Source organism: Paraperlucidibaca wandonensis, assembly GCF_042677145.1.
Lineage (GTDB): Bacteria > Pseudomonadota > Gammaproteobacteria > Pseudomonadales > Moraxellaceae > Perlucidibaca > Perlucidibaca wandonensis.
This window is the reverse complement of the sequence record NZ_JBHTIT010000001.1, coordinates 633927-749269: the sequence shown is the minus strand read 5'-3', so window position 1 is coordinate 749269 and position 115343 is coordinate 633927. Positions and strand designations below refer to the sequence as shown.

The window sequence follows — 115343 nt, the reverse complement described above, 5'->3', positions numbered from 1 at the left end:
TATTGTCTACGCTTGGCACCCATTGGCGCATTTGCTGCTTAATGCCTTCAGCCAAGCTCGACTGCACTTGCGACAAAGCTGGAATAAGCCGCGACACCGCATATTCTTGGCTAGCAAAATCGTACTTCTCGCCGCCGCCACGAATATCGTCAGTGCTATCTGTGATCAGTCCTTCGGCACCCTCGCCGATTAGCGCATCAAGCTCTTCTTGTTCCAGAATATCACCCATGATGTGCTCCTTATTGCACCACAAGTTTGGTGAAATAGACGGCTTCAATGCCGCCAGAGCCTGTATCGGCAGTTAGCACTTCATTGATTTTATTTAGCAAGGCGGCTTGCAAAGCCAAACGGCCTTCGGGCGTACCGATCGACTCGCGATTTTGTGCACTCAGCAGCAGCAGCACGTCATTGCGAATATGTGGCATAGCTTTGGTGGCGCGATCGACTACCGATGAGTCGCGATACATCAGATTAATTTCAACTTGCAGAAAGCGTGTCGCGAAACCGTCTTCGATGTTGACGGTAAAGGCAGGATCCATCGGTAGGTAGGCAGCAGTGGCTTTCACAGGGGCGGGTGCAGCTTCCGTTGCGCTGGCTGCTGTGTGGCCACCAAAAGCACCGGTGACGAATAAAGTGCCGCCAATGGCAGCCGCCAGTAGTACTGCGACGCCTACACCTATCATGACCATTTTTTTCATTTGCCAATTCCTACTGAGTGCTCGCCTTGGGGGCGCGAATACTAGTGAATAAGCAAATGCTGTGCCATGTTACTTAAATCATTTATTTCAAGTACTTATGGATATATCTCAGCAGATAATAGCGACGTCAAATAATTGGCAAAGCAATAACGTCAGGCTTTTGACCCTTGCGCCTCAGCCAGCGCCACTAGGCGATCTAGCACGCGCACGGTCAAACGCTCTGGCGAGCCCTGCTCATCGACAACGCCTAGCTCAAATGCCGCTCGTGGCATGCCATAGACAACTGAGCTGCCCTCATCTTGGGCAAAACAATAAGCGCCCGCAGCCTTCATTGCGGCCATGCCTTGCGCGCCATCGCGGCCCATGCCGGTGAGCAACACTGAGGTCGCATTTTTCCCTAAAACTTTGGCAGCACTATCAAATAAAACATCTACCGAAGGCCGATGCCTATTTACCTCAGGGCCTTCGGAAAGCACGATTTTGTAGCTACCACCGGTCACACGCTCGAGCAAAATATGCGCATGCCCCGGTGCTATATAAACACAGCCGGGGCGTATCACATCGCCCGCTGCGGCCTCTTTGATATGCACTTCACATTCATTATTTAAGCGCGTGGCAAAACGCTGAGTAAAACCCTCAGGCATGTGCTGAACAATCAAAACTGGAGGCGTGTTGATGGGTAAGCCCATAACAAAGCGTTTGATCGCTTCGGTGCCACCTGTGGAAGCACCAAGGCAAATGATGTGGTTAAGCGGGTATTTTCGCTTTGGATCAACAGTTGGTCTCGCGCTTGAAAGCGTTGGTTCAATCCGCTTGAATTGATGCCCGGCTTCCGCTGCTTGGCGAATTTTCTGCGTAATTTCTGTCGCCATTTGGTTTAGATCGGCACGGCCTTTGAGCTGACGCTTGCTGATGAAATCCATCGCACCCAAATCTAGCGCATGCAAAGCCAGATCAGAGTCGACATCGCCAGCACTCGAAATCATCAACACCGGCAATGGATTTAAGCGCATGAGACGCTCTAGAAAACTAATGCCATCCATGCCCGGCATTTCCACATCGAGCGTCACGACATCGGGCTGTAACTCACGAATTAGCTGGCGCGCAGTGGCTGTTTCTGGCGCGGTCGCAATCACTCGCATATCGGGCTGACGATTAATGATTTCCGACAATAACAAACGCATCGCCGATGAATCATCAACGACCAAGACACGAATAGGCTGTAGCGAAGCAGATGTAGCCATATTAGCGGAAGCCATATGCGATACCTTAATGTCTTAAATTGGCCCGATACGCCTGCTCAATTCGAGCAACTTTTGGGTTGTAGTCGGTTTTCATTTTTCGCATCATCACGCGGCCGCTATCGGGGAAAAAATACAACTTCCGAGGGTAAACATCGCCGAGATTACATGCCCTGATAGGAATGCCACGCTCTTCTAAATACTGCAGCACAAAAGCGGCGTTATCATCACCAATATCGCTAGCATTAAAACCACGTAGCACTCGTCCACCGCCAAATACTTTTGCTTCTAATGACTGCTTCATCGCGCCATGAGCGAGCACACGCTCAATCAAAGTATCCATGGCAAATTGGCCATAGCGCATGCAATCAGCCTCTTCACCATTTTCATCAGCGCTTGCAGCCAACATAAAGTGATTCATGCCACCAATACGGCTAACCGGATCCCAAATAACTGCTGACACACAAGAGCCTAAAACGGTGGCGATGATCACCTCACCACTGGCGACAAAAAATTGCCCCGGCATGATCTTGATGATCTCGCGCTTAAACTGATGATCAAAAAATCTCGAGGTTGCTAGAAACTCCTCACCGACTGCAGCGTCATATCGCGGGCGGCGCCGCTGCGAGGCCATGGCAAATCACCCAGCCGACGAGCGCGATAGCTGGCGCTCGTATACTGTCTTGCCACGTAAGCGGAAAAGATCGTTTAAATGTAGCAAGGACTCAGAATGCCCAACAAATAACTGAGCGTTAGCATTCATATATGGAGTGAACTTCTCTAATACTTTGCGCTGCGTATCTTTATCGAAATAGATCAGTACATTACGGCAAAAAAGTGCGTCGAAAACACCCTGGATAGGCCATTGATTATCGAGCAAGTTGAGCTGCTTAAAAGTCACTAAATCGCGCACTTCGGGGCGCACACGCACCATGCCTTCATTACTGCCTTTGCCACGCATAAAGTAGCGCAAATATTTAGGATCTAGCTTCTCAATACGATCGGCGCGATACACGCCAGTGTCTGCTTTCACCAATACACTGGTGTCGATATCGGTTGAGATAATTTCCACTGGCGGATTTTTGCCGAAAACCTCTAAGGCCGTCATCGCCAAAGAGTAAGGCTCCTCGCCTGTAGACGCAGCGCTGCACCAAATGCGAAATGGCCGGCTTTTGTCTGTGTGCGAGCGCATCAAGGACTCAAGGATGGGAAAGTGATAATCCTCACGGAAAAACGCCGTTAAGTTGGTGGTTAGGCTGTTAACAAAGGCCTCCCACTCTTCCGGATTTTTTTCCACTAGTTGTAAATATTCACTAAAGGTTTGCGTGCCCGTTGCGCGCAAACGGCGAATGATTCGCGAATACACCATGTCTTGTTTGGTATCGGCTAAGTTGATGCCAGCATGGTCATAAATCAGTTTTTTAACTTGCCGAAAGTCACCTTGATTAAAGGCAAATCCAGCCTCTTTTCCATCAATGGTGACTACGCGCTCATTATTTGCTTTCACGACCCGCATCTCCTTGTTGCGCTGACCACCCAATATGGTGGCCAGCGTCGGAACTCACGACCCGTTTCGGGGTTATGCCCTACTACTTAGAACTCTTCCCACTCATCATCGAGGCGTGCAGCGGCTGAGCCACCCACTGCTTTAGGCTTTGGCGATGACTTGAAGGCTGGTGCTTTGCCAACCGTGCGGAATGGCAGACGCTCTACTTTGCGTGAACCGAAGCCTGAGCGTTCACGGCCATCGATGCGGAACACGCCCACTGCCTCAGTCAGGTTGGTGGATTGGTCTTCAAGCGATTGCGCAGCGGCAGCAGCTTCTTCCACCAGTGCGGCGTTTTGCTGCGTGGTTTCGTCCATCGTGGTGATGGCGCTATTAAGCTGCATGATGCCGGTGCGCTGCTCTTCCGATGCCGCCGAAATATCGTTCATGATCGATGCCACTTGCTGCGTCGAACTGACGATTTCCTGCATGGTTTGACCAGCAGTTTCCACTAGCTTGTAACCATTCGATACTTTCGCTACCGACTCAGAAATCAACTCTTTGATCTCTTTTGCGGCCGAGGCACTACGCTGCGCCAAGTTACGCACCTCACCTGCCACCACCGCAAAGCCACGGCCCTGCTCACCGGCACGCGCCGCTTCTACAGCGGCGTTTAGCGCCAAGATGTTGGTCTGGAAAGCGATGCCATCAATGACGTTAATGATTTCAGCAATTTTGCTAGAAGACTCAGCAATGGCGCCCATGGTTGTGACCACTTCGCTAACAACACGACCACCGCGATCGGCGACTTCCGAGGAAGTGCGTGCTAACTGGCTAGCTTGCGTGGCGTTATCGGCATTATTACGCACCGTGTTAGTCAGCTGCTCGGTGCTAGATGCTGTTTGCTCCAAGCTTGCGGCTTGCGACTCGGTGCGGCGTGACAAGTCGGCGTTACCGGCCGCAATTTCTTTGGCTGCACCGTTAATTGCATCGGTCGCTTCTGTGATTGTCGTGATGATGTCTTTCAGCTGTGTCACGGTAGTATTTGCATCAGATTTCATCTGAGCAAACGTGCCTTGATATTCGCGCTCTATCGTTTGCGTTAAGTCGCCTTTGGCTAGCGCATTCAAGACACGAACAACATCCTCCAAACTTTGGCCGGTAGCGTCGATTAGCTGATTTAGATTGTTTGCCAATGCTAAGAAAAAGCCATCTTTACCTTTTGTATCAATGCGCTGCGTAAAATCACCCATGGCAGCTGATTCAACCATATGCGAGATCTGCTGCTCTGAACGAACCTCTGAAGTACGATCATTCCACTGACATACGCGACCTAGATATGTGCCATCAGTATGAACTACCGGGCGTGTGCTTAAGCGGATATTGCGCCCAATGACCATGCCATCGGCTGCCTTTGGCACATCTAGTTTACCGGCTGTAATACACTTCAAATCTGGGTCATCGAGTGACTCAGTAATAGGTTTTCCCATCAGTTTATCGACAGCCTGACCGCTGCCCAGAACGTCCTCAAACAAACGGCGCGCCGAGTTATTCATGTAAATCAGATTGTTTTCTTCGTTCGACACAGTGACCGGTGCGTTCACACTAGCCAGCGCGAAGCCCATGCGCTGCGCTTCGTCTGCAGCACGACGCGTATCAGCCATGTCATAACGCAATTTGATAAACATCGATTTGAAGGCGTCGGTCATCGCGCCGACTTCATCATGACGATCGGTGTGTACCAGCAACGACATATTGCCGTTGGTGATCTCGACCATCTGCTTGCGTGCACGATCTAATGGCTTAGTCACCACAGAGAAAATGCGATAGAGCAATGCCGCATTAAGGACTGCACCAAATACTATTGTTGCAATGATTTCCCATTGAAGAGTGCTGCTTCCTGATACTCCCAGGGCCTTGTAGCCAAGCACGCCCCACAATGCCAATGCCGCTAAAAACACCAATGTCATGCGGCGTTTTAAGCTGATGTCACCTAAGCGTTGCACTAAGCCTGCAAAACCAGGCTGCATAAGGCGACCTTCAGATAAAGTGACCTTGGTCTCTTTATTGCGCATTTTGCGATAAAGCTCATCGGTCGCCTCTACCGTTTTACGGTCTGGGCGCGTACGCACCGACATATAGCCAGTAATTACGCCATTTTCCCAGATAGGTGCAGCGTTGGCCTGCACCCAATAATGATCGCCGTTTTTACAGCGATTTTTAATAATGCCGCTCCATGCCTTGCCCGACTTAAGCGTCATCCAAAAGTCACGAAAGGCCTCTGTTGGCATATCAGGGTGGCGCAAAATATTGTGCGGCTGATTAATCAGCTCCGCTTCCGTAAAACCGCTAATTTCAATAAACGTGCGGTTCATATAGACAATATTGCCCTGCTGATCGGCCTTAGAGAGGATGAACTCACCCTCGCCTAAAAATCGCTCTGTGCCTGTCACTGGTAGGTTATTACGCATGATGTGTCTCCTTGTTCCAATCAGGCGGCGTCGGCACTAGCCGGCGTCGGTGTATTTGTTAATGCCATGTCTCGGCTGCTCATCAACGCTTCAATGTCCATGAGAATCACCATGCGCTCATTTAGCGTGGCCAGACCGCGAATAAATTGAGCATCTAAATCGACGCTGCTTAGGCTGGGCGCTTCACGAATTTCATCAGTTTCGAGCTGAATCACATCCGATACGCTGTCGACCACCACGCCAACCACGCGCGAATTTAAATTAAGAATAATCACCACCGTAAATGCGGTGTAATCGGCACTGCCTAAGTTAAATTTCAGGCGTAAATCGATAATCGGCACAATAATGCCGCGCAAATTAATCACACCTTTAATAAACGCTGGCGCATTAACAATATGCGTTACGCGCTCATAGCAGCGTATCTCTTGCACTTTTAAAATATCGATGCCGTACTCTTCAGCGCCCAAAGCAAAAGTTAAAAACTCATGCCCTGTGTTCGGTTTTGAGTTATCACGCTGTAAAATATCCATACCAACTCCCTAGACAGCCTGCGCCATCGCTACTGCCGCTACACCATGCCGCCGCCCTAAGCGAACAGCCTCAGATACATCCAAAATCATCGACACACTGCCATCACCCATAATGGTTGCGGCTGAAATACCGGGCACTTTGCGATAGTTCGATTCCAAGCTTTTGATCACCACTTGGCGCTGACCTAAAAGCTCATCGACAAATAGCGCTGCACGGCCACTTTCCGTGTCGACAATGATCAGAATGCCTTTTTCAGGCTCTGCGCTTTTTGGCTCGATATTGAAGACTTCGTGCAATGCCACCAGCGGCAAATACTCGCCGCGAACTAGCACTAATCGGCCTTTGCTACCGTCATGACCAACTAATGATTTCAAGTCTTTCGGCAATGGCCGCATCGATTCGATAATCGCTGTTAGCGGCACAATGTAATTTTGCTCACCGATGCCCACCGACATGCCATCCATAATGGCCAGGGTCAGCGGCAAGCGAATGGTGATGGTGGTGCCAACGCCTGGCGCCGATTGCAGATCGACACGGCCGCCAAGGTTTTCGATATTTCGCCGCACCACATCCATGCCCACACCACGTCCAGAGACATCGGTTACGGTATCGGCGGTAGAGAAACCGGGTGCGAAAATCAGATTCCAAATTTCTTGATCTGTCGGCGTGTCACTCAAGGGAATTTTGCGCTCGCGGGCTTTCGCCAAGATGCGGTCGCGATCAAAGCCTTTGCCATCATCTTGAATCTTGATCACCACACTGCCGCCTTGGTGATACGCCGATAAGGTCAAAATGCCTTTCGCCGGTTTGCCGGCGGCAACGCGCTCATCGGACAATTCAATGCCGTGATCAACGCTATTACGAATGAGGTGTGTCAGCGGGTCGGTGATTTTTTCAATGACGCCGCGATCAAGCTCGGTGGACTCACCAAAAGTGCGCAGCTCAATTTGCTTATCGAGCTTGCCAGCAAGGTCACGTACCAAGCGCGGGAAGCGATTAAACACCGCACTCACCGGCAACATACGAATGCTCATCACGGTTTCTTGCAGTTCACGCGTGTTGCGCTCTAGCTGCTGCAAGCGCTCAAGTAAACGCTCAGCATCGGCGCTACCATCATTGAGTGGGCTTTGTTCGGTGAGTGCCAACATGGACTGCGTGATAACTAGTTCGCCAACTAGGTTGATGAGCTGATCGACTTTTTCAACACTGACACGAATAGACGAAGACTCAATGACTTTGACTGCGGCTTTGGGCTTCTCCACATCTACCACTTCAACTGCGGCAGCAGCCTCTGCAACTACCGACGTAGTGCCAGATGCCAAGGCGCGAACACGGGCACACAAGCTATCAACTACCGATTGCGCAACTGCTGCTGCGCCTTGGTGATGATCAAGCTGAGCCAGCAAAACATCGCGAGCTTCCAAGGTGATATCGACGATCTCTTCGGTCAACACCAATTCGCCCTTGCGAGCTTTATCTAAAAGAGTTTCCAAGTCATGGGTAACCGCTGCCATGTCAGGAAAACCGAAAGTACTGGCACTACCTTTAATGGAGTGCGCGGCACGAAAAATAGCATTCATTACCTCCGGATCGGGTTGCCCACGATCAAGCCCGACCAGCAGTGTTTCCAGACAGGCAAGGTGCTCCGAGGTTTCTTCGAAGAAGATGCCGTGGAACTCACTCATGTCCATGTCTAGACTCATACTGCCTCCAAAAGTCCTAAGCTAAGTAAGCCCTTGCCATAGCCATCGACGCTGACTTCAAAGCTGACAACACCGCCTGCTGGGCGCTGCGACATGCTTTCTGGTAGAGGTGATGGTGGGAAGGTCGTGCTAGAGAGCGTGATGCGCACGCCATCGGTATCGGCAAATAAGCGCGACAAGACGTTGAGCACTTCGCCGTAAATTTCTTGCAGGCTTTCATCTAACTGGTTAGCTTTTACCGACTCATGAGCCACAGCAGCAGGAATAAGCGCGAAGGCAGCTGCGGTAATTGCAGCGAAAGCCACATCACACTCACACGACGCCACATTATGATCTGCAGTCGAGCGATACAAACCCAAAATGGGTAAGCGATCTGGCGGAGTAGCAGTAACGACCTGAACCTTTCGTCGCAAAAAAGTCGTTAGCGTCAGCGCAACAGCATCCACGGTAGGTAACTTATGCATGAGCTACTCCTTAGCTCAAGTATTCGTCTAGTGCGCGTTCAAAATCATCAGGCGTAAACGGCTTGCCAATCAGAAAGGCCGCGCCCGCGCCCTCAGCTAAAGCACGCATCTCTTGGCTTACTTCCGTGGTGACAAATCCAAATGTGGTATCGATGCCTTCGGAGCGAATTTTTTCCAAGACTTCGATGCCGGTCATGCCAGGCATGTTCCAGTCAGAAATAATTAATTCAGGGTCTTCTTTATGAATGACGTCGTAAGCTTCAGTGCCGTCGGCGGCTTCAACGATGTCATGACCTTTAAAGCCGGCTTGACGAAGCATATGGCCGATAACCAGTCGCATGGCTTTGCTGTCGTCGGCAATCAATAGTTTCATAGCGCGATACCTGTAATTTCTCGATAGGTTGATCCTGCAACCTTTATCGGTAGGTATCTGTCGCGCTTTAGTGAGAAGGAAGCTTAGTTGTTAGTAGATTTGCTGCCGAGTGTTGCTGTCGTGTTGCATTGTCGGCAGCTTCGTAAATTTCGCTTATAAAACAATCAATACTTAACGTTGCACCATGGTTTGTGCGCCTTTGACGAAGTTAGCTTTAGCTTCCTCAGCACCATCATCATCTAGCGATGGCATGGGGTGAGGAATCGTTACACCCTTAAGGCAAGCTTCTCGCGTTTTAATGGCATCGAGCCAGCGTCGCAGGTTTGGCAGCTCTTCAACAGAAACTCCAGACCATTTATAGGTGCGCACCCAACACCAGTTGGCGATATCGGCAATGGAGAACTCACTACCCGCCAGCCATTCGCTCTCACCTAGGCGACGATCGAGTACTTCAAACAAGCGACGTGACTCATTTTGATAGCGTGCAATGGCAGTTGGAATTTTCTCCGGCATATAGCGAAAAAACACATTAGCCTGCCCCATCATCGGACCAATACCACCCATTTGAAACATCAGCCATTGCAAGCAGGAAAAACGTCCACGCGTGTCTTGCGGCATCAGGCGGCCCGCTTTTTCGGCGAGATAAACCATGATAGCGCCTGACTCAAACACAGTAATCGGCTCACCACCATCTGCAGGATCATGATCAATGATGGCTGGAATACGGCCATTAGGATTAATCGCTAAAAACTCAGGCTGCTTTTGCGCTTGGCTCATTAAGTCGATGGCATGCACATTATAAGGCAGGCCTAACTCCTCAAGAACAACAGAGACCTTCCAACCATTTGGTGTAGATGCGGTATATAAATCAATCATGTTGTGAACCAATGTCGTGTGTGATTTGCGAAAGCCACCAAACTAAGCATGACCGGAACTTCAACTAATACACCAACCACTGTCGCTAAAGCCGCTCCTGAATGCAAACCAAAGAGTGAAATTGCTACAGCTACTGCTAGTTCGAAAAAGTTGGACGTGGCAATCATACACGCCGGCGCTGCAATGCGATGCGGTAGTCGCATGAGCTTGGCTGCTCCATACGCTAGCGCAAAAATACCATAGGTTTGAATCAGCAAAGGAATGGCAATGAGCATGACCATTTCTGGTTTAGTGAGGAGTGTCTCTGCCTGAAAACCGAATAGCAAAATAACGGTCGCCAGTAAGCCGATAATCGACAACGGTTTCACTGTTTGCAGAAATGTATTCAGACGCTCTGTTGAGCCTGTTGAAAGCAGCCAACGACGTGTTAGTACGCCAGCTAATAATGGCGCCACCACATAGAGCAACACCGACAGCATCAACGTATCCCACGGCACGATAATATTGCTCACACCGAGCAGCCAAGCAGCTATCGGGGCAAATGCGACTATCATGATTAAGTCATTCAGTGAGACTTGAACTAGCGTGTAATTCGCATCGCCCTTTACTAACTGACTCCAAACAAAGACCATTGCTGTACACGGCGCAACACCCAATAAAATCATGCCGGCGATATATTCAGTAGCGGATTGCGGATCGACAAGGTCGGCAAAAATAACTCTGAAAAAAAGCCAACCTAACGCCGCCATGGTAATTGGCTTAATTAGCCAATTAATAACGATGGTCAGTAATAACCCCTGCGGCTGCTTCCTCACGGCCTTAATAGCGGCAAAATCAATTTGCACCATCATGGGGTAGATCATCAGCCAAATAAACGCAGCAATGGGCAGGTTCACATGCGCCATTTCTAGTGCAGCTACCGCCTGAAATACCTCAGGAACCCAGCTGCCTAGCAGCACACCAGCCAGCAAACACAAAGCTACCCATAATGATAAATAGCGTTCAAAAAAGCCCATGATTCACGCCTCCTGAGCAATCTTGTTTAATGCATTACTCAACTCATCTGCCGAAAGCACCGCTAAGTCGAGCGCTAACATGGCATTAATGCGTTGCTCAATGGTGTCCATCACCGCAAAAAACTCAGCCTTGATAGCTTCATCTGAGCCAGTCATTTTTGACGGATCTGGCAGCCCCCAATGCACCTTGACCGTGTCACCAAACCACAGCGGGCATGCTTCGTTGGCGGCATTATCACAGACCGTAATCACGACATCAGTCACAGCCTCAGTAAACACATCCCATGACTGGCTTTTTAAGCCATCAATCGCTATTCCCCGCTGCTCAAGGTACTTCAGCGTTAATGGGTGTACTTGACCCGCTGGCTGACTACCCGCGCTATAGGCCGTAATGCGTCCATCCGAAAGATGGTTTGCGATTGCTTCGCTCAAAATGCTGCGGCAACGATTGTGGGTACAAATAAAAAGTATATTCACCGGTCTCTCTCTACGTTATTTAGCAGCATGTTTCTTGGCGTAATGGGCGGTCACCCATGGCTTGTAATCGCTCTGCATCCATCTTGAGCATCTGTCGTTGCGCTTTTGCTGCGATGCTTACGATCTCACAAGCCCAGGCTGGCAAATTTGGATGAAGGCGGTAATACACCCACTGGCCGGCACGCCTATCTAGAAGCAGGCCGCAGGCTCGAAGCTGAGCTAAATGTCGAGATATCTTGGGCTGGCTTTCATCCAAGGCACAGGTCAGCTCACACACACAAAGCTCCTGCTCCGTCGTGATTAAGCTCATCATTCGAGCGCGCGTGTCATCGGCCAAACACTTAAATAAGGTGACTGGCGCCAACTGTGCTTGAGCGCCTTTGTTGTCTATATTTTGCAATGCCATCACTCCTGCCAAACCGATTGGCTTCGTCAACTCTCAGGATGATATCTGAAAAATCATATATATGAAATATCGCATATATTGACTTCATATCGGAGCTCAATTCTTTGCGTTATGCATTAATTCGTCGCAGTGATTTCACACTGGCATTGGCTACGAACAATAACGCACAGCACCGCCAGTAGGCATCTGCGTTTTCAACACAAAAAAGCCTTAAGGCAGATGAGTTGTGCTGATTTTAGCACCCGTCAACATGGTGCGAGTGACCGGTGTTTTACCGGCAATATTCAGCAGCTTTTCCCACTGCTCTACCGTCAACGCATTCTTGCAAGAGACAATACGCTCAATAAACGTATCGCCATGCTCATCCTTGCTCAGCTTCAGCTCAACGCGCAAATCGTCCAGCACCCAACCCTTGCGGTCGGCATACATCTGCAGCGTAATGCTGGTGCAAGAACCTAAGCCCGCCAAAATATAATCATAAGGTGCAGGCCCTACGCCTTGGCCGCCGGCAGTTACGGGCTCATCAGAAAGCATGGCAAAGCCACCCGCACTAATCTCTTGGCGATACGCTGGGCGGCAGTTTTTCACACTTGCGTGGGCAATTTCTTTCATGGGAGCACCTCAAGTTATGCACGGTTCAGAATGTAGCTGCCGGTCATCATAACAAGGGCGAAGTCTAAGGCGTAAGTGGCGTCCCCACGGGGATTCGAACCCCGGTTACCGCCGTGAAAGGGCGATGTCCTAGGCCTCTAGACGATGGGGACGTCGAGCGCGATGCTTGAATAAGCTCACGAGGCAACAGCAAACGCTGCGGCGCGGATGGTAGGGAGCCAGTCGTCGTTGTGTCAAGGCTCCCATCATGCAATATGCGTTTAAGCGCTGTCGGCCGCCGCTTTTAGCGAGAGTAATAGTGCGGAACCATCCCACTGCCGCAAACCGCCCTGTTCGGCATCTCGCACTAAGCGTACGAGCTGCTTGTTAACTGGGGCGACCTCCCCCAAACGCTCAGCTAAGCGCACCACCTCGCCATTAATCCAATCGATCTCGGTGCGTCTACCAGACTCAAAATCCTCCCACATGGATGAGCGCGCCACGGGGTCAATTTCGAGCAATTTATGCGCAAGGCGCGAAAAGAAGAAATCTGGCAATGACATAAGCCGCGGAATCCACTGCGGCGCTAATGGCGTTAATCGTGCAGGCTTAATCCCAGCTTTTCTCAACAGATCCAAGGCCTCACGCTGCGCCATCGCCAAACAGCGACGATAGGACCAAAGCGACAGCTCTTCTTTTAAAGGACGGCCCGATAAGGCATTGATTGGATTATTTAAGTTCAGTAGCAGCTTGGCCCAGAGCACTGCGCTCATATCGTCATGCCATTGCAAGGTAAGCTTTGCCTTGGTAAATGACTTGGCAATCAGCGCTTGCAAACCCACTTCGCGCGCAATTGCAGGATAGCCTTCGGTACCCTGATGAAATACGCCCGGTGCACGCCGCGCCACATTAAATGGCACCATGCCTGCCACCACACGGCAGCGCTGCAAGCCACGACTTAAAGTAGCAGCATTATCAATGCCATTTTGCATGCTCACCACCCAAGTGCCGTCGCGCAGGTGTGGCGCTAAATCAACCGCAGCTTGTGCGCTATCGGCAGACTTCACGGTGACTAACACCACATCGACTGCACTCAACGCAGAGGCATCAGTGGCCACTTTCACCGTATCGAATTTATGTTCACGGCCCATATAGTCGCTTACACGCAAGCCGTGCTCGCGCAGTTCATCGCGGCGAGAGGAGCGACCCACTAAGACCACTTCAGTACCCGCCGCCATCAAACATCCGCCTAAATAACAGCCGACACTGCCTGCACCAAAAATACCAATTACCACTATGAATCACTCCACCCGTAGATGCTCAATGGCCTGTTATATCGTAGTATCGTCGAACTTACAGCGCTGTATTGCAAATGCTCTCAGCGTTGTTACACATTTACGACTGGTGCAGGACGAAACATATGACAGAGGCATCGCGTCAAATTTTAGTTACCGGAGGCAATAGCGGTATTGGCCTCGAAATGGTTAAAGCCTTTGCCGCCGCTGGCCATGAAGTTGCCATTGCTGCACGCGACTTAGCAAAAACTGAGGCCGCAATAATCGATATTCGCCGCCAACACCCAGATGCCAAACTACATGCCATTGCACTTGATCTCGCCGATTTCACTCAAGTCGATGCCGCCGCGCTGACCGTGCTTAGCACTCTGCCCGAACTTGATACCGTCATGCTTAACGCCGGTAGTTTTACCCGCGGTCTGCGCCAGCTCGATAACGGCATTGAAAGTATGATGGGCACGATGCATTTCGGTCATTTCCGTCTCATGCAGCATCTTTTACCGCGCTTGGGTGAGACCAGCCTTGCACGCGTCGTAGTCACCAGCTCAGTTGCTCATTGGGCCGGCCACTTAAACGCTAAGCGCTATGAAAACCCAAGTCGTTATTGGAGTGATTTTGCCGCCTATGGCAGCGCGAAATTGGCCAACTTAGTTTATGCCCGCACGCTCGCTACTCAGCTGCAAGGCAGCTCCATTCGCGTCAATGCTTTCCATCCAGGCGGCGTCGCTACTGGCATTTGGCGTGAATTACCGGCACCGGCGCAATGGCTGGTCGATAAAGTGTTAATCAGCCCTAAACAAGGTGCCGATACCGCCATATGGCTAGCGCTAGCAACTGAGGCCGAGCATCATCACGGCCAATACTTTGTGCGCCGTAAAAAGGCCATGACGTCGAGTGAGTCCAAAAACGCCGCCGTAGCTGAACGTCTTTGGGCAGAAAGCGAGGCGATTGCTGGGCTATAAGCTCAGCTTGCCAAGGCTTTTTCGATATCTGCAACCAAGTCTTCGGGCTTGGTGGTGGGTGCATAACGATCAATCACCTTGCCATCTTTACCGACTAAAAACTTAGTGAAATTCCACTTCACTTTTTTGCTGCCGAGCAGGCCCGGTGCGGCTTGGGTTAGGTGCTGAAATAGTGGGTGCGCATCTGGGCCATTGACGTCGATCTTGGCAAACATCGGAAAGGTCACGCCGTAATCGAGGCTGCAAAATTGGGCAATATCGCTATCGCTGCCGGGGTCTTGGTTTAGAAACTGATTGCAGGGAAAGCCCAGTACAACAAAGCCTTTGTCATGAAAGCGCTGAAATACAGCCTCTAAGCCAGTGAACTGCGGCGTGAAACCACATTTGCTCGCTGTGTTTACGACCAAAACCACCCGGCCTTCGTAATCCTTTAATGACACGGTTTCGCCATCAATTCGTTTTGCTGAAAAATCGCCTAAAGTACTCATTTATTATCCTAATTAGTGAGAGTGTGCCGCGCTCAATCGCGTGGCTTAAGTGTTAACGATGCCGAGTTAATGCAATAGCGTAGGCCTGTTGGCGCTGGGCCATCAGGGAAAACATGGCCAAGATGAGCGTCACAAGCTTGGCAAGTGACTTCTACACGAGTCATACCATGGCTGCTGTCTTTGTGCTCCGCTACAGCGCTAGACATTTGCGGCTGATAGAAACTGGGCCAACCTGAGCCCGAATCATACTTTGTTGATGCGTCAAACAAAGCTTCACCGCAGCAACGGCAGGCGTAAATGCCATCGGCCTTGCAGCCGTTATATTCGCCCGTAAAAGCCCGCTCAGTGCCCTTTTCGCGGGTAATGCGAAACTCATCTTCGCTAAGTTCTGCGCGCCACTGCGCCTCAGTTTTTTTCATAATGAGCTAACTCCTATTAGTCGGGCCAAGGCAAAAAACTCAATATGCCTAAGCAGCATAATTTAGTGTTTTAACATGAAAGCCCATTTTCGATGATGAATTCTCTAGCCGCCAATATCAACAGCGCTACGGATTTGCACTAGAATGGGTGCTTAATTTGTAGGTGTGAGCGCTCATGGCCATTTCGAAATCGCTAAAACTCAAAGACGTCTGCTACGACATTCGTGGGCCGGTATTGAAAGCCGCCAACGTAATGGAAGAGCAAGGTCACCGCATCATTAAGCTAAACATTGGCAACCCTGCGCCGTTTGGCTTTGAAGCGCCTCAAGAAATTCTCTCCGATGTCATTAGCAATTTGCCTAATGCCGTTGGTTATTGCGACTCAAAAGGCTTATTTGCTGCGCGTAAAGCGGTCGTGCACTACTATCAAACCAAAGGTTTACGCGGCGTTGATGTCGGCGATATTTACATCGGCAACGGCGTATCTGAGCTTATCGTCATGGCCATGCAGGCCTTATTGAATAACGATGACGAAATGCTAGTGCCAGCGCCAGACTATCCGCTATGGACTGCTGCCGTCACCCTCGCTGGCGGCAATGCCGTGCATTATCTCTGCGATGAAGACAATGGCTGGTTCCCAGACTTAGCCGATATCGAGCGCAAAATCACGCCAAAAACCCGTGGCATTGTGGTGATCAACCCCAATAACCCGACTGGCGCAGTGTATTCGCTAGAGATTCTTGAGGGCATTGTGGCGTTGGCGCGTAAGCATCAGCTAATCATTTTTGCCGATGAAATTTACGACAAAATTCTATACGACGAGGCGCATCACATCTCCATTGCCACGCTTGCCAATGATTTGCTCTGCATCACCTTCAATGGCCTATCAAAAAGCTATCGCGTCGCAGGCTTCCGCTCTGGCTGGCTGATGGTCAGTGGTGCTAAGGCACAAGCCGCCGACTATATCGAAGGCTTAGATATGCTCGCCTCCATGCGTCTGTGCGCCAATGTGCAAGCACAATTTGCCATTCAAACGGCACTAGGCGGCTATCAAAGTATCAACGACTTGATCCGTCCTGGTGGACGCCTATACGAGCAGCGCGAGCTGGCGTGGAAAATGCTCACTGACATCCCCGGCGTAAGCTGCGTGAAGCCTCAAGGCGCGCTGTATTTATTCCCACGTTTAGACCCCGCGATTTATCCCATTAAGGATGATCAGGCGTTTATTCTGGAATTGCTAAATGCCGAACGTGTGCTGCTAGTGCAAGGCACAGGCTTTAATTGGCCTAACCCTGATCATTTCCGCGTGGTGTTTTTGCCACACCGCGAAGAGTTGATCGAAGCCGTCAATCGTTTAGCTCGTTTTTTAGCCGATTATCGCCGCCGTCATGGCACCGATGCGCTATTAGCAAACACCTGACACAAAATAAGCGCGGGATGACTTGAAAACATCATCTTGCGCCCCTAAGTTAACTACTGATTCCAACTATCTAGGAGCTTAAAAGCCCATGTTACGCATCTTCTTGTTCCTGCTCACCAACTTAGCCGTCTTGGTGGTTGCTGGTGTTGTACTCAGCCTACTAGGCGTGGGTTCAACACATGGCGCAGGCAATACCTTGCAATTGGGCAACCTGCTCATTATGTGCTTCGTTTTTGGCATGGTAGGTTCGGTAGTCTCGCTGCTGCTATCGAAATGGATGGCTAAACGCTCGATGGGCGTGCAACTGATCGAAACCCCGCGCTCCAACGAAGAAAAATGGCTGTTTGAAACCGTTACTGAGCTGTCACAGAAAGCCGGTATCAAAATGCCAGAAATCGGTATTTTCCCCAGCTATCAATCCAATGCCTTTGCGACTGGTTGGAACAAAAACGATGCCCTCGTTGCTGTCTCCTCTGGCCTACTGCAACGCATGAATCGCGATGAAGTGCGCGCCGTTTTAGGCCACGAAATTGGTCACGTTGCCAACGGCGACATGGTCACCCTCGCGCTGATCCAAGGCGTAGTTAACGCATTCGTGATGTTCTTCTCGCGCATCATCGGTAACTTTGTCGATCGCGTGGTGTTTAAAAATGAAGAAGGCCCAGGCATCGCCTATTTTGTCACCAGCATCGTGGCTGACATCGTGCTTGGCATTCTCGCCTCCACCATCGTGATGTACTTCTCACGCTACCGCGAGTTCCGTGCTGATGAGGCCGGTGCTCGCCTAGCTGGCCGCCAGTCGATGATTAACGCGCTGCGTGCTTTGCAACGTGAACATGAAGTGCCAGATCAAATGCCTGCAGAAATGACGGCAATGGCCATCACCGCTGGTAAGCGCGAAGGCTTTAGCATTGCGTCGCTGTTTATGTCGCACCCGCCATTAGAGAAGCGTATTGCTGCGTTGCAGAATATGCAGATTGCTTAATGGTTTGACGAAAGTTGTTGTGAAAAAGGCCCGATGATTCGGGCCTTTTTTTGGCTTCAAGATTGTTGCTAGATTAGCTAGACGGCCATTGGGCGCCTACTACGCTGCGCTATGTAGGCATATTGCTTCGGCCCAACGACCTTGGTGCTGATGTGGCGCAGCTGTTTCGCGGGGAGTAAGTGGGTCCCCCGCGAATAGCGAAGCGTAGCGGGCGACCCACTTACTCCCCGCCAAACAGCGTATTTAAAGCCCTACCCAGCTAAAGTCGGATAATCCGTATACCCCTCAGCCCCACCACCATAAAACAGCTCTGGCCGCTGCTCATTCAGCGAGGCATCCAAACGCAAACGCTCAGCCAAATCTGGATTGGCAATATACGGACGCCCAAACGCCGCCGCATCAATCAACGATTTGCCCAATAAGATAGACGCCTTCTCTTTCGTATAATTACCAGCACCGATAATCACGCCAGGGAAGCGCGCTCTCAGGGCAATACGAAAGCGATCGCTCAGCAATGGACCACCAGCCCAATCAGGCTCGGACAAATGCAAAAAAGCAATACCGCGTTTCGTAAATTCTTCGGCCAAATACAGGCCCATGGCCTCGCCTTCGGAATCATCAAGAGCATTAAAATTGCCCATCGGCGAAATACGAATACCAACGCGATCGGCATCCCACGTGGCAATCACCGCATCCAGTACTTCCAACGTTAAACGAGCGCGATTTTCCAAGCTGCCGCCATAAGCATCGCTGCGATGGTTGCTTTCTGTGGATTGAAACTGATGCAGCAAATAGCCATGCGCGGCGTGAATTTCAACATAGTCGAAGCCAGCCTCTTGAGATGCGCGTGTGGCATGCACATAGCTCGCAATTAGCTCAGGAATTTCCTCCAGTGCTAAGGCGCGTGGCGTGCTACAGGGCACACGCTCAGGCTTACCATCAGCACCAAGCACGGTAGTTTTTGTTCTTGCAGGCAAGTCAGAAGCCGACACTGGCGGCTGATTATCGATCTGCAAGCTGCTGTGCGAAATGCGCCCAACATGCCAAAGCTGCATAGCAATATGACCACCGACCTCATGCACGGCACTGGTCACGCGTTGCCATCCGGCAACTTGTTCAGGAGAATAAATACCTGGCGTTTGCATATAGCCTTTGCCCTGTGGCGAAATTTGCGAGGCCTCAGTGATGATTAAGCCAGCGCCAGCACGCTGCTGATAATAAGTCACCGAAATATCACTGGGCACATCGCCTGCACTGGCGCGCATACGCGTAAGCGGCGCCATAACAACGCGGTTAGGCAGCGTTAAAGCGCCTATCGTTAATGGCTCAAATAATTGACTCATGTCTAGCTCCTAAGAAAGCAATGATTCAGCCCGCAACAACGTAGAGTGCGGCCTGCTGATAACCCGTGATAATCGGCCAAAGCCCAGACCACGCACGATCTAAATTGGCATTATTCGTATCTAGCCTAAGTGGCCGACCCGATAGTGCAGCAAGCTTGGCGGGCGTAGCCAGCACACGCAATGCGTCACGACCAATTATTTCTAGCAACGCCGCACTTAACTGCTGATTACCACGACCAATAAGGCTGCCCTGCCCACCCGTTGGCGTGATGATGATGATCAGTGAGTCTTGCTCGGCAACGCGCAGTAAATCGGCGGCAGTAGCATCGGCGCAAACTAGCTCGCCATCGCAAATGATATCGAAGCCTAATAAGGTGTTTGGCAGCGCTAAGGCCTCGGCAACGGCAGCAACCGTCGTGCCCGGACCTAAGGCGTAATACTGACCAGGCAACATATCTTCGACTACGCTGGCTGCGATCTCTGCAACAACTAAAGCCTCGACCTCAAGGCCTGAGCATTTCACCTGCTGCAATTGATTCGCCGCCACGGGCACACGCATTTCGCCAAAGTGTTTAGCAATGACGCGGCCATTTCGCAAAGCTGCTTCATCAATATCTCGCACTTCGGCAGTATCGAGCGCCACCCATTCGCCACGTAATAAGGCTAGTAGTAACTCCGCTGCCGCTTTCGGGTTAATGGCAAACACACCCGAATGCATTTTCACGCCAGCCGGCAAGCCCAATACAGGCGTCGTTGTGCCAATAGCTGTGCAGACATCGCGCGCCGTGCCATCGCCGCCTGCGAAGAGTAAAAGATCAACACCTGCTGCTTTTATAGCTTGCGCAAGTACTTGAGTATCTTGCGCTGTGGATGGCTGATTAATAGCGATGGGCACAGGCTCATAGGCTAGGCCTAATTGGCTGAGTGTAGAGCCACCCATGGGGCCGTCGATACTGACCCAGTGCGGTTTTACTAGGTCTTCTTGCAACATCTCATCGAGTGCGGTGAAGAATGCAAGCATTCGACACTGCGCTGGGCTCTCGCCAGCAAGCGTTTGTATCACAAGTTGCGCACGCACATCGGAGGGGATTTCATCGCTGCCTTTTAGCGCTAAAGGCCCGCCAACACCGGCATAGGGGTTGATGAGCAGGCCAATACGCAAGGCGCGCGAAGTGGTGGTTTCTGAAACAGTCTGAAATGATTTCATAGATGGTTACATTTTACGCAGGAAAGTCCATGACGCACCCGAGGGCACTCACTATATTGAACTCAAGGAAACGCACGAGGTGCCCCATGAATACAGTCAACGCAAACCACATCGAAAATCGCCAATACAGCAACGCATTTCAATTTGCCGTGCTAGTCGATGAACAGGGCCATGAAATTGCGATCACTGAAGAGATGATCCAGCAAGCCTGTGCCGACCTAGCTAAACGCTGCCATTTTCCGCAAAGCCGCGCCGCTTAATTCAGCGCTAGCTTGCTAAACATAAGCCGCTTCAATAGCGGCTTTTTGTTGCCTACAACTTTTACAGAAAATACTGCTTATCAGCCTTTGCTAGGCCATACAGCGTAGCTTGCCTCTAGCGTCAATGCATCCTCGCCCGCACTTTGCACCACTACTTGCACGCTCACGCGGCCACGGCCATGACTGGCAATGCGTGCTTTCAAGCCGGCTAAATCCTCAGCACTAGGCAATATCGCGATGGCTTTGAAGTCACTCATCACCGGCTTTCTATAACGAATATGTGAATCTGCGGCAGCAACCAAGCACGGCACATACTGCGACTTCGCCCATAAGGTGAGCGTTGCCCAACCGGTAACGGTTGCTAGTGTGGCGAGTGAGCCGGCAAAGGCCGTGCTTTTGTCATTGGTGTTGGGCGCAAGCGGCGCGGCGATGCATAGCGACTGGCCATCCCAAGCTTCAAGCGAGGTTTGCATATAGCTGAGCATGGGAATTTCATCGCGCACGCTTGCCCAAAATGTTTGAGCCTCAGCCAAAGTACTGCTTGCTTGCGGGTTTGAAGCCATAGCGTCACTTATCCTTGTTATTTCGCTGGCCATTGCGCCCAAAGCTTTTCTGGCAATGCCGGTGCGGCTTTATCAGCCAGAGCGCTACCAACATAAACCAAGCCACCAATATGCTCATGTGGCGCTAAGCCGAGCTCGGCGCACACATGCTTCTCGGTTGCCATCTCGCCTGTGCGCCATATCGCAGCCATACCTTGCGCGTGCAGCGCTAGCAGCAAATTTTGTACCGAAGCGCCCAAGCTCAGCCACTGCTCCCATTCAGGCACGCCCGGATGATCTTGCAGGCTTAAAACTGCGACGATAATCATTGGTGCGCGAAGCGGTAATTGGCGAAAACGCTCAGCTTCGACCTCGGCACGAGCAGGGTCTGTCTTTGCTATAGCGGCGACAAAAACCTCACCAAGCTGCGCAAGGCCATCACCTTCGATCACCAAATAGCGCCACGGTCTTATGACGCGATGATCTGGCGCGCAGGCTGCAGCCTCAAATGCGATAGCTAGCTGCTCCGGCGTTGGCACTGGCAAGCCTAAGCGTGGCAATGAGCGGCGAGTTCGAATAGCGGTTAATGCATCCATAAAAGCCTCTAGTTAACTGGTGACTGGCTGCGGATGCGGCGAGTGTATTTCAGCGGCTTGTGTGGGGCTTTTAGCGATATGCCCAGATAAAGCGGCGACAGCGGTAAAGCTTGCATCGGCCTCGTGCATTAGCCGCTGCATCAACTCATCGCAGCTAGGCACATCGTCAATCAAACCTTGCGCTTGGCCAATAAGTTGTACGCCGCGATCAAGGTCGCCATCAAGAATAGCTAAGCGAATACGCTCAACCGCAGCAGCGAAGAAGCTCAGCTGCAATGTCGCTAATGGGCCGTGACGGCGCAGGTTAGCGATGACCTGGCTAATCGGTGTGCTCTGCTCGCGCATAAGCTTTAAAGAGGCCCAGAGCGCACGCAGCGGGCTCATGGGTTTGCGGGCAGCATCTCGCGCCGCTGGTGTATCCATGATGCGGCAAGGCATGCCATCGAAGTTTTTGGTGTAGAGCGTGTCGCTGACCGATTTTTTCGCAATCACAGCGCGCGTGTTGGCGTGTACTGGGCTTTCCTGAGTCATCGCCCAGCGCGTGCCCATCACCACCGCATCAGCACCTAAGGCTAGCGCTGCAACTAGGCCACTGCCATTGGCAATCCCGCCAGCGGCGATAATCGGAATTCGGCAAACACGGCGGATGGCCGGCACTAGCACCAGTGTTGTGACATCGCCACCATGCGCAGCGGCCTCATGGCCGGTGACCAGTAAAGCATCGGCGCCATCACGCTCGGCAGCGATGGCATGTCGCTCAGTCACAACGGTTGCGATGACTTTGCCGCCATAGGCATGGGCGCGCTTGCATAGCCAATCGCCCTTGCCTAGCGAGAAATTAATCACCGGCACTTGCTCTTCAAGCGCCACTTCGGCGTTTTCATGAGCACCCGGCATGATTAAGGCCAAGCCAACACCAAATGGTTGGCTGGTTAAGGTCCGTGCTTTTCTAATTTCGGCACGAGCTTGCTCAGGCGTGAGATGGCCAATTTGGATCAAGCCTAGCCCGCCAGCATTGCTTACAGCAGCTGCCAGCTCAGCATTGGAGACATAGGTCATGCCTGCGCAAATCTGTGGATAGCGGATGCCAAACAGCGTGGTGATGCGGGTTTGCCAGCTCATAAAGCCATTCCTAATAAAGTGTCACAATACTGGGCGGCGGCCACTTAGGGCGTGAGTCAGCGTATTGCCATCGACAAACTCAAGCTCACCGCCCATGGGCACACCGTGACCAATGCGACTCACAACTAATGGCAGTGCGCGCGTGGCTTCACGCAAATAATGCGCAGTCGCCTCGCCCTCCACCGTGGCATTGGTAGCGATGATCAGCTCCGTAATGCTGGGGTTTTCGCGCAAGCGGCTCAGTAGCGCAGGCAGGCCAAGCTCATTGGGGCCGATGCCATCGAGCGGAGATAAACGCCCTAGCAAAACAAAATAGCGGCCCCGAAAACTGCCGCTTTGCTCTAGCGCGATCACATCCATGGGGCTTTCGACCACGCATAAGGCGCTGTCATCGCGGCTGGCATCTTGGCATAGGCGGCAAGTCGTTTGCTCAGTGAGCATGCGACAGCTGCTGCAATGCTCCACTTGATGCAGGGCTTGCTCTAGCGCTTTCATCAGCCGTAAACCGCCGGGGCGCTGGCGCTCCAACAAGTTTAAGGCCATACGCTGCGCCGACTTAGGACCAACACCTGGCAAGATGCGTAGTGCGTCAATCAGCTCGCTGATGAGTGGGCTGAGCATGTCTTAGAATGGCATCTTAAAGCCAGGCGGCAAGCCTAAGCCGCTGGTGGCTGCGCCCATCGCTTCTTTGCTAGTGGCTTCGACTTTGCGCACCGTGTCATTTATCGCAGCGGCAATTAAGTCTTCCAAGATGTCTTTATCTTCGCTGAGTAAGCTGGCATCGATGCTGACGCGCTTTACGCCGTGCTGACCATTCATGGTGATTTTTACCAAACCAGCGCCGGCTTCGCCCTGAATTTCGGCGGCTGCTAGCTCGGCTTGAGCGGCTTCCATTTTCTTCTGCATTTGCTCTTGCATGCGCTGAGCTTGTTGCATCATTTGTTGCATATTCATAATCTTAAATCCATCTCTTAATGTAAATTAGTGCGTTAGTGTTAATGACTCAGGCAGTAGCCTAGCGCCAAAAGTAGACTCTAAGGCCTTCACCACCGGATCATTGCGCAAGGCCGTTTCAGCTGCCTCGCGGCGTGCGGCAGCTAAGCGTTGGCGGCGCTGAATTGGCGTTTCTACGTCGGGCTCTACCAACGATAAATGAATCGCCTGCGCTGGAAAGTCGCGTGCCAATGCCTGCTGCAATGGCGGAAACGCTTGGCCACCCGCCAGCATTTGATGTTGGGGCGATAAGCGTAATTCCCAAGCGGTATCGGCTTGTTGATGCAAATAAGTGTGGCGCGCCAAGTTCAACGGCGCGCCAGTAAGGCCGGAGCGGTCTACCCATTGCGCCCATGCCTCTGCTGACCAGTCGCCGGCCATTAGGCGTGATTGCGGGTGATCGGCAGGCTCTGCAGTTGCAGCTTGAGTCTGTGGACTCGCAGCCTCTTCATTCGATGATGGGGCTTCAGCGGCGATGTTTTGATTTACGGCTGGTGGCTCGTATCTTGGCGTTGGCTCTGGTGAGACCGGCGCAGCCGAAACTGCACTAGGCTGCGCTACCACCGGTCGTTCAAGCACTGCAGCAGGCACCACGGCTGTTGGCGTCTGCACTGAAATTTGCGGCGCTGAAGTAGCCATAGCCGTCGTAGAAGAAGCAGAAGCCACTGAAGGCGTTGCCGGCTGAGCCGTTGTAGGCGCCGCTCGCTGCGCTCGCGCCCCACCGCCACTTACTGGCGCAGTCGTATCAGGCCGAAAGCTCAACATCCGCAGCAGCGTCATCTCAAAGCCTGAACGAGCATCCACTGCCAATGGCAGGTCGCGACGACCATGCAGCGCCATTTGGTAATACAGCTGCAAGTCTTCCGCTGTCATCGCCGCCGCAATAGCCAGCAAGCGATCTCTATCACCCTCACTATTATCAATAGCATCTGGCACTGCCTGTGCTACAGCTAGGCGATGCAAGACACTAATCAACTCTGTAATAGCGCCTGCAAAATCAATGCTTTGCTCAGCCATTCCAGAAACTACTGAAAGTACTGAGGCAGCATCTTGAGACAGCAAGGCATCAAGCACACGAAACACCAAGTCACGGTCGATACTCCCGAGCAGCGTGCGCACATCGGCCTCAATCAGCGAACCATGGCCAAAGGCAATGGCTTGGTCAGTCAGCGATAGCGCATCGCGCATCGAGCCCTGAGCACCACGGGCAAGCAACCACAGTGCAGCGTCTTCAAAGCTAATGTTTTCGGCATGCAAAACATGCTGCAAATGCCCAACCACACGCTCTGGCGTCATCGGCTTTAAAGCAAATTGCAGGCAGCGCGACAAGATCGTCATCGGCAATTTTTGCGGATCGGTAGTGGCGAGCAAAAACTTCACATGGGGAGGCGGCTCTTCGAGGGTTTTCAGCAAGGCATTGAAAGAGTGCCCCGAGAGCATATGCACCTCATCGATCAAATACACCTTGTAGCGCCCGCGTGTTGGCGCGTACTGCACATTATCGAGCAACTCGCGGGTGTCTTCGACTTTGGTGCGCGAAGCCGCGTCGACCTCAATTAAATCAACAAAGCGGCCTTCGTCGATCTCACGACAAGTACTGCACACGCCACAAGGATTGGCGCTTATGCCCTCTTCGCAGTTCAAGCAGCGCGATAAAATACGTGCAATCGTGGTTTTCCCCACACCGCGCGTGCCCGTAAACAAATAAGCGTGATGCAGCCGATTTTGCTCCAGTGCATGGCTTAACGCACGCGCCACCACTTCTTGCCCAACAAGCTCCTGAAAGCAGCGTGGACGGTATTTACGGGCAAGTACGTGATAACTCATGAGCGGCGCTTCTACTTATTTAATCAAAGTCTATCCTAGCGGATGCGCGGGCCTACCCCAAGCCTTTCGGGCAATTTCACTTGCGCTCAATTAAAGGCAACGCTTGCTCAGTGACTGATCAGTCGCTACATTCTGCGCGGTATTTTTATTTTTATACGGAATAATCATGGCATCACCCGCCCAACGAGTCTCCCGTGTTGCTAATCAAGCCTATCGCCAGAGCAAACTCGCTATTACCGGCAGCCCATGGTGGCAGCATTTACCCGAAGACTTTCCCGAATGGCAGGATGAATTTGAGCTTAACGGCGTCGCAAAGCTCATGGTCGCCGGCACCAAGCAAATTGATAATGTTATCCGTACCAGCTTAGCGACGATGGCCGGCTTGCTAGCTATTCCAACCACATTAAGGCCCAAGCAAGTGGCGATCGATCGCGAGCAGCGCGCGTTCTACGAAGAGTTTGCTCGAAATGGCGATGCCGATGCCTTTTATCAGCGGCCGAAGCGCGGCGTAAGCATGCGCAGACAAAAATCGAACTACCTGCAATACCGCCCTAATATTGGTCACATCGACTTACTATCATTCGATAGCGCATTTGAAGCCGTCAACCCTGCCTTACGTGAGCATTACTCAAGCTACGAGCGCAACGCCACGGCGTGGGCCGAGCATTGGCAACATGACGACAAACCGCGCCCCACCATCATTGTCATTCACGGTTTCACCGCCGACCCGTATTGGCTCAATAGCCGGTTTTTAGCGATGCCATGGTTTTACGAACAAGGCTATGACGTCCTGATGGTCACGCTACCATTTCACGGCAAGCGCCAAGGCAAATTCTCGCCCTTCAGCGGCCATGGCTACTTCTCCCACGGCTTCTGCCATATGAACGAAACTGTGGCCCATGCCATCCACGATATTCGTGTCTTTATGGACTACCTGGAAGACCAAGGCGTGCCGCAAATGGGTGTCACCGGCATTAGCCTAGGCGGCTACACCTCGGCGCTACTGGCCTGCGTTGAGGATAGGCTAGCCTTTTGCATACCCAATGTGCCGGTGGTGAGCATTATCGACATCATGCTTGAATGGTTCCCCACTGGCCCGATTGTGCGCACTGGCTTAAAGCTTGCCGGCATGAGCATCACCGATGCTCGTGCTGCAGTCGCCGTGCAGTCGGCACTGAGTTATCCCACCAAACTGCCACGCGACCGCCTAATGCTCATCGCCGGAGCTGGCGATCGTTTAGCACCACCAAAGCATACGCACCTGCTCTGGGAGCATTGGCAGCGCTGCCGCCTGCATTGGTTCCCTGGTAATCACTTGATGCACTTAGATCAAGGCCGCTATCTAAAAGCTATGCGTAACTTCCTACAGCATATTGGCTTTGCTGTCGGAGCCAGTGCTAACGCCTCAGTTGAAACCACCTCTACTGCTCATAAGTAGTGCTTGCCTGATTAGCGAACATAAAAAAGCCGCCTCAGAAATGGGCGGCTTTTTTATTCAGCACAGGCTTATTTTTTTAAGCGCGAGCCAATCGATTTCAAGGTGCTGCCGATTTCGCCAACCATGCCATCAACCATGCTTTTAATCTCGTTGGCTTTATCTTCGCCAACGTTACGCATTGCTTCAAACTTGCTCTGCGCATCGGCTTGCAGGCCTTTTAGATTCTCGATTTGTTTGTTGAGTTCGAGCTGTAGGTCTGCGCCGGCGCCCTCTGCGCGTGCTTTCAAAAGGTCAGCTTGCGCTTTCCATTCGTTTAGTTGAGCCGTTAATTTTTTTTGGTAAGCATCAATATCAACCATGACACGCTCCATGCAATTTTAAAGTGGATGCTAGTTATACTCTCGAGTTCGTGACTTTCTCAAGTCATGCGTCAAAAAAGCGTGAGCCGATAGCCCAGCTTTGCGACCAGTGGCAAAGCAAGCGGTTAGCAAATAACCGCCAGTTGGCGCCTCCCAATCGATCATTTCGCCGGCGAAAAACAGCCCCGGAAAGCGCTCTGAGGCAAGTGTCATCGCTAATTCTGTCCAACACACGCCACCTGCTGTGCTGATGGCCTCATCGATTGGGCGCGCGGCAGTGAGCTTTAGCGTCAAGGCTTTGGCGGTATTAATCACGCGCTGGGCATCCGACCAATGGGCCTTTGGCAAGGCATCGCGCAGTAGCGCTGCTTTGATACCGCTAAGACCAATGCCCTGCCACTGACGGCTTAGGCTGTGCTTAGGATTGCTGCTTTGTAGCTGCTGAAGTAAGTGCTCGACCGAATGATCAGGCAGCAAATCCAAGACTACTTCAGCATTACCGTTGGTCTCGATACGATCACGGATCATCGCGCTGTGGGCGTAAATAACGCTACCTTCAATGCCCCATTGAGTCACAACCGCTTCGCCGCGAGCAGACTTAAGTGATACGTCTAGCCACGGCAGCTGCAGCGTAATATTTTTCAGCGGGCTGCCGGCCAAGGCTTGAACCATCGCACTATGAGTACTGTGAAATCCGCAGTTAGCGGGCTTTAACGGCTGAATAGCCAACGCTGGCAGCCAATGTTGCCACGCTGCATCTGAGCCTAAACGCGCCCAGCTGCCGCCACCCATGGCAAAAATCACGGCGCAAGTGCGAATACTGCGTTGGCCATCGGGCGAGACAAAATCAAGCTCGTATCCAGCCTCTGCAGGTGCTTCTGCTGTTATGCCTCTAACGCCGACACAACGATGCCGCGTATGCACTACCAGCCCTTGCGCCCGTAAGCGACTCAGCCAACGCCGTAGCAAAGGCGCAGCCTTCATCTCGAGCGGAAACACACGCCCCGAGCTACCGACAAAGGTTTCAATGCCTAGCTCATGCACCCAGGCCCGCAATGCGTCTGCGTCGAACTCGGCTAAGACAGGTTGTAATCGTGCTTGCGACTGGCCATAGCGGCGCAAAAACTGCGGAGCAGACTCACTGTGCGTGATGTTTAAACCACCAATGCCAGCCAACAAAAGTTTACGGCCTAATGAAGGCATGGAGTCGAAGAGCTCAACGGCAATACCAGCACGCGTTAGCTGTTCAGCGGCCATTAAACCAGCTGGACCACCGCCAATAATGGCAATAGGAATCATAGGGAGGGTCTTGCGAGAGATTGGGTGGCAACCCTACCAGCCCGGCCTCGGCACCGACTCGACAGTGACCGTTGCTTCCTTCCGGATCTGGCGGGGTTAACTGTTTTATCGTGCGAGGAGACCGGTAGGGTCACCATAGCGCAGCGGGCGCGATGCCTGCAGCGAGGGCGCAGTATAGTGAAATAGCCCTCGCCTGCAAAGGCAGTGCAGCGCTTAATTAGCTTTAGCGTCATGAAACTCGTCGAGAGTTTGCTTGAGCACGCGCATCACTTGCGCTGAGTTCACCATTTCCATATGGCCAACACCGGGCAGCGTGATGTTGCGGCCATAATGCTCCGCCACCATGGAGGTGTTTTGCGGTGCAACAATAGTGTCGTGCGGCGACCACACGCTAATAAATGGAATCGGGCATGGGGCAGCTTCGGCCTCACGCAAAAAATCCAAAGCCCAAGCATTGCTTCGCGTTAGCTGAGCAATGATCGGCCCCATTTTCTCTTTACCTTCAGCCAGCACGGTGCCAACTAGCGGTGAACCAACGGCTACCGCCAACGATGCTTTCGGCATGCCGCCAAAACGATGCAAATACAGACGAATCACTAAGCCGCCCATGGAGTGACCAAGTAAAATCACGCGTTTACTACCGGTTTCAACGAGCACTTCATCGACAAAGCGTGCCAAATGCTCGGCGTTTTTCTCAACGCTATGAAAAATCGGCTCGGGGCTGACGGCGTAGACTTTGCCATAGCCATTTTTTAATAAATACCGACGCCAGGCCCATAAATAGCCGCGGTTAGTGAAGAAGCCAGGCACTAGCACAATCGGGTCGCCGCGATGCGTAAGGCCAGCCGGCGGATTGGTCGGCACCAACCACGGCTCAAAAGCGAATAAAAACGGATAGGTTAGGATCGCTGCCCACCATTCTCGCAGCAGCATAGCCACCGTAGAAAAGCAGCCAACTTCATGTTCAGCGCGCTTAGGCGAGCGATTTTTATAGGTCGGGATGACGTTGCCCATGACCATCAGCAAACGTAGCAAAGCAAAGATAGCAACACAGCTCAGCACGACACATAACCAGCTGCTGCCTGTGGCAACAAAGGCGCCACCAATAAGCACATAAAGTGCGAGCTCAATAAAAAATGTCTTTAAAAAGCCACGGCCATGACTGGTAAATCCCTGTTCCTTAAGCATATTGCGTCCTTTGATATTTAATTTTTATTTATTAGGATCATCAGCTTGCTGAGCAATTGTCTCGCGCAGCGCTACTTGCAGCTGCGAATGCCAACGCACCACGCGCGGCCATAATGCCAGTGCCAGTAATAAAACTAATACCAGCACGGCAACAAACAAGTGCAAGGGCGGCAAAATAATCGAGCTTAAGGCTGAGATCAACAACAACATCGCCACTAAGGCCGCCGTTGGTAAGGCGCGCGCAAACAGGCGATACAATGTCACCCGCGCAGGTGTGGTGGCAACGCCCGCACCAAGCTCAGTCAAAATCATTGCCAGCGCTTCTAGCTTGCGATATGCCGCCACCATAAATGGCATAGCCAACACCAAAGTCGCTGCCCAAAACACCGTGCTACGCCACTCTTGCGGCAGTACCGCCAACCATTCGGTTAAGTCGGTATGGGCTACCAAAGCCGCGCCCGCGATAAACAAGGCGGCAATAACGCAAAAGTTCAGCACCACATGCAGCAAAATGCGACGAATAAAGGCCGACACATGATTTTCTTGAGCACTCGAGCCCATGCTGCCTAGCCAGTTTTCATAGGCGGTTAAACTGCCTTGTAGTGAGTTCGGCACTAAATGGCGAAAGGTCGAAGCCGCGAGATCAGAGTTTCTAATCAGATATGGCGTAAGTATGGTTGTCAGCACAGACACCGACACCACCACCGGGTAAAGGAAGCCGCTAGTGACACCAAGTGTTACGCCTAAGCTCGCGATAATAAAAGAGAACTCGCCAATTTGGGACAAGCCCATGCCGACTTTCAGCGAGGTGCGGGCATCGTGACCAGTGGCAATAGTCGCCAAGGTATTGGCCGTGGTTTTACCTATAACCACCACGGCCGTGATGATCAAAATCGGCACCCAGTATTCGACCAGCACGCTTGGGTCAACCATCATGCCGATGGCGACAAAGAAAATTGCCGTAAACATATCGCGCAAGGGTTCGACTAAGCGCTCAATGACATGGATCTGTTTAGACTCAGCAATGATCGCACCCATAACAAATGCGCCCAGCGCCATGCTATAGCCCAGCTCCACCACCAATAAGCAGAAGCCAAAACACAGGCCTAAAACAGTCACCAAAAGCATTTCTTTGCTTTGGTAACGCGCCACCACCGACAGCAAACGCGGTACTAGCAATAGCCCTAGTAACAGCGCCACCACCAAGAAAATGCCCAAGCGCCCAAGCGTGTTGGCAACGCTGCTCACGCTAACCTCGCCAGTAAGCGCTAGCCCTGAGAGCAGCACTATCATGGCGATGGCGAGAATATCCTCGACAATCAACACACCAAAAATAAACTGGGCAAAACGCTCTCGTTTCAGCTTTAGCTCATCAAGCGCTTTCACAATGATGGTGGTCGACGAAATCGATAGCATGGCGCCCAAGAAAATGGCATCCATCTCACTCCAACCAAAGGCGCGGCCTAGGCTGTAACCGGCCCAGAGCATCAGAGTGATTTCAGCAGTACCGGCAATTAACGCCGTACCGCCGACCTTTTTCAGCTTACTAACATTGAACTCAAGACCTAGCGAAAATAGCAAAAACACCACGCCCAAATCGGCCATAGTTTGGATAGTGTTGCGGTCGGAAATCAGCGGGAATGGCGGCGTGTGCGGGCCAATAATGATGCCTGCCAAAATATAGCCAAGCACCACGGGCTGTTTAAAGCGATGAAAGACCAGCGTGATAAAACCGGCGGCCATCATGATGATGGCAAGATCTTTTAAGAAGGCTTCGGTATGCGTCAAGCAACCACTCCATGATTGGCCAAGGCAGCCAGAAAAACAGGAGTGTAACCGATTGCGCTAAATCGCCGTAGCGCCCCAGGTAGTCATTAGCTGCTGAGTAGCACGCGCGGCACGGTGGTCGCGCTCAGTAATCGCCTCTACATCATGGCTAAACCACGTTACCGTGGCCTGAGCGTAGCCAAAGCTGACCTCGGGGTGATGGTCATTGCGCTGCGCCCACGCCATGAGTTCGGTGATAAAACCTTGAACGGCGTCGAAATGGCCAAAGCACAGCGCGATGTGCAAGCCATCTGCCCTCACCTGCCAATCTGGCCAAACGCCATCCATACTCATTTTTTCATCATGCGCTGAACAGCCATAGGCTTTACAGCACGATGAAATGCTTTTTGTTCAGGCATACGGTCATGCTCTTTCAAGCCAAAGAGCTTGGTATTGAGCGATGAGCCGCCGTCGACGCAGATGCAAGCACCTGTGGTGTAAGAAGCTGCAGGTGAAAGTAAAAAGGTGATGACGCTGCTGATTTCATCTTCGTCGCCCATGCGACTGGAGGGAATCGTGCCGCGCATTTGCGGAATAACGTGGTTGGCAAACTCATCGCCATAGCTATCCATGCCGCTGGAGGCGATAAAGCCTGGAGCCACGGCATTGACGCGCACGCCGTATGACGCCCATTCGACAGCCGCCGTTTCGGTGAAGCTGAGCATGCCGGCACGCGCGGCACCGGAATGACCCATGCTGGGCATACCACGCCACATATCGGCAATGATGTTGACGATAGATCCGCCTTTCTCGCGCATAGATTGGTTCATCACCTCTCGCGCCATCAAAAAGCCACCGGTTAAATTGCTGCTAACTACGGCATCCCAACCATTTTTCGAAATCTTCAGCAATGGTGCCGGAAACTGACCGCCGGCGTTGTTCACTAGGCCATGAATTTGACCGTGATCTGCAACAATTTTAGCGACGGTATCGCGCACATCAGCCTCTTGGCGGATGTCTACGCTGTAATAGCTAGCCTTGCCGCCATCGGCAATGATTTCGGCTTGTGTGGACTCTAGGCGCTCAATATTACGGCCAATGAGAATGACGTTGGCGCCGAGTGCGGCAAGTTCATGAGCACAGCAACGACCAATGCCTGAGCCACCACCAGTAACAATATGAGTTTGGCCGGCAAAAAGATCGGCGCGGAAAGCAGAACGATACGACATGAGAGATCCTTTATGACATCCGTCGACAGAAACGGTTGGCGAATGACACAATTTCATGACTGGAAAGTCAAGGAAAACTCAGAGGCAGTATGTAGAAGCTTCGCAGAAACTGTATTGCGGAAAACGCTTGCTGCAGAAACAGAAAAGCCCAGCTGTTTAGAGCTGGGCTTTCGCTGTGTGGTGACCCCACGGGGAATTGAACCCCGGTTACCGCCGTGAAAGGGCGATGTCCTAACCGCTAGACGATGGGGCCAAACTTGGTGGAGCTTAGCGGGATCGAACCGCTGACCTCTACAATGCCATTGTAGCGCTCTCCCAGCTGAGCTAAAGCCCCACACTTCGAACAGCTACTGGGTGCTTGCTGCTGTTCGAGGCGCGCAGTTTATTGAGCAGGCTAGATGCTGTCAACACACTAATCGCAATTTTCCGCACATCTGCACACGCTTTGCTCAGTTCTTGCGGTATTTGCTTAAAACACAGCCAAAATTTCATCGGTGTGAGCTAAGTAAGCTAAAAAATACCTGCCGATAGCCCCGCCGCCATGCCCATGCCTAATTCGCGCGCTTGCCCGACAAACTCAGTTTGCCACGCGCCACGGCAAATTAACGGCTCTTGCACCCATTGCCAGCGCAATCCTGTGACGATCGACTCAATGGCACGTCGCGTACCGGTGCCATCGGAACCAGCACGAATGAGCAGTGCACATGGCAAACCCTGCTTAAGCTCAAGCACGGGGTAGTAGCAGCGGTCGAAAAAATCTTTCATTCCCCCGCTCATATAAGCGAGGTTTTCTGAGGTAAACAAAATAATGCCATCGCAGGCTAACACTTGCTTCGGTGTAGTTTTCAGCGCCTCGGCAACGACAACTGTGACGTCATCGATCTCGCTGTCTTGCGCACCTTCAGTTAAAGCAGAGACAAGCGCCTGCATATTTTCTGATGGTGCGTGAGCAACGATTAATAGCTGCTTCATTGTGCCCTCCTCGTTTAAGTCGGTTTCAACGACCAACTATAGCGATCAACTACAAGTAGTGCAGCGGCAGCGCTGTGGTGTCGACCACGCGGCGCATGACAAAGCTCGAATGCACACCACTAACACCTTCTATACGAGTGAGCTTATTGAGCAAAAAATCCTGATAACGATCCATATCCGGCACCACCACTTTCAATAAATAATCTGCGCTTTGGCCAGTAATCAGATAGCACTGCTGCACTTCATCATAGCTAGATACAGCAGCCTCAAACTGCTCAAAGCGTTCTGGCGTGTGACGATCAACACTGATTTGAATCATCACCGTTAGTCCCAAGCCTAAAGCTTTAGGCGACAACAAGGCACGTCGACCCGTAATCACGCCCATGGCTTCGAGCTTTTGCACACGGCGCAAACACGGCGATGGCGACAGTCCAACGCGCTCGGCCAGCTCTAGGTTGCTTAACGAGGCGTCTTTCTGCAGTAGCGCGAGAATATGCTTATCGAACTTATCAAGAATGCTGTCGTAATGTGCCATAGCGCAATTTAAAACCACTTTAAATACATTAATAGCAATGTATCACCTATTAATCCTTAATCAAGTCAATTTAAGCTCAGCAATTGCGCACCCACCCTCCTACACTTAGCTCACTCCCTAAAGCACTACGTAGGACACCATCATGGCTTTTGATCATCGCAAATACCGCCCCACGCCCGTCGTCGCCAGACCACAGCGGCAATGGCCTAACCACGTCATCACCCAAGCACCGCGCTGGTGTGCCGTGGATTTGCGCGATGGCAATCAGGCGCTGGTGAAACCGATGACCGTGCCGCAAAAAATCCGTCTGTTTGAGTGCTTGGTACGTTGCGGCTTCCGTGAAATCGAAGTTGGCTTTCCGGCCGCCTCGCAGCCCGATTTTGACTTTGTCCGCGCATTGATTGAGCAAGATCGCATCCCCGACAACGTCACCATTCAAGTGTTAACACAGGCGAGGCCTGAATTAATTGCTCGCACCTATGAGTCATTAAAAGGCGTCAAGCGTGCCATCGTGCACGTTTATAACTCGACCTCTATTACCCAGCGCGAGCAAGTTTTTCAGACCGATGTCGCTGGCGTGAAAGCCATTGCTGTCGCCGGTGCGCGCTGTGTCGCCGAACACGCCGCACTGCATCCTGAGACCGAATGGACATTTCAGTATTCGCCAGAAAGCTTCACCGGCACCGAGCTGTCAGTGGCGGCGGAAATCGTCAATGCCGTGATTGAAATCTGGCAGCCCACCAAAGGCCAGCCAGTGATCATTAACTTGCCAGCCACGGTGGAAGTCAGCACGCCTAATGTTTATGCCGACTGCATCGAGTGGATGATCGAGCACATGGCGCAGCGCGAGCACGTTTGTGTGTCCTTGCACACGCACAATGATCGTGGCTGCGGTGTCGCGGCGGCAGAGCTTGGCGTCATGGCCGGCGCTGATCGCGTCGAAGGCACTTTATTGGGCAATGGTGAGCGCACCGGCAATATGGACTTGGTCACCATGGCGATGAATCTGTACAGCCAAGGTATAGATCCCGAGCTCGACTTGTCGGATATGCGCGACATCATCGACACCGTGGAAGCTGTCACCGAAATCACCACGCACCCGCGCCACGCCTATGCTGGCGAGTTAGTGTTCACGGCGTTTTCAGGCAGCCACCAAGATGCCATTCGCAAATGCTTAAATCGGCAAACAGTGCCGCCAAGCGCTGAGTCACCTTGGGATGTGGCCTACTTGCCGATTGACCCACGCGACTTGGGCCGTCGCTACGAAGAGGTTGTACGCATCAACTCGCAGTCGGGTAAAGGCGGTGTTTTGCATGTGCTAGAGCAACACGTTGGCATTACTTTGCCGCGCTGGATGCAAATTGCTTTCTCCAAGCGCGTGCAAGCAGCGGCCGAGGCCAGTGGTGGCGAAGTTGATGCCAACACCATTTCTAGCTTGTTTGATGCACATTGTTTGGATGTGCCCACCGGTTGGCAGGTCAGCGATTATCAAGCGCAACGCCGCGATGGCCAAGTACGCATCGAGGCCGACTTAGGTTCGCAACATATTGTCGGTGTTGGCGATGGCTTAATCTCAGCTGTCGTTAACGGCTTGAGTAATCACTACGACATCGAGGCCAGTGTTGAGCATTACGATGAGTTTAGCTTGAGCAATAACACCGCTGCCGAGGCTTTGGCCTGCGTGCAAATTCGTCATGGTGAGTGCACAATTATTGCCAGCGCCATGGCCAATGACACGACCCTGGCGAGCATTCAAGCCGTGGTATCGGCTTGGGGAAGACTCATTGCAGAACTCGAACGAGAACAAATCCATGAGCCAGAAGTCGCCGCAATCTAAAACTGACACCACCCTGCTCTATCATTGCTTCGATGGTGCAGCGGGCCGGCTGTTAATAGCCGTCGGCGACAACGGCTTAGCATCGGTGATTATTGGCGAGGATGATGAGGAGCTGGTTGCAGGCTTGATCTCTGAGCATCCAAAAGCGCAATGCGCACCCATGAATGCAGAGCAACAGCGCGAACATGCCGCCACTGCCGAAGCCATCGAGGCGATGAGCCATGGTCAGGCAGCTAATATTACTCTGCCCATGGCGCTGCCCGGCACTGAGTTTCAACAAGCGGTATGGCAGGCGCTCTGTCGCATCCCGCGCGGACAAACCATCAGCTATAAAGCCTTGGCCGATGCCGTTGGCCGACCACGCGCTATTCGCGCGGCGGCTAGCGCTTGCGGCGCCAATCCCTTAGCGCTAATCGTGCCCTGCCACCGCGTGATTGCTAGCGATGGCGGCATGGGCGGCTACAAATGGGGCGTGGCGCATAAGGTCGAGCTGCTCAGGCGCGAGCAGCTCGACTAGCGCTTAACGTCCTGCTTCGGCTGCGTTTTAACCTTCAGCAGGCGCTTCAATCAGCGACTCACCACGGCGAAATGCCGCAAGTTGAGCCTCGAGTACCTTAGTTTCTTTCTTCGACACGCCACCCAACACGGCAATGGCCTCGCGCAAGCGCGCCCGCGTCATATCGGGGCCGATAATCGCCATAGCCTCCATAATCGGCGGTGCCGATGGCGTGCCGGCGATGGTGACGAAAAACGGTGCCATGACATCGCGCATCTTCCAGCCCAACGCTTCGCTCAAGCGCTGCATGAGCGCGTTGATGTGCTCGTGATCCCATTGCGGCAACACTTCCAGCTCCCACAAACTCAGCTGCAATAACTGCTTTACCTGCTCTGGTGTGAGTTTTTTCTGCTGCAATTTCTCAGCAGTCAAACCCACCGAACCCGCAAAAAAGAAGCCTGCCCAATCCACAGCTTCAGACAAAGTTTGCACTCGTGTTTGAATCTGGCTGGCCACGCGCGCGAGATATTCTGGCGTGATCCATTGCTGAAATGCTGCAACAAAATCAGTCACAGGCAAGGCCTTGATCCACTGGCCATTGAGCCAAGCGAGTTTTTCCACATCGAAAATCGGCCCGCCCAGCGACACGCGCGTGACGTCGAAGTGCACAATCATCTCAGCTAGACTAAATTGCTCACGCTCATCGGGCATGGACCAACCCATGCGACCAAGGTAATTCACCACAGTCTGTGGCAAGTAACCCATGCGCTCATAATAGGTAATTGACGTCGGGTTTTTGCGCTTCGACAGCTTGGATTTGTCCGGATTTCGCAGTAATGGCATATGGCATAGTGTCGGCATATCCCAGCCAAAATAGCGATACAGCAGCTGATGTTTTGGCGCTGAGCTAATCCATTCCTCACCGCGCAGCACGTGGGTGATCTCCATCAAATGGTCATCGACGACGTTAGCTAAATGGTAGGTTGGCAGGCCGTCGGCTTTCATCAGTACCTGCATATCGACCTGCTCCCAAGCGATTTCAATGTCGCCACGCAGCATGTCGGTGAACGTGCATAGGCGCTCGCTAGCGGGAGCATCAGCGGCTGGTCTTGGCACATTCAAACGCACCACCGATGACTCGCCAGCGGCTAGGCGCTCCGCGACATTAGCTTTACTCAAGCTCAGGCAATGGCCATCGTAGCCAATACTGGCCTTTGCGGCGGTTTGCTCAGCGCGTAGAGCATCTAGGCGCTCATTGCTGCAGAAGCAATGGAAAGCATGGCCGTTATCGATGAGCTGCTGCGTGTGCGCCTTATAGATGTCGCTACGCTCACTTTGGCGGTATGGCGCGTGCGGGCCGCCAATGTCAGGGCCCTCATCCCAGTTCAGGCCTAGCCATTTTAGCGAGCTTAAAATTTGTTGCTCAGACTCAGGCGTGGAGCGCTGCTGATCAGTATCTTCAATGCGCAAAATGAATTGGCCGCCGTGCTGGCGCGCAAAACATAAGTTAAAAAGAGCAATGTAGGCGGTACCAACGTGCGGATCGCCAGTGGGCGATGGGGCTACACGGGTGCGAATAGGCTTTTGAGCGGCAGTCATAAAATAGCTTCAATGAACATAATCGAGGGCGGCAGTATAAGAAAAAACGCCGCCTCCTGCTTGGCTTTCAGGAGACGGCGTTTTTCTACAGCAGTGCAGCAAGAAACTAGCGGTTAGCCGCTGGCGTTCCTTTCATCGCGCGCTCACTCTTCTGAGTCGGCGATAACGCACCCGTTACACCTTTAGTGATGGACTCGAGCAAATCAGTAACTGCACTGATATTAACGAGGCCGCCGGAGGCTTCTTGGATTTGCGCAATTACGCTACTCAACTCTGCTGGCAGCAACTCAGTCAGCAGTAGCGGTAACTCACTGTCATTACAGCTGTTTTCGTTTTTCACTTCATCATTATTTTTGGCATTAATAGCCGGCAACTCAGTATTAATCCACTCGTTGATCAAGGCTGAAGCCTCACCATGGACAACACTACGCGCAATCGGCGGCATACGAACGCCAGCCTCAGCTGAGCCCACACGGAAGCTCATGATCGAAGCAGCGGCATTGCCAAGCACAATATCGTGCCCACGATTACCTGAACCACGACCAGCTGCCACAGGCTTTTTACACACGCCGTAGCGCACGTCTACTGGGCGGAAGCTATCTAAGAACAGGCCTGAGTTAGAGGCGCCGCCACTGCTGTTATGGCAGTAGGCACAGTTCACTTCTAGATAAGCCCGCACGCGCTCATGAACATCGCGGGGTGAATTTGGTAGCGCCTTACTAGGGCCACTGCCTGGAATCTCCATTGTTGCCATCGGAGCGTCGCGCTTAGATGGCTCTGCATTAAAACCGGTGAGCCAGCCTTTACGCGCCATAAATGCTAGCTGGTTTTCCCCAGTTTGGTCTTTGTTCATGCCGCGATCCATATTGCGTGCTTTTGGCCCAATAGGTGCAGCACCTAGGCGGTCATCGCCACCATGACAGGTGATGCAATTCAATGCTGCTGGTACCGCATAGGCAGCAGAAGCACCTTTATAGCGGGCGCGTTCGTTATTTTTCTTCACATTAGGATTCGGATCTAGATAATCCCACTGCACAGCAACATTATCGCCAGCTAAAGCTAGAACAGCCTTCGTTGGCTTGCCGTCGCTGCCTTGCTGCCACACATAGGGCAGACCAATCCAACGCTCGCCAACTGGAGTGTCACGCTTGATGATCAATCGCGTCTCGACAATGTGTTCGCGTAGCAGCTTGCCAGCACCATCTTCCGTGCGGAAAGTGAACGTTTTCGAGATCACGGTGCCAACGGGGAAGTCCAGTGACTCATTGATGCTATTGGTCGATTTTTTGTCTTGATACTTAGCTGGCTGCACACCACCTTGAGCATTTGGCGGCAAGAAAATCACGCGATACTTGCTGGCATAGTCAGAAAACAGCGTGCTATTGAGCTCGTAAGGCATCACGAACGCACCTTGGCCACCGCTCAATGGATCATTGGCTACTTTGAACAGGCCATACTGGCTCAGCTCAGGGCAGTCAAACTTTGCTAGTGCATTCCAGTTAACTTGGCCTGGCTTAACCGCGGAGCATGCAGCAGCGATAGCAGCATCAGGTGGTGCCGCTTCTTCTGCGACTATTTTATAAGGCAGGTTCAGCACGGGAATTGGGCGGTCTGGTAAGTCGCAAGCATAAGGTGCGGTATCACTGCTTCCGGGCACAATGATTTGCTGAATTAGCTCTGGGCCAATATCTGAGCGGCTCAAACCAGCATTCAAGAACGGTGTCACCAATGGGTTTGACTGGTGCGTGTTATTGCTCAAGCACAAACCATTCTCAGGCTTTTTCAGCTTTTTCTTGGCATCGAATTTCCATGCGTTGTATTTGCATGTCGGCTCTTTATCGGAGCGATAGTAGTTAGGACGGCCACGCTCATCCACTCGCGGCTCATAACGTGTTTCGGCATTGTTTGGCTTATTGAGCGCAATGCCATCTTCGTCGACAGGATAGTCTGTGCAATCGTTAGGCACATCTTCTCCGCCATCCCACACGATATCAGCGCCGCGGCCAAAGTTCTTCACGCGCATCAATAAAGGCAAGGCGGAGGCGACACCACGATCGGCTATTGGCAGCTGCGGACTCTGACCATTACCGGAGAAACGGTTGTTATGAATCTCAATACCTTCTGGATAAAAATCATAGCGCAGATCAGGATAGTTGCGATCGACTAAGCCATAGTTAACGACTGCAATACCGAAGCTGTCGTTGCCCGTAATATCGTTGTCGTAAATTTCTAGCTGATCTGATGCGAGAACCAACATACCGGTACCGCGTGGCACAAGACCTACAATATTGCCAGTTGGTGCAAAGTTATCCGTGTTGTTGTTATAGGATTTGTTGCGACGCACAACGTTTTTTTCGCCGTACTGGCGCAAGTCAGGCAAGTCAAAAATTAAGAACCCACCGGTATTTTTTGTCGCCACATTATCTTCAAATAATGCTCGGTAGGTATTTTCAAACTCGAAACCAGCGACGTTGTATGTCGCTAAGCAATTTCGCACGATGACGTCGTTAGACTGGCCTACATAAATGCCCGCATCGGAAGCGCCATGAGACTCACAATCCTCCATCAGGACATGTTGAGTCTCAACAGGATACAAGCCATAAGCGCCGACATCGGAGCGAGGCGTGTATTTATCGCTAGTTTCATCTCGGCCAGCGGCATCGTGCCAGCGCACACGAACGTCACGAATCGTCACTGACTCAGAGCGGAACACACGAACACCGTTGCCCGGTGTGTCTTCCACGGTAAAGCCTTGCAAAATCAAGCCGTCGGCGTAGCTGGCATTAATGCCCTCACCACTGTCGCTATTAAGAAAATTAAGAATAGTTTTATCTTTACCCGCACCTTTCAGGGTAATGCCGTTTTTGCTATTGACTAGCAAACCCGTGGACATCTCAAAATAGCCTTCGCAAAACGCCACTGTGTCGCCGGCTCGGGCAAGAGATAGTCGCGTTAAGACTTGCTCGCGAGCATTGGGGCCAGCCTCAATACAGGCAGCATCTATGCGTGGAGTAGGAGGAGTTGTCGTAGACGTTTTAGTTGAGTCGCTACAGGCAGCTAAAAGTGCTGTAGACGCAGCAAGAACAACAAACGTTGCCTTTCGAAATGAAATGAACATGGGGTACTGCCTTTTTTGTATTACTTATGTTTGGCAATATACATCATGAGTGAAACTTAGTAACAACACTTTTCATACAAATCACCTTTCATACCGGCCAATCTGCTGGCACAAAATGGCGACTAGGCAAACTCACGCATCAGTTTTTGCGCTAATACAATGTCTGCAGGCGCTAGATCTACCATTGCTAAATGCCCTATTGGCACCCAATCGATTTGGTCATGCACACTGAGCACACAGTCCATCTCGGGCAATTCAGTAAACAGGCCAATTAGCTCGATGCTGACATCGGCATAATGATGCTGCGTGCGCGCAAATTCCTCACCAATATGCGCAGCAATATTGAGCTCTTCGTGCAGCTCACGCGCCAATGCTTCTGCTTCGCTTTCGCCGGCCTCAATCTTACCGCCAGGAAACTCCCAAAGCCCTGCTTGGCGCTGACCGAGTGCACGCCTAGCTACCAACACTAAGCCATCACGCAAGGCAATCGCTGCAACAACCTTAATCATCCCAGCTCCTTATTACTGACGACTTTCTAGCCAACGCGCGGCTTGTGTTAGTGATGCAGTCAAAGACTCCGTTGTTGCATCGAACAATGGCTGCACTTGCGCGGTGTCATTGGCACTAATGGCCAACTCAAGCTGCAGTGCAATATGTGCAAAATGCTGTGCGCCCAATGAGCCTAGTGAGCCACGCAAACTATGCAGTATTCCAGCGGCACGATCACTATCGCCGGCGATCCAAGCAGCATTAGCATCGCTTAGTGGCGATACGCCTGCGGCAACCGCTTTAGCGATAATTTTAGCTAGAGCATCGACATAGCCTGAGTCGTTTTGCGCCAAGGCTAACAATGACGAGACATCGAAGTCTGCTAACATTTTTTGTGCTGGAATCGCTGGTCGTTTGCCAGCAACTAAGGCCGAAGTAGTAGCTTTAGGTTGGCTCTCTAAAATGGCCTTAATCGACGCCATCATTTGTTCATGGATAATTGGTTTGGCGATAAAGCCATTCATGCCTGCAGCCAAATACGACTCGCGCTCACTGTCGAGCACGCCAGCAGTCATTGCCAAAATAGGCCCTTTCCACTGATCGTTCTGGCGTAAATACTCGGTCGCCGTGATGCCATCCATTACTGGCATTTGGATGTCCATCAAGATTAAATCAATGGCGCTAGGGTCAGACTTTATCGCCTCAATGGCTTGCTCACCGTGCTCAGCCATACGCACCTCAGCACCAGCCTGAGTCAACATTTGGCCGGCGACAAAACGGTTTAGCGCATTATCCTCAACCAATAAAATGCGCACGCCTAGTAATGGCTGCTCAACTGTTTTTGGCAGAGCCACTAGGGTTTCGCCGCGCTGCTTAGCTATCGCTTCATGCAAAGTGTCGAATAGATTTGAGCTAGTCACTGGCTTGACTAGCACCGCATCTATGCTGCGCTTGCCTAAGGCCAGCTGCATCTCTGACTGCTCAAAGGCGCTGACCATAATCACCATCGGCCAGGATGCTTCAGGATGTTCAGCCTGCACTGCTGACATAGTCTCCAAACCATCAAGGCCAGGCATTTGCCAATCCAGCACCAAAACATCGAAAGCGTTGTGTGCTGCCTGTGCGCGATTAATCACGGCTAAAGCATCTTTGCCACTGGCAGCTGCACTGGCGTGCCAGCCCCAACTCTTAATGGCTTTGCACAGATACTCACAGCTGGTGGGATTGTCGTCGACAACTAGTACGCGTAAATCGCCAAGTTTATTCGCTGACCGTTGGATATCTAGGTCTAAATCAGAAAGCGCTAGCGGTATGCAAATACTAAACTCAGTGCCCATGCCAAATTCACTATTGAGGAGCAAGGAGCCGCCCATTAGTGCGACTAGGCGCTTTGAAATGGCCAAACCTAAGCCGGTGCCACCGAAGCGGCGCGTGATTGATGCGTCGGCTTGCGAAAACGGAGCGAATAATCCGGCCTGCTGGTCAGCGGTCATGCCAATGCCGGTATCGCGCACACGAAAGCGCACGCAAGGTCCTAGTTCTGAGTCGCGATAATTGTCGACGAGTAAAGCCACCTCGCCCTCTTCCGTAAACTTGATGGCATTGCCAACTAAATTCACTAGCACTTGCTGCAAGCGCTGCACGTCACCTACATAGCTTTCAGCAACATCGGGCTCAACACCGATGATCAGCTCGATGGATTTATGCGCTGCGTTAACCGACATGATGGTGGCTAAAACATTCAGTACATCATTAAGACGGAATGGCGACTCCACCAAAGCCATGTGGCCGGCTTCAATTTTCGAAAAGTCTAAAATGTCATTGAGTAGCGTTAGCAGTGACTCGCCTGCCCCGCGCAGCATGTTTAGGTATTTGGTTTGATCGGCGCTGAGTTTCGTTTTGCCAAGCAAATGCGTGATGCCCAAAACCGCATTCATTGGTGTGCGAATTTCATGGCTTATATTGGCAACAAAGGCAGACTTGGCCTGACTCGCCACTTCAGCGCGCTCCTTAGCAACCAGCAGCTCCGCTGTGCGCTCCTCGACTTGATACTCAAGGTTGGCATTGAGCGCTAAAACCTCAGCCTCAGCAGCTTTTTCTCGGCTGATGTCACGCAGGCTATGCGCCACGGCGGAGACTTGTCCTTGCGCATCCAGTACCGGCGAAACCGAGCACGACACATAAATTACGTTACCGTCGCGCTGCTCCCGGCTTGTGCTGAAATGCGGCACCGTTAAGCCTTGGCTAAGCGTTTTTTGCGTACTCGCGGTTTCAGATGTATCGCCGCCAATCAACGTGGCTATATCGCAGCCAATGGCCTCTTCCGCTGAGTAATCAAAGAGCCGCGTTGAGGCTTGGTTCCAGCTCAAAATCGTGCCGGTTAACGTGGTAACAATAATGGCATCGCTGGCACTGGCAACAATCGCCGCTTGCCTACTTTGCTGCATATCAATTTGCCGCTGACGTCGCCTAATAATTAAGTACAACTGCAAAAAGATCATGCTAATAAGCGAGACTAACAGCATGTTCAGTAAGACTGTTTTTCGCGCCGCAATGACATTGTCCATGATCATTCGATCATCGGTTGCGATGGCAATACTCAACGGGTATGCAGTACGACCATCGCCAATAGTTACAGACCTAAAAGCAGCATGAAGTACGCGATCATCCATAGTATTCCAGAGGGTAATACCATGCGGAATATCTGCCTCAGTGACATTAGCAGTAGCCATGTCTTGCCAACGATAACGCTTGCCTAAGTCGAAGCCGTACTCATGTGAAGGGTTTGGATGCAGAATAAAATCGCCATCTGGATTAGTGATGTAGGCCTGAGCATAACTAGGCAGTCTCGCCTCGATACTCTGCAATAAGCTTTTACTGTCGTAATTTAGTACCACCATGGCATAGAGCTGGCCATCTGGCGTGTAGACTGGCGTGGCTAAGCGGAGCACTGGTGTATGCGGGATCTCAACCTTGCCATACTCGCGATTAAGATTTAGTGGTGAGATATAAATCTCTTGTGGCTTAAGCTTTAAGACCTCACGGTAATACAGCGTATCAGCCTTATTTTGCAGCTGATCCATGGGTACAATTTTTGCCACTCCGCTACGCTTATTAACGCGAACAAGCTCTTTGCCATCATCTTTGACGCTGATTAAACGTATTTGTAGAAGCGCTGGATTGGTTTCAAGGTAGGCCAAATACACATTATTTAGTTGTTGCGCCCAAACATCGGAGCTTATCTGTAGCTGCGGATCTATACCGCCATGAAATGCCGCACGGGTCATGCCTTTTAACGGGGGTAAGCGCGAAAGAAAATGCACGTCATTGCGCAGCGCATCGATTCGACTTTTAAACTGCTCACTGCGCAGAGCGCTCATGCGTAGCAGCTCATTATTGAGCTTGATATTTGCAGCGTGTCGAGTTCGCGAATCGGACAAGGTCACGGCTATTACTGTGACAAGTAATAGCGAGGTTAGTAGGCCCAACCAAGCCAAAAAGCTCGTGGACGGTTTGTACCAGCGAAGCAACGCCATAAAAAACAGCCTTTTTAGCGCGTACGAAAATAAACTAACGCGTACATATAGTAGTAAGAGTACTTATTTCAATGCAAAGATGTGCAACTTCCGTTAGTTATCATGTGGCCAAATTGTTGTCTTAGCTACGCGTTTGCCTCGCTCTCATGATACAAACTGTATCGTGGCGCATTATTAAATCAATCGGAGATGTCTATGTTAAGCATGATTATAGTAGGTCTAATTGCCGGCTGGTTGGCTGGCGTCGTGATGAAAGGCGGCGGCTACGGCATCATTGGCGATATCGTCGTGGGCATTGTCGGCGCTGTCATCGGCGGTAAACTATTTGAGGCACTAGGCTTGGCTTCGAGCGGCGGTTTTATCGCCAGCATCATCGTTGCCACTGTTGGTGCAGTAGTATTAATTGCCATCATACGTTTCATCAAACGCGCGTAAAACCCACCAGAGTAATGCGATGCCAAGCGCCAAGGCACATGTCAGCAAGATGACAACGCCTAACCAACCTTGGCCAGCCCAGGCCACACCAGCCAAAGTGCCGAGCACGCTGGCGCCGAGGTAATAACTCAGTAAATACAGCGCGGCGGCCAATGCTTTATATTGGCCAGCGCGCTGCCCTACCCAGCTACTCGCAATGGCATGCGCTCCAAAAAAAGCAAACGTTAGCAACGCCACACCTGCGAGAAGACAAGCCAAGTTACTGGCCAATGACAGCCATAAACCCAGAAACATCAGCAACCACATCCAAGCCAATGCTGCAGGTCGCCCTAGCTGCCGTGTTAGGCGACCCGACCACGCCGAAGCCAATGAGCCGGGTAAATACAGTAGAAATACAGCGCCGATAGCCGCCGAACTGAGCGAAAATGGCGGCAACTCAAGACGAAAGCTTAAATAGTTATACAGCCCAACAAATATGCCTAAAAGCAAAAATCCCGTGATGTAGAGCGCCCAGAGCTGGGTATCGGAGGTAATGGCTTTTATCGCGCCGGCAAAGGCCTGCCGCCCCTGTCGAGACCATGGCAAAGCGCGGGCGTGAAAGTGCTGAGAAGGTGGTAAAAACCACCACATGACGATAGCAGCAAGTACGCCGACAACTCCAACTACTGCGACCGCATCTGCCCATGGCCAATGCTCAGCAACTACGGCTGTGACTAGACGACCACTCATGCCACCCAATGCGGTGCCGGCAACATAGATGCCAATCACGCCACCCACTGCTCGTGGCTCAACCTCTTCGCCGGCATAAGCCATCGCTGTCGCAGGTAGGCCGGCGAGCGCAATGCCGGCTAATGCACGTAGCATGAGAAGTTGCTCGAGGTTTTGCGCCCACGCAGTCATCACCGTGAATACAGCAGCAATGAACATCGCCCAGCACATAACCGGGCGGCGGCCAAAGCGGTCGGCGAGTAGGCTTGCAGGGATTAATGCCAAACCTAATGCGGCGGTGGCAATAGAGAGGATAAATGAGCTTTGCGCTGGAGATAACTGTAGGTCGCGGGCAAAGTGCGGCAGCAATGGCTGCGGCCAATACAGCAGCCAGAAAGTGGCAAAGCCACCGAGCAAAAGCGCATACGAAACCCGGCGGTAACCGGGCATCTGTTTACTCATGCAAGGGCAGCAAACCCGCGCGCGCAATCCGCTTTCAAGTCGTCGATATCTTCAAGGCCGACAGCAATGCGAATCAGCCCCTCACTAATTCGCGCCAACACTTTTGCCTCAGGACTTAAGCGCCCGTGAGTCGTTGAGCCCGGATGAGTAATTGTCGATTTCGTATCGCCCAAATTAGCGGTGATTGAGAGCAGCTGAGTCGCATTGATAAAGCGCCAAGCGGCTTCTCGCCCGCCCTCTACCTCAAACGACAATACGCCGCCAAAACCACTTTGCTGACGACAAGCCAGCTCATACTGCGGGTGCGACTTCAAGCCGGTGTAATGTACGGCTAGTACGTTCGGCTGCTGCTCCAGCCATTGCGCCAAGGCTAGGGCATTTTGCGCATGCGCAGTCATACGAATACGTAAGGTCTCTAGGCCTTTGAGAAAGACCCAGGCATTGAATGGGCTCATGGTTGGCCCACAAGTACGCACAACACCCAAAATTTCATTAATAAGCACCGCTGAACCAACCACAGCACCGCCTAGCGTACGGCCTTGACCATCGATGTATTTAGTTGCGGAATGAATCACCAAGTCAGCGCCTAGCGCCAAAGGCAATTGCTGAGCCGGTGTACAGAAACAGTTATCCACGGCAAGCAAAATGCCATGCTTATGCGCCAATGTGGCGAGTGCGGCAATGTCGACTAACTCACCCAATGGATTGCTCGGCGATTCTACAAAGAACAATTTTGTCGCCGGCGTAATGGCCGCTTCCCATGCAGATAGATCGGCTAATGGCACGAAGGTGGTGCTAACGCCGAAGTTATGAGCGTATTTGGTGAACAAGACATTGCTCGTGCCAAATAGGCTTTGCGATGTCACGATAGCATCACCCGATTTCAACAGGCCTAGCACGGTGGACAAAATCGCTGCCATGCCGGAGCTGGTGGCAACCGCTTTTTCACCGCCCTCGAGTGCGGCTAAGCGCTCCTCAAAGCATTGCACTGTGGGGTTGGTATAGCGCGAATAGACATTGCCAGGCTTGGAGCCATCGAAGCGTGCCGCAGCTTCCTCTGCAGAGGCAAAAACATACGACGAGGTCAGAAATAAAGCTTCTGAATGCTCGCCATGATCGCTACGAATATTGCCGGCACGCACGGCAAGCGTGTCAAACTTCGGGGTGGAATGCTCGTTAGACATGCTTGCCTCACACTAAGAAATTAGTCGCCGTTGGATAAATCGACGAGGTTTGGCCCTTGCTGAACTCGATGCTTAGCGCCATCGCTACGCGAGGCTTGTAAGGCATCGAGGTAGCACTCATCGATATCGCCAGTTACGTATTCGCCATCAAATACTGAGCAATCAAAGCGCTCGATATCGGGATTGCCTTCGCGTGCAGCAGCGACTAAATCTTCCAGCTTTTGGAAAATCAACGCATCAGCGCCAATAAGCTCACAAATTTCTTGCTCAGTACGGCCATGAGCGATCAGCTCCGTGCGCGCAGGCATATCGATGCCATACACATTTGGATATTTCACTGCCGGTGCTGCCGAAGCGAAATAGACATGCTTAGCGCCAGCATCGCGAGCCATCTGGATGATTTCACGGCAGGTGGTGCCACGGACAATGGAATCATCAACCAGCAGGACATTTTTGCCCATAAACTCGAGCTCAATCGGGTTGAGCTTTTGGCGTACGGATTTTTTCCGCTGACCCTGGCCCGGCATAATGAACGTGCGGCCGATATAACGGTTTTTCATGAAGCCCTCGCGGTACTTCACGTTCAAATGATTTGCCAACTCTAACGCCGCCGTGCGGCTAGTGTCAGGAATCGGAATCACCACATCGATTTCTAGGTCGGGATGCTCTTTCAAAATGGTATTGGCCAGCGTCTCACCCATACGCAGGCGAGCTTTATAGACCGAAATTTTATCGATAAACGAGTCAGGGCGAGCGAAATACACATGCTCAAAAATGCACGGTGAATACACCGGATTCTCCGCACACTGGCGCGTGTGCATATTGCCTTCGTTATCGATGAAAATCGCTTCGCCCGGCTTCAAGTCGCGCACAACACGGAAGCCCACTGAAGTAATCGCTACCGACTCCGATGCGATGATGTATTCCTTACCATTCGCGGTGTCGCGTTCGCCAAAAATAATCGGGCGAATGCCGAAGGGGTCGCGAAAACCGATAATGCCGTAGCCACTGATCATTGCGACGACTGCATAGGCACCCTTACAGCGAACATGCACACCGCCAACAGCAGCAAAAATATCGTCAATGCCGGGCACAATTTTGCCGCGAATTTGCAGCTCATGTGCAAACACATTGAGCAATACTTCGGAGTCAGAGTCGGTGTTGACGTGACGCAAATCGGAGCGATAAATATCTTTCGCCAAGGCTTCTGAGTTGGTCAGGTTGCCGTTGTGCGCGAGCGTGATGCCATACGGTGAGTTGACATAAAACGGCTGCGCTTCAGCTGAACTAGACGAGCCGGCTGTTGGGTAGCGAACATGGCCGATGCCATAGTTGCCGACCAAGCGCAGCATGTGGCGGGTATGAAATACATCGCGCACCATGCCGTTGTCTTTGCGCAGAAATAAGCGATGATTATCGCTGGTGACAATACCAGCAGCGTCTTGTCCGCGATGCTGTAACACCGTGAGCGCGTCATAAAGTGCCTGATTAACCGGGCCTTTGCCGGCGATGGCAACGATTCCGCACATGGTGACCTCTCGAGCTTAGTGGCTAGCTGACTCGCTAGTATTTGGGGAACGAATAATGGTAATCGCCTGATCTTTCAGGTGACGAGCAACGGATTCATATTTCAAGATGGCACGCGGTAGCTGGGCTTCGCGAAACCAAGCATCGTTAACGATAAACGGTGCCATCAGCATGAGCGCGACAAGACAGAGCACGAAGCCTCGGGCAACACCAAAGACGCCGCCAAAAAATCGATCGACAAGGCTTAAGCCGCCGGCGCGCAACATCATGCTAACGGCGTATCCGCCAAGGCTGCACACCACTAATGTGCCTAAAAATAAGCCGCCATAGGACATGACGAGGCGTATTGAGGGAGTGCCGACCCACTGTGCCAGCCATGCGGCCATAGGCTCGTTGTAAGTGCGGGCGAGATAAATTGCGAGAACCCAACCGGTGAGAGAGATCGCCTCGCGCACCAAACCACGCCAGAATCCGAAGATTAGCGATAGCGCGAGCACAACCAAGATGACGATATCTGCCGGATGCATAGAACTCAGAGTCAATGGCGGGAGGCTAAGGCCGGATGGCGCGCATCATACCAACTGCGACTTGCGCCGTCATGGACTTAAGGGCGATAGGGCACAATAAAACCGTTGAGTTTGAGCTCAGCATCGGCGCTTAAGCGCTGTTTTAAAGACTCGGCAATGCCGCGATCTAACTCAGGGCCAACACTCACTTTAAATACACCGCCCTGCTCTACAGCTGATGCACGGAAGCCATTTTTGCGCAATCGTGCAACTAAGTCATCGGCACTGGCTTTGCTACTAAGGCTGGCAACTTGCACAACCCAAGCGCTTGGTAAACCTGGGCCAGCCGGCTTGGCCTCAGCTTTAATGGCTGGTTTGGGATCTGACTTCGCTTCAGTTTTGACGACAGGCTTAGCTTCGGGCTTGCTGACCGGTGCAGCTTTGGTCTCGACAGCTGGCGCGGCTGCAACCTTGGCCTCCGCCGATTTAACCTCTACTGGCTTAGTTGTAGCCGCTACAGTCGGCGCAACTTTAACTGGCGCTGGAGCAGCTGGCTTCGCAGCAGCCGGAGCACTAGTTTTTTCATTTTCGCCCGCTAAGCGAAAGCGCTCAGGAACATCTTCGGTTGTTTCGGGTGCGGCCTGAGTAGTCGGCTGCACAGGATAAAATGTTGGTTCGCCATGACTATCGGCAATACTTGCCTCAAGCTCTGCTGCTTGGTCTTGCAGCGCTGGCGCAAGGTCATTGGCGGTAGGCACAGCGGGCTTCGCAGGGATCTCTGGCGGCTGCAACGCAGCAACACCGGCACCCTCCAATACCATGGGCAAAAATAAAATAGCGGCTGCTACTAACACCACACCGCCTAAAACACGCTGCCCAATCACTTTTTCCATAGCTTACTCGCTGAGTGCCAACACGGCGGCAACCGTGTAGAACGAACCAAAGACGACAATTCTATCGTGCTCAGTAGCCTGAAGACGAGCAGATGCTAACGCCTCAGCCACACTATCGTGCGCAGAACACGCAGTTAAATCGATACTTGCTGCTATATCTGCCAATGCCGCAGCGGACTGTCCGCGAGGGCACGACAAACTGGCCAAACACCAGCTGTCGACATAGGCCTTACTGCTCGCCATCACGCCGGCGCTATCTTTATCGGCAAGCATGGCCAAGACCGCGATGGTGCGCCCTGGTGCAGCCAACGGCGCTATGTGCTGCCATAAAAACTTAGCGCCATGAGGGTTGTGCGCGACATCTAGTATTAGCTCAGGCACAGATGCCTTGCCTGCAAGATTCTTAGGCCAAGGCAGGCGCTGCATCCGCCCTGCAACACTAGTTTGGCGCAGACCTTCAGCTATTTCTGCAGCGGCAATAGGTTTATCCGTGAGCTCTGCCAATGCTTGCAATGCAGCAATGGCCGTAGCGGCGTTGTCTAAGGCCACGCTCGGCAAAGGCAAAAGCCAATCACCATACTGCCATGCGCCCCGATCGGCCTTAACAGCAAAATCGTAATCTCGGCCTTTCACCCAAGTCGGTGCATCTAAGGCTTGAGCATGCTCAATCAGCACAGCTTGTGGCTCGCGCTCGCCTAAGATTACTGGGCGGCCGGCACGCATGATGCCAGCCTTTTCACGCGCAATGCTGGCTAAGTTATCGCCTAGCCAGTCGGTATGATCGAGGCCGATATTAGTGATAACAGCCACGCTGGGGTCTACTAAATTAACAGCGTCTAAGCGCCCACCCAATCCCACTTCAAGCACAAGCAGGTCTGGGTTTTGGCGCTGAAACCAGTAAAAAGCAGCAAGCGTGGTGTGTTCGAAATAGGTCAATGAGGTGTCGGCACGCACAGCCTCAATAGCATCAAGCGAATTGACTAAATCTGCATCGGAAATGAATGCGCCATCGCAATTAATACGCTCATGAAAATGCACTAAATGTGGGGATGTATAGCTGGCCACGCGCCATCCGGCAGCACGCGCAATGGCGACAATAGTCGCCACGGTCGAGCCTTTGCCATTGGTGCCTGCAACGGTGATTACAGGGCAGGGAAATTGGCGCAGATTGAGTCGGTCGGCTACCTCGCCAACACGCTCAAGACCAAGATCAATCGCGCTTGGATGACGCTGCTCAAGTATCGCAAGCCAATCGCTGACGCTTTTGGCATTTTCATCTAACGCAGACATCATGCGGGCATCTACCGGTTTGATCACACGGGAAAGTGCATAAATTTAGCGAGTAGGCGGAATAAGCTATCGCGCATTTCGTGGCGATGAATAATGACATCGACCGTGCCATGAGCGAGCAAAAACTCCGAGCGCTGAAAGCCCTCAGGCAATTTTTGACGGACGGTTTGCTCAATCACGCGCGGGCCGGCAAAGCCGATTAAGGCGTTTGGCTCTGCGGCATTAATGTCACCAAGCATGGCTAAACTCGCCGAGACGCCGCCATAAACAGGATCGGTGAGCACTGAAATATAAGGTACGCCAGCCTCTTTCATACGCTCCAAAGCAGCCGATGTACGCGCCATTTGCATCAGCGAAAATAGCGCCTCTTGCATACGGGCACCGCCAGAGGCCGCGAAGCAAATCAGAGGCACTCTGTGCTTCAAGCAATACTCAGCTGCCAAAACAAAGCGCGATCCCACAACTGAACCCATGGAGCCGCCCATAAAGTCAAATTCGAAAGCGACGACAACAACAGGCAGCTCATTGATTGTGCCTTTCATCACCACTAGCGCGTCTTTTTCGCCAGTATTTGCTTGAGCATCGGCTAGGCGATCGCTGTAACGCTTGGAATCTTTGAAGCGTAAAATATCGACAGGCGATAGTTCCTGCCCTAGCTCTTCACGACCTTCGGTATCGAGAGTGATGTCGATACGGTGACGTGCACCAATGCGTAAATGGTGCTGGCATTTAGGGCAGACATGTTGGTTACGCTCAACCTCTGCTTGATAGAGTACGGACTCACACTTGGGGCACTTACGCCACAGGCCCTCAGGCACCGCAACACGGCGATCGGCTGCAGACTGGGCACCAACATTCGGAAGAATGCGCTCTAACCAACTCGAACTCATCGATGACTCCTTATGAGCCAGCTCACGCTGACTCGGCCCTCAGGCCTGATCTATTGCAGCGCGTAGCGGCGCTAAAATATTCGCTACGGCAGCAGGAATTTGTTGTGGCGTAGCGGCAAGCTCGCCCATACGCTGCACTAATACTGAGCCCACCACGACACCATCAGCGACACGCGCCACAGCAGCGGCAGATTCGGCATCCTTGATACCAAAACCAACGCCAATGGGCAATTGCGTCAAAGTACGCAGTTGGGCAATACGTGCGCTTACCGCGCCAACATCGAGCGCGGCAGAGCCGGTTACGCCATTAAGCGAGACATAATACACATAGCCGCTGGCTGCTGCGGTAATGCGGGCGGCGCGGGCCATGGTAGTAGTTGGTGCGAGCAAGTAAATTGGATCGATGCCCACTCGCTTATATTCTGCCATTAGCTCATCAGCCTCTTCTGGCGGCATGTCTACAGTGAGCACACCATCAACGCCCGCTTCAGCGCAGGCATCGGCAAAAGTAGCGTAACCCATGGCCTCGACGGGGTTTAAATAGCCCATCAAGACAATCGGTGTTTGGCTATCTTTGCGGCGAAACTCGGTGACCATTTTTAGTACATCACGCAATGAGACGTGATGTGTCAATGCACGTTCATGGCCCAAGGTAATGGTCGGACCATCAGCCATTGGGTCAGAAAATGGCACGCCAATTTCGAGCACATTGGAGCCTGCGGTGACAAGCGCATGCAGAACATCAACGGTAATTTCTGGTGTTGGATCGCCAGCAACAATATAGGGAATTAAGGCTTTGGTGCCGCTAGCTTTTAGCGCGGCAAAACAGGCTGTTAAACGGCTCACGCATTAACCCTCTTGGTCAAGATTGGCGACAGTCATCAAGTCTTTGTCGCCACGGCCAGATAAATTCACAATGATGATTTGCTCTGGGCTCATGGTTGGTGCCAGCTTTTCGACATAGGCCAAAGCATGGCTGGACTCAAGCGCAGGAATGATGCCTTCAGTACGTGTTAAACGATGAAAGCCCGCAAGCGCTTCAGTGTCATTAATGGTGACGTAGTCGGCACGGCCAATGTCTTTTAACCAGCTATGCTCTGGGCCGACACCGGGATAATCCAAACCAGCAGAAATTGAATGTGTTTCGATGACTTGACCGTCTTTGTCGCTCATTAGGTAGGTGCGGTTGCCGTGCAATACGCCTGGGCGGCCGGCATTTAATGGTGCCGAATGTTGGCCATCGCCAGCATTAATGCCGTGCCCTGCTGCTTCCACGCCGAATATTTTCACTGACTCATCGGCTAAAAAAGGATGGAACAAGCCAATGGCATTAGAGCCACCGCCAACGCAAGCAACCAACGCGTCGGGCAGCTTGCCAGTCTGCTCTAAGCACTGACGCCGCGCTTCACGACCAATGACTGACTGGAAGTCGCGCACCATCATTGGGTATGGGTGTGGGCCGGCCACAGTACCAATGATGTAAAAAGTGTTTTCGACGTTGGTTACCCAGTCACGCATGGCCTCGTTCAAGGCATCTTTCAGTGTTTTCGAGCCAGAAGTCACCGGCACTACCGTCGCACCCAAGAGCTTCATACGATAGACATTTGGCGACTGGCGCTTAACATCTTCGGAGCCCATATAGACCACGCACTCCATGCCTAAACGCGCAGCAATGGTCGCCGTAGCAACACCATGTTGGCCTGCGCCCGTCTCAGCAATCACACGGGTTTTGCCCGAAATCTTGGCCAGCAAAGCCTGGCCAATGGTGTTGTTAATTTTGTGTGCGCCAGTGTGATTTAAATCTTCACGCTTAAGATAAATCTGTGCGCCACCGAGCTCACGACTCCAGCGCTCTGCGTGATACAGCGGCGATGGACGGCCAACGTAATGCGCTAAATCGTGATCAAACTCTGCAAGAAAATCAGGATCATTTTTTAGGCGCGCATAAAGCTGATCGAGTTCATCAAGTGCGGCCATTAGTGTTTCTGAGGCGAAACGACCACCGTGGATGCCAAAATGACCGCGAGCATCGGGAAATTTAGAAAAATCAATGGACTGCGGTGCACTCATGCTGCTTGAACTCCTGCCATAAAGGCGATTAATTTTTCGGCACTTTTAATGCCTTTAGCTGATTCAACGCCACCGCTAACATCTACGGCATAAGGCCTGACTGCGCGAATGGCATCGGCTACATTAGACGCGCTTAAGCCGCCTGCCAACACCACACGCGTAGACATCTCTTTAGGAACTTGCTGCCAGTCAAAACATAAGCCCGTGCCACCGGGCTGATTTGGGTGCCATGCATCGAGCAAAATCGCTGCCGCAGATGGATATTCACGCATACGAGCGGCAACATCATCGCCGGACTGCACACGTAACGCTTTGATATAAGGACGTTGAAATTGCTGGCAGTAGGCTTCGGTCTCATCGCCATGAAATTGCAGCAGGCTTAATGGTGCGGTCGCTAGCGTAGCGTGCACTTGCTGGGCAGGAGCATCGACAAAGAGCCCAACGGTGCTCACAAACGGCGGCAAGCTAGCAATGATGGCGGCGGCCTGAGCTGCACTCACGGCACGTGGGCTAGGCTCATAAAACACAAAGCCCAAAGCATCTGCACCAGCTGTAATAGCATGAAGTGCATCTTCCTTGCGGGTGATACCGCAGATTTTAACGCGCGTTCTTGCGTGAATAGGCAATGACACTGTGCTGACACCCTTGGCCAAATCAGCCTGCGAGTGTAGCAAAGGCCGTGCCTAGTGGCACGGCCTGAGCCGCGTAATTAGCGACGATTACGTATTTTATCGATAAGGAAGAAAACCAGTAAAATCAGCAAAACAAAGAGGACCATGATACGGGCAAACCACTGATACGGCTTCAGTGTAGAGGTCACCGGAGCTACCAGTGTCTCATCACTGACAACTGTAGCCGCTGCTACTGCCTGAGCATTTGCTGTTTCAGCATCAACCTCATTCTCAGTAGCTGCATCACTTTCAACGATGAACATGTCATCTGTAGAAGCTACCACTGCGCCATCTGTTGCTGCAGAGTCCACATCAGCAGTTACGTTTGCGGCAGCAGCTTCTTTAGTCGCCGCACCTTTGGCGGCAGCGCTATCGAATGCAGCAATTTGCGCCTCTAAATCGGCCACTTGCGCTTTCGCTGCCTTCAGCCCTTGCTCAAGAGTGGCACGGTCTTGCGAACTTGTCGGGGCACTTGATTGAGCTGTCTGGACTGGCTTGGCGGCAACAGCAGGAGCTGCGGCGACCTCAGCAGGCTTCTTGGCAACTGGTGTGACTGGCTTAGCAGCTGGCTTCTTGCTTGGTGCCGGCGCTTCTGCAGCAGGTTTACTGGCTTCCGCTTTAGCTACTGGAGCTACAGACTCAACCGTTGGATTATAGGGCTTAGCCTGCGACTGAATAGATACCGGCTTAACTGCATTAGAGGCAGCGGGCTTTGAATCAACTACCTCAACCGGCTTCTTCTCAGGCGTAATTTTAATTACTGGACGCTCAGGTGGCGGGTTTTTCGCAGCAATGGGTTGCAGGCCTAAAGCCGAGCCCACTTGCTGTAAGCGGCCTTCGCCAGCTGTACTAATGTTCACGACAAACGACACGCGCTCATCGGGGAAGGCATCGGCAGTAGTGGCTCGTGCTACGACATGAAAATTGGGCAGCGTAATCATTTGGAAGCGAACGTTATCGCCCCAGCTTGGGCGGGTCAGGCCAAGACGAGCGTGTTCGGCCTCACTGGCAACACGTACCTGAACTTCATTGGCATTGGTAATGGCCAAATCACCCAGCTCAATATCCATGCGTAATGGCTGCTTGGCAGCCGACCACGCCGACATATTTTCAACAGTGAATGCTTGCGCAGTTGCACTCAAGCCTAAAGTAGCTATCGCCAAACATGTGGCTTGAAATAATTTCTGCACAGACGTTCTCCAATGATCATATTATTTTTATATGTTGCGCAGTAAACTCGCAAATGAGCTTGCTGCCAAGTGCTACGCCAATTTTATGACACTTTTCAAGCAGCTTAACAGCCTAAGCAATCGGCCAAGCCGACAGCCAGCTTGGGCCCAAAGTCTCACGCGGCAATGCATCAGGATAGTGCGCATCGACAAAGTACAAGCCATCTGGTGCTGCCGTAATGCCACCAGCACTGCGATCGCCACTGGCAAGCACCTCAGCCGCCCAGACAGGCTCGGCATCCCCCTGCCCTATCGCGAGTAACACGCCCACGATATTGCGCACCATATGATGCAAAAAACCATCGGCCTGAATATCCAAACGAATCAATGGCCCGCGCCGCTCAATATTAATGAAATGAACATCGCGTACCGGCCGATTGGATTGGCAAGCGACTGCACGGTAAGCGCTGAAATCATGGACACCGACCAAGTGCTGAGCGGCCTCGTGCATGCGCTCTGCGTTGAGCGCATGGTAATGCCAAGTTGCTCGCCCGGTTAAATGGCTGGAGCGGCGCGGATGGTTATAAATAATGTAGTGATAGCGTCGCGCTGTGGCTTGAAAGCGCGCATGAAAATCATCACGAATCGGCGTTAGCCAGCGTAGAGTAATACTCTCGGGCAGGCAGGTATTGACGCCCATTAGCCAGTTACGCTCGGTACGAATCGATGGGCTATTGAAATGGGCGATCATGCCAGAAGCATGCACGCCGGCATCGGTGCGGCCGGCACCATGAACAATGACAGGATGATTGGCGACCTTGCTGAGCGCCGCCTCTAGCGTAGCTTGAACACTAGCAACGCCGACTTGCTGAGTTTGCCAGCCACGATAAAAACGGCCATCGAACTCGATGCCGATAGCATAGCGCTGAGTCATCAAATTCGCGCTTAGCCTAGCTCATCAATAAGTGCTTTAGCGCGCGCACGCTGCTCGCTAGTGCCACCTTCAACAACACGATCGAGCAATTGACGTGCAGCATCAACCTCGTTCATATCCAAATAGGCTTGAGCTAAATCGAGACGGGTTTGGAACGCTTCGGATTCACTGTCGTTGAGGAAGTCGTACTCACCCTCATCTTCGGCATCATCGTCGCCAGCGGGTTCATCATCATAGCTACCTAATGAGGATGAGCCCGCTGTCAAATTCGCGAAGGTATCGTCGAATGTGGGTTCGGTGCGATCTTCGGTAGCAGCTTCGACGGCATCCTCTTTCGAGCTTTCTGGAGCTGACTCTGCTGCGCTTGCAGCTTCTTTGTTTTGAGCACGTTGGCGCAGCAACACCACAAAAAGCAGCAGCCAAAAGATGCCAGCGGCTAGCCACCACAGCCAGTTATTGTCATGTTCCGATGATTCATCGCTGACAGCGTCGGCCGCATCATCTGCCACTGGCTCACCGCGCTCCATAGCAGCTAAGCGCTCATCCAATACCTGCAAACGCTTATCAGCATCGGCATTTTCTTCATTTAAAGCAGCTAGTCGATTGCTTAATTGCAGGCGTTTGTCGAGCAGACTCGTGCGCTCAGTCTCAGCATCGGCTAAAGCGCTAGCAGCGGCGTCACTACCTGAGTTTTCGGCCGCACCACTAGCGCCACCACTATCTTTTCCTGGTGAGACCAGTGTCAGATTAGCATCAGCGCTTGCGTCACCATTTTCAGCGCCTGCAGCAGCAACCACTGGCTTCTTCAGTGTCGGCTCAAGTAAGCCTTCGGCCTGCTTTAAAGCTTTTTGATACCAACGATTGGCAGCGCGCTCAGTTGGAATTTCGATAGTTTTAGTATCCGGTAAGCTAAGGCTAGCACCGGCACGGATAAGGTTTATATTGCCGCTGATAAAGGCCTGCGGGTTACGCTCACGAATGATTTTTTGGCGTTGATTCAGACTTAAATCCTGATCCCATTCACTGGCAATTTGACTCAATGTATCGCCGTGGCGGACTAAGAGCTGACCACTACGAGCTTGCACTGGGCTCTCGACCACCGGCACTGCGGTGGACTTTTCGACAGCTCTAGGCCGAACAGGGATAACGACAGTAGCTTCAGTTGTCGGTAATGCCGCTGGCCCTGCCGACTCTGCAACACTGTCGTTTGCTGGCAAGGCACTACCCGCAGCGGGCAAGCTAACGCTGACTTGCTGCAAGCGCACATGGCCAGGCCAACTGAGTTGCACTAAGAAGTTTTGCTCGCTATTGGGAGCCAATGCTGAAGCTTTACCACGCACCTGTAGCTGACCCTTGGCATCACGCACAGTGGTAAACACCATTTGGTCGAGCCAAATTGGGCGTTGCATGCCCAGAAGTGCGTGATCAGCTGCGGTTGCTGGCGTAACTAGAATGCTATCGTCAGTAAAACCTTCGCTATCGATGATGGCAATTTGCACTGCCAATGGTTCACCAACACGTGATTGTGGGCGTATTTCACCGACGGAGACAGCCAATGCAGGCGTCGTCAACATCAGGCCTAGGGCCACAAAGGCGGCGTATTGCAGGCCGTGGCGCATGGGGTGTCTCCTTGGCGAACGTATTCTTCTTGTCGCGATAATGCCGCTTTATCCTAAATTCATCAAGACGTTAAGCACGGGGCGTACCAGCCCAGCGCGAATTGGGTCGGCAATTATCCATAACGAACCGCGATTATCACTGACCTGCACACGGGCAATGCTAACGCCATCATGATCAGCACCATCGGACACTGGGCTTGGTAATTCGCTGGCCTGAGCCGCTGTCACTTGCGTATGCGGTAGCGTGCTCAGTAACTTATCTATATCTGCGGTAATGGCTGTTTCTGTATGCCAGCGCAGCTGCACCATAGCGCCGAAAAACAGCGGCATAACGACTTGCTCGACGCTAATCACTGGCGCGTAGGTGCTAAATGATTTTTCGATGCGGCGTTCGCGAGCAGTACGGCCTGAGCTATCGCGTTGGCCATCAGCTAAAAGTACGTTAAAGGCAATTTGTTGTGTCCAGACTGTAGGCTCAATGCCACGTCCGTTGAGTAGGTTGCCGGTTTGGGCTGCTAACTCTTTCACGCCAGCTTTACCGCGCAACGACACCGATGACAGTGCTGTAATGGCCAACTCTGTGAGCGGTGCTTGCTCAGCTAATGCATCGAGCACTGGCTGACACAGCGCGACTAATGGATCATCGCAGACGATCAACAGGTCAGCACCAGTAGCTTGTGACAAGGGCACGGCGCGTGGGTGAGCACGCAAATGCCCGGTGACATCCCAAACGCGAACGCCGGCCTGCAAAAGCTGCGCGGCTAACTCGTCGGCAACATCAGCAGGCACGGCCAAAATGGCTTCGCTCAAATCATCGAAGCGGTCGGCCGCTAACTCCTCGACCACCTCGATGGCGATGGGCCGATCACGATAGACACGGGTTTCCTCGCCGGAAGCGGCACTGGCGAACAAACGCAAGCGCCCAACAAACGCTGGTTGCGCCTCGAGACCATCAAAAAATGCGCGCCCAACCTCGCCTGTCACCCCAAACAAACCCACTGACTGCGTGATAGCGGCCATCTATTTTAAGCTCCTTGACGCGCGAGTAAGATGCGCAGCATGCGACGCAATGGTTCAGCAGCGCCCCACAATAATTGGTCACCAATGACAAAGGCCGAGACATACTCAGGGCCCATATTGAGCTTGCGAACACGGCCAACACCTATTTGCAACGTGCCGGTAATAGCCGCTGGCGTCAGTTCAGCAACAGTCTCGTCGCGGTCATTCGGCACCCATTTCACCCAGTCGTTACCGGCTCGGATGATTTGCTCGATTTCTTCCAATGGCAGATCTTTTTTCAGCTTCAGCGTGAGCGCTAAGCTATGGCAGCGCATGGCACCGATGCGCACGCAGAGGCCATCAACGGGCACTGTGGCGCTAGTACCAAGAATTTTGTTGACCTCAGCCTGGCCCTTCCACTCTTCTTTGGTTTGACCGTTGTCGAGTTGTTTATCGATCCACGGAATCAAACCACCGGCCAATGGCGCGCCGAAAAATTCGCGCGGCACATCGTTGCGAATGGTGTTGGAGACTTTGCGATCGATGGCCAAAATTGCCGACGATGGCGTGTCTAGCTCTTCGCTAACGGCATCGTGAATCACGCCCATACCGCGCAATAATTCGCGCATATGATTGGCACCACCACCCGAGGCTGCTTGGTAAGTCATCGACGTGACCCAATCAACCAAACCGGCTTTGAACAAACCGCCAACACCCATCAGCAAGATAGAGTTGGTGCAGTTGCCGCCGATAAAGTTTTTCACGCCTTTATCGAGTGCAGCGTCGATCAAATCGTCATTGACGGGATCGAGCACGATGACGGCATCGTCTTCCATGCGTAATGTGGAGGCGGCGTCGATCCAGTAACCATCCCAGCCAGCTTCGCGCAGTTTAGGGAAAATTTCGCTGGTGTAGTCACCGCCTTGGCAGCTAATGATGGTGTCCATGGCTTTAAGCGCGTCGATGCTGTGTGCGTCTTGCAATACACCGGCATCTTTATCGCCAAAATGCGGCGCGATGCTGCCTGGGCTTGATGTGGTGAAATACACGGGATCGATGTGATCGAAATCTTTTTCAGTGCTCATGCGTTGCATCAGTACTGAACCCACCATGCCACGCCAACCGACTAAACCTACTTTCATTTTCGTCTCCATCTCATCAAATTAAGTGGCGCCAAACTCATCGAGAATGACGCTTAAAATGTCTGTACTGGGTCTCGAGCCTTAGCCAGCAAGCGCGGCAACAACGGCATCGCCCATGGCTTTGGTGCCAACTCGCGTAGTGCCTTCGCTGAAAATGTCGGCAGTACGCAGACCTTGATCGAGCACGCGACCAACGGCGGCTTCGATAGCTTCAGCGGCCAGCGGTGCATTCAAGCTATAACGCAGCATCATTGCCACCGACAAAATAGTCGCTAAAGGATTGGCAATGCCTTGGCCGGCAATGTCTGGTGCCGAACCGTGGCAAGGCTCATACATGCCCTTCTTCTGCTGATCTAGCGAGGCCGATGGCAGCATGCCAATCGAACCGGTGAGCATGGCGGCTTGGTCAGAGAGAATATCGCCGAACAAGTTACCGGTGACGATGACATCGAACTGTTTTGGCGCGCGCACTAGCTGCATGGCGGCGTTATCGACATACATATGCGACAAGGCGACGTCAGGATACTCGGCCGAGACCTCAGTGACCACCTGCTTCCACAATTCAGTGACTTCCAAGACGTTGGCTTTGTCGACTGAGAGCACGCGTTTATTGCGCTTTTGCGCAAGCTGGAAAGCCACATGCGCAATGCGACGAATTTCTGACTCGCTGTAGATGTCGGTATTGAAGCCTTGGCGCTCACCATTTTCTAGGATGCGAATGCCTCGTGGCTGGCCGAAATAAATACCGCCAGTCAACTCACGCACGATCAGCAGATCTAGACCTGAGACGATTTCTGGCTTCAGCGATGAGGCAGCAGCTAACTGCGGATACAGCAATGCTGGGCGCAAATTAGCGAACAAATTCAGCTCAGCACGAATTTTCAGCAGGCCGCGCTCAGGGCGAATGGAGCGCTCAATCGCATCCCATTTTGGGCCGCCAACGGCACCGAGCAAGATCGCATCGGCTTTACGCGCGGCATCTAAGGTGACATCAGGCAGCGGTACGCCGTGAGCATCGATGGCGGCGCCACCTAATAGCTCATGGTTCCAGCTTAGGCCTAATGAAAACTGCTCATTGACCTGTGTTAATACTTTTTCGGCTTCAGCGACGATCTCAGGGCCGATGCCATCGCCGGCGAGTAAAACAATGTGTTGACTCATGCTTATTTTCCTAAAAACTGTTCTAAAAGTTGTGCTTAATATCAGCGCGCGAGCGCGTTGAAAACCCATGGGCGTGCGGCGCGTGCTTTGACTTCGAAGGCGCTAATAGCATCGGCATCTTGCAAGGTCAGGCCAATATCATCGAGGCCGTTGATCAAGCAGTGTTTACGGAAAGCATCGACCTCAAAACTAAAGGCCGCACCGCTGGGCGTGCGCACTTCTTGGGCGGCTAAATCGATAGTCAAGGCATAGCCTTCGCTGGCTTCGCATTCTGTAAATAGCTGGTCAAGTTCGGCTTCGCTTAACACCACGGGCAATAAGCCGTTTTTGAAGCAGTTATTGAAGAAGATATCGGCAAAGCTCGATGAAATTACGGTGCGAAAACCGTACTCATCTAAGGCCCAAGGCGCGTGTTCACGCGAGCTGCCGCAACCAAAGTTTTGCCGCGCCAACAGCACTTGCGCACCTTGGTAGCGTGCCTGATTCAACACAAACTCGGTGTTTAATGGCCGTACACTATTGTCTTGACCAGGATAGCCTTCGTCTAAATAACGCCACTCATCGAATAAGTTGACACCAAAGCCGGTGCGCTTAATCGACTTCAAAAATTGCTTTGGAATAATCTGGTCGGTATCGACATTGGCACGATCTAGCGGTGCAACCAAGCCAGTCATAGTCGTAAATTTTTGCATGCTGCTAACTCCTAAACTCGTGGTCGATTAGAACGAACGGACATCGACAAAATGGCCGGCAATCGCTGCCGCTGCCGCCATTGCGGGGCTGACCAAATGCGTGCGCCCGCCATTGCCTTGGCGACCTTCAAAGTTGCGGTTCGAGGTCGAAGCGCAATGCTCGCCCGAGCCGAGTTTGTCGGCATTCATCGCCAAGCACATTGAGCAGCCGGGCTCGCGCCACTCAAAACCAGCTTCAATGAAAATCGTGTGCAGACCTTCACTTTCGGCTTGCTGCTTAACCAAACCAGAACCCGGCACCACTAAGGCTTGCTTGATGCTGCTAGCGACTTTGCGGCCTTTTGCTACTACTGCGGCGGCGCGCAAATCTTCGATGCGCGAGTTAGTGCAAGAACCAATAAACACGCGATCTAAATAAATGTCGGTGATTGCCTGACCAGCCGTTAAGCCCATGTATTCGTAAGCGCGTTCAAACGAGCTGCGCTGCACGGCGTCACGGGCATCGGCGGGTGTTGGCACATTGGCGGTAATCGGCACGACCATTTCAGGGCTAGTGCCCCAGCTCACTTGTGGCGCAATGGTGCTGCCATCGATGATGACTGTGGTGTCAAAAACAGCATCATTGTCGGAGTGCAAAGTCTGCCAATAAGCCACCGCACCAGCCCATTGCTCACCAGTTGGTGCATACGGGCGACCTTCAAAATAGGCAATGGTTTTATCATCGGCGGCAACCATGCCTACGCGTGCACCGGCCTCAATCGCCATATTGCACACGGTCATGCGGCCTTCCATGCTCATGTCGCGGAAAACTTGGCCGCCAAATTCGATGGCATGGCCATTGCCGCCCGCCGTGCCAATTTTCGCGATAATGGCCAACACCACATCTTTCGGTGTCACGCCAGCGCCAAGCACGCCATCGACACGTACCAACATGTTTTTGCTTTTCTTCTGAATCAAGCATTGAGTCGCTAAGACATGCTCAACTTCTGAGGTACCAATGCCATGCGCCAAGCAGGCAAATGCGCCGTGAGTTGCCGTATGCGAATCGCCGCAGACCACGGTCATGCCCGGCAAAGTTAAGCCCTGCTCTGGCCCCACCACGTGCACAATGCCTTGGCGAATGTCATTAATGGTGAATTCGACAACGCCGAAATCATTGCAGTTGTCATTTAGCGTTTGCACTTGAATGCGCGAGGTAACATCGGCAATCGCCGCCACGCCGCCAGCACGCTCGACACTTTCAGTCGGCACATTATGGTCAGGCGTTGCCACGTTGGCATCCAAACGCCAAGGCTTGCGGCCAGCTAACTTCAAACCTTCAAACGCTTGCGGCGAAGTGACCTCATGCAAGAGATGACGATCGATATAAATTAAGCTCGAGCCGTCATCGCGGCGCGTCACTTCGTGGTCTTCCCACAATTTATCGTATAAAGTTTTGCCGGCCATGATTGCCTCCTTGTCTGCGCTGCATGAGCTTTTATAGCTTTGCTGGGCGCGTTTCAGTGTCTTTACTGCTTTTAGGCCTGCAAGAATAGGCTAGCGCATGTGATAAATCCAATTTATAGTTTTCATACAAGCCATTACCAAATGGAATGCGAATGGATAGCTCTTTATGGCGCGCTTTTGTCGAAGTCGCGCGCTATGCCTCATTTTCACAAGCTGCCGATGCTCTGCATATCACGCAGCCGGCAGTGAGCAAACGCATCAGCCAGCTCGAGGCGCATCTCGACGCGCCGCTGTTTGATCGGGTTGGCCGGCACATCAGCCTGACCGAAACTGGCCATGCCCTGCTGCCACGAGCACGCGACTGGCTGCACGAGCTAGACGATATGCATCGGCAAGCGCGCGATGTCGCCGCCACCGCACAAGAATCCTTGAGCGGCACTTTGCTGCTAGGCACCAGTCATCATATTGGCCTCCACCGCCTGCCGCCGACCTTGCGCGCATTTAGCCGCGCACACCCCAAAGTCCGGCTCGATATTCGCTTTATTGACTCTGAGCAGGCTTATGAAGCGGTGCGCAGCGGCGATCTTGAGTTGGGCATCGTCACTCTGCCGCCAACGCCAGATCCTCGTCTGCATAACGAAGTTATTTGGCCAGACCCTTTAAGTGTAGTCGCAGCACCGACGCATCCGCTTGCTATCAAAGCCGCTCGCAAGGGCAGCATTGCGGCAGCAGACTTGGCTTTATATGAGGCTATTTTACCCGCCAGCAACACCTTCACGCGGCAAATAACCGAAGCCATGTTGGCGCGTGAGGGGCTGCAATTGCAGGTCAGCTTAGAAACTAATTATCTTGAAACGCTAAAGATGATGACTTCAGTTGGGCTAGGCTGGAGCGTATTGCCGACTAATTTATGTGATGCCGACGTGGTGGCAATTCCTGTGAAAAAAGTCGCACTGGCTCGAGAGCTTGGCGTGGTTTATCACCCCAAACGCGCGCTCTCACGAGCGGCGCTGGCCATGCTCACACTATTACGTGAACACGCTTCTGGAGATGACTCGCAATGAAAAACACCCGCTTTATGCAACGCGGCAGCCTTTTGCTGCGCGCCGAACACTGGGGCTCACCAACAGCGCCCTTAGTTATGCTTGTGCATGGTTTTCCCGACACGCCGCACAGTTGGTATGGCGTTGCCGAGCAACTTGTTGACGCGGGATATCAGGTTCTGATGCCGTGGCTGCGTGGTTATACCGAAGACAGCGCAAAGCGCGATGCGGCCTATGATTTAATCTCTTGCGCTGAAGACTTAGCGGCATGGTGCAATGAGCTTGGCCAGCCGCAAGCGCATTTAGTTGGTCATGATTGGGGCGCGGTTTTAGCGCAAATCGCGGCACTACACGCCACACAAGCAGACCAGCCGTTATGGCAAAGCATCAGCTTGTTAGCCATTCCGGCCTTTTATCCGCTGCTTAGAAGCACTCACGCCCTACCCAGCCTGCCAAAACAGCTCAAGCTATCGTCCTATATGGCGCATCTGCAATCTGCACAATCGTGGCGATGGGTCAGTGCAGACCATGCCGCTTGGGTAGAAAAAACCTGGCAGCGTTGGTCACCAAGTTGGTTATTCACGCCAGATGACATCGCGGAAGCACGCGCGACACTGAGCCAGCCCGACATCGCCTGGGCCGCCACTCGCTATTATCGTTCGCTATTTACACCGTGGCGGGCCAGCACTCGCCAAGTCTACGCATTGATGAGTAAGCCCATCCGCCAGCCGCTGCTTTTGCTAGCCGGCCGCGATGATGGATGCATGCACAGTGGCTTTCATGAGCGGCTCGCGAAAGATCTAGTTGGAAACTCACAAAGCCATTTGCTGCCTGGCGTAGGGCATTTTCTGCAAGCTGAAAACCCACGAATGGTGGCAGATTATGTGTTGAGATTTATCACTACCCAGAAGCGATGATCAAACACCATCGGTAGCCGCCAATTTCGTCTTTTACGTATTAGAGTCCAGGCAGCTTTGCCGGTGCTTTATCGGGTTTGACGCGATAATCGATGCGCACATTGAAGGGCTTGCCGGTAGCACGATCAAGAATGTTTGAGATGCCTTCATAACGCAGCAAGGACTTACTCTCTAAACCGTAAATGACATTGAGAGGATCAACCACAAAGCGCAGCAGCGAGTCGGGCTGAATGCTTATACGAATGGCCTTCTCTCCAGCGAAATCTAACTGACCTTTGGGCACGGCCTTAAAGCGATAAAAGTCGCGGCGACCAATCACTATCAAGCTTAGGTCAATAGACTTTCCCGCCTTAAACTTGTCTAGATTATCGACGAGCAAGCCGTTGAAACCAGAGTCGGCCGCTAGGTTTTTTTGACGGGCAATCGTCTCGGTTTCTATGTCTTTATCACGCTTAGTTTTCACCGTGATCGACTTGTCGCTGATCGCGGTGATGGAGTCTTGGTAGCGGCCGCCTCCAAGCGTGAACGTTACTAGCGGGATATAGGCATCCTTGCTGAAATCTAGGGTTTTATCGCCCATGAAACGGCCATCGGGGGCGTAAAACTTCATCGTGCCAGACAGCCAACGATCGCCATCGTATTGGTGATTATGCACCTCGGTATAAAGGTAATCGCCTGTCTTCAAATCGGTGGCATAGCCATAATAAGACTTCGTTTCTACTGCCGATGCAGGAGTGCTCAATAAGGCACTAGCAGCAATAACTAGCGTGGCCACTACGTTAATCACACCCATCACATATCACTCCCGACGACATGCGCAGGTATCGAGGCAGGCGCCAAGTATGAGGCGAGAAAATTAGTTGCCGCAGCGCTGCTACCACCGGTGAAAAGTGCTGCAAAAAAGTGGCCATAAAACCAGCGTGTATAGAGTGTGACTGGCACATCAGCGCGCGCTAGCGCTGCCTGCATTTGTTTAGCCTGCTGATAGCTCACCATCGTATCTAGGCGGCCATGATAGAGAAAATACGGTGGAGTCTGCGCGCTCACTTGCGTCACTGGCGAAGCTACAGCCCAGAGCTCAGGTGCCTCATCACGCGACTTGCCGAGCAAGTCTTTCACCATATTTGAGTTCGGCCATTCGCGCAGGTCGGCTGGTATACCGCCAGCAATGACAGCTGCTATCGGCAATGCCTGTGGCTGCATAGCCAATAACGAAGCCAAGTGTGCGCCCGCCGAATATCCCCATACGGCAATACTCGACGTATCAAGACCATGCTCAGCACCCTGCGTGGCTAGCCAGCGCACCGCCTCACTCATGTCATCTAACTGCGCAGGAAAGCGCCATTCAGGTGCTAGTCGATACGACACTGAGACAGCGGCATAGCCCGCAGCCTGTAAGTGTTCGCAAATTTCTTTTACATAGCCATCGTCACGCGCACCACTACTCCAGCCACCGCCGTGAATCACCATGACCGTTGGCGCTAACGCTGAACTATTGGGGCGATAAATATCGGCCTGCAGATTAGCTGGCCATTGCGGCGAGCTATAACGCACAGTTTCTGGCGATGGTAACTCCTCGGCATGAAGCAATGGTGAGAGACCGCAAAGCAGCAGCGCGTGGAGCAGTACAGATCGAATCAGACACGGTAATCGCATAGTCATTACACTCATTAAATGGCCCATATACACACTTAGACTCCGTAAGTTGGCAAGCGTTACACAACAAGAACGACCAATGCGCTAGCGCCATCATAAAAATCGCCGTAGTCTGCGAGCGCTAAGCACGGGTGCGAGAGCCGCCTAGCGTGACTTTTAATTGGAGTGGTCATGGCCAAAAATAGCCAAGAAAAAAATAACAATAACATCAGCCCCACCGCGCATTACACCGGCTATGTCTGGGTTGCCAACGGCCTATCCCACCCCTCTTTTGCCACGCTTAAAGGCCAAGCCTTATACGCCGCATTACGTGGGCCACAATGGCTTTCGCAACGCCTAAGCGGCCCCAGCATGGATAATATTTTACTGGCGCGACACACACTCATCGACCTCCAGCTAGAGCGTGCCATTAGTAGCGGCGCAATCACTCAAGTGATCGAAATTGCTAGTGGCTTATCACCTCGCGGTTGGCGCTTTGCGGAGCGTCATGGCGATGCGATTGAGTATATCGAGGCAGATTTGCCGGCCATGGCTCAGCGCAAGCGTGAGCTACTAAAAAACGCTGGCCTCGATAGCAGTAATCATCGTGTCGTTGATATAGATGCTTTTAGCGATGATTGCCCGCTAAGCTTGAACGCACTGATCAGCACCTTAGACCGCCGCAAAGGCACAGCCATCATCACCGAGGGCTTGATCAATTACTTCGATACCAACAGCGTGATTGGCCTTTGGAGCCGTATAGCCGATGCACTAGGCCATATGCAACGTGGTATTTATCTATCCGACATTCATCTAAGTAACCTCAGTAACGATCTAGCAAGCAAAGCCTTTGTGAAAATGCTGTCACGCTTTGTTCGCAGCCAGGTGCATCTGCATTTTGATGGTGAAGCGAGTGCTGAACAGGCCTTATTACTCTCTGGCTTTGGCAGCGCACATTTGCTACGCCCACGCGATTTTGCTGAGCGACTGCCTTATTGCCGCGCAAAAGGTGCTAATCAAGTACGAGTGATTGCGGCTCGAACTGGCAACTGGGGTTAGGCACTGATTGTTGGCAGTGAACGCCGTGCGCCATAGTGCAGTGCTATAAATGCCAGCACGCACAGGCCAGCAGCAACTGTAAATATCCATGGTCCGGTATCTGGCGCCCACAACATGCCGACCCACCATGAACCCAACGCCACACCTGTGCCCCACAGCATGCTGTACACCGCCTGACCTTGGCCTTGGTTGCCATCGCCAAAGTAGCGATAAATTCGCGTCATAGCAGCGGCATGGAAGGTGGCAAAACTCGCGGCGTGCAGCAGCTGCGCCAACCAAATAACCTCTACAGTATCAACAAACTGCCCTATCAATACCCAGCGCAGAGCCGCCAGCAGTAAGCTAATCAGCATCAGCCGTTGCTCGCCAACCCACGGCAAAAACTTATGCATGACGATAAAAATTGCGACTTCGGCAAACACGCCAACACCCCATAACCAACCTATGTGCGTGCGCGAGTAGCCATGCTCTTCGAGAAAAATACTGTAGAAGGTGTAATACGGCGCATGCGAAAGCTGCAGCAAGAAATGCGCAAGAAAAAAGCTCCAGACCGGCGTCTGCTTTAGTAGCTGCCAAACATTTGAATCGGCTTCGTGCCGTGTGGGTGTGGCGATGTCTGGCACAAATAAACTCGCCAACCATGTGGCTACAGCACAGGCGAGCAATGCCAGTGGCAACATTGCAACGTCATAATGATCAAACGCCAACCCTAGCCCCGTGCCGGTGACAATAAAGCCCAGCGAGCCCCAGACGCGGACTTGGCTATAGCGTTCACGCTGGCGGCCCAAGTGCGCCATAGTCACTGCTTCAAACTGCGCCAAAATGGCATTTTGAAAGAAGCCATAGGCCAGTAATACCGCGGCTAATGGCCAAAACTCGCGAGCAACAAAGACGCCCAACCAGCCGATGCAAATCATGAAGGCGCCGATACGCACCAAGCGCAAACGCCGACCGGTGCTGTCGGCGATATAGCCCCAGAAATTCGGCGCAATGATGCGCGTGGCCATGACCACGGCCATTAGCTGGCCGATAGCCTCGGCGTTGAAGCCAAGGCTTTGCAGATACAAGCCCCAGTAGGGCATGAAGCCGCCGATGACGGCGAAGTAGAAGAAGTAAAACGCGCCCAGCCGAATAAACGGCGGGCGGGGACTCGAACTCACGAAGTCGTTGAGCCCAAGACTCGGCCTGGCACGACTGGCGTAGTGCATTGCACCAAAGCATTTTGCGCACGATGACGCAGCGCATGATCGAGTAAAACGATGGCCATCATGGCTTCGGCTATCGGTGTTGCACGCACACCGACACAGGGGTCGTGACGACCTTTAGTGACCACATCTATCGCCTCACCGGCCAAATTAATGCTGCGGCCTGGCGTGGTAATGCTCGAAGTAGGTTTCAAAGCAATACGCACCACCAGCTCTTGCCCAGTGGAAATACCACCCAACACACCACCGGCGTGATTACTCAAAAAGCCTTCTGGTGTGATCTCATCGCGATGCTGCTCGCCACGCTGATTGACCACAGCAAAACCATCACCGACTTCCACGCCTTTCACCGCGTTAATACTCATCATCGCGTGTGCCAAATCGGCATCGAGACGATCAAATACCGGCTCGCCCCAACCCACGGGCAGGCCTTCGGCAAACACCTCAATGGCCGCGCCAATGCTCGAACCTTCGGTGCGCATGCTCAGCACCAAGGCCTCCATCTGTGTCACGGCGTCGCGATCACCGCAGAAAAATGGATTTTCACGGACATAATTCCAGTCGCAGACCTGCGCTTTAATGTCGCCAATTTGCGAGACACGACCACGAATACTGACGCCAAACTGCTCACTTAATACCTTGCGAGCAATTGCACCGGCAGCCACACGCATTGCGGTTTCACGCGCACTGGAGCGACCACCGCCACGGTAATCACGAAAACCATATTTATGCGTGTAAGTGTAGTCGGCGTGTGCGGGGCGAAAGGTGTCGGCAATATTGCCGTAGTCTTTCGAGCGCTGATCGGTGTTTTCAATCACCAGCGCAATCGGCGTGCCGGTGGTTTTCCCCTCAAATACGCCGGATAAAATACGCACCACATCGTCTTCGCGGCGCTGCGTAGAAAACGAAGATGTGCCAGGTTTACGGCGATCTAAATCGCCCTGCAAATCTGCTTCAGACAGCGTAATGCCCGGCGGCACGCCATCGACAATCGCTGTTAATGCCGGCCCATGCGACTCACCTGCGGTCATCACGCGAAACACTTGCCCAATGCTATTGCCGGCCATTAGATGCTGCTCTCAAAAGTGGCTTGATGCTCACGGCAATCGGCCGCGGTCAAGACAAACACGCCATGCCCGCCACGGACAAAGTCGACCCAAACAAAGGGCACGTCAGGGAAAGTTTGCTGCAAGGCCCATTGCGAATTGCCCACTTCCACCACCAATACGCCGTCTTCAGTTAAGTAGTCGGCAGCTTCGGCCAAAATGCGCTTAGTGATGTCTAAGCCATCAATGCCCGAGGCCAAGCCCAACTCCGGCTCGCGAGTAAACTCTAGGGGTAAATCGGCCATGTCTTCGGCATCAACATAAGGCGGGTTGCTGATAATCAGATCGTAGCGTTGGCCAGGCAACTTGTTAAACACATCAGACTCGAGCAAGCCAACGCGCTCTTGTAAGTCGTGATGCTCAACGTTGAGCGCAGCCACACTCAAGGCATCGATGGAAATATCCGTGCCATCGACCAAGGCATCGGGGAACTCCACAGCGCAAGCAATCGCGATGCAGCCGGAGCCTGTGCAGAGATCTAAAATACGCTGTGGCTCATGGTCTAGCCAAGGCAAAAAGCGACTTTCAATCAGCTCAGCAATCGGCGAGCGCGGTACAAGCACGCGCTCATCGACATAAAATGGCAGATTGGCGAAGTAAGACAGATTCAGTAAATAGGCCAAAGGCGTGCGGTCATTGACGCGGCGCTTGAGAATATCGGCAATCGCCGCTGCCTCGCTGGGCAGCACGCGTGCATCGATGATTTCGCCATCGGCGGACCACGACAAGTTCAGCGTTTGCATGACCAATGCTGTCGCCTCAGCAAAGGGATCGTCGCTGCCATGACCTAAATGCACATCGCAGCCCCGAAAGCAGCTAACGCAAAAACGAATCCAGTCACGAATATTGACTAAATGTTGCTGGGCTTCAGCCAAAACCTCATCGGATAAGGTTAGTTCAGCGCTCGATTCGCTCACATGCACTCCCAGGCCATCACGTAGATAGCAGAAAAAACGGCAACCTCGTGTAGGCTGCAAAGACTTTGGATTTTATACTAGCTAGCGCCCTTAAGGGGAGACTGTCGCCGACAGACGAGGAATTAGCGTCATGAAAGACCCGTTGTTGACCACATTGAAGCGTCAACTTAAAGCCGAAACGCCAGTGCCGAAGCTGGCCAAGCCTATTGTGGCCGCCCCGCCACCTGAGTTGAGCGAAGAAGAACTGTTCACTCGAGCCATGCAGGGTGCCACGCGCATGGAGGCTCCACCGCCACCGCCTCGACCCAAGCGCCGCCCCACACCTAGCGCACAAGCCTTAATGCGGCGCGCCCAAGCCGAAGGCGAGCTTGAACGTGCCAACCAACCATTATCAGACACTGTCGCCCTACTCGCTGGTGTCGCACCCGAAGCCATCTTAGAGTTTCGGCAAAATGGCGTGCAGCCTCGCCAATTCGAGCAACTCAAGCTCGGCAAACTACCATGGCAGGCAGCGGTTGATTTACACGGCTGCACACTAGATCAAGCTCGTGAGGCAGTACTTAGCCTGCTCGATAACTGCCAAAAAGAGCAGCTGCATGTCGCCAAAATCGTTCACGGCAAAGGCCTGATTAACGGCCAAGCCGTGCTAAAAAGCGCTGTTAATGGCTGGCTCAAACAGCTGCCGCAAATACTGGCTTTTAGCTCAGCACCAGCACGCGAAGGCGGCACTGGCGCGGTGCTATTGCTGCTAAAACGCGACCGGCAAGCGCGAATTGATCCAAGACTAGACAAGCCCGAAGTGCTGTAGGCTTTACTCCCTGAGCGTTAGTCGCTAGCGTGCAGGCCTTATCAATCAAGACACGAGAATAATCATGGAAAACGCCTACGCAGATATTATCCGCGCAGTGGGTGAAGACCTGGGCCGTCCTGGCCTGCTCGACACACCAAAACGCGCCGCCAAAGCCTTTAAGTATCTGTGCAAAGGCTATAACGAAGACCTAGACACCTTGGTCAATGGTGCAGTCTTTCCGTCGGACAATGACCAAATGGTGTTGGTTAAGGACATCGAGCTGTATTCGCTCTGTGAGCACCATTTACTGCCCTTCATTGGCAAGGTTCATGTTGCCTATATTCCATCAGGCCAAGTTTTGGGGCTTTCGAAAGTAGCTCGCATCGCCGATATGTATTCGCGCCGCCTGCAAATTCAAGAAAACCTCACCAAGCAAATTGCCGACGCAATTCAGCAGGTTACTAATGCTCATGGCGTGGCAGTAACGATTGAGGCCAAGCATATGTGCATGATGATGCGTGGAGTCGAAAAGCAAAATTCAGTGATGAAAACATCCATCATGCTAGGTATGTTCCGCGATAACCCACAAACACGTAATGAGTATTTGTCACTCATTACAGGATAAAAATCGCCACCAACCATGACAGTCGTCGCTGAAAGCCTGCGAAAGGTTTACAGCGGCGGCTATCTCCCCTAGGGTAAAAAGGCAGCACCTTATTGAAATCAATAAGATAGCTACTTCCCTTGGTTTGGAGAATTTCTCATGGAACATTTTTCCTTAGCCGAGCGCCTACAAGACACCCTCAGCGGTCAAGTGCCTGCCATTATTGGCGCGCTCTTGCTTCTGCTCGTTGGCTGGATTGTCGCGCTCATGGCTGCGGCCCTATCGCGTAAAGTCTTAAGCAGTGTTGGCCTCAATACTCGCGTGCAAAGCAGCACCGGCATCGAAGCCAACTTAGAGGCAATCGTGTCTCGCATTGCATTCTGGTTTATCTTCCTAATCGCGCTAATTGCTAGCTTCAATATACTCAGTCTGTTCAATGTCTCAGCGCCCCTGTCGAATATGCTCGGCGAGGTCATGACGTATTTGCCGCGCTTAGTGTCGGGCCTTGTGCTTTTAGTCGTGGGTTGGGTATTGGCATCGCTAGTACGCACCGGCATTACCAAGCTCCTAGACTCTACCTCTGTCGATGAGCGCTTAAGTGCCGAAGCAGGCATGCGTCCGATCAGCGAAAACATGGGCCAAGTGGCTTACTGGCTGATTTTATTGCTTTTTGTGCCACTTATCTTAGGTACATTAAACCTCGATGGTCTGATGCAGCCGGTGCAAAATCTCATTGATAGCTTGATGGCTTATCTGCCCAATATCATCGCCGCTGTTGTCATAAGCGTCGTTGGTTATGGCGTTGCCAAGATCGTTAGCGGTGTCGTCAGCAATCTATTAGGTGCCACACGCTTATCTTCTGCGGCCTCGCAAATGGGCTTAAGTGACAGCATTGACCTAGCAAAAGGCATTGGCAGCATCGTGTTTCTGGTGATCTTCGTGCCAGCATTGATCTCTGCCCTCGACGCACTCGCCATTGAAGCGATTGCAGGGCCTGCGAAAAACTTGCTAGATCAGTTGGTTTCAGCCGTACCAGGCATCATCGCAGCCGCGTTGATCATTGTGCTGACCTACTATGTCGCGCGCTTCGCCTCGGCCTTTGTTACTCGCCTAATGGCCAGTGCCGGCTTCGACACCTTGCCAGAAAAAATTGGCATGGCTAAAGCCCTAGGCTCACGTCCACTGTCAGCTGTTATCGGTCAGTTGGTGATGTTCTTCGCTATGCTCTTCGCCACTATCGAAGCCGCTAATCAGCTTGGCTTTAGCGCCGTCAGCCACTTAGTCAGCGCGTTTATCCTGTTCGGCGGCGACATTCTGCTGGGCGCGGTGATCTTGCTGGTGGGCTTCTGGTTAGCGAATGTGTTGGCGCAGGTCGTTGCCCAAAACAATCGTAGCGAAAGCACCTGGCTCTCCGGTCTCGTTCGCACCTTGGTTATGGGCTTAGTCATTGCCATGGGCCTACGCGCCATGGGCATTGCCGACTCCATCGTCAATCTCGCCTTTGGCCTAACGCTAGGCGCTGTGGCCGTGGCATTCGCCCTCGCCTTTGGCTTGGGTGGCCGTGAAGCCGCCGCTAAATTGCTTGATCGTTGGGTATCACGCAAGGAAGACTAAAGCCTTGCACATGGCGGCGCTGCTTGCAGTGACGCCATGAAGATGTTGTCAGTTGGCCCTGCCGTGGATATGCACTAAGGGCTAACTGGCAATATCACTCTTGCCCTAGCTAGCGCGCCAACTAGTGCACCTAAAAAGATAAGCATGAGACCGATAGCCGACGCCGGTGTTAACACCTCACCCAGTATGGCAATCGCCAATAACGTACCAGCTACTGGCACCGCAGACATCATCACCGCCACACGCACAGCACCGAGCAATTCGGTGGCCTTAGCAAAGGTCCACATCGCGCAACAGACAACAATTCCACCCTGATAAAAGCCCTGCAGCGCAATATCGCCCCAGCTTGCCTGTGATAAAGCTTTTGGCAGAAACACGGCATAAATCGGGATATACACCAGCAGCGAAAACGCCACCACGCCCAAGGTCACATCGAAGGCGCGGGTTTGCCAGTGCCGCAGCAACACCGCAAATAACGACCAACAAATGCTCGCGCCAAGAAACATCAGATCGCCAGGCAAGCTCTCCCAGCTGGCGCCGCGCATCATGGCGACAAATAGCGTGGTTACACCGGAGATGATTAATGCCAAGCCCAACATGCGCTGAAAGCTTGGCTTTTCGCGCAACAGCGCCAAGGCAAATAAGGTAGTAAAAAATGGCAATGTGCCAGCGATTAGCACCGCGCCGTGATTAGCCGGTGCGTATTGGAAGCCGCCATAGGCAAACAAGGGATAGCTCACGCCTGCCAATAAGGCAAAGGTAAGTGATTGATACCACGGCAATTTGCGCTTAGAAGAGTTCAGTACGCGAGGCAACCACCACGGCATCAGGATGGCAGCGGCAAACACCGTGCGCAGTGCGGCAACATCGAATGGTGTTAGCGGACTTTGCCCGCCAACACGCGATATGACGATGAAGCCTGACCAAATGCAGATAGTTAACAGCGCGAAAATATAGCCTTTTTCAACAGGTTGCAGCGCACGCATGGACAGACCTCAAGGGGGATGAGCTTACTTAGTGCGCAATGGAACGCCCCATTCCTCCAGAACGAACAATGGCCCGATCAACAAAAACACTAAATCATCAAGAAAGCTAGGTTTGGCACCTTCAATATTGTGGCCAATAAGCTGGACAAGCCACGCCGCTATCCAAGCGATAACTGCCGTCCAAATCAGCGGCAAGGGACTGCTTTCGACCGCCATAATAACCGCGATGGAGACGCCTAAGAATACGACCATGGCCGCAACGGCACGCCATCCTAAGCGTGAATAAAACGCCGCCAACATCAATATCGAAGCCACTGTCGCGACATTGACATAAGGCGCCCAAGCAGCCTCACTGCCTAGCATCGCCATGCTTAATGGCCAACCAAAGGCCAATGAGCTGATTAAAATAACCGGCACGCAAACAAAATGAATGAGCTGATTGCGTGGATTGCGATGGGTTTTGCCATATTCGTTTAAAAATTCGTCAATACTGCGCATAAAACTCTCCCTGATTAATCCGCTTAGTTATAGGTGTGAAACTACGCTAGAAACGCATTAATAGCATCTGCAACTTGCTCAGGGCAATCATCTAAATGTAAATGATGGCCTCCGGCCAAATTCACCTGCTCAAGCTGATTAAAGTGGGAAAGTCTTGCGGCGTAACGTGGTTTATTTTTGCCCAACTGCTTAGGCAGGCCAGCATCGCCGGTGACTAATAAGCACGGCGCAGTGATGGCGTTAATACAGGCCAATACCTGCTCTTCGCTGAAGCGCATCAGCGAGTTTAAGCGTAAGCGTTTATCGGTGCGCCAACGCAATTCGCCAGACTCAAACTCGATCAAGGCGCGTTCGCATAAATCCCGTGAGGCAGACTCGCTAAGCATGCCGGTGATACCTTGGCGGCGTGCGGTCACGGCCTGCTCTACCGTGGCGATAGGCCTTCGGCTTGGGCTATAACTCATTAAGCCTTCCAATGCCGCGCGAGTATCGGTTGCGTAGTTGCTAGGGTCGGCACTGATTGGGCCGAGACCATCGATCATGATTAAGGCTTGGATGCGCTCAGGGAAAATGCCGGCCAAGAGCATGAGTAAGCCGGCACCAAGCGAATGCCCGAGTAGTATCAGCGGGCCATCATTTGGCGCGATATGCTGCATGGCGGCGTAAATGTCGTCGAGAAAATCGGCGTTGTGATAGCGCATGCCATCGGGGCGCGGATCGCTAAGGCCGTGGCCAGCAAGGTCTAGGGCATGAATGCGATGGCCTTTGAGCATAGGCGCGAGTCGATTAAATGTGCCGGCGTTGTCCATCCAGCCGTGTACTGCGAGGATGGGCACGGCTTGAATCGATGCGTCGTGCCATGTTTTCACCGCCAAGTCGCCACGGTCTAACGGTAGCGCGATGCGATAGTCGCTCATTTTGCTTGCGAGCCAGTGTTGATCGAGCGTGGCATGCTGGTATGCGTACCAGCGTGCATCGCCAAAATATGCTCACGTACACGCGCAGCCGTATGCTCAGGCTGCTCTAGCGGGAACATATGATTACCAGCGGTTATCTCTAATGGTACGCGCTGGGCTTTCGCCAACTTCGTCATTTCGCCGCTGCTCAAAAACTCACTTTCAGCGCCGGTCATCACTACGCGCGGCATATTCAGTGGCCGCCAATAACGCCAGCTATCGCTCGGTGTATTGCGGAACATTTCCACTTCACGCTTGGGATCAAATGCCAAACGCACGCCATCGCCGTCGGCGACTAGACCATGCTCCACATAGAGCTTAAAGCTTTCATCGCTAAAGGCTTTAAACAGGCCTTTAGTGCGCAATGAGTCGTGCATAGCTTGCGCGTTGGGCCACTGCGCTCGACGATTTTTGCTGCGACCAGCGGGCGTGATGCGATCGACTTGCCTAATCGCCTTCATAAACGCAACAAATACCCCGGCCAGAGGGCTAACACAGGCTGGGTCCATCAGGATCATGCCTTGAAATAACGTGGGGTCGCGATGTGCAGCAATCAGTGAGCACATGCCGCCCAAGGAATGACCTACAGCAATAACCGGGCGGCCATTGGCTTGCGCGCGCACAGAGTCGGCAAGCTCATCGCCTAAACCATGCCAATTTGGCGCAATGGCATAGCGCGGATTGTGGCCAAGCTTAGGTATAGAAATAACGTCGATGTCATCGCCTAGCGCTTTAAAAAAAGCGCCGTAGCTGCCACTAGGAAAGCCATTAGCATGGCCAAAATGCACCAGCGGTCGTGTTGTGTTGCTCATGCTTGCGCTCCTGCGCGCTGCCCTGCCGCTGCTTTGAGCGACATGGGCATCATCAAAGTTAGAGTTTTTGTACGTTCAAGCCCAGCGCGGCAACTTGTTCAGCAGCAGCAACCGGCGCAATAACCGCTGTTTGTGCCAGTTCAGGCCGCAAATAGTCGCTGGCCACGCGCACAATGTCATCGCTAGTTAGTGCCAACAGTTTCTCGCGCAGCGATTGGCGATCGGCTAGCGTGCGGCCATAAAGTTGCTGATGGAAATCTTGACGCGCCTCGCCAGCAGGCGACATCGGCTTATCGAGATCAGCAAACACGCCAAGCAAGACTTCTTCCAAGGCCGATGCCGGCAGTGGCTGGCTATGCAGCCAATCTAAGCTGGCGTCGAAGTCGGCCAAGGTTTCGGTTAAGCGTGGGTCGCGATAGGAGAAGAAGCGGAAGGCACAGCTATTGCCATCGAAGCTCGCACCACCACCATAAGCACCGCCCTGCTCACGGATGGCGCGATGCAAAAAGCCATTTCGCAGAATGCCGCCCAATGCCATCAGGGCCGGAGCATCGGCGTGACCAGTCGGCACTGCCGGATAAGCCCTGGCGCAGAAATGCACCTGAGTCTGCGTGAGCCACGCCTCATTGACGCGCTCCGTTGGCACTACCCACGGCATGGTCTCGCCACCGGCAGCTGTGCGGCTTGTCCAGATGCTTTGCGCCTGCGCACTGGCCTGAGCCAGCGTTTCAGGCTCGGCAATCATCAAGAGTTGGCGCGGCATCGCCAGCACCAAGCTGTGCATGGCTGAGAGCTCAGCAGCCAGCGCCGTTAAATCATTTGCGCTATGTAATTCGCGCAAGAAACGAATGCCAAACAGGCCGCTATGGCTTTGCTGAAACGCCGCCAAAGCGCTCATGCCACGAGATGCCGCGCCCATTGCCAAAGCGTGGCCTTGACCAGTAACGCTACCTTCCCAGCGACCTTTGAGTTGAGCCAAGAGCTCGCCAATACGCGCGACTTCATCGAAGCGTTGGTTAAATAAAGTCTCGTCTAGCAACTGCTGAAATGCGCCTTGGTTATAGCTCAGAGCCTTACCGCTAACGATCAAATGCGCCTGCGCCACATTGGCCTGAGTGCGCGTGGTGCGCGCCGACAAGCTCATGCGCAAGCCGCCAGTCACGGCACTTTGGCGTTGCTGCAGCTGCTTATAGTCCTGCGTGCCAGCACCGAGCTCGGCAAATACCGAGGTATAAAGCGGCAATAATTGCGTTTGGCGCGCGCTGAAATGCGGCAGCTCGATGATCACTTGCTCGTAAAACAGACCATTAGTGCCCTGAGCGTAAGTCGTTAATGGCAGCTCGGCGTGCTTAACCGGCACTCGCTCGCCAGTCAGCGCTTTCGCCTTCGCCGGCACATCGGCCAGTGTGACTTTCGGCAAGATGTCGGTATTTGGCGTTTCTTCTTGGCGCTGCTTCAAGGCCTCGGTTTGTGCACGAATATCGGCACAATCGGCCTCACTCAAGCGGGCGCGCTCAGCGGCTAATTGGCTAGCTTCAAGCGCATCGCGGCGAGTTGACAGCTCGGCATCGGGGCGCAAGGTGAGACGCACGCGATGCGGGTTATCAAGCAATACGCGCTGCACCAGATCAGGCACAAAACGTGGGTCTTTAATGGCCTCACGCAAGCGCGCCAAGGCTGGCTCAACATCCCAGACAGCGATCGGGTCGGCATCTTGCAGCGCCGGACTTAGGCCATTGAGCAATAGTTGCAGGCCGTAGGGATAGCTATCGCCGCCAATTTCACGCTGGCTGAGCTCGAACTGATGCAGCACAGCCTCAACATCGGCCAGCGGGATGCCATCGCGCGCAACCTGCTCAAGCGTTGAAAGAATCAAAGCCTCAACTGCGCCAGCGCGCTCTGACTCGGAGCCCTCCATCCCGCACAAAAACGTCATCTCACGGCTATTGTCATCAACGCCACATAGGCCTGATGGCGCTTCGCCTAACTCGCTAGTTTCTAATGCCGCGCGCAATGGCGAGGCCGAGTTTTCCAACAACACGCCGCTTAATAAATGTGCCTCAAAGCGCGCATTGGTATCACTCGCCGAACCAAGCAACCAACCCATGACATGATGCGTTTGCGGGCCTTCATCGCTCTCAGGTGCATACGCAGCTTCAACGCTTAATGGCGCGACATAGCGCTTCTCATCGCGGCCCAAAACTGGCGTGGCAACATCATTAAAGCGCGCCAATGCTTGGTCCTGAAAGCGCGTTTGCAGGCTCAGCACCGACTCATCGCCAAAGGTCATGAACACGGCATTGGAGGGATGATAATGGCGGCGGTGAAACGCCAGCAGATCATCGTGAGTTAAATCAGGAATATGCGCTGGGTCGCCACCGGAATTATTGTGATAAGTCGTGTTGGGGAATAGATAATGATTGAGCGTTTCGTAGAGCACGCTATGCGCCGAGCTCATTGCGCCTTTCATTTCGTTAAACACCACACCTTTATAGACCAGTGGCGCATCAGCGGCGTCGCTAGCAAATTCGCGGCGTATACCCTCTTGAGCGAAATCTAATTCGTGCAAGTGCGGGAAAAACGCTGCGTCTAAATACACGCTGAGCAAGTTATCGAAATCTTGAGTATTGGTGCTGGCGAATGGATACGCTGTCCAATCACTGGCGGTGAAGGCATTCATAAAAGTGTTGAGTGAGCGCCGAATCATCAAAAAGAATGGGTCGCGCACGGGGTATTTTTCCGAGCCGCACAAGGCCGTGTGCTCAAGAATATGCGCCACGCCGCGCGAATCTTCGGGCATGGTTTTAAACGCCACCAAAAATACGTTCTCGGGATTATCTGCGGCTAAATGCAAATGGCGCGCGCCGGTAACGCGATGGCGGTACTCCGCAAACGTGGCCTGTAAATGCGGCAACTCCACCACGCGCAAGCACTCAAAAGCAGAATGGTTGACTAACTCAGGGGATAAAGAAGAATTCAACATAGCCTCCAAAGAAACACACTACAAAGTCGTAATAAATAACTAGACAAAAAACATACAGTGACACGCCGCTTTCCATACTCTAAACGGATGAACGAGGCCTGACCGCATGGTAGCATCGACGTTTTACAATTGTCGGTACTGTACTCGATTATGGCCATCAATCCGAAAATCGGTCGCTTAAAAGCTGCCCGCGAACAAGCTAGTAGCTACGGCGAATGGCGCAAAATCTCACTCGAACTAGATGCACTAACTGGCCTAGATTTATGGAAAATTGAGACTGCATCGAGTCAGTACCACCACGAACTATTGCGCGAGCGCATGCTCACTCTGCGCCAATGCCAAGCGACGCATAATCACAAGCTGCTGATTCGTGCCTTACGCGAAGGTCTGCACCACGACCTCGGCAATATGAGTAACCCCTTATTGTTTACGCGCACGCATGTCGGCACCAAACGCCTGATTGAAGATTTCGTCACTCAAGTTTGCGCCAGCATGGAGTATCTCTGCGACTCCGAGATCGAGCACCTCAGCAATGACGAGAAGCTCACACTGTTTGAAGACATCTTAAGCAGCTTCGGCCGCCCTGCCCTACAACTCTCTGGTGGCGCCACACTCGGCATGTTCCATATTGGTGTTTGCAAAGCGCTCGATGAACAAGGCCTATTGCCCAATGTCATCTCCGGCTCTAGTGCCGGCTCACTCGTCGCCTCCATGATCGGCACCCATACCCGCGAAGAAATGGAATCCTATTACGATGGCGATGCGCTTTATAAGCACGCCTGGAGCTGGAATAAAATTAGCGATGGCCTGCGCGGTAAAGGTTTTGCCAATCAGAAACAGCTAGAGACCTTTATTCGCCAAAATGTCGGCGAGCTGAGCTTCCAAGAAGCCTTCGAGAAAACTGGCCGTCACATCAACGTCAGCATCTCGCCAGTGGGTAGCAACCAAAAGTCACGCCTGATGAACGAGCTAACCTCGCCATACTTATTGGTTTGGAGCGCCGTGCTCGCATCCTGCGCCGTGCCAATTATGTTCCCGCCAGTGACACTGACTACGAAAACCGCTGAAGGCACACACTCGCCTTATATGCCGCTAGAACGTTGGGTCGATGGCTCAATGCGCAGTGATATGCCGCGCCGCCGCCTGATGCGCCTGTATAACGTCAACTATTTCATCGCCAGCCAAGTTAACCCGCACATCGTGCCGTTACTGGCTTCCGAGCAGCGCCACTCAGGTAAGGCGAAAATTCGCTCACTGCCACGCCGCATTTTAAAAACCCAAGCGCGCATGCTCGGCATGGGCACTTTGCAGACCATCCACGATAACTCGCGCAATGAAGCTCTACGGCAAATGCTCAGCCACGCCTACACCATGATCTCGCAGAGCTACCACGGCGACGCCACCATCGCGCCAAATGGCTACACGCGCCAGCACTACAAGCACATGCTGCAAAATCCCACAAAAGAATCCGTGGTTTGGTTCCGCCAGCAAGGCGAGCGCGCGACTTGGCCGAAGATCGATCAGATCCGCACACAGTCCGATATCAGCATCACACTCGAGCGCTGTATTGCTCATTTACGCAAACGAAAAGCCCATAATTGGCACGATGCAGAGGTTCGCGCCATCATTAGCCAAGAAAAATCACATAAATTGGTAAAATCTTGATCAGTTGAACCTAAACGGTATTGCCCTACTGCCAGTGTGCCCCTAAACTACGCCCCGCTAGCACAGGCCAAGCCTTGCAAGCATGTGGGCCGTTAGCTCAGTTGGTAGAGCAGTTGGCTTTTAACCAATTGGTCCCGCGTTCGAGTCGCGGACGGCCCACCACTACACTGTTGATTTATCAACGAAAAAAAGACGCTCTGATGAGCGTCTTTTTTTGCCTGCGATTTGTGCCCTTTTTGTGCCTCTTTTGTGCCCAATCTTGTTAGCACACTAAAAATGGTACTGACAAATTAACTTCTTAGCTCAGCAATAGTTGACCTTTGCGCTTTTAAGCAACCACTGCTCTCGACACTGCGAACGCAGCTGTCCTATTGCGTCGATAATGACTTGCTGTGGTTAGGTGTCTGCCAAGATTGAATAGATTAGATACTGCAGCATGGTTTGTTAGAAATAGTTGCGCCTGGTACGGAGACTTGAACCGTCGCATTCCCCGCTCCCTGAACCGCGATGTCTTTGCTTAAGCTTACGAGCATAGCTAGGTCCGAATTTGACACACCACAATCGGATCGCCCCATAACTGACAGAGATGCCCTTCTCTGCCAGCAAGTCCTCGATATCACGAAAGCTCAAGTTGAAGCGGCAGTAGACCCAGACTGCGTAGCTAATGATGCTGGGGGTGAAAGCGATGCCGTTTGTATGGGTTCATCGACAAATTATCTCAACCAGCAAGTTAACTTGTCAGTACCATCAGTACCGTATCGATAGTGGCGGCTAGCGCAGAGGCGTCATTCTGGATAGCCGGTTATTCTACGAATACTCTGATACAGCGGCTGCAGACGAGCATACATAGGCTGGTAGACCTCTAGATAGAGTTGTTGATACACCGCCTGAGAATCGGGATTTGGTTCGAACACTCGACCGACACGGGTCATCGCGGCAATTGCCGTTTTGAAGTCAGCATGTAAACCCAATCCAACCGCGCAATCGATCGCTGCGCCTAGCCCGGAGGTTTCGTAGACATGCGGCCGCTCTGCAGGTAGACCGAAGATATCCGCAGTTAGCTGCATAGCAGCGTCACTCTGCGAGCCGCCACCGGAAACACGCAGGCGAATGATTGGTGTCCTAGAGCGCTTCTCAATCTTCTCCTTGCCCTCACGCAGGGCATAAGCCAAGCCTTCAAGAATCGCCCGATACAAATGAGCACGAGTATGCACATCACCAAAGCCGATGATCGCGCCCTTGGCTTCTAGCCCTGGCTCACGAATGCCCGGCGACCAGTAAGGTTGCAGCATCAGCCCCATGGAGCCAGCGGGCACACTATCGACCAGTTCATCGAACAGACTTTCTGCGGCCACGCCCAGCTCCTGCCCACGTTGACGCTCGGCATAACCAAACTGCTCTTTGAACCAGCTAACCATCCAGAAGCCGCGGAAGATCATTACCTCAGTGTTGTAGTGATCAGGAATCGCCGCTGGGTACGGAGGGATCATGGGGATAGTTTCTAGATAGCGTCTGCGAGTAGTGTTAATGGTGGCCGTGGTGCCATAAGACAAACAGGCAATGTTTGGCTCGATGGCACCTGAGCCGATCACTTCACAAGCCTTATCCGAAGCGGCAGCAATAAGTGGTAGGCCTTGCGGAATACCAGTATGTCGACTGGCCTCAGCGCTTATCTCCCCGATCTGCTGGCCCGGCTTGACCAGTTCGGGCAGCATAGATGCTTTGATCGGCATCGCCTGCCATTTCCAGTCGCTAGGTTTGGCCCAATGCAGACGTTTATAATCGAAAGGCAGATAGCCCACACAACTACCCACTGAGTCGGCGAAGCGCCCGGTCAGGCGGTGGGTTAGAAAGCCAGATAGCAGCAAGAACTTGTGCGTCGCAGCCCAGACCTCCGGCTGATTTTGCGCAATCCAATTCGCTTCTGCCTGGGCACGAAAGTGGTCGATAATTGTACTAATACGCAGCAGCTTGAATAGCCATCCCCAAGGTCCTTTGATTTTGCCGTGAACTTCAGCGCGGCGCTGATCGAGCCAGAGCATCGCCGGACGCAGTGGCTTGCCGGTAGCGTCGACATTAATCAGGCTGCCACGTTGGGTAGTTAATGACACGCCACGAATCTGGTTACGATCGATCGCTGTCGAATCCCAGAGCTTTTGACAGGCCTCACCAAGGCTGTGCCAATAGTATTCAGGATCTTGCTCGGCCCAACCCGGATGTGTTGAGAAATATGGATCTAACTCGACTTTGCCTTTGGCGACCAGATTGCCCTCAAGATCAAATAGCAGTGCGCGTACGCTCTGGGTGCCGTTGTCGATGGCAAGTAGGTAGGGTTTATCGCTCAATTCAGGTGCTCCATTGACTGCTCAGCCTGCGTCGGCAAGCTATAACAGCTCTTCCAGAGTTGCCGATAAGCGCTTACTTCCTTATGCCAGCGATCATCACTCCAGCTAAGTCGTTGCTGACATAGGGCTCGAATCTTTGGCATCTCATCCTCTGCGCCATTGGCTAGTAACAGACCAATTCGCGTGCGGCGCAGCAACAAATCATCCAGATGCAATACCAGTTCGTTATCACAAGCTTGAGCCAGTTCGATCCACAATGTATCCAAGCTAGCAATCGGCTGTCCGCCAAGCTCATCCAGCAAGGCTGCTAGTTGCGGTAAGGCTTGCCCATGGCGACCGGACAAGCGCCGCTTTTGACCAACGGTAAGTCCTGGCAAAGGATAGTCAGTAAGCGGGCGAAATACTGCTTGACCAGAATTGCTCACCGGCTTACCGACAAATCTGGCACAGGCTTCTAGTACTTCTTGTGCCAGTAGGCGGAAAGTCGTCAGCTTGCCACCTGCTAGGGTGACGCAACCCGGCTCAACCCAGAGCATATGCTCACGCTTTTCGTCCGATGGCGCGGCGCGATCATCGCTGTCGCTAACTACTGGGCGTACACCTGCCCAGCTCGACAGCACATCGTCGCGCTTGATCTGCGCATCAGGAAACTTCTGAGCGCAGGCCGCTAGCAGATATTCGACTTCTTCGGTGCTGATGCGTGCATCCTGATTCAAAGATTCGTGATGATCTAGATCGGTGGTGCCAATCACGGTGGCACCCTCCCAAGGAAATACGAACACTGGCCGTCGATCAGACTCGTGCATAAAGCTGACGGCGTGAGCCATTGGCAGCCGCCAGTGCGGCAGCAGTAAATGGCTACCACGCAAGGGGCGGATGTGCTCACGCCCAGTTTTTTGGCGCAAGGCATCGGCCCAGGCCCCAGTAGCTTGAGCCACAGCCCGGCTGCGAAAGATAAAGCGCTTCCCAGACTCACTGTCTTCAGCCAGCACGCCACAGACTTGATCATTTTCACGTAGCAGTTCGATCACTTTTAGCCCGTTAAGTGCTTCGGCACCGTCGGCACGAGCTTCACCAAGCACACGCATGACCAGTCGCGCATCGTCTGTCACCGCATCATAAAAACGAGTGGCGCCAACTAATCCTTGTTCGCGAATGCCGGGCAGCAAAAAGCGTAACTGCTGTAATGGGTAATACAGATGGTTGCGCTTCCCGGCTAGAGCGTCATACACAGCGAGCAAGCCGCCGAATACTTTTGGCCCAGGAAACTGCCCCTGATAATGAGGAAACAGATAGCTCAAAGGCTCGATTAGTCCAGGGGCTTCATCTAGTAAGCGCTGACGTTCGCGTACCGAGTCGCGAGTCAGTGCGAACTGACCCTTGGCGATATAGCGTAGTCCACCATGTACCATTTTCGATGAGCGGCTAGAGGTACCCCAGGCAAAGTCACGCTGCTCCAATAACAGGCAGCTCCAACCGCACCGTGCCGCTTCACGAAGGATCCCGGCACCACAGATGCCACCACCAATCACGAGTAGATCCCACTCCTGCACCGCCAACTGCGGCAGTGCCTTCTCGCGCCAGATGGCATCCCATTTCGGCTGGCTCATTTAGTTAGCAGCACACCAGGCGCTAAGCGCTGATCTGGATCGAAATGAGTAGATAAGGCCTGCAGTGCGGCAATTCCAAGTTCACCTTTCTCGACCGGTAGATAGGGCGCATGGTCGCGACCCACGCCATGCTGATGACTGATAGTTCCACGATTATTAACGATCGCTTGACAGGCGGAGTGCTTAAGCTTCTTCCAGCGCGCTAACGCCATTGCATAGCTGCTACCAGGACGGAATACATAGCTGGTGTAGATGCTCGAGCCTTCACCGTAGACATGTGACAGGTGGGTGAATACATGCACTTGTTCACCCTCATCTGCTAGTGCAGTGCGTAAGCTAGTCTCAAGCTCATTAAGCAGGTGATCGACATTCGACCAGTCAGTTGCCGTTTCTAAGGTGTCTACCGCATAACCGGCTTCCCAGAGACCATGGCGCAAATATGGGAAACGGAAACGTCCTTCAGACCATTTTTTGCCGAGTAAAGTGCCGGTAAATACGCCGCCAAAGCCTTTCAATAGGTGCTTCGCTTGCTTGAGAGATAGAGCGTTTTGTTGACGGTTGCCAGTAACGCCGAATGTCATCATGCACTTCCCCTCGCGTGCCCCGCAAAGAGCCAAGTAGCGCTCCAGCCAGACAATTTGCTTAGGATGGCCGGCTAGCGCCAATTGAGTTTTAGTTTCTATGGCATTCGATAGGCGCAGCATTGATAACGGCACTCGCGCCTGTACCAAGGTGCGAATAGCCTCCAATGCACTTGGCCAATCGGGAAGGAACACTGCGTAAAAGTTTTCTTCAACGGCTAGCTTGCTGATCCGTACACGCACCTCGGAGATAACGCCGAATCGGCCTTCCGACCCCAGCAATATTTCCTTCAGATCAGGACCGGCTGCCGAGGCTGGAAACGTAGGAATAGACAACGTTCCAGCAAAGGTCTCAACACTGCCACCAGCAAACAGCTGCTCGATCCGACCGTAGCGGAGTGACTGCTGGCCGCTAGAGCGACTGGCGACCCAGCCACCAAGAGTAGATAGCTCCCAAGATTGCGGATAGTGCCCCAGCGTGTAGCCACGAGCGCGCAATTGGCTTTCTACTTGAGGGCCATTGGCACCGGGGCCAAAAGTGGCAATCAGGCTCTGCTCATCGATCTCGATCAGCTTGTTCATACGTTCTAGCGACAAAGTCACTACTGGCTGTTCGCTGGCTTGTGGGTTGATATGTCCAGCCACCGAAGTGCCGCCGCCATAAGGGATTAAGATCACATCCTGCTGCTGCGCCCAAGCTAGCAGCTCGCGAATTTGTGTGGCAGTTTCCGGCAGAGCAACCCCGTCGGGGAACACCTCGAAGCATCCTTCACGCATTGCCAGCCAATCCGGCAGACTCTGGCCACGAGCGTGGCGCAGACGGACTTCGGCATCCAAGCTGATTAAGTCATGGGGCGCTACCAATCGTGACGCTGGTACCGTAGCCAAAACTTGCTCCATTGTGGCATCTGGCAAGACTTGGCCTGCCCCGATTAGCTCCGCTAAAAACTGCCCACCATGAGCAGGCAAGGCCACTACGGTGCTTTCCTCTCCCCAACCATTCCAACGACGCATAAATTTCTCCCAGAAACGTTTCACTATTAAAGAGTAGATCGCTAATAGTATTGATCTAACCCGTATGAATGCGCATGCAGCAATATATATAGTTCGTTAAAAATAGCTGAGCCTAGCTCGGCGACTTAAATCGCCTTATTTCCGATTGAAAGGCATCCTAGCCTGCTATAACCCAGCTTAATTGTTGGATCACGAATAAAAATTACTATAAGGCGACAATACTTATCAGCAAGTCAGAGTCAGACTCTTCGTGAAACCACCCTCTAAACTTTGTGGTTGGCTCGGCGACTTGAACCGCCCCATGCCTCGCTCTCGAAGTCGCGTCAACTCGTGCGATTGCTCTGCCCTGTTGTTCGCGTATTTAGCTGTATTGTAATGAGCAGTCGGCATTAGCTCGCGTTGCGCAACTTTGTAGCTTCCCAACTTATCAGTGACTATCGTTCGCGATTCGCCGCCGTGGCGGCGTAATAAGCGCTTGAAGAATTGCCGAGCCGCTGCGCCATTACGGCGACTACATCGACCACTTCGCCGTCTTAATCGACGGCTCGCCACAAGTAGTGTTGTTTTTCGTTTATCTTGATGAATACCTCATCAAGATAAAGCGTATCGCCAAATCCGATATGCTTGCGCTTGAGCTTGCGAGCGTATGCTGGTCCAAACTTGATGCACCACAATCGGATCGCCCCATAACTGACAGAGATGCCCTTCTCTGCCAGCAAGTCCTCGATATCACGAAAGCTCAAGTTGAAGCGATAGTGGACCTATACCGCATAGCTGATGATGCTGGGATGTCAACGATGTCGTATGTAGGTACTCATGGGCAAATTATCCCAGCCGTCGAGTTAACTTGTCAGTACCTTTACGGCTACAAAAACATGATGGTTTGTGATGGCTCAATGTTGGGTGCTAACCTCGGCGCGAATCCGTCACTAACGATCACTGCACTCACAGAGCATGCTATGTCGTTTATCCCGGCCAAAAAACTGACAAGTTAGCTTCTAAGGCTAAAACGCAACTGTCTTAGTGAATCGATCATGATTTGCTAGGACCAAATACCACTTAGGTTAAATAAGTTCAATGCCGCACCATGGCTAAGGTGAATTGAATGAGTAGCGTCAGTAACGACCTCAGCAGCAATCGCCTACCCGCTATTTATGGCCATTTTTTAGTCGACTTAATGCGTGGCCGTGGATTGTGCGAGCAGGACGTATTAGCCAGCACTGGACTCACGCTCGCGCAACTAGCTGAGCACGACCGGTACATCTCTGGCGAGCAACATGCGCTGATATTAAGCAATGCATTACGCGTCAGCCAAGACCCCAGTATCGCTTACGAAATTGGTTTGGCCAGCCAGATCACTAAACACGGCTTTATAGGCTTTGGCTTGATGAGCTGCGCTACGGTTGGAGACGCACTAGCGTTAAGTCAACGCTACTTAAGTGCCCGCGTCCCTCTATTCCATACCAATATCCACCAAGAAGGCGGCCACATGGTGGTCGAGCTACAGGCAACCAGGCCTTTAGGCAGCTTATATGAAGCTATATTCAATATGGTTCTAGTCGAGCTATGTTGTCTATTTGGCCGGATCATTCACGGCGGTAGCACACCTTCAGGCTGGCAAAGCGAAATATGGGTACCCTATGCTGAACCAAGCTATTACGCGCGTTACAAAGAGCGGCTGCCACGTTTTCACTTTAATCAAAGCAGCCCACAAATTCGCTTTCCTATTAGTTTATTAGACACACCAATTGCATCGGCAAATCCTGCAACAGCTCAAATAGCGATTGCTCAATGCGAGCAAGAAATGGCGAAAATGGTAAGAAGCGAGTTAACACTCAGCGTGCAGGTAAGTGAGCTTTTCCAGCGTCATCGCTATCAATATCCAGACCTAAATACCCTCGCCCAAATTTTGCATATGTCAGAACGCACTCTCAAGCGCCGACTGCAAGCAGAGGGGCAAAGTTATCAGCGCTTACTAGATGCCGCCCGCTACCAACATGCGTGTGACTTATTACATAACATCAGCTTATCAATAGAGGCCATAGCACAGTCATTGGGCTACCAAGATCCTGCTAACTTCACTCGCGCTTTTCGTAAATGGAGTGGGCTATCTCCACGTGATTGGCGTCGAGACTTTAGCAATGGCCTTAATTGACAGATTTTTGGCGTAATACCCCCTCACTACAATCAATCGTAAGCCCTACTCTGCATACACATAATCAAAAGGAGGGGGCGTTATGAATGCCGCAGTCAAAGCTGAGCTACTAACGGATGAGCAAAAGTCTGTTTATATTCGCACCAAAGTGCTTGATGCCGGTGTCGCATTACGAGAGCGTCATCACTGGCTAAAACATCAAGACTTCATTGGGGCCAGCATTATGGCTCTGTCATTGCTGGGCATGATTGCCAGCGGCGTGCTCTACGTTCAAGGCGTTATCGCTTGGTGGGTCTGCGTGCCGCTCACTGCCCTCTTCGCCTCCTTCATTCATGAGCTTGAGCACGACCTGATTCACTTGATGTATTTCCGTAAAAAGCCTTGGGCCAACAATCTCATGCTAGCGCTAGGTTGGGTGGCTCGTGCCAGCACCGTCAATCCGTTTGTGCGCCGTAAGCTGCACTTGCACCATCATAAATTTTCCGGCACTGAGTCTGATCTAGAGGAGCGCGGCATCACTAATGGCGTGCCCTGGGGCATCAAGCGCCTAGTGATGTTGGGTGACAATATGATGGCCGTATACCTGCGGCCAACGGAAATGCTGCGTGCCACAAAGGCTTATATCAAATCGCAAAAGCCAGCGACTGCCGCTGAAGCACGCGCCATGGGTAAAGAGCAGCTGCATGCCTACTTTCCCTTGGGCACCGCATATTACGCACTATTCCATACTTGGGTCGTCACCCATGTCGTGCTACTCATCGCCAGTGCACTAAGTTTTAGTATCACGCTTCCTACTTGGTATGCCGGCTTTCTTAATGGTCTAAACGTGTTTGCTGTGGTCTATATGTTACCCAGCCTCTTGCGCACATTCTGTCTACATTTCATAAGCTCAAATATGCACTATTACGGTGATGTTGAAGCGCGTAATGTCATGCAGCAATGCCAAGTACTAAACCCTTGGTGGCTGATGCCAATGCAGTTATTTTGCTTCAACTTCGGCAGCACTCACGCAATTCATCATTTTGCCGTGAAAGAGCCGTTCTATATTCGCCAGTGGAATGCAAAAATTGCACATAACGTTATGCGTGAAATGGGTGTTCGATTTAATGATATTGGCACATTTAAACGCGCCAATAGCTTTAAGCAAGTTACTAACCCTGCAGTTCTAGTGAGTCGATAATGACTTGCAGGGATCAAGTGTCTTCCAAGGTTAAATAAGTTTGAGACTACCGCATAGCTGATGATACTGGGGTGAAAGCGATGCCGTTTGTATGTGCTCATCGACAAATTATCTGAACCAGCGAGTAAACTTGTCAGTACCCCCTCTGACAAGGCGTATGTATCACTCATGGCAAATACATTGAATCAAAACTGGCGCTTTTAGTTTGTAGAAGAAACATCAATCACTGCAAGTAAGCGGCAAATCACACTCAGTCGTTAAAGTGCACAGGTCTTCAATTTTGCCTATCGTGACATTGAGCACCACACACTATTAGGGGAATGTCATGAAATCTTGGAACAATCTTGCAGCAATCACCGTAGGGTTAAGCCTGCTAGTCAGCGGTCCTGCTTTTGCTAAAAAGCCCGACTTTGCTGAGCATGGTGGTGATCACTCGGCACATCATGATCAAGGAAAAAAGCAGGATAAAAACCAATACACCAGCTATTTCGATCAGAGTAAGTCGAAGAAGATCAACGACTATTACAGCACCAAAGCTAAAAAGTCCGGCCATTGCCCTCCCGGCTTAGCGAAGAAAAACAATGGCTGCCAGCCTCCAGGGCAAGCCAAGAAATGGGCGAAAGGTCAGCCACTGCCAGCCGACGTGGTTTATTACAACCTACCTCGCAACTTGCTCTCTGAGTTAGGCAATACACCAGCTGGTCAAAAGGTCGTACGCGTAGGTGAGGACATTCTGCTAATCAATGCTGTAACTGGTTTGGTTATCGATGCTATCGAGCAGGTCTTTCAATAAACCATTGACTCACTAGCTTTTCAAAAGAGAAAGTTGGTCATTACGCCGCTGATCCCTCAACTCTTTAGTGCAACGTTCCCAGTGAGTCGGTAATGACTCGCTGGGACTAATCGCATGCACTAGCCTAGCTTTAAAACCAAAGCCGAACACCCGCTACCACCACCGCACTGTTGGTCGACTCACCCTTTGCCCGCAGCATGTCAGCGGTTCGTCCATAGTGATACGTTGATTCGACCCCAATATACGGGGCGAATTGGCGTGTGACTTCGTAGCGCAAACGCAAGCCAGCTTGTAAGTCGCTAAGCCCTTTCCCAACATCACGTTCTGCATCGTCTTTGCTATAGAGATTGGTCTCAACCGTAGGTTGCAAAATCATGCGCTGAGTGACACGCCAGTCGTAAGTGGCCTCGAGGCGCAAAGCTGCTCGATTTTGATTCGCGAGATAGAGCGTACCGCCAAGATCTATCCAATACGGCGACATGCCATCGATGCCTAAGGCGAGCCATGTTCGTCGCTTTTCTTTTCCACTATCGTGGCGCACACCAAGCTCGGTATTCCAGAAAGTATCGACAGGTTTTCGCCAAAGCAACTCAGTCCGCGCTTCCTCAAGTTTGCTATCAGCAGCCTCTCCTTCAGCTTTCAATGCCAAGCGATTCCAGTCAGTGCCAACCCAGGCATCAACGTCATAGCCAGAGTTAATCTTTCCGTTGCTATTGGCAGCCTCGAGCTGATTAATCAGCACACTCGACATAATGCCGTTACCCATCATTTTCGGAGGAGCTATGGGGCCAAAATCTCGGCCCTGCGAGTAATCAGGGCTGCGAGCGTCAGGTGGCGCCTTACCACTCTTCCCCATAGATCCCATACTCATAGCACCATGGTTCATATGAGACATATCCATTGAGCCTTTGCCCATATCCATGCCTGAATGATCCATGGCGCCATTACTCATATCCATCCCCGACATATCCATAGAGCTATCGCCCATATGCATACTCGAATGATCCATTTCTGCTTCCGCCGAAAGCACGGGAAAGCTCAGTAACAATGCGCTTAGCGCGAATACTATTTTCATAATCAGTCCACCACCACTTCACGAAACATGCCGGACTCCATGTGGTACAGAAGATGGCAATGCCATGCCCAGCGCCCCTCCTCACCGGTCACATCGAAGGAAATTTTCTGCGCAGGTTGGACCATGATGGTGTGCTTGCGAACTTGGAAGTCTCCATTCGCGTCGCGAAGATCACTCCACATGCCATGCAAATGCATAGGGTGCGTCATCATGGTGTCGTTGACTAATGTGATCCGCACTCGCTCACCTTTGGCTATATAAACCGGCGTAGACTCTTGAAACGTTAGGCCATCGAAACCCCAGATATAGCGCTCCATATTGCCAGTTAGATGCAGCTCTAATTCGCGCGTAGGCTCAGACTGCTCGTCATTAGCTTCACCAATGGAGCGCAAGTCAGCATAGGTCAAAACTCGGCGGCCGTTATTACGCAGGTTAACGCCTGGGTCATCTAAGTTTGTTCGCGGCGAATCGACATGCATGTCGGTGCTAAAACCATATTCTGTGCTGGCATGCCTCGCTGTCGTTTTACCCGACATATTCCCCATCATGTCGCCCATGCTCAGCCATTGAATTTTATCCAGCGCCGGCACCGCTGCAGACAAGCCATCACGGATCGCTAAAGTGCCGCGAGCGAAACCTGAACGATCAATGTTTTGAGCAAATATCGTGTAGGCATTCTCGCTAGGCTCAACAAGCACATCGTAGGTTTCCGCCACGCCTATGCGAAACTCATCAACGGTAACTGGATCGACCAACTGTCCATCGGTACCGATAACAGTGAGCTTCAAACCGGGTATGCGCACATCAAATATCGTTTGAGCGCTGGCGTTGATGAAGCGCAATCTAACCTTGTCACCTTTGCTAAAAAGCCCCGTCCAGTTCGATGCCGGATTGGTGCCGTTCATTAGATAGGTATAGGTATGAGCCGAAAGATCCGTAAAGTCTGTCGGGTTCATCCGCATCTCAGCCCACATCTTTCGATTCTCTACCGTGTCCTTCCAGCCATTCTTACGCACATCTGAAATGAAGCGCACTGCTGTCGGCATCTGATAGTTGTCGAAGTCGGACTCAGATTTGAGCTTATTCAGCAGCACCATGGGGTTTTCATCGGTCCAATCTGAAAGCATAACCACATGATCACAGTCGGCTTGGATGGTCTCGCCATCACGAGGCTCAATAACGATTGCCCCCAACATTCCTGTCTGTTCTTGAAATCCTGAGTGAGAGTGATACCAGTAGGTGCCGCTTTGCAAAATGGGAAACTGGTAGGTAAAGGTCTCTCCGGGAGCGATGCCTTTAAAGCTAATACCCGGCACGCCATCCATAGCAAATGGCAGTAAAAGCCCATGCCAGTGAATCGATGACCACTCCTTCAAGTGGTTAGTCACGTTGATAGTGACCGTATCACCCTCTTTGAAGTGCAGAACAGGCGCAGGCAAGCTGCCATTTATCACCGTAGCGACTTTAGATTTTCCAGTGTAATTGACCACTGTTCTATCAATTGCCAGATCAAAACTCTTGCCTGTTAAATGCGGCATTAGAGCGCGACCCGTCTCCTGCATACCTGAATTTGCCCAAGCGCCAGAGCTCACTGCGAGACCCGTTACGGCAACGCCCTGAACAAACTGCCGTCTTGATAATTGATGCGCCATACAACACCTATATAGTTCTTTGAAAACACGCTAACGGTTGATTAGGAATGCTGATCTTGAAGCCCTCTCAATCATTACATTTCATCGTGTGCCACCGCAGACTCACCCTCAGCTGGTGCCGTCAGGATTTGATACTGCTCCGGCGTTAACGATGGCATTTTTTGAATAAACGCTACCATAGCCCAAATTCGCTCATCCGTATGTGAGCCACCCCACGCAGGCATGCCACTAGCCTTCACCCCATGCTTGATATACCAGAAGTGGCGTGCGGCGCGCTGCTTCGCATCAAGGTTCATCATGCGAGGAAGCGACAAGTTCGGTGGTTGCGGGTATAGGCCTGCATTCATATCAGAGGTCGTTACTCCAGGCTTCAAATGGCAGCTGGAGCACATCTCGTTATAGTCTTGGCCACCTGATAGCAGCATTTGTGGCTCCTCAAGCGACGGGGGACGTCGCCCTGACTAGTATGCTCGTAACTGCTATTGCTCATAATCGCTTGAAGGAAGCTTTCAAAATGCAAATGACGCTATCTGTTTTACTCACAATTGTTGCGATTATTCATCTTATGCCACTTGTTGGTGTCATTAGCCGTCAGCGCATTAATAGTGGCTACGGCATTGATACGACGGACTCAAATGTTGCTATTTTGATGCGCCATCGAGCCGTGCTATTTGGATTGCTTGGCACACTTCTATTGTGCGCAGCTTGGCTTCCCACCTATCAAGGACTCGGCTTATTGGTGGGGTTTATAAGCGTTATATCGTTTTTACTGATTGCTTGGGCTGAAGGGGGTGTAAACCCACAAGTGCAGCGTGTAGTCGCCGCGGACTACGTCGCCCTTGCTTGCCTAATACTGGGCTCAGTGAGCTATTACCTGAGCTCACCATTGTGAGACAGTTGTTATGGTGGCCTTTATTAGTTGCAGCTACAGCAAGCCTACATAAGGCTCATAAGTTGTAGTGATCTTCGTGCTTATTACGAGAAGCTCAGAGATCACTAGTAATGTCATTTTTAGATGCTCATAACGGCATAATCACAAGCAGTGACTTAACTTGTCGGCACCAAACTAACGGAGTACGCCATGCCTGCCCATGAAAAGATCAATTACGTCGAGTTTCCCGCACGCGATCTAGCTGTGACCAAAAGTTTTTTTACAGCCGCGTTCGGATGGGTATTTGAGAGTTATGGCCCCGACTACATCGCATTCTCAGGTCAAGGTCTCGATGGTGGATTTTTCAAGTCTGACCTAGCTGCTAGCACCCGGAATGGTAGCGCTTTAATTGTTTTCTATAGCAACAATCTTGAGCAGACACTAGCCAAAATTGAAGCATCTGGTGGCGGAATAGTTGAGCCAATCTTCAGTTTTCCAGGCGGTCGCCGATTTCATTTCAGCGAACCTAGTGGTAATGAGTTTGCGGTTTGGTCTGAGCAATAGGTACTGACAAGTTAACCTTCAGGCTTAGCAAGAATTGACCTTACCGCCTTTACGCAACTACAGATCTCCACGTTGGCTTGCTGAAGTTAGATGCCTGCCTAGATTGAGTAGATTAGATACTGCTGCATGATTCGTTAGGAGTAGCTGAGCCTGGCTCGGCGACTTGAAACACCTCACCCCTCGCTCTCGAAATCACGTCAAATCATGCGATTGCTCTGCCCTGTTGTTCGCGTATTTAGCTGTCTTGTGGTGAACACTCGGCATTAGCTCGCGCAGAGCAACTTTGTAGCTGGCCAACTTATTAGTAACTATGACCAAGATGGCTCAATGGAAAAAAGAAGGCCGAGGGCTATTTTTGATATAACCAAAGTTATATTTATTGCGATAAATCGGTATTTCTAATTCTCATAAGCTATTTATATGATGGCGCATCTCGGCAACTTACGGCGCCCTCGGCCATGAAAATTCGTCACCCAGACCTCAACGATCAAGCCATTAACCCCGAGCATCAAGCGCTTGGTTTGCCACCGGTGGAGTACGCGGTCACGCACGCGCAAGAGCAGCCGCTGCTGACCATCGCGGGCTATATGATTGTTGCGATTTTAGTCAGCCTCGTTGGCTACTTCGTCTATCGTCTATTTTGGGGCAACGCCGTGATCTCCGGCAGCACACTCGTGCTCGACGCCCTGCACAACCCGCTGTTCTGGACAGCCGTGGCCGTTGGCCTAGTTGCACAAATGATCGATGGCGCCTTGGGTATGGCCTACGGCATTACTGCCACCACCTTTTTACTTGCCGCAGGCGCACCACCCGCAATGGCCAGCGGCGCCACGCATCTTGCCGAGGTGTTCACCACCGGCGTCTCCGGCATCTCTCATCTCAAATTGGGCAATGTGAACAAGCGCCTGGTGCTGAGTTTGCTGGTGCCCGGCCTCATTGGCGGCTTACTTGGCACCTATGTGTTAAGCAACGTAGATGGTCAGCTCTTAAAACCATTTATCAGTGCTTATTTACTGCTCATGGGTTTGTATGTATTCAGCAAAGCCTTCAAAACCATCCAGCAAGCGCGCGAAATTAATGCCGCTAAAGTCGCGCCGCTGGCGCTGTTTGGTGGCTTTATGGATACCACCGGGGGCGGTGGTTGGGGCCCGATTGTGACGACGTCATTGGTCGGTGCTGGTCACGACCCACGCACCACCATTGGCTCGGTAAACTTCGCGGAATTTTTTCTCACCGTGACTGTGGCCGCGGCTTTTTTCACCATCCTAGATAGCACGGTATGGATTTTTGTCGCCGGTCTCGCCCTGGGCGGTCTGTTCGCTGCGCCATTCGCCGCGCTCATCACGCGGCATTTGAAAACGCGCACACTGCTGATGCTAGTCGGCAGTTTAATTAGTCTGGTCAGCTTGGTGAATTTAGCCAAATGGATGTTTTAAGGGTACTGACGAGTTAACTGCTTAGCGCAGCAATAGTTGACCCTTACTCCTCTAAGCAACCACCGCTACCTGAACCGCGTAGACTCGTGCGATTGCTCAGCTCTGTTGTTAGCGTATCTAACTGTATTGTGATGAGCAATCGGCATTAGCTCGCGCTGAGCTACCTTATAGCTTGCCAACTTATCAGTGACTATCGTTGTGGCTCGCCGCTACTGCTGCGTAACAAGCGCTTGCAGAACTGCCACGTGCTGCACCATTACGACGACTCTGAACATAAACATCAATCACTTCACAGTCTTGAGCGACAGCTCGCCACAAATAGTGCTGCTTTCCGTTTATCCTGATGAACACCTCGTCGAGATAAAACGTATCGCCGAGGCCGATATGCCTGCGCTTAAGCTTGCGAGCGTATTCGGATCCAAACTTGATGAACCAAAGACGGATCGCCTCATAACTGACAGAGATACCCTTCTCTGCCAGCAAGTCTTAGATATCACGAAAGCTCAAGTTGAAACGGTAGTAGACCCATATCGCATAACTGATGATGCTGGGGTGAAAGGGATGTCGTTTGTATGTGTTCATCGGCAAATTACCTCAACCAGCGAGTTAACTTGTCAGTACCTTAGCCGTGGCATGATAAGCAGTGGGTATCAACGAATTTTCACAAGCAGCTACTTGGCTTGTCAGTACCCAGCAACCCACACAACATTGCTTAAAGCTATCAAAAATTAATAATCAATCAATTTTTGGACCGCTCAATAAGTTCATACACTACAACGAGTGGAAAGTAGCGAGCTCATCTTGAGATCGTTGTGCTCCCCAAGCCCTAGTGTATTCGGAGAATAAAAATGCGCACACCATTCACATGCTCAACCACCATGAAATCACTCGCCGCGGCCATTGCCTTAGTCGCCATGCCGCTACTGCCCGCTAGTGCTGTTGCTGCGCCTGAAATGCGTGGCCACCAATTCTATTGGCCCGAAGTCATTGACCTGTCAGCCTTACGCCAACATGCCGTAGAGTCAAACCCCTACGGCGCCAACTTCGACTACGCGAAAGCTTTCGCCAAACTAGACCTAAACGCCGTTAAAACCGATATCAAGAAAGTGCTGACTACCTCACAACCGTGGTGGCCAGCTGACTATGGCAATTACGGTCCGTTCTTTATTCGCATGGCCTGGCACAGCGCCGGCACCTATCGCGTCATTGATGGTCGCGGTGGTGCTGGCGGTGGCCAACAACGTTTCGAGCCGCTCAATAGCTGGCCCGATAACGCCAGCCTAGATAAAGCGCGTCGCCTGCTCTGGCCGATTAAGCAAAAATATGGCGCCAGCATTTCATGGGCTGATTTAATGGTCTTAACCGGCAACGTCTCGCTCGAGTCCATGGGCTTTAAAACTTTCGGCTTCGCCGGTGGCCGCACCGATGACTGGGAACCCGACCACGTCTATTGGGGCCCAGAAAATGAGTTCATGGCCGACAAACGCTACAGCGGCGACCGTAAGCTGGAAAAACCTTTGGCCGCCGTGCAAATGGGCTTAATTTACGTCAACCCCGAAGGCCCGAATGGCAATCCCGATCCATTAGCCGCCGCCAAAGACATTCGCGACACCTTCGGCCGCATGGCCATGAATGATGAAGAAACCGCAGCGCTGATTGCCGGCGGACACACCTTCGGCAAAGCCCATGGTGCTCACAAACCTGAAGAGTGCCTAGGTGCTGAACCCGCTGCTGCCGGCCTCGAAGAACAAGGCTTTGGCTGGAAAAACAAATGCGGTAAAGGTAATGCCGAAGACACCATCACCAGTGGTTTAGAAGGTGCGTGGTCGGTGAGCCCAACGCAGTGGACCATGCAGTACCTCGACAATCTCTACGGTTTTGACTGGGTCAAAACTAAGAGCCCCGCCGGTGCTATCCAGTGGATTCCCGCCAATGGTCAGGCCTCAAACTTAGTTCCCGATGCGCACGTAGCTGGCAAGCGCCATGCGCCCATCATGTTCACTACCGATTTATCGCTGAAAGAAGACCCGATTTATCGCGAAATCACCCAGCGCTTCCACAAAGACCCAAAAGCCTTCGAGCTGGCCTTTGCTAAGGCGTGGTTCAAACTGACTCATCGCGATATGGGCCCACAAGCGCGCTACATCGTCAGCAGCGACGCACCGCAAGGCACACTGCTTTGGCAAGATCCACTGCCAAAAGCCGACTACAAAATCATCGGCGATGCAGATGTGAAAGCACTGAAAGTGAAGATTTTGGCTTCTGGTGTGTCGAGCCCTGCGCTAGTGCGCACAGCTTGGGCATCAGCCGCCAGCTATCGCGGCACGGACATGCGCGGCGGTGCTAATGGTGCACGGATTAACTTAGCGCCGGCGAAAGACTGGGCCGCTAACAACCCAACCGAATTAAGCGATGTCTTAGCCAAGTTGATTAAGGTGCAAGAGCGGTTTAATAAATCGCTTACAGGTGGTAAAAAAGTCTCTTTGGCCGATGTCATTGTGCTCGGTGGTAACGCCGCTATTGAGCAAGCAGCTAAGAAGGCCGGTCTCACGGTGAGCGTACCCTTCACCGCGGGCCGCGTGGACGCCACACAAGCACAGACCGATGTCGAATCGTTTAGCATGCTCGAGCCTAAGGCCGATGGTTTCCGTAACTACTACAGCACCGAGAGCCTCTACAAACCTACCGACGCACTAGTCGATCGCGCCAATATGCTTTCCCTTACCGTGCCTGAAATGACAGTACTCGTGGGCGGTCTTCGCGCGCTCGATGCCAACGTAGGCGGCGCCCGCGAAGGTGTACTCACCAATCGCCCCGGCACATTGAGCAATGACTTCTTTATCAATCTGCTCGATATGTCGACGCAATGGGTGCCCTCGGCAAAATCCGACGGCCTGTACGAAGGACGTGACCGTGCCACGGGCAAGTACAAATGGTCGGCAACGCCGGTGGATTTAGCCTTTGGCTCTAGCTCTGAGCTACGCGCCGTGTCTGAGGTTTACGCCAGCAACGATGGCCAAAGCAAGTTTATCCAAGACTTCGTCAAAGCTTGGAATAAAGTCATGAACTTGGATCGTTTTGATCTGAAAAAGTAAGTGTATAGGCTCGTCACGCTCTCTTGTGGCGAGCCTAAACCCGCGTATCTGCTGATCGTTTGCCCGCCTAGTGCGGGCTTTTTTATCCTGATAGATTAGATACTGCTGCATGGTTCGTTAGAAATAGTAGTGCTGCTTGCCGTTTGTAGGTGCTCATCAGTGAACTATCCCAATAAGTGAATTAACTCGTCAGCATCAGATCGAAAGCCCCCGCATAACCTGAAAATACTCACTCATCAGCTTCGCCGACCACGAGCGCGCCAACCAGCCCTCGTAATGCGCGCAGTGGCTACCTTCGGCGGTCGTCACGAGAATGATATTCGGCATTTGGCGCATACCATCCAGCCAAGGTTCCAAATTGCCAATGCGGCAGACTGGGTCGTCCTCTGCATTCAGCACCATGAGCGGCTTGCGGATGTTTGCGAAGACATGCATAGGGTTGCTAGCGCGATCATAGGCCGCGTAGTCATCATGCCCAGCCAACTCGTAAAGCGCGCGATGCAGCATCGCCAAATCATCGGCCGCATTCAGGCGCTGAGCTGTGGGCATATGCGCGATGCGTTCGAGATTGGGTGTGATGAACTGGCGCACCAACTTCTTAGCCATTATCCGGCTATAGCGAGGATGCACATGATCAAAGCTAGTGTCAGTGTCATAACCAGGACAGTAAGCGAAGCTAGCGCAGAATGGTGCGGCATCTCCCTCCTCGCCCAAATAACGCACCAACAGACCGGAGCCGGCCGAGGAGCCGACTGCATACAACGAGGATTCAGGGAGACGTACACGGATAACCGCCAGCTGCTCGCGTAGATCATCGGTGCAGCCGAATAAGCTCATACGCGGCGTCAGCAGTGGCAGGTCGGCGTGGCCGCGCCTAAGACAGAGCACGACACGCCAACCAGTGAATTGGCTAAGGTCACGCACCAGTTCTGCCATGCTTTCCGGGCTGCCAGAGATGGTATGCAGCACCACAATGGTCGGTGTATCCGGCGGCAGGTCGTGGCCACACCAGTACAGCGCCGTCAGCCCACCATCACGCATGACTAACTGTTCACTATGATCATATAGGAGTGTGCCGCGCTGACTTCGCCGCCCACCCTTGCGTAGACTATGAAAGATCAGCTGTGCATGCTCATTGAATAGCCAAGGTGTGGGCGTGAAATCTTCGTGTAGCTGCTGCAGCTCACTGACAATATGACTGTTACTCAGATTGTCATGACATATCACCTGCGGCCGGCGATTCGGAGGTGAGCGGCGGGTGGCGACTTGGCGTGGCGCCGGTGCTGTAGTCATAATTGCATTCTCTATAAATGCCTAGGCTAAAAAGTAGCGCATTAGCGATTCACATCTACCACTACTCGCCCTCGAACCTTACCGTCGAGTAACTCGTGTGCAGTCTCAATGGCCTCGCTGAGACTGACTTCATTAGTGATTTCAGCTAGCAGATCTAAATTCATACTCGTGCCCAAACGATCCCAGGCTTCAACACGCTCAGTGTAGGGCCTAGTAACGCTATTAATACCTAGCAAGCTAATGCCGCGCAGAATGAATGGTGCAACAGTCCCAGCAAAATCCATACCTTGAGCTAAGCCGCAAGCAGCCACTGCCCCATTCTCACGAGTTCCAGCGCACACATTTACAAGCGTATGACTGCCTACCGAATCAATTGCCGCAGCCCAACGCTCCTTTCCTAGTACTCGCCCGGGATTACTAAGCTCAGCTCGGTCAATAATCGTTGTGGCTCCCAAGCGCTTTAGGTAGTCCGCCTCATCTGGGCGACCAGTAGAAGCAATCACGGAATAACCATGGTGAGCTAACAATGCAATTGCAAAGCTACCAACCCCTCCATTGGCTCCAGTTACTAACACGTCGCCATGCTCTGGCTTCAAGCCATTCCGCTCAAGTGCCATCAAGCAAAGCATTGCTGTGTAACCGGCAGTACCAATTGCCATTGCTTGGCGCTCATTTATTGCTTTGGGGAGTGGAATCAGCCAATCGCCATTGAGTTTAGCTTTTTGAGCCAAGCCGCCCCAATGCCCTTCGCCAACTCCCCAACCGTTAAGTAGTACTCGGTCACCTGCCTTGAAGTTAGGATGGCTACTAGTTTCAACAGTGCCTGCTAAATCGATACCAGGCACCATTGGAAAGCGTCGCACTACAGGGCTGCGACCGCTAATAGCCAGTCCATCTTTATAATTCAAAGTGCTGTACGCAACTTGCACCGTAACATCGCCATCAGGTAACTGATCGTCATTGAGCTCGGTCACACTAGCGCTATAAGTGTCAGTATTTTTATCAATCAAAATTGCCTTAAACATAATTCCTCTCATTTAGACTGATCGTCTATAAAATATCAAAATAAAACTACAGCTCCAATCCAGCCAAGAAGCCATTCATGAAGCTATCCATTGGCCTTACATCCTGTACTAGCTTTGCCCGTAACACGGCCCCCTCCCAACCTATCCAGAAAAATGCTGCTAATGCATCACAATCACTATCCAAACCAATTTGCTTTTGATCCTTGGCCAAAGACAAACACGCGGCCAACCGCCTCTCCCAGTCAAGCAAGACAGCCTCCAACTCATAACGAAAGCTTTGAGGCAGGACTACGATCTCTTGACCTAAGTTTCCGACTAAGCAGCCTCGGCGAAATTGGTACTTCTGCATACCCGCTTTGGCATCTTCAACAAAGTTGGCGATACGCTGCAAAGGCAGTGCAGAGTCATCTAATAACCAGCGATCAAGCTTGCGCGCAAAGTAAGCGGCATAGGTTTTAAGCACCTCTTGCCCAAAAGCCTCTTTATTATCGAAGTAGTGATAAAAAGACCCTTTGGGGACACTAATCCTCTTAAGAACAGTATCAATGCCCGTAGCCGCGAAACCTTGCTCAGTTAGCACCTCCATTCCACACTTAAGCAGTGCTGCACGAGTATCCGTAAAATCTCTATCAATTTTAGGTGGGCGTCCGCGGCGAATTGGGGGCTTGATATTTGTCATACGGGATATATTAGACCGATCGGCTATAATGTCAATGCTAGGCAAGACACTCTCTTTATAAGCTACTGATGCTGGGATTGAAGCAATGTCGTTTGTAGGTGCTCATACGTGAGTTATCACAAGCAGTGACTTAACTTGTCAGCACCGATAGTTGAAGCGGTAGTAGACCCATACCGCATAGCTGATGATGCTGGGATGAAAACGATGTCGTTTGTAAGTATTCATCGACAAGTTAACTCAACCGGCGAGTTAACTTGCCTGTACCGTTTTTAGGCCATCGCTTTAATCGATATCGATATCGACATCAGTAGGTTGACTGCGTTCCTTGCGATCGTGAATCCGCCCAAGCGTGTGGTCGAGCAAGCGTTTGAGCTTTTCCGATGCACCGTCAATGGCTTGATGGATGCTGGATGCAGTGTCCGTAACCGCGATCGGTTGGTGACCCACCATACGCGCCTCCATCAGGCAGCGTTTATCATCGTTTCCGCCCTTGGAACTGTTCACATCGCTGAGATGAACTTCCACACGGGTAATATGATCCGCGAGATGGCCTAGTACGCTCTGCACGGTGGCCTGAGTATGCTGTTCAAGTTTTTCGTTGCCCTGAATGCTCGCATCGGTGTTGACTAGTATCTTCATATTTCAGTCTCCTAGAATCCGCTGATGGCGACGGCGCCAATTTTTGCTGGCATCCACACCAGAAGGAATGATCGCTATGGTCAACTCTGGGTCCAGACGTGATAACTCTAACACTACCTACCCTAAATCTTCTCATCGGCAGCCACCCGATCTATGCGATAGCGAACTGTTAACTTGTCAGTACTGATCATGGTGCTCAGGGAGTCAGAACATGAGGAGGAAAGACTGGCCAAACTGGAGAGCCACCCGATCACCCCCGAGACGACGGAGATTGAAGGCGAAAATAATTAAATATTTAGCTCGCCTGCACCGGATATTTAACTAAATACTCCGTAGGTGGGATTCAATCAGAGTTTCCCTGCTTAACTTTTCCCAGGAGTCAAAAAACATGACGGACACAAACCTACAACTCACATCAACGATCACCGACGACAACAAACTGGAACTTGCTCTTCGCGAAATAGAGATCCCCCAGCCCGGCGAAAATCAGGTCGTGATCCAGATGCAGGCTTGCCCTCTCAACCCATCTGACTTGGGTGTGATGTTTGGTCTGGCCGACATGACAACTGCCATCCAATCCGGCAGCGCAGATCGCCCTGTCATCAGGGCCGAAGTACCCGCCAAATTTATGAGCGCTCTTAAGGCCCGGGTTGGCAAGTCTTTACCCGTAGGCAACGAAGGCGCTGGCAAGGTCATTGCTACCGGCTCATCAGCCGCCGCAAAAAGCCTGATGGGGAAAACTGTTGCGGTCATTGGTGGCGGAACCTACCGTAAATATTTATGTGCCGATGTTCGAAGTTGTTTGGAAATAGCGCCGGGCACTAGCGCCACTGAAGCAGCCTCCAGCTTCGTTAACCCACTGACTGCACTGGCCATGGTTGAGACCATGCGTGCCGAAGGCCATAAGGCCATCGTGCATGCAGCGGCGGCATCCAACCTTGGGCAGATGCTCAATCGCATCTGTATCGCCGACGGCATCGATTTGGTCAACATTGTGCGCAAACCAGAACAGGAAACCTTACTGCGTGACATGGGTGCCAAATACATCGTCAATTCCAGCAGTGACAGTTTCTACGCCGACCTGACCGCAGCGCTCATTGCCACCGGCGCCACTATCGCCTTCGACCCCATTGGTGGCGGCAAATTGGCTAGCGATATTCTTACCTGCATGGAAGCTGCTGCCTCGCGCAATATGACCGAGTACAGCGTATATGGCACTGATGTGTACAAGCAGGTTTATATCTATGGCGCACTGGATCGCGGCCCTATCAACCTGAACCGCAGTTTTGGCTTTGCATGGGGTGTTAACGGCTTCCTGCTTTTCAACGTACTGGGGAAATTGGGTGCGCAAACCAATATTGCCATGCGTAAGCGTATTGCTGCAGAAATTACCACTACCTTCGCCAGTCACTACACCCATGAGGTGTCATTGGCAGAAACCTTGCATCTGGACAATATTGCTAAGTACGCCAAGCAGGCAACGGGCGAGAAATTCCTGATTAAGCTATAGGAAATACAGAGGCACCTTACTCAGCGGGCAAAGGGTCCGGTCTTGTTTTTTGCCCGCATTAGCAATCGGAGCGGAAAATATCAAGGCCTGACCCCAACCTCTTCGCGGTACTCATGGGGAAATTATCTCAACCGGCGAGTTAACTTGTCAGTACCATATTTTTATAGATACGCTTCTACAATTTGATCAACTATGCCATCCATAGTATTTGATTGAATGTCTGGCTTTAAATAGAAAGGATGGTAAGGAGTATCGGTACGATTTATGTAGGCAGCATTTAGACCAACAGATAAAGCACCATGCGTATCCCAATCATGAGTCGCAACAAGACAAAGATTTTCTACAGACTCGCCTAAGACATTAGCCGCAAATTTGTACACATTTGGATCTGGTTTAAAACTTCCTGTTTCTTCGACAGATATAATTTCATCGAAAAAACTTGTTAGCCCAGCATTTTTTATTTGGGCAGAAATAAGGCTCAATGATGAGTTAGAAAAAGCTACTACTTTAAACCCATTTGAGCGTAGCTTACTTAGCGCATCCTTAATATCTGAATGTGGTTGTAAACTAGAAAATGCACTTAAAAGCTCATTACGCTTTAACTCAGATAGCTGTAAATCGAAATTTTCCGCAGTTGATTCAAGCATGGAATCTGCGAGTTTAGAAAAGTTTGTTTTAACATTTGTAATAACGCAAACCGCTGAAGTATGTAGTAATTTCGAAAACCATAGTGATAAAGCTTCTTCACTACCGAAAGCATCATTGAATTTTGGTTGCAAAGACTTAAGGTTTAGAACTGTCTCGTTTATATCAAAAAGAATTATTTTATTTCTCATATACTACTCTTTGCCTCACTTTACGCTAAAAAATATAGCTTAGTTTATGCTGCAGCACAGTACTGACAAGTTAAATTACAAACTCAGCAATAATCGATCTATTTGATACAGACCTCGCCGCGGCGCATGAAGTAGAAAGCCACCGGCACCACCAGCATCGATAATAATGGCGCTGTTAACATGCCGCCAATCATGGGCGCGGCAATCCGTTGCATGACCTCCGAGCCAGCAGCACTACCCCACATAATGGGCAGCAAACCGGCAATAATCACTGCAACTGTCATGGCTTTGGGGCGCACACGCAATAAGGCGCCCTCATGAATTGCATCCAATAAATCTGCTCGCGAACAAAGACCTTGCGAGACACGACGCTGCCACGCTTGCTTCAAATACAACAGCATGATGACGCCAAACTCTGCTGCGACACCCGCTAAAGCAATGAAGCCAACGCCACTAGCCACCGATAGATGATGTCCCAAAAGCCACAAAAGCCAAACACCACCAGCTAATGCACAGGGCATGGTGAGCATGATCAACAAGGCCTCATCGAAGCGCCGAAAGGTCATGTATAGCAAGATAAAAATAATCATCAGCGTGCCCGGCACAACCCACATCAGACGCGCAGTTGCTCGCTCTAAAAACTCAAACTGCCCCGACCACGAGATCGCGTAGGCCGGAGGCAGTTTAATAGAGGCGGCAACGGCTTTTTGCATATCATTAACAGCAGAGCGTAAATCACGGCCGCGCACATCGACATAGACCCAGCCAGATAGCCGTGCATTCTCACTGCGCAACATTGGAGGCCCGTCGACAATGCGTAACGACGCCACATCGGCTAGACGAATCTGAGCGCCGGTCGCCGTGACAATGGGCAGATTCTGTAAAGAGGCCAGCGAATCTCTATTTTCGCGCGGGTAGCGCACGTTAATGGGGAAGCGCTGCAGGCCCTCAACGGTTTCACCGATATTTGCACCGCCAATGGCTGAGCTCACGATGCTTTGAACATCGGCAATGGACATGCCATAGCGAGCAGCAGCGGCGCGCCGAATATCGACATCGATATATCGCGCCCCGGTTAAACGCTCTGCCAAAACCGAACTCACACCAGGCACTGGCTTTAGCACGCGCTCAATTTCGGCAGTCAAATGATCGATCTCAGTCATGCTAGCGCCAGATACTTTGACGCCAACCGGGCTCTTGATACCCGTCGCCAACATATCAATTCGGTTGCGAATGGGCGGCACCCAAATATTAGATAAACCCGACACTCGCACCACCCGATCTAGCTCCTCAACCAGCTTGTCTGGCGTCATGCCCACGCGCCATTGTTCTCTAGGCTTAAAGCGTATGGTGGTTTCAAACATCGTAATAGGCGCGGGATCCGTTGCGGTATCCGCTCGCCCTGCTTTGCCAAAAACACTCTCCACCTCTGGCACGGTTTTAATAAGTCGGTCCGTTTGCTGAAGTAACTGCGAAGCCTTGGCAACCGATAAGCCGGGCAATGCCGATGGCATATAGAGCAAGTCGCCCTCATCCAATGGCGGCATAAACTCACCACCTAACCGTGATAGCGGCCACAGGCTTAGCATGACCACTAAGGCGGTTATCCCAAGCGTTGCCATTGGGTGTTTAAGCACCGTATTCAAGACAGGCTCGTAGACTCGAATTAAGCCTCTATTGATTGGATTATCACGTTCGTTGGGAATACGCCCTCGCAATAAATAGCCCATCAGCACAGGAATTAAGGTAATCGCCAAGCCAGCTGAGGCTGCCATTGCGTAAGTTTTCGTGAATGCTAGCGGCGCAAACAACCGCCCCTCTTGAGCTTGCAAGGAAAACACCGGCACAAATGACAAGGTGATAATCAGCAATGAGAAAAATAAGGCTGGTCCCACCTCCACAGCAGACTCTGTGATCAGCTGCCATCGCGAAGCACTATCTGGCTCTGCCCCATCATGCTCATGTCGCCAAGCCTCGAGATGCTTATGCGCATTTTCCACCATGACAATGGCAGCATCGACCATTGCGCCAATGGCAATCGCGATACCGCCTAGCGACATGATATTGGCGTCGATACCCTGCATGCGCATGATAATAAATGCCGTTAAGATGCCTATCGGCAGCGAAATAATGGCAACCAAGGCCGATCTAAAATGAAAGAGAAATAGCGCGCAGACCAAGGCTACAACAAGAAACTCTTCAAGTAGTTTTGTCGTTAGATTACTCACCGCACTCTTGATCAGCTGAGAACGGTCATAAACCGGAACCACTTCAACACCCGCCGGCAAACTGGCCTGCAAGCTTTTCAGCTTCGCCTTCACTGCCGCAATGGTACTGAGTGCATTACTCCCCGAGCGCATGATAATCACGCCACCGGCGACCTCACCCTCACCATTTAACTCGGCAATGCCACGACGCATCTCCGGCCCTATCTGGATACGAGCCACATCGCCCAAATAGACAGGCACACCTGCGGAGGTCGTCACCAAGGGAATTAGCTTAAAATCGCTAATGCCGCGAAGATAACCATTGGTGCGCACCATGTATTCGGCTTCGGCAAGCTCAACCACCGAGCCACCAGCTTCTTGGTTAGCATTGCCAATGGCAGTGATCACTTGCGCATGGGTGATGTTGTAGGCGCGAAGCTTTTCAGGATCCAACACCACTTGATACTGCTTCACCATGCCGCCGATACTGGCCACTTCAGCGACGTTCTCTACCGTCTTCAGTTCATACTTTAAGAACCAGTCTTGCAGCGTTCTCAGCTGTGATAAATCGTGCTGCCCTGTTCGATCAACCAATGCATATTCATAGACCCAGCCCACACCCGTGGCATCTGGCCCAAGCACTGCTTTTGCTTGCGCAGGTAATCGCGCTTGTACCTGACTCAAATACTCCAGCACACGAGAGCGCGCCCAATATTGATCCGTGCCATCCTCAAAAATGATGTAGACGTAAGAGTCGCCAAAGAAAGAGTAACCACGAACAGTTTTCGCCCCCGGCACCGACAACATGGTCGTTGTCATCGGATAGGTAACTTGATTCTCAATCAGCTGTGGCGACTGCCCCGGCCATGTAGTTCGAACAATGACTTGCGTATCCGAGAGATCCGGCAATGCATCTAGCGGTGTTTTTACTGCCGACCATAAGCCTAAAACGGTGAGCATGATGCTCGCCAGTAACACCAATGGCCGATTGGCAATCGACCAGCGTATGCAGCGAGCAATCATGGCGCAGACTCCCGCATCCGGCTCATAACACCTTTTAGGCTAGCCTCTGAGTCCACCAAAAACTGACCAGAAGTCACCACTTTTTGGCCTGCGCTTAAGCCAGACAAGACCTCAGTTTCAGTGTCACTTTCAAGGCCTGCAGTAATCGTATGCGGATTAAATTTGCCATCATCATTGACGCTAAAAACAATCTTTCTACTTCCAGTAGTAATGATTGCCTCGGTCGGCACCAACAGTGCATCGGCTACTGAATTTTGCTTGATGACAAGTGAGGCAAACATACCTGGCAAAAGCTCGTCACGCGGGTTGGCCACCTCAATGCGAACACGCTGCGCTCTGGTGACTTGATCAATCTCGGGCGGCAACAAAGCCACTTTGCCGGAGTAGCGTTTATTGCCGCGCGCGACCGTCGTAACTTCGACGCTATCGCCTAAATGCAGCGATGACATCAGTGATTCCGGCACATTCGCGTCCAGCCATATCGGGTTTAAACCGCTAATTCGAAATAGCGGCATACCTAAGCTCACTGTCTCACCCGCGCGAACGTTCAACTCAGACAGCACGCCACTTCGAGGAGCTCGTATCGTCACGCGAGCATGAATCTTTCCATCACGTACGACTTCGGCAATTTGTGAGTCGGTCATGCCAGCCACACGCATGCGCTGCTTAGCGCCAGATTTAAGCTGCTGGCCTATCTCGCCGCCAAGCTCACGAGTTAGCAAATACTCTTCTTGAACTGCAATCCAGTCTGGAACGTAGATCTCAGCCAACGCCTGCCCTTGCTTCACCGTCTCCATGGCCGCGCGAACATATAGCCGCTCAATAAAGCCTGTGGCTCGTGCCGAAATGACATCAATCGCATGCTCATTCCACACCACATTGCCCTGCACAACAGCGTCTTTGCTGATCTCGCCCATTCGTACTACGGTGGTGCGAATACCGAGATTTTGTTGCGTTTGAGCAGAAATACTGACGCCCTCGCTGGCGTCGGAATCATCGGCATAAACAGGCACTAACTGCATATCCATAAACGGCGATGGGCCCGGCTTATCGAAGCGCTGGCCGGGCACCATGGGGTCATGCCAGTACAGCACGTTACGCTGCTCCGAGCTGCCCTGATCAGCCCCGCCGTGGTGCATATCGGCAGTCATAGACATGGTGTGTGAAGACGCAAAAAAGTACCAAGCACCACTGCCAATAAGCACAGCCAGTACTATGATCGTGATGACTTTATTCGTGCGGCTCATGACGCTTCTCCCGCATTTTCAGGCAATAAAAACTCTAAATCGACCCAGTCTAGATCGACTTGCATATTGATTAATAAGGCATCTAATTCAGTGCTGAGGAGTGCGCGTCGCGCGTCGAATACATCGGCTAATGAGGCACGACCTCCTCGCCATTGCGCGTTGACGGCCTTTGCTCGCGCCGCTTGCAGCGGAATGATTTGTTCTCGGTAGCGCCTGGCTCGAGATTGATTGGAGCGCCAACGGTCCAACTGGCCACTAATCTCGGCAACATGACGATCAAGCATGTCTTCTCGAGTCGCCTTAGCTTGCTCTACTTGAGCCAGTCGTGACGCGACTTCACGATCTTGTCGGCGCGACTGTCCCCATTGCAGCGGCACGGAAACCCCCACAGACATCATGTCTGAGAACGCCGAGCCGCGCTTGGCATATCTCAATGACACTGTCCAATCTGGCGACTTGGCAGACTCAGCTAAATCGGCCTCAGTTCTGGCCAAGTCAATGCGTTGACTGAGCAGCACTAAGTCTGGATGGCGAAGCAAGTGATCTCGAAGACTCATACCATCGAGGTGTGTTCTAGAGCTATTTGGCGTTCCAAGCAATATATCTGCATTAGACTCACCGCCCAACCATCGTGCCAAATCAAACAATGCTTGCTGTAGCGTGGATGTTAAAACTTGGTGCTGATCCTCTAATAATAGAACCTCGGCATGAGCCGCTAACGTGTCGGCCTGACTCAGTCTATTGCCGCTATAAGCTGCCTCGCTAGCCTGCTGCTTCAAGCGCGCTTGAGTCAGCTCGTCTGCCAATACACGGCACTGCTCTTGTAAAAAATACGCTCTCACCCATGCTCGGCCTGCGCCCTGCAGCACCTTACTCTGCATTAATCGCTTATCTGTTTTCGCCAGCGCCACAAGCTGCTGCTGCCGTGCTTGACGAAGATCTAAGGTGTTTTGGCGTGTGAATTCTTGCGAAATACCTACCATCCGCATGGTCATAAAATCGCGTGTGGTACTGAAACGATCACTGCCATTGGCGGGTAAGTTTTGTAGCTCAACCGAGAGTCTTGGATCGGGTCGCTCGCCTGCCGCAATGACCAATTCAGAGTCAGCACGAATTGCCGCGTCTTGGGCTTGTAGCTGGCGTGAATAGGCTAATGCCTGCTGCTGAGCATTGTTAAAGCTCAATGCATCGGCATGGGCGTAGCTCGACAACGAGCCATTAAGAGCAAACGCCAAACAAAGTAGGCGGGCTGCATTGAAGCGCATGAGGGATAGCCTCTGAAATCATATGAAAAAGACAGGTGCAACAAACGCTCATTCATAAAAATTGAATGGGCATGTCTTTTTCTTAATTCAGCAGGCGCTGGTATCGAATGGTTACCGGAGGATTGACTACAAAAGGGTCAGGTGGGCGATAGTTTGTGGATGCAGTCTGTGGGGCTAGCTTAAGCGAGTATGGCTCAGCAATCGCAAGGATCATTGGCGAGTGATCTAGGCTAGTCAGTTTAACGGTTACATCGGGGTGCTGACTCAGCTGCTCGCAGACACTACAACAGTCAGGCATTGCCACCTCAGCTGCGAGGCTAACTCGGTGGCAGTCGGGCATATCTATCACCACAGCTGCGGCATTTTCGGAGTGGCTTGTCGATATATTTCCCGCCCACGCCTGTACCTGACATAAAGAAAAAACTGTCAAGACAACGCTCATGATGAGCGAAATGGCTTTGCGCTGGTTGCGGTTCATTTAATCAGCATAGCTAACCTGTCATGCGACTGGCAAGTTAACTTTCCGGCTCAGCAGTAGTTGAGCCTGGCTAGGAGATCTGAATCGCTGTCTTGATCCACTGCACGCCCCAAGTAGTGATGTCTATTGCAGACTGCCGTTTGCGCCATCTGCGTAATCAACGATTGGATGTAGCGCAGCATCAATAGCAATAGGTCACCATGGCGATTGAATTCATCCTTAAGCAGCTGACTTTTAAGTCGATAGGCATGATCGGTATTCCGCACAATGGCACGACTTGGCGTACTTTCACCGCCAATAAACATTGTCTTAAAAAATGGCTACGAACCAATATAGGGGAAACCGCTCCCACAAATGGCAATATTAGGGGTATATGTCTAACACCTATGTGCGCTACCGAACATAGCGACAAAGTATTCATGTCGGTATCAAGTCGTGATCGATAGGTATAGGTTGATAGCTCCTAACATGCAATAAGGAGTCAACATGAGCGCGCTTTTACTAGTGATCGCCGCTGTCATATCACTC

108 protein-coding genes, 4 tRNA genes, 1 other RNA gene and 2 pseudogenes (2 of these 115 cut by a window edge) are annotated in these 115343 nt (G+C 52.1%); 26 read left to right on the top strand and 89 right to left on the bottom strand.

The features are described from left to right. The 17 genes from ACFQ0F_RS03430 to ACFQ0F_RS03350 form a co-directional block, all read right to left on the bottom strand. On the bottom strand, positions 1–229 hold the 5' portion of the coding sequence (locus tag ACFQ0F_RS03430; protein WP_379069187.1) for a flagellar motor switch protein FliM. The gene continues 746 nt to the left of window position 1, outside the view; 229 of the gene's 975 nt are visible here — the first part of the coding sequence; it begins with the start codon at positions 227–229; the stop codon falls past the left edge of the window. 10 nt (positions 230–239) lie between these two features. Next, a complete protein-coding gene (locus tag ACFQ0F_RS03425; RefSeq protein ID WP_379069184.1) occupies positions 240–698 on the bottom strand; it encodes a flagellar basal body-associated FliL family protein in 459 nt (152 codons plus the stop codon). Between the two features lie 152 nt (positions 699–850). Continuing rightward, positions 851–1942: a protein-glutamate methylesterase/protein-glutamine glutaminase gene (locus ACFQ0F_RS03420; RefSeq protein WP_379069181.1), complete on the bottom strand. Its 1092-nt coding sequence runs from the start codon at positions 1940–1942 to the stop codon at positions 851–853. A 25-nt stretch (positions 1943–1967) separates the two neighbouring features. Continuing rightward, positions 1968–2573, bottom strand: coding sequence for a chemoreceptor glutamine deamidase CheD (gene cheD, locus ACFQ0F_RS03415; protein ID WP_379069178.1), 606 nt, complete (start codon positions 2571–2573; stop codon positions 1968–1970). Positions 2574–2579: 6 nt separating this feature from the next. Then, the gene (locus tag ACFQ0F_RS03410) at positions 2580–3446 is read right to left on the bottom strand and encodes a CheR family methyltransferase (RefSeq protein ID WP_379069175.1); all 867 of its coding nucleotides are present in this window, start codon (positions 3444–3446) and stop codon (positions 2580–2582) included. A gap of 86 nt (positions 3447–3532) precedes the next feature. Then, the gene (locus ACFQ0F_RS03405) at positions 3533–5896 is read right to left on the bottom strand and encodes a methyl-accepting chemotaxis protein (protein WP_379069172.1); all 2364 of its coding nucleotides are present in this window, start codon (positions 5894–5896) and stop codon (positions 3533–3535) included. 20 nt (positions 5897–5916) lie between these two features. Then, a complete protein-coding gene (locus tag ACFQ0F_RS03400) occupies positions 5917–6426 on the bottom strand; it encodes a chemotaxis protein CheW (RefSeq protein ID WP_379069169.1) in 510 nt (169 codons plus the stop codon). A 9-nt stretch (positions 6427–6435) separates the two neighbouring features. Next, positions 6436–8130: a chemotaxis protein CheA gene (locus ACFQ0F_RS03395; protein ID WP_379069166.1), complete on the bottom strand. Its 1695-nt coding sequence runs from the start codon at positions 8128–8130 to the stop codon at positions 6436–6438. Beyond that, positions 8127–8594, bottom strand: coding sequence for a hypothetical protein (locus tag ACFQ0F_RS03390; protein WP_379069163.1), 468 nt, complete (start codon positions 8592–8594; stop codon positions 8127–8129). Before ACFQ0F_RS03390 ends, ACFQ0F_RS03395 begins: the two co-directional genes overlap by 4 nt. 10 nt (positions 8595–8604) lie before the next feature. Continuing rightward, the gene (locus tag ACFQ0F_RS03385) at positions 8605–8967 is read right to left on the bottom strand and encodes a response regulator (protein WP_379069160.1); all 363 of its coding nucleotides are present in this window, start codon (positions 8965–8967) and stop codon (positions 8605–8607) included. 171 nt (positions 8968–9138) lie between these two features. Continuing rightward, the gene (locus ACFQ0F_RS03380; RefSeq protein WP_379069158.1) at positions 9139–9843 is read right to left on the bottom strand and encodes a glutathione S-transferase family protein; all 705 of its coding nucleotides are present in this window, start codon (positions 9841–9843) and stop codon (positions 9139–9141) included. Next, positions 9840–10859, bottom strand: coding sequence for an ACR3 family arsenite efflux transporter (arsB, locus tag ACFQ0F_RS03375; RefSeq protein ID WP_379069155.1), 1020 nt, complete (start codon positions 10857–10859; stop codon positions 9840–9842). Before arsB ends, ACFQ0F_RS03380 begins: the two co-directional genes overlap by 4 nt. 3 nt (positions 10860–10862) lie before the next feature. Further along, the gene (locus ACFQ0F_RS03370; RefSeq protein ID WP_379069152.1) at positions 10863–11336 is read right to left on the bottom strand and encodes an arsenate reductase ArsC; all 474 of its coding nucleotides are present in this window, start codon (positions 11334–11336) and stop codon (positions 10863–10865) included. Positions 11337–11355: 19 nt separating this feature from the next. Beyond that, positions 11356–11649: a metalloregulator ArsR/SmtB family transcription factor gene (locus ACFQ0F_RS03365; RefSeq protein WP_379072082.1), complete on the bottom strand. Its 294-nt coding sequence runs from the start codon at positions 11647–11649 to the stop codon at positions 11356–11358. 303 nt (positions 11650–11952) lie between these two features. Next, on the bottom strand, positions 11953–12354 hold the full coding sequence (locus ACFQ0F_RS03360) for an OsmC family protein (protein ID WP_379069149.1): 402 nt from the start codon (positions 12352–12354) through the stop codon (positions 11953–11955). A gap of 76 nt (positions 12355–12430) precedes the next feature. After that, a tRNA-Glu gene (locus ACFQ0F_RS03355) sits at positions 12431–12506 on the bottom strand. 108 nt (positions 12507–12614) lie between these two features. Continuing rightward, complete coding sequence (locus ACFQ0F_RS03350) at positions 12615–13628, bottom strand: 2-dehydropantoate 2-reductase (protein WP_379069146.1); 1014 nt, start codon at positions 13626–13628, stop codon at positions 12615–12617. Positions 13629–13753: 125 nt separating this feature from the next. Between ACFQ0F_RS03350 and ACFQ0F_RS03345 the strand changes: the two genes are divergently transcribed. After that, positions 13754–14590 (top strand): SDR family NAD(P)-dependent oxidoreductase, encoded by an 837-nt coding sequence (locus ACFQ0F_RS03345; RefSeq protein ID WP_340674984.1) that lies wholly within the window; start codon positions 13754–13756, stop codon positions 14588–14590. Positions 14591–14592: 2 nt separating this feature from the next. Here the strand turns inward: ACFQ0F_RS03345 and ACFQ0F_RS03340 are convergent, their stop codons facing one another. Both ACFQ0F_RS03340 and msrB read right to left on the bottom strand, forming a co-directional pair. Next, the gene (locus tag ACFQ0F_RS03340; protein WP_340674983.1) at positions 14593–15078 is read right to left on the bottom strand and encodes a glutathione peroxidase; all 486 of its coding nucleotides are present in this window, start codon (positions 15076–15078) and stop codon (positions 14593–14595) included. A gap of 32 nt (positions 15079–15110) precedes the next feature. After that, entirely contained in the window at positions 15111–15497 is a 387-nt protein-coding gene (gene msrB, locus ACFQ0F_RS03335) for a peptide-methionine (R)-S-oxide reductase MsrB (RefSeq protein ID WP_340674982.1), read from the bottom strand. Between the two features lie 175 nt (positions 15498–15672). On the opposite strand from msrB, the gene ACFQ0F_RS03330 reads away from it, so the two are divergent. Continuing rightward, complete coding sequence (locus ACFQ0F_RS03330; protein WP_379069141.1) at positions 15673–16917, top strand: pyridoxal phosphate-dependent aminotransferase; 1245 nt, start codon at positions 15673–15675, stop codon at positions 16915–16917. A gap of 88 nt (positions 16918–17005) precedes the next feature. Beyond that, entirely contained in the window at positions 17006–17902 is an 897-nt protein-coding gene (gene htpX, locus ACFQ0F_RS03325) for a protease HtpX (RefSeq protein WP_340674980.1), read from the top strand. Positions 17903–18153: 251 nt separating this feature from the next. Here htpX and nemA read toward each other — a convergent pair whose 3' ends face one another. Both nemA and ACFQ0F_RS03315 read right to left on the bottom strand, forming a co-directional pair. Beyond that, entirely contained in the window at positions 18154–19245 is a 1092-nt protein-coding gene (gene nemA / locus ACFQ0F_RS03320; protein WP_379069138.1) for an N-ethylmaleimide reductase, read from the bottom strand. A 25-nt stretch (positions 19246–19270) separates the two neighbouring features. Further along, positions 19271–20452 (bottom strand): ATP-NAD kinase family protein, encoded by a 1182-nt coding sequence (locus tag ACFQ0F_RS03315; RefSeq protein ID WP_379069135.1) that lies wholly within the window; start codon positions 20450–20452, stop codon positions 19271–19273. An 86-nt stretch (positions 20453–20538) separates the two neighbouring features. Here ACFQ0F_RS03315 and ACFQ0F_RS03310 point away from each other — a divergent pair, with 86 nt between their 5' ends. Next, positions 20539–20712 (top strand): PA1571 family protein, encoded by a 174-nt coding sequence (locus ACFQ0F_RS03310; RefSeq protein ID WP_379069132.1) that lies wholly within the window; start codon positions 20539–20541, stop codon positions 20710–20712. A gap of 80 nt (positions 20713–20792) precedes the next feature. On the opposite strand, the gene ACFQ0F_RS03305 is transcribed toward ACFQ0F_RS03310, so the two are convergent. The 6 genes from ACFQ0F_RS03305 to dnaX are packed head-to-tail and all read right to left on the bottom strand — an operon-like array spanning position 20793 to position 25792. Next, a complete protein-coding gene (locus tag ACFQ0F_RS03305) occupies positions 20793–21275 on the bottom strand; it encodes a YiiD C-terminal domain-containing protein (RefSeq protein ID WP_379069129.1) in 483 nt (160 codons plus the stop codon). 17 nt (positions 21276–21292) lie between these two features. Beyond that, positions 21293–21850, bottom strand: coding sequence for a nitroreductase family protein (locus ACFQ0F_RS03300; RefSeq protein WP_379069126.1), 558 nt, complete (start codon positions 21848–21850; stop codon positions 21293–21295). A gap of 12 nt (positions 21851–21862) precedes the next feature. Beyond that, the gene (locus tag ACFQ0F_RS03295; protein ID WP_340674974.1) at positions 21863–22972 is read right to left on the bottom strand and encodes an NAD(P)H-dependent flavin oxidoreductase; all 1110 of its coding nucleotides are present in this window, start codon (positions 22970–22972) and stop codon (positions 21863–21865) included. Between the two features lie 21 nt (positions 22973–22993). Then, positions 22994–23593, bottom strand: coding sequence for a recombination mediator RecR (gene recR, locus ACFQ0F_RS03290; RefSeq protein WP_379069122.1), 600 nt, complete (start codon positions 23591–23593; stop codon positions 22994–22996). 3 nt (positions 23594–23596) lie between these two features. Beyond that, a complete protein-coding gene (locus ACFQ0F_RS03285) occupies positions 23597–23926 on the bottom strand; it encodes a YbaB/EbfC family nucleoid-associated protein (RefSeq protein ID WP_340674972.1) in 330 nt (109 codons plus the stop codon). A gap of 27 nt (positions 23927–23953) precedes the next feature. Continuing rightward, the gene (dnaX, locus tag ACFQ0F_RS03280; RefSeq protein WP_379069119.1) at positions 23954–25792 is read right to left on the bottom strand and encodes a DNA polymerase III subunit gamma/tau; all 1839 of its coding nucleotides are present in this window, start codon (positions 25790–25792) and stop codon (positions 23954–23956) included. Between the two features lie 166 nt (positions 25793–25958). On the opposite strand from dnaX, the gene ACFQ0F_RS03275 reads away from it, so the two are divergent. Next, positions 25959–27230: an alpha/beta hydrolase family protein gene (locus ACFQ0F_RS03275; RefSeq protein ID WP_379069116.1), complete on the top strand. Its 1272-nt coding sequence runs from the start codon at positions 25959–25961 to the stop codon at positions 27228–27230. A gap of 68 nt (positions 27231–27298) precedes the next feature. Here ACFQ0F_RS03275 and ACFQ0F_RS03270 read toward each other — a convergent pair whose 3' ends face one another. The 11 genes from ACFQ0F_RS03270 to ACFQ0F_RS03220 form a co-directional block, all read right to left on the bottom strand. Beyond that, positions 27299–27589 carry a hypothetical protein gene (locus tag ACFQ0F_RS03270; RefSeq protein WP_340674969.1) on the bottom strand — a complete coding sequence of 97 codons (291 nt, stop codon included), beginning with the start codon at positions 27587–27589 and terminating at the stop codon, positions 27299–27301. A gap of 30 nt (positions 27590–27619) precedes the next feature. Beyond that, positions 27620–28888, bottom strand: coding sequence for a BaiN/RdsA family NAD(P)/FAD-dependent oxidoreductase (locus ACFQ0F_RS03265; RefSeq protein ID WP_379069113.1), 1269 nt, complete (start codon positions 28886–28888; stop codon positions 27620–27622). Positions 28889–28919: 31 nt separating this feature from the next. Further along, positions 28920–29015: signal recognition particle sRNA small type (gene ffs, locus ACFQ0F_RS03260), an RNA gene on the bottom strand. An 86-nt stretch (positions 29016–29101) separates the two neighbouring features. Continuing rightward, positions 29102–30076 carry an alpha/beta fold hydrolase gene (locus ACFQ0F_RS03255; protein WP_379069110.1) on the bottom strand — a complete coding sequence of 325 codons (975 nt, stop codon included), beginning with the start codon at positions 30074–30076 and terminating at the stop codon, positions 29102–29104. A 24-nt stretch (positions 30077–30100) separates the two neighbouring features. Continuing rightward, positions 30101–31864, bottom strand: a complete 1764-nt coding sequence (locus tag ACFQ0F_RS03250) for a cation:proton antiporter (protein ID WP_379069107.1) — start codon at positions 31862–31864, stop codon at positions 30101–30103. Positions 31865–31921: 57 nt separating this feature from the next. Beyond that, positions 31922–32197 (bottom strand): 4a-hydroxytetrahydrobiopterin dehydratase, encoded by a 276-nt coding sequence (locus tag ACFQ0F_RS03245; protein WP_379069104.1) that lies wholly within the window; start codon positions 32195–32197, stop codon positions 31922–31924. Beyond that, positions 32194–33072: an SDR family oxidoreductase gene (locus tag ACFQ0F_RS03240; RefSeq protein ID WP_379069101.1), complete on the bottom strand. Its 879-nt coding sequence runs from the start codon at positions 33070–33072 to the stop codon at positions 32194–32196. Before ACFQ0F_RS03240 ends, ACFQ0F_RS03245 begins: the two co-directional genes overlap by 4 nt. Positions 33073–33250: 178 nt before the next feature. After that, a tRNA-Glu gene (locus tag ACFQ0F_RS03235) sits at positions 33251–33325 on the bottom strand. Between the two features lie 5 nt (positions 33326–33330). Further along, positions 33331–33406, bottom strand: a tRNA-Ala gene (locus tag ACFQ0F_RS03230). A 176-nt stretch (positions 33407–33582) separates the two neighbouring features. Next, positions 33583–34044, bottom strand: a complete 462-nt coding sequence (locus ACFQ0F_RS03225; RefSeq protein WP_340674963.1) for a flavodoxin family protein — start codon at positions 34042–34044, stop codon at positions 33583–33585. 49 nt (positions 34045–34093) lie between these two features. Then, a complete protein-coding gene (locus tag ACFQ0F_RS03220) occupies positions 34094–34579 on the bottom strand; it encodes an Lrp/AsnC family transcriptional regulator (protein ID WP_340674962.1) in 486 nt (161 codons plus the stop codon). Between the two features lie 142 nt (positions 34580–34721). On the opposite strand from ACFQ0F_RS03220, the gene ACFQ0F_RS03215 reads away from it, so the two are divergent. Then, the gene (locus tag ACFQ0F_RS03215) at positions 34722–36416 is read left to right on the top strand and encodes a 2-isopropylmalate synthase (protein WP_379069096.1); all 1695 of its coding nucleotides are present in this window, start codon (positions 34722–34724) and stop codon (positions 36414–36416) included. Then, the gene (locus ACFQ0F_RS03210; RefSeq protein ID WP_379069094.1) at positions 36391–36933 is read left to right on the top strand and encodes a methylated-DNA--[protein]-cysteine S-methyltransferase; all 543 of its coding nucleotides are present in this window, start codon (positions 36391–36393) and stop codon (positions 36931–36933) included. Before ACFQ0F_RS03215 ends, ACFQ0F_RS03210 begins: the two co-directional genes overlap by 26 nt. Positions 36934–36960: 27 nt before the next feature. On the opposite strand, the gene gltX is transcribed toward ACFQ0F_RS03210, so the two are convergent. The 4 genes from gltX to ACFQ0F_RS03190 all read right to left on the bottom strand — a co-directional run bounded on the left by gltX (position 36961) and on the right by ACFQ0F_RS03190 (position 45498). Then, the gene (gene gltX, locus ACFQ0F_RS03205) at positions 36961–38511 is read right to left on the bottom strand and encodes a glutamate--tRNA ligase (protein ID WP_379069091.1); all 1551 of its coding nucleotides are present in this window, start codon (positions 38509–38511) and stop codon (positions 36961–36963) included. Positions 38512–38617: 106 nt separating this feature from the next. Beyond that, the gene (locus ACFQ0F_RS03200; protein WP_379069088.1) at positions 38618–41629 is read right to left on the bottom strand and encodes a parallel beta-helix domain-containing protein; all 3012 of its coding nucleotides are present in this window, start codon (positions 41627–41629) and stop codon (positions 38618–38620) included. Positions 41630–41751: 122 nt separating this feature from the next. Beyond that, complete coding sequence (locus ACFQ0F_RS03195) at positions 41752–42138, bottom strand: (deoxy)nucleoside triphosphate pyrophosphohydrolase (RefSeq protein ID WP_340674957.1); 387 nt, start codon at positions 42136–42138, stop codon at positions 41752–41754. Positions 42139–42150: 12 nt separating this feature from the next. Next, positions 42151–45498, bottom strand: a complete 3348-nt coding sequence (locus ACFQ0F_RS03190; RefSeq protein WP_379069085.1) for a response regulator — start codon at positions 45496–45498, stop codon at positions 42151–42153. Positions 45499–45849: 351 nt separating this feature from the next. Between ACFQ0F_RS03190 and ACFQ0F_RS03185 the strand changes: the two genes are divergently transcribed. Next, the gene (locus tag ACFQ0F_RS03185; protein WP_340674956.1) at positions 45850–46089 is read left to right on the top strand and encodes a GlsB/YeaQ/YmgE family stress response membrane protein; all 240 of its coding nucleotides are present in this window, start codon (positions 45850–45852) and stop codon (positions 46087–46089) included. Here ACFQ0F_RS03185 and ACFQ0F_RS03180 read toward each other — a convergent pair. The 18 genes from ACFQ0F_RS03180 to leuC all read right to left on the bottom strand — a co-directional run bounded on the left by ACFQ0F_RS03180 (position 46054) and on the right by leuC (position 65452). After that, positions 46054–47247 (bottom strand): MFS transporter, encoded by a 1194-nt coding sequence (locus ACFQ0F_RS03180; protein ID WP_340674955.1) that lies wholly within the window; start codon positions 47245–47247, stop codon positions 46054–46056. The two genes, ACFQ0F_RS03185 and ACFQ0F_RS03180, sit on opposite strands and share 36 nt — an antisense overlap. Positions 47248–47255: 8 nt before the next feature. Then, positions 47256–48443, bottom strand: a complete 1188-nt coding sequence (locus tag ACFQ0F_RS03175) for an O-succinylhomoserine sulfhydrylase (RefSeq protein WP_379069081.1) — start codon at positions 48441–48443, stop codon at positions 47256–47258. A 20-nt stretch (positions 48444–48463) separates the two neighbouring features. After that, on the bottom strand, positions 48464–49972 hold the full coding sequence (purF, locus tag ACFQ0F_RS03170) for an amidophosphoribosyltransferase (protein ID WP_379069078.1): 1509 nt from the start codon (positions 49970–49972) through the stop codon (positions 48464–48466). 15 nt (positions 49973–49987) lie between these two features. After that, positions 49988–50497, bottom strand: a complete 510-nt coding sequence (locus ACFQ0F_RS03165; RefSeq protein ID WP_340674952.1) for a CvpA family protein — start codon at positions 50495–50497, stop codon at positions 49988–49990. 77 nt (positions 50498–50574) lie between these two features. Then, positions 50575–51369 carry an SPOR domain-containing protein gene (locus ACFQ0F_RS03160; protein WP_379069075.1) on the bottom strand — a complete coding sequence of 265 codons (795 nt, stop codon included), beginning with the start codon at positions 51367–51369 and terminating at the stop codon, positions 50575–50577. A gap of 3 nt (positions 51370–51372) precedes the next feature. Then, positions 51373–52662: a bifunctional tetrahydrofolate synthase/dihydrofolate synthase gene (gene folC, locus ACFQ0F_RS03155; protein ID WP_379069072.1), complete on the bottom strand. Its 1290-nt coding sequence runs from the start codon at positions 52660–52662 to the stop codon at positions 51373–51375. Between the two features lie 20 nt (positions 52663–52682). Further along, positions 52683–53549: an acetyl-CoA carboxylase, carboxyltransferase subunit beta gene (accD, locus tag ACFQ0F_RS03150; protein WP_340674949.1), complete on the bottom strand. Its 867-nt coding sequence runs from the start codon at positions 53547–53549 to the stop codon at positions 52683–52685. Positions 53550–53588: 39 nt separating this feature from the next. After that, entirely contained in the window at positions 53589–54395 is an 807-nt protein-coding gene (gene trpA / locus ACFQ0F_RS03145) for a tryptophan synthase subunit alpha (RefSeq protein WP_340674948.1), read from the bottom strand. Positions 54396–54398: 3 nt separating this feature from the next. Then, positions 54399–55619 carry a tryptophan synthase subunit beta gene (gene trpB / locus ACFQ0F_RS03140; protein WP_340674947.1) on the bottom strand — a complete coding sequence of 407 codons (1221 nt, stop codon included), beginning with the start codon at positions 55617–55619 and terminating at the stop codon, positions 54399–54401. After that, positions 55616–56251 carry a phosphoribosylanthranilate isomerase gene (locus ACFQ0F_RS03135; RefSeq protein ID WP_379072079.1) on the bottom strand — a complete coding sequence of 212 codons (636 nt, stop codon included), beginning with the start codon at positions 56249–56251 and terminating at the stop codon, positions 55616–55618. The genes trpB and ACFQ0F_RS03135 overlap by 4 nt, the downstream gene beginning before the upstream one ends. Before the next feature lie 77 nt (positions 56252–56328). Then, positions 56329–57480 carry a FimV/HubP-related protein gene (locus ACFQ0F_RS03130; RefSeq protein ID WP_379069067.1) on the bottom strand — a complete coding sequence of 384 codons (1152 nt, stop codon included), beginning with the start codon at positions 57478–57480 and terminating at the stop codon, positions 56329–56331. Positions 57481–57592: 112 nt separating this feature from the next. Continuing rightward, positions 57593–58393 (bottom strand): tRNA pseudouridine(38-40) synthase TruA, encoded by an 801-nt coding sequence (gene truA / locus ACFQ0F_RS03125; RefSeq protein ID WP_379069064.1) that lies wholly within the window; start codon positions 58391–58393, stop codon positions 57593–57595. An 11-nt stretch (positions 58394–58404) separates the two neighbouring features. Next, on the bottom strand, positions 58405–60012 hold the full coding sequence (locus ACFQ0F_RS03120; RefSeq protein ID WP_379069061.1) for a FimV/HubP family polar landmark protein: 1608 nt from the start codon (positions 60010–60012) through the stop codon (positions 58405–58407). Positions 60013–60060: 48 nt separating this feature from the next. Further along, positions 60061–61032, bottom strand: coding sequence for an Asd/ArgC dimerization domain-containing protein (locus tag ACFQ0F_RS03115; RefSeq protein WP_379069058.1), 972 nt, complete (start codon positions 61030–61032; stop codon positions 60061–60063). A gap of 5 nt (positions 61033–61037) precedes the next feature. After that, positions 61038–62153 (bottom strand): aspartate-semialdehyde dehydrogenase, encoded by a 1116-nt coding sequence (asd, locus tag ACFQ0F_RS03110; protein ID WP_340674942.1) that lies wholly within the window; start codon positions 62151–62153, stop codon positions 61038–61040. Positions 62154–62234: 81 nt separating this feature from the next. After that, positions 62235–63314, bottom strand: coding sequence for a 3-isopropylmalate dehydrogenase (gene leuB / locus ACFQ0F_RS03105; RefSeq protein ID WP_379069055.1), 1080 nt, complete (start codon positions 63312–63314; stop codon positions 62235–62237). Between the two features lie 41 nt (positions 63315–63355). Further along, positions 63356–64006 (bottom strand): 3-isopropylmalate dehydratase small subunit, encoded by a 651-nt coding sequence (gene leuD / locus ACFQ0F_RS03100; protein WP_340674940.1) that lies wholly within the window; start codon positions 64004–64006, stop codon positions 63356–63358. A 27-nt stretch (positions 64007–64033) separates the two neighbouring features. Then, positions 64034–65452 (bottom strand): 3-isopropylmalate dehydratase large subunit, encoded by a 1419-nt coding sequence (gene leuC, locus ACFQ0F_RS03095; RefSeq protein ID WP_379069051.1) that lies wholly within the window; start codon positions 65450–65452, stop codon positions 64034–64036. Positions 65453–65604: 152 nt separating this feature from the next. Between leuC and ACFQ0F_RS03090 the strand changes: the two genes are divergently transcribed. Then, complete coding sequence (locus ACFQ0F_RS03090) at positions 65605–66516, top strand: LysR family transcriptional regulator (RefSeq protein ID WP_379069048.1); 912 nt, start codon at positions 65605–65607, stop codon at positions 66514–66516. Continuing rightward, positions 66513–67412 (top strand): alpha/beta fold hydrolase, encoded by a 900-nt coding sequence (locus ACFQ0F_RS03085; protein ID WP_379069045.1) that lies wholly within the window; start codon positions 66513–66515, stop codon positions 67410–67412. Before ACFQ0F_RS03090 ends, ACFQ0F_RS03085 begins: the two co-directional genes overlap by 4 nt. Before the next feature lie 40 nt (positions 67413–67452). Here ACFQ0F_RS03085 and ACFQ0F_RS03080 read toward each other — a convergent pair whose 3' ends face one another. Together ACFQ0F_RS03080 and ACFQ0F_RS03075 are read right to left on the bottom strand one after the other, a co-directional pair. Further along, positions 67453–68205 carry a hypothetical protein gene (locus tag ACFQ0F_RS03080; protein ID WP_379069042.1) on the bottom strand — a complete coding sequence of 251 codons (753 nt, stop codon included), beginning with the start codon at positions 68203–68205 and terminating at the stop codon, positions 67453–67455. Next, entirely contained in the window at positions 68205–69074 is an 870-nt protein-coding gene (locus ACFQ0F_RS03075; protein WP_379069039.1) for an alpha/beta hydrolase fold domain-containing protein, read from the bottom strand. Before ACFQ0F_RS03075 ends, ACFQ0F_RS03080 begins: the two co-directional genes overlap by 1 nt. Positions 69075–69239: 165 nt before the next feature. Here ACFQ0F_RS03075 and ACFQ0F_RS03070 point away from each other — a divergent pair, with 165 nt between their 5' ends. Continuing rightward, positions 69240–70106 carry a class I SAM-dependent methyltransferase gene (locus ACFQ0F_RS03070; protein ID WP_379069036.1) on the top strand — a complete coding sequence of 289 codons (867 nt, stop codon included), beginning with the start codon at positions 69240–69242 and terminating at the stop codon, positions 70104–70106. Here the strand turns inward: ACFQ0F_RS03070 and ACFQ0F_RS03065 are convergent. The 3 genes from ACFQ0F_RS03065 to prmB are packed head-to-tail and all read right to left on the bottom strand — an operon-like array spanning position 70103 to position 73334. Beyond that, positions 70103–71266 (bottom strand): MFS transporter, encoded by a 1164-nt coding sequence (locus ACFQ0F_RS03065; RefSeq protein WP_379069033.1) that lies wholly within the window; start codon positions 71264–71266, stop codon positions 70103–70105. The genes ACFQ0F_RS03070 and ACFQ0F_RS03065 overlap by 4 nt on opposite strands. Next, complete coding sequence (aroC, locus tag ACFQ0F_RS03060) at positions 71263–72378, bottom strand: chorismate synthase (RefSeq protein WP_379069030.1); 1116 nt, start codon at positions 72376–72378, stop codon at positions 71263–71265. Before aroC ends, ACFQ0F_RS03065 begins: the two co-directional genes overlap by 4 nt. After that, on the bottom strand, positions 72378–73334 hold the full coding sequence (prmB, locus tag ACFQ0F_RS03055) for a 50S ribosomal protein L3 N(5)-glutamine methyltransferase (RefSeq protein WP_340674931.1): 957 nt from the start codon (positions 73332–73334) through the stop codon (positions 72378–72380). The genes aroC and prmB overlap by 1 nt, the downstream gene beginning before the upstream one ends. Positions 73335–73464: 130 nt before the next feature. Here prmB and ACFQ0F_RS03050 point away from each other — a divergent pair, with 130 nt between their 5' ends. From ACFQ0F_RS03050 to ACFQ0F_RS03040, 3 genes are all read left to right on the top strand, one after another. Then, the gene (locus ACFQ0F_RS03050) at positions 73465–74142 is read left to right on the top strand and encodes a Smr/MutS family protein (protein WP_379069026.1); all 678 of its coding nucleotides are present in this window, start codon (positions 73465–73467) and stop codon (positions 74140–74142) included. A 58-nt stretch (positions 74143–74200) separates the two neighbouring features. Further along, complete coding sequence (folE, locus tag ACFQ0F_RS03045; RefSeq protein ID WP_340674991.1) at positions 74201–74749, top strand: GTP cyclohydrolase I FolE; 549 nt, start codon at positions 74201–74203, stop codon at positions 74747–74749. 138 nt (positions 74750–74887) lie between these two features. Next, positions 74888–76342, top strand: a complete 1455-nt coding sequence (locus ACFQ0F_RS03040; RefSeq protein ID WP_340674929.1) for a mechanosensitive ion channel — start codon at positions 74888–74890, stop codon at positions 76340–76342. Positions 76343–76416: 74 nt separating this feature from the next. Here the strand turns inward: ACFQ0F_RS03040 and ACFQ0F_RS03035 are convergent, their stop codons facing one another. From ACFQ0F_RS03035 to ACFQ0F_RS03015, 5 genes are read right to left on the bottom strand one after another with little or no spacing between them, the layout of a single operon-like run. Continuing rightward, positions 76417–77328 (bottom strand): DMT family transporter, encoded by a 912-nt coding sequence (locus ACFQ0F_RS03035; RefSeq protein WP_379069022.1) that lies wholly within the window; start codon positions 77326–77328, stop codon positions 76417–76419. Between the two features lie 24 nt (positions 77329–77352). After that, the gene (locus ACFQ0F_RS03030; RefSeq protein ID WP_379069019.1) at positions 77353–77826 is read right to left on the bottom strand and encodes an Mpo1 family 2-hydroxy fatty acid dioxygenase; all 474 of its coding nucleotides are present in this window, start codon (positions 77824–77826) and stop codon (positions 77353–77355) included. 41 nt (positions 77827–77867) lie between these two features. Next, positions 77868–78743, bottom strand: a complete 876-nt coding sequence (locus ACFQ0F_RS03025; protein ID WP_379069016.1) for an alpha/beta fold hydrolase — start codon at positions 78741–78743, stop codon at positions 77868–77870. Continuing rightward, the gene (locus ACFQ0F_RS03020) at positions 78740–79594 is read right to left on the bottom strand and encodes an alpha/beta fold hydrolase (protein ID WP_379069013.1); all 855 of its coding nucleotides are present in this window, start codon (positions 79592–79594) and stop codon (positions 78740–78742) included. The genes ACFQ0F_RS03025 and ACFQ0F_RS03020 overlap by 4 nt, the downstream gene beginning before the upstream one ends. 58 nt (positions 79595–79652) lie before the next feature. Further along, the gene (locus tag ACFQ0F_RS03015) at positions 79653–82577 is read right to left on the bottom strand and encodes an insulinase family protein (protein WP_379069010.1); all 2925 of its coding nucleotides are present in this window, start codon (positions 82575–82577) and stop codon (positions 79653–79655) included. Between the two features lie 150 nt (positions 82578–82727). On the opposite strand from ACFQ0F_RS03015, the gene ACFQ0F_RS03010 reads away from it, so the two are divergent. After that, positions 82728–84242, top strand: a complete 1515-nt coding sequence (locus ACFQ0F_RS03010) for a DUF3336 domain-containing protein (RefSeq protein ID WP_379069007.1) — start codon at positions 82728–82730, stop codon at positions 84240–84242. Between the two features lie 86 nt (positions 84243–84328). Further along, a tRNA-Lys gene (locus tag ACFQ0F_RS03005) sits at positions 84329–84404 on the top strand. 354 nt (positions 84405–84758) lie between these two features. Here ACFQ0F_RS03005 and ACFQ0F_RS03000 read toward each other — a convergent pair. The 5 genes and pseudogenes from ACFQ0F_RS03000 to ACFQ0F_RS02980 all read right to left on the bottom strand — a co-directional run. Then, a pseudogene (locus ACFQ0F_RS03000) lies at positions 84759–84929 on the bottom strand (IS6 family transposase); the annotation flags it as partial. 98 nt (positions 84930–85027) lie between these two features. Beyond that, positions 85028–86587 (bottom strand): FGGY-family carbohydrate kinase, encoded by a 1560-nt coding sequence (locus tag ACFQ0F_RS02995; protein WP_379069004.1) that lies wholly within the window; start codon positions 86585–86587, stop codon positions 85028–85030. Next, positions 86584–88197: a glycerol-3-phosphate dehydrogenase/oxidase gene (locus ACFQ0F_RS02990; RefSeq protein ID WP_379069001.1), complete on the bottom strand. Its 1614-nt coding sequence runs from the start codon at positions 88195–88197 to the stop codon at positions 86584–86586. The genes ACFQ0F_RS02995 and ACFQ0F_RS02990 overlap by 4 nt, the downstream gene beginning before the upstream one ends. Continuing rightward, the gene (locus tag ACFQ0F_RS02985) at positions 88194–89792 is read right to left on the bottom strand and encodes an FAD-binding oxidoreductase (RefSeq protein WP_379068998.1); all 1599 of its coding nucleotides are present in this window, start codon (positions 89790–89792) and stop codon (positions 88194–88196) included. The genes ACFQ0F_RS02990 and ACFQ0F_RS02985 overlap by 4 nt, the downstream gene beginning before the upstream one ends. A gap of 225 nt (positions 89793–90017) precedes the next feature. After that, complete coding sequence (locus ACFQ0F_RS02980; protein ID WP_379068996.1) at positions 90018–90344, bottom strand: DDE-type integrase/transposase/recombinase; 327 nt, start codon at positions 90342–90344, stop codon at positions 90018–90020. A gap of 305 nt (positions 90345–90649) precedes the next feature. On the opposite strand from ACFQ0F_RS02980, the pseudogene ACFQ0F_RS02975 reads away from it, so the two are divergent. The 4 genes and pseudogenes from ACFQ0F_RS02975 to ACFQ0F_RS02960 all read left to right on the top strand — a co-directional run. Then, positions 90650–90787 (top strand): annotated as a pseudogene (locus ACFQ0F_RS02975) (hypothetical protein); the annotation flags it as partial. A 110-nt stretch (positions 90788–90897) separates the two neighbouring features. After that, on the top strand, positions 90898–91947 hold the full coding sequence (locus tag ACFQ0F_RS02970) for an AraC family transcriptional regulator (RefSeq protein WP_379068993.1): 1050 nt from the start codon (positions 90898–90900) through the stop codon (positions 91945–91947). An 82-nt stretch (positions 91948–92029) separates the two neighbouring features. Further along, entirely contained in the window at positions 92030–93127 is a 1098-nt protein-coding gene (locus tag ACFQ0F_RS02965) for a fatty acid desaturase (protein ID WP_379068989.1), read from the top strand. Positions 93128–93452: 325 nt separating this feature from the next. Continuing rightward, complete coding sequence (locus ACFQ0F_RS02960; RefSeq protein WP_379068986.1) at positions 93453–93920, top strand: hypothetical protein; 468 nt, start codon at positions 93453–93455, stop codon at positions 93918–93920. Between the two features lie 130 nt (positions 93921–94050). Here the strand turns inward: ACFQ0F_RS02960 and ACFQ0F_RS02955 are convergent, their stop codons facing one another. The 3 genes from ACFQ0F_RS02955 to ACFQ0F_RS02945 all read right to left on the bottom strand — a co-directional run bounded on the left by ACFQ0F_RS02955 (position 94051) and on the right by ACFQ0F_RS02945 (position 97072). Continuing rightward, entirely contained in the window at positions 94051–94995 is a 945-nt protein-coding gene (locus ACFQ0F_RS02955; protein ID WP_379068983.1) for a copper resistance protein B, read from the bottom strand. 2 nt (positions 94996–94997) lie between these two features. Further along, complete coding sequence (locus ACFQ0F_RS02950; protein WP_379068980.1) at positions 94998–96647, bottom strand: copper resistance system multicopper oxidase; 1650 nt, start codon at positions 96645–96647, stop codon at positions 94998–95000. A 74-nt stretch (positions 96648–96721) separates the two neighbouring features. Beyond that, positions 96722–97072, bottom strand: a complete 351-nt coding sequence (locus tag ACFQ0F_RS02945; RefSeq protein WP_379068977.1) for a c-type cytochrome — start codon at positions 97070–97072, stop codon at positions 96722–96724. A gap of 2 nt (positions 97073–97074) precedes the next feature. Between ACFQ0F_RS02945 and ACFQ0F_RS02940 the strand changes: the two genes are divergently transcribed. Continuing rightward, positions 97075–97539: a hypothetical protein gene (locus tag ACFQ0F_RS02940; protein WP_379068974.1), complete on the top strand. Its 465-nt coding sequence runs from the start codon at positions 97075–97077 to the stop codon at positions 97537–97539. Between the two features lie 189 nt (positions 97540–97728). Then, entirely contained in the window at positions 97729–98082 is a 354-nt protein-coding gene (locus ACFQ0F_RS02935) for a VOC family protein (RefSeq protein ID WP_379068971.1), read from the top strand. 192 nt (positions 98083–98274) lie between these two features. On the opposite strand, the gene ACFQ0F_RS02930 is transcribed toward ACFQ0F_RS02935, so the two are convergent. After that, positions 98275–98400, bottom strand: coding sequence for a DDE-type integrase/transposase/recombinase (locus ACFQ0F_RS02930; RefSeq protein WP_379068968.1), 126 nt, complete (start codon positions 98398–98400; stop codon positions 98275–98277). Between the two features lie 140 nt (positions 98401–98540). Here ACFQ0F_RS02930 and ACFQ0F_RS02925 point away from each other — a divergent pair, with 140 nt between their 5' ends. Next, positions 98541–99518, top strand: a complete 978-nt coding sequence (locus ACFQ0F_RS02925) for a sulfite exporter TauE/SafE family protein (RefSeq protein WP_379068965.1) — start codon at positions 98541–98543, stop codon at positions 99516–99518. Positions 99519–99583: 65 nt separating this feature from the next. Here ACFQ0F_RS02925 and ACFQ0F_RS02920 read toward each other — a convergent pair whose 3' ends face one another. Together ACFQ0F_RS02920 and ACFQ0F_RS02915 are read right to left on the bottom strand one after the other, a co-directional pair. Next, the gene (locus ACFQ0F_RS02920) at positions 99584–99712 is read right to left on the bottom strand and encodes a hypothetical protein (RefSeq protein ID WP_379072076.1); all 129 of its coding nucleotides are present in this window, start codon (positions 99710–99712) and stop codon (positions 99584–99586) included. Beyond that, the gene (locus ACFQ0F_RS02915) at positions 99702–100001 is read right to left on the bottom strand and encodes a DDE-type integrase/transposase/recombinase (protein WP_379068962.1); all 300 of its coding nucleotides are present in this window, start codon (positions 99999–100001) and stop codon (positions 99702–99704) included. Before ACFQ0F_RS02915 ends, ACFQ0F_RS02920 begins: the two co-directional genes overlap by 11 nt. Before the next feature lie 365 nt (positions 100002–100366). On the opposite strand from ACFQ0F_RS02915, the gene katG reads away from it, so the two are divergent. Further along, positions 100367–102613 (top strand): catalase/peroxidase HPI, encoded by a 2247-nt coding sequence (katG, locus tag ACFQ0F_RS02910; RefSeq protein WP_379068959.1) that lies wholly within the window; start codon positions 100367–100369, stop codon positions 102611–102613. Positions 102614–102808: 195 nt separating this feature from the next. Here katG and ACFQ0F_RS02905 read toward each other — a convergent pair whose 3' ends face one another. The 4 genes from ACFQ0F_RS02905 to ACFQ0F_RS02890 all read right to left on the bottom strand — a co-directional run bounded on the left by ACFQ0F_RS02905 (position 102809) and on the right by ACFQ0F_RS02890 (position 106249). Then, positions 102809–103906 carry a YheT family hydrolase gene (locus ACFQ0F_RS02905; protein ID WP_379068956.1) on the bottom strand — a complete coding sequence of 366 codons (1098 nt, stop codon included), beginning with the start codon at positions 103904–103906 and terminating at the stop codon, positions 102809–102811. 41 nt (positions 103907–103947) lie between these two features. Beyond that, positions 103948–104931: an acrylyl-CoA reductase (NADPH) gene (gene acuI, locus ACFQ0F_RS02900; protein ID WP_379068953.1), complete on the bottom strand. Its 984-nt coding sequence runs from the start codon at positions 104929–104931 to the stop codon at positions 103948–103950. Between the two features lie 46 nt (positions 104932–104977). Further along, entirely contained in the window at positions 104978–105610 is a 633-nt protein-coding gene (acuR, locus tag ACFQ0F_RS02895) for an acrylate utilization transcriptional regulator AcuR (protein WP_379068950.1), read from the bottom strand. Positions 105611–105892: 282 nt separating this feature from the next. After that, positions 105893–106249: an HPF/RaiA family ribosome-associated protein gene (locus tag ACFQ0F_RS02890; protein ID WP_379068948.1), complete on the bottom strand. Its 357-nt coding sequence runs from the start codon at positions 106247–106249 to the stop codon at positions 105893–105895. A gap of 388 nt (positions 106250–106637) precedes the next feature. On the opposite strand from ACFQ0F_RS02890, the gene ACFQ0F_RS02885 reads away from it, so the two are divergent. Then, positions 106638–107759 carry a zinc-binding dehydrogenase gene (locus tag ACFQ0F_RS02885; RefSeq protein WP_379068945.1) on the top strand — a complete coding sequence of 374 codons (1122 nt, stop codon included), beginning with the start codon at positions 106638–106640 and terminating at the stop codon, positions 107757–107759. A gap of 161 nt (positions 107760–107920) precedes the next feature. Here the strand turns inward: ACFQ0F_RS02885 and ACFQ0F_RS02880 are convergent, their stop codons facing one another. From ACFQ0F_RS02880 to ACFQ0F_RS02865, 4 genes are all read right to left on the bottom strand, one after another. Beyond that, on the bottom strand, positions 107921–108595 hold the full coding sequence (locus ACFQ0F_RS02880; RefSeq protein WP_379068942.1) for a haloacid dehalogenase type II: 675 nt from the start codon (positions 108593–108595) through the stop codon (positions 107921–107923). Between the two features lie 98 nt (positions 108596–108693). After that, complete coding sequence (locus ACFQ0F_RS02875; protein WP_379068939.1) at positions 108694–111825, bottom strand: efflux RND transporter permease subunit; 3132 nt, start codon at positions 111823–111825, stop codon at positions 108694–108696. After that, positions 111822–113072, bottom strand: a complete 1251-nt coding sequence (locus ACFQ0F_RS02870; protein ID WP_379068936.1) for an efflux RND transporter periplasmic adaptor subunit — start codon at positions 113070–113072, stop codon at positions 111822–111824. The genes ACFQ0F_RS02875 and ACFQ0F_RS02870 overlap by 4 nt, the downstream gene beginning before the upstream one ends. After that, the gene (locus ACFQ0F_RS02865; protein ID WP_379068933.1) at positions 113069–114337 is read right to left on the bottom strand and encodes a TolC family protein; all 1269 of its coding nucleotides are present in this window, start codon (positions 114335–114337) and stop codon (positions 113069–113071) included. Before ACFQ0F_RS02865 ends, ACFQ0F_RS02870 begins: the two co-directional genes overlap by 4 nt. 964 nt (positions 114338–115301) lie before the next feature. Here ACFQ0F_RS02865 and ACFQ0F_RS02860 point away from each other — a divergent pair. After that, positions 115302–115343, top strand: the start of a protein-coding gene (locus tag ACFQ0F_RS02860; protein ID WP_379068930.1) for an acyl-CoA dehydrogenase. The gene runs 2463 nt beyond the window's last position; 42 of the gene's 2505 nt are visible here — the first part of the coding sequence; the start codon lies at positions 115302–115304; the stop codon falls past the right edge of the window.

Bases quoted from the DNA above. Each gene is read 5' to 3' on its own strand.
- ACFQ0F_RS03425 (WP_379069184.1), bottom strand. From the start codon at position 698: ATGAAAAAAATGGTCATGATAGGTGTAGGCGTCGCAGTACTACTGGCG.
- ACFQ0F_RS03420 (WP_379069181.1), bottom strand. From the start codon at position 1,942: ATGGCTACATCTGCTTCGCTACAGCCTATTCGTGTCTTGGTCGTTGAT.
- cheD (WP_379069178.1), bottom strand. From the start codon at position 2,573: ATGGCCTCGCAGCGGCGCCGCCCGCGATATGACGCTGCAGTCGGTGAG.
- ACFQ0F_RS03405 (WP_379069172.1), bottom strand. From the start codon at position 5,896: ATGCGTAATAACCTACCAGTGACAGGCACAGAGCGATTTTTAGGCGAG.
- ACFQ0F_RS03400 (WP_379069169.1), bottom strand. From the start codon at position 6,426: ATGGATATTTTACAGCGTGATAACTCAAAACCGAACACAGGGCATGAG.
- ACFQ0F_RS03395 (WP_379069166.1), bottom strand. From the start codon at position 8,130: ATGAGTCTAGACATGGACATGAGTGAGTTCCACGGCATCTTCTTCGAA.
- ACFQ0F_RS03390 (WP_379069163.1), bottom strand. From the start codon at position 8,594: ATGCATAAGTTACCTACCGTGGATGCTGTTGCGCTGACGCTAACGACT.
- ACFQ0F_RS03385 (WP_379069160.1), bottom strand. From the start codon at position 8,967: ATGAAACTATTGATTGCCGACGACAGCAAAGCCATGCGACTGGTTATC.
- ACFQ0F_RS03380 (WP_379069158.1), bottom strand. From the start codon at position 9,843: ATGATTGATTTATATACCGCATCTACACCAAATGGTTGGAAGGTCTCT.
- arsB (WP_379069155.1), bottom strand. From the start codon at position 10,859: ATGGGCTTTTTTGAACGCTATTTATCATTATGGGTAGCTTTGTGTTTG.
- ACFQ0F_RS03365 (WP_379072082.1), bottom strand. From the start codon at position 11,649: ATGATGAGCTTAATCACGACGGAGCAGGAGCTTTGTGTGTGTGAGCTG.
- ACFQ0F_RS03360 (WP_379069149.1), bottom strand. From the start codon at position 12,354: ATGAAAGAAATTGCCCACGCAAGTGTGAAAAACTGCCGCCCAGCGTAT.
- ACFQ0F_RS03345 (WP_340674984.1), top strand. From the start codon at position 13,754: ATGACAGAGGCATCGCGTCAAATTTTAGTTACCGGAGGCAATAGCGGT.
- ACFQ0F_RS03340 (WP_340674983.1), bottom strand. From the start codon at position 15,078: ATGAGTACTTTAGGCGATTTTTCAGCAAAACGAATTGATGGCGAAACC.
- msrB (WP_340674982.1), bottom strand. From the start codon at position 15,497: ATGAAAAAAACTGAGGCGCAGTGGCGCGCAGAACTTAGCGAAGATGAG.
- ACFQ0F_RS03330 (WP_379069141.1), top strand. From the start codon at position 15,673: ATGGCCATTTCGAAATCGCTAAAACTCAAAGACGTCTGCTACGACATT.
- htpX (WP_340674980.1), top strand. From the start codon at position 17,006: ATGTTACGCATCTTCTTGTTCCTGCTCACCAACTTAGCCGTCTTGGTG.
- nemA (WP_379069138.1), bottom strand. From the start codon at position 19,245: ATGAGTCAATTATTTGAGCCATTAACGATAGGCGCTTTAACGCTGCCT.
- ACFQ0F_RS03315 (WP_379069135.1), bottom strand. From the start codon at position 20,452: ATGAAATCATTTCAGACTGTTTCAGAAACCACCACTTCGCGCGCCTTG.
- ACFQ0F_RS03310 (WP_379069132.1), top strand. From the start codon at position 20,539: ATGAATACAGTCAACGCAAACCACATCGAAAATCGCCAATACAGCAAC.
- ACFQ0F_RS03305 (WP_379069129.1), bottom strand. From the start codon at position 21,275: ATGGCTTCAAACCCGCAAGCAAGCAGTACTTTGGCTGAGGCTCAAACA.
- ACFQ0F_RS03300 (WP_379069126.1), bottom strand. From the start codon at position 21,850: ATGGATGCATTAACCGCTATTCGAACTCGCCGCTCATTGCCACGCTTA.
- ACFQ0F_RS03295 (WP_340674974.1), bottom strand. From the start codon at position 22,972: ATGAGCTGGCAAACCCGCATCACCACGCTGTTTGGCATCCGCTATCCA.
- recR (WP_379069122.1), bottom strand. From the start codon at position 23,593: ATGCTCAGCCCACTCATCAGCGAGCTGATTGACGCACTACGCATCTTG.
- ACFQ0F_RS03285 (WP_340674972.1), bottom strand. From the start codon at position 23,926: ATGAATATGCAACAAATGATGCAACAAGCTCAGCGCATGCAAGAGCAA.
- dnaX (WP_379069119.1), bottom strand. From the start codon at position 25,792: ATGAGTTATCACGTACTTGCCCGTAAATACCGTCCACGCTGCTTTCAG.
- ACFQ0F_RS03275 (WP_379069116.1), top strand. From the start codon at position 25,959: ATGGCATCACCCGCCCAACGAGTCTCCCGTGTTGCTAATCAAGCCTAT.
- ACFQ0F_RS03270 (WP_340674969.1), bottom strand. From the start codon at position 27,589: ATGGTTGATATTGATGCTTACCAAAAAAAATTAACGGCTCAACTAAAC.
- ACFQ0F_RS03265 (WP_379069113.1), bottom strand. From the start codon at position 28,888: ATGATTCCTATTGCCATTATTGGCGGTGGTCCAGCTGGTTTAATGGCC.
- ACFQ0F_RS03255 (WP_379069110.1), bottom strand. From the start codon at position 30,076: ATGCTTAAGGAACAGGGATTTACCAGTCATGGCCGTGGCTTTTTAAAG.
- ACFQ0F_RS03245 (WP_379069104.1), bottom strand. From the start codon at position 32,197: ATGAGTATGGATGGCGTTTGGCCAGATTGGCAGGTGAGGGCAGATGGC.
- ACFQ0F_RS03240 (WP_379069101.1), bottom strand. From the start codon at position 33,072: ATGTCGTATCGTTCTGCTTTCCGCGCCGATCTTTTTGCCGGCCAAACT.
- ACFQ0F_RS03225 (WP_340674963.1), bottom strand. From the start codon at position 34,044: ATGAAGCAGCTATTAATCGTTGCTCACGCACCATCAGAAAATATGCAG.
- ACFQ0F_RS03220 (WP_340674962.1), bottom strand. From the start codon at position 34,579: ATGGCACATTACGACAGCATTCTTGATAAGTTCGATAAGCATATTCTC.
- ACFQ0F_RS03215 (WP_379069096.1), top strand. From the start codon at position 34,722: ATGGCTTTTGATCATCGCAAATACCGCCCCACGCCCGTCGTCGCCAGA.
- ACFQ0F_RS03210 (WP_379069094.1), top strand. From the start codon at position 36,391: ATGAGCCAGAAGTCGCCGCAATCTAAAACTGACACCACCCTGCTCTAT.
- gltX (WP_379069091.1), bottom strand. From the start codon at position 38,511: ATGACTGCCGCTCAAAAGCCTATTCGCACCCGTGTAGCCCCATCGCCC.
- ACFQ0F_RS03200 (WP_379069088.1), bottom strand. From the start codon at position 41,629: ATGTTCATTTCATTTCGAAAGGCAACGTTTGTTGTTCTTGCTGCGTCT.
- ACFQ0F_RS03195 (WP_340674957.1), bottom strand. From the start codon at position 42,138: ATGATTAAGGTTGTTGCAGCGATTGCCTTGCGTGATGGCTTAGTGTTG.
- ACFQ0F_RS03190 (WP_379069085.1), bottom strand. From the start codon at position 45,498: ATGAGCGCTCTGCGCAGTGAGCAGTTTAAAAGTCGAATCGATGCGCTG.
- ACFQ0F_RS03185 (WP_340674956.1), top strand. From the start codon at position 45,850: ATGTTAAGCATGATTATAGTAGGTCTAATTGCCGGCTGGTTGGCTGGC.
- ACFQ0F_RS03180 (WP_340674955.1), bottom strand. From the start codon at position 47,247: ATGCCCGGTTACCGCCGGGTTTCGTATGCGCTTTTGCTCGGTGGCTTT.
- ACFQ0F_RS03175 (WP_379069081.1), bottom strand. From the start codon at position 48,443: ATGTCTAACGAGCATTCCACCCCGAAGTTTGACACGCTTGCCGTGCGT.
- purF (WP_379069078.1), bottom strand. From the start codon at position 49,972: ATGTGCGGAATCGTTGCCATCGCCGGCAAAGGCCCGGTTAATCAGGCA.
- ACFQ0F_RS03165 (WP_340674952.1), bottom strand. From the start codon at position 50,497: ATGCATCCGGCAGATATCGTCATCTTGGTTGTGCTCGCGCTATCGCTA.
- ACFQ0F_RS03160 (WP_379069075.1), bottom strand. From the start codon at position 51,369: ATGGAAAAAGTGATTGGGCAGCGTGTTTTAGGCGGTGTGGTGTTAGTA.
- folC (WP_379069072.1), bottom strand. From the start codon at position 52,662: ATGATGTCTGCGTTAGATGAAAATGCCAAAAGCGTCAGCGATTGGCTT.
- accD (WP_340674949.1), bottom strand. From the start codon at position 53,549: ATGAGTTCGAGTTGGTTAGAGCGCATTCTTCCGAATGTTGGTGCCCAG.
- trpB (WP_340674947.1), bottom strand. From the start codon at position 55,619: ATGAGTGCACCGCAGTCCATTGATTTTTCTAAATTTCCCGATGCTCGC.
- truA (WP_379069064.1), bottom strand. From the start codon at position 58,393: ATGACTCAGCGCTATGCTATCGGCATCGAGTTCGATGGCCGTTTTTAT.
- ACFQ0F_RS03120 (WP_379069061.1), bottom strand. From the start codon at position 60,012: ATGCGCCACGGCCTGCAATACGCCGCCTTTGTGGCCCTAGGCCTGATG.
- ACFQ0F_RS03115 (WP_379069058.1), bottom strand. From the start codon at position 61,032: ATGGCCGCTATCACGCAGTCAGTGGGTTTGTTTGGGGTGACAGGCGAG.
- asd (WP_340674942.1), bottom strand. From the start codon at position 62,153: ATGAAAGTAGGTTTAGTCGGTTGGCGTGGCATGGTGGGTTCAGTACTG.
- leuB (WP_379069055.1), bottom strand. From the start codon at position 63,314: ATGAGTCAACACATTGTTTTACTCGCCGGCGATGGCATCGGCCCTGAG.
- leuD (WP_340674940.1), bottom strand. From the start codon at position 64,006: ATGCAAAAATTTACGACTATGACTGGCTTGGTTGCACCGCTAGATCGT.
- leuC (WP_379069051.1), bottom strand. From the start codon at position 65,452: ATGGCCGGCAAAACTTTATACGATAAATTGTGGGAAGACCACGAAGTG.
- ACFQ0F_RS03090 (WP_379069048.1), top strand. From the start codon at position 65,605: ATGGATAGCTCTTTATGGCGCGCTTTTGTCGAAGTCGCGCGCTATGCC.
- ACFQ0F_RS03085 (WP_379069045.1), top strand. From the start codon at position 66,513: ATGAAAAACACCCGCTTTATGCAACGCGGCAGCCTTTTGCTGCGCGCC.
- ACFQ0F_RS03080 (WP_379069042.1), bottom strand. From the start codon at position 68,205: ATGGGTGTGATTAACGTAGTGGCCACGCTAGTTATTGCTGCTAGTGCC.
- ACFQ0F_RS03075 (WP_379069039.1), bottom strand. From the start codon at position 69,074: ATGACTATGCGATTACCGTGTCTGATTCGATCTGTACTGCTCCACGCG.
- ACFQ0F_RS03070 (WP_379069036.1), top strand. From the start codon at position 69,240: ATGGCCAAAAATAGCCAAGAAAAAAATAACAATAACATCAGCCCCACC.
- aroC (WP_379069030.1), bottom strand. From the start codon at position 72,378: ATGGCCGGCAATAGCATTGGGCAAGTGTTTCGCGTGATGACCGCAGGT.
- ACFQ0F_RS03050 (WP_379069026.1), top strand. From the start codon at position 73,465: ATGAAAGACCCGTTGTTGACCACATTGAAGCGTCAACTTAAAGCCGAA.
- ACFQ0F_RS03040 (WP_340674929.1), top strand. From the start codon at position 74,888: ATGGAACATTTTTCCTTAGCCGAGCGCCTACAAGACACCCTCAGCGGT.
- ACFQ0F_RS03035 (WP_379069022.1), bottom strand. From the start codon at position 77,328: ATGCGTGCGCTGCAACCTGTTGAAAAAGGCTATATTTTCGCGCTGTTA.
- ACFQ0F_RS03030 (WP_379069019.1), bottom strand. From the start codon at position 77,826: ATGCGCAGTATTGACGAATTTTTAAACGAATATGGCAAAACCCATCGC.
- ACFQ0F_RS03025 (WP_379069016.1), bottom strand. From the start codon at position 78,743: ATGAGCGACTATCGCATCGCGCTACCGTTAGACCGTGGCGACTTGGCG.
- ACFQ0F_RS03020 (WP_379069013.1), bottom strand. From the start codon at position 79,594: ATGAGCAACACAACACGACCGCTGGTGCATTTTGGCCATGCTAATGGC.
- ACFQ0F_RS03015 (WP_379069010.1), bottom strand. From the start codon at position 82,577: ATGTTGAATTCTTCTTTATCCCCTGAGTTAGTCAACCATTCTGCTTTT.
- ACFQ0F_RS03010 (WP_379069007.1), top strand. From the start codon at position 82,728: ATGGCCATCAATCCGAAAATCGGTCGCTTAAAAGCTGCCCGCGAACAA.
- ACFQ0F_RS02990 (WP_379069001.1), bottom strand. From the start codon at position 88,197: ATGAGCCAGCCGAAATGGGATGCCATCTGGCGCGAGAAGGCACTGCCG.
- ACFQ0F_RS02985 (WP_379068998.1), bottom strand. From the start codon at position 89,792: ATGCGTCGTTGGAATGGTTGGGGAGAGGAAAGCACCGTAGTGGCCTTG.
- ACFQ0F_RS02970 (WP_379068993.1), top strand. From the start codon at position 90,898: ATGAGTAGCGTCAGTAACGACCTCAGCAGCAATCGCCTACCCGCTATT.
- ACFQ0F_RS02965 (WP_379068989.1), top strand. From the start codon at position 92,030: ATGAATGCCGCAGTCAAAGCTGAGCTACTAACGGATGAGCAAAAGTCT.
- ACFQ0F_RS02960 (WP_379068986.1), top strand. From the start codon at position 93,453: ATGAAATCTTGGAACAATCTTGCAGCAATCACCGTAGGGTTAAGCCTG.
- ACFQ0F_RS02955 (WP_379068983.1), bottom strand. From the start codon at position 94,995: ATGAAAATAGTATTCGCGCTAAGCGCATTGTTACTGAGCTTTCCCGTG.
- ACFQ0F_RS02950 (WP_379068980.1), bottom strand. From the start codon at position 96,647: ATGGCGCATCAATTATCAAGACGGCAGTTTGTTCAGGGCGTTGCCGTA.
- ACFQ0F_RS02945 (WP_379068977.1), bottom strand. From the start codon at position 97,072: ATGCTGCTATCAGGTGGCCAAGACTATAACGAGATGTGCTCCAGCTGC.
- ACFQ0F_RS02935 (WP_379068971.1), top strand. From the start codon at position 97,729: ATGCCTGCCCATGAAAAGATCAATTACGTCGAGTTTCCCGCACGCGAT.
- ACFQ0F_RS02925 (WP_379068965.1), top strand. From the start codon at position 98,541: ATGAAAATTCGTCACCCAGACCTCAACGATCAAGCCATTAACCCCGAG.
- katG (WP_379068959.1), top strand. From the start codon at position 100,367: ATGCGCACACCATTCACATGCTCAACCACCATGAAATCACTCGCCGCG.
- ACFQ0F_RS02905 (WP_379068956.1), bottom strand. From the start codon at position 103,906: ATGACTACAGCACCGGCGCCACGCCAAGTCGCCACCCGCCGCTCACCT.
- acuI (WP_379068953.1), bottom strand. From the start codon at position 104,931: ATGTTTAAGGCAATTTTGATTGATAAAAATACTGACACTTATAGCGCT.
- acuR (WP_379068950.1), bottom strand. From the start codon at position 105,610: ATGACAAATATCAAGCCCCCAATTCGCCGCGGACGCCCACCTAAAATT.
- ACFQ0F_RS02890 (WP_379068948.1), bottom strand. From the start codon at position 106,249: ATGAAGATACTAGTCAACACCGATGCGAGCATTCAGGGCAACGAAAAA.
- ACFQ0F_RS02885 (WP_379068945.1), top strand. From the start codon at position 106,638: ATGACGGACACAAACCTACAACTCACATCAACGATCACCGACGACAAC.
- ACFQ0F_RS02880 (WP_379068942.1), bottom strand. From the start codon at position 108,595: ATGAGAAATAAAATAATTCTTTTTGATATAAACGAGACAGTTCTAAAC.
- ACFQ0F_RS02875 (WP_379068939.1), bottom strand. From the start codon at position 111,825: ATGATTGCTCGCTGCATACGCTGGTCGATTGCCAATCGGCCATTGGTG.
- ACFQ0F_RS02870 (WP_379068936.1), bottom strand. From the start codon at position 113,072: ATGAGCCGCACGAATAAAGTCATCACGATCATAGTACTGGCTGTGCTT.
- ACFQ0F_RS02865 (WP_379068933.1), bottom strand. From the start codon at position 114,337: ATGCGCTTCAATGCAGCCCGCCTACTTTGTTTGGCGTTTGCTCTTAAT.